The organism is Halomonas cupida (assembly GCF_900142755.1).
GTDB classification, from domain to species: Bacteria; Pseudomonadota; Gammaproteobacteria; order Pseudomonadales; family Halomonadaceae; genus Halomonas; species Halomonas cupida.
The window spans coordinates 54,858-170,200 of the sequence record NZ_FRCA01000003.1 but is presented as its reverse complement, the minus strand read 5'-3'; the positions used below and the strand labels follow the sequence as shown (position 1 = coordinate 170,200).

Sequence of the window (115,343 nt, the reverse complement as noted above, 5' to 3'; positions counted from 1 at the left end):
CTGGCCAGCCGAGGGGCAGGACGGCAGTGATGCCATCGACGCCTCGGATCATCGCCTGACCTACGCCGATCTGGTACTGACCGATAACGACTCCCTGGTTCAGGACCTGGAGTTTCTCGGCATGACAGCGTTCGACAGCGGCACAATCTTTCAGGGCACTACCCTGGGCGGCCTCTCCGGCCTTACCTACCATCAAGCCAGCAACAGCTATCTGGCCATTTCAGACGACCGCAGCCAGAGCAATGATGCACGCTTCTATTCCCTGCGTGTCGATCTGTCGGATGGTCAGCTTGATGATGGCGACGTTTACTTCACCGATGTCACCACTCTGCGCCAGCCGGACGGCTTCCCCTTTGCCGAGGGAACCATCGATCCCGAAGCCATCGACCTTGCCGAGGACGGCACCCTGTACATTTCGTCGGAAGGCGACAACAACCAGGGCATCGCACCGACCATCGGCCACTTCGCGCGTGATGGTCAGCAACTCGGCTCCCTCGAGGTTCCCGATAGCCTGATTCCCGACGCCGATGGCGAATCAGGAGTGCGCAACAATCTGGCGCTGGAGAGCCTGACCATCTCACCGGATCAGCAACACCTTTTCACCGCCACTGAGAATGCCCTGGTACAGGACGGCCCGGAGGCCAACTTCAACACCGGCAGCCCCTCGCGATTGAGCGAATACGACCTGACCACCGGCAAGCTCAGCCACGAGTATCTCTATCCCACCGAACCGGTTGCCGAACGCCCGACGCAGGACGACGGCTTTGCCACCTCCGGCCTGGTCGACCTGCTGGCACTCGATGACGATCATTTACTGGCATTGGAGAGAGGCTTTTCCGAGGGCGCTGGCAATACCGTGCGCCTCTACGAGATCGACGTATCCCGGGCCACCGATATCCGCCATATCGACGCCCTCAGCGAAACCGACGCCAGGGTACGCCCGGTCGATAAACAGTTGGTCGCCGACCTCGGTGACTTCGGCTTCGAGCCGGACAACATCGAGGGCATGACCCTGGGGCCGGAGTTGGCCGATGGTCGCCAGAGCCTGCTGCTGGTCTCCGACGACAATTTCAGCGAGACCCAGAGCACCCAGTTCATCGCCCTTGCCCTGGAACTCGACCCGGCTGACGATCCGGACTGCTGGTGGCCGCCAGGCTTGATCAAGGAACCGCCCGGCCATGGTTGGGGACGCCCGGACCATGCAGGTCCTCCTGACTTTGGCCAGTTCGGTCCACACATCCTGGATGAGCATATCTTCAGTAGCCGCATGAGCGAGTCCCCATTCAGCCCTGGGTCAGGAAGCCAGCCGACGCCGGAGTTTCCGATCCAGTTGACCGGCCTTGCGGACCCGATGCCAATGGGACTCGATCTGCTGATGAGTTGATGCCCCGCTGATGGGCTGAAGCCCCATAGCCAGACTGCGGTCCACAGGAACCCGGCACTTGTGCCGGGTTCTTCTATTCCGTCACAACGTCTATTCCGTCACGGCATCCCGCTTGCTGATCCGGAAGGCGAGGCCGAGAGCGGCCGATCGGCAACCTGCCAGGCATCATCGTCGTCACTCAGCGATCGTGAGGCAGATTCAGGAAGCTTCATGCCACCCCATAACGCCAGTAGCGCAATAGCCACCAGGTAGAATGCCGGCGACAGCGGCAGCCCGGTAATATCGATCAGCCATGTGGCGACAAGCGGTGCTGTTCCACCAAAAATGGTGTAAGCCACGTTGTAGCACAGTGCCGATGCCGTATAGCGTACGCGTGTCGGGAACTGCTCGGAGAGCAGTACGGCAGTGACTACGCCACAGATCACGGCACCCACTGCCATCATCGCGGCCCCCAACATTGCCCCCCAGAGTTCGCCACTACCTGCCAGCATATAGGCCGGGAATACAGCGACGATCAAGCTCAGACATGCCGTCAGTATCGTCCTGCGGCGCCCCACCCAGTCGGTATAGCGGCCGATGGCGGGACACAGGATTGCCGCAAACACCAGAGCGCCAAGACTGGCGAGCAAGGCAACCGTGCGCGTGGCACCTCCCACAACCTGCATGTAGGTCGCGAAATAGGTGGTGAACATATAGAACGACAGCGCAGTTGCCGAGATGAAGGCACCCAGGCACAGCAACGTACGTCCGTGCTGGCCGAGCGTTTCCCGCAAGGGGGCATGCGGAGATTCAGGCAGGGCTTTCAGTGCCTGAAAGGCTGGCGACTCGTCGAGCCTCAGCCGCATATACAGGCCAACCAGGCCCAGCGGAGCAGCGATCAGAAACGGTAACCGCCAGCCCCAGCTCTGCAGGGTGGCTTCCGTCATGACCAGGCCGATGATATAGGCCAGTGCCGCTGCCATGGCAAAGGCCAGGAAGGTGGAAACCGGCACAAGACTGCCATAACGCGCCTTCTGCTCACGGGGGGCGTGTTCCATGACAAAGGCACAGGCGCCGGCATATTCGCCCCCCGCAGAGAATCCCTGTAGACAACGTGCCAGCGCCAGCAGAAGCGGTGCAAACAGGCCAATGCTGGCGTAGGTCGGCAGCACACCGATCAGCGTGGTGGAACCGGCCATCATCAGCACCGTTATCGAGAGCACATGCTTGCGCCCCAATCGGTCCCCCAGCATGCCAAAGAAGATGCCACCCAGCGGCCTCAGAGCAAACGAGACAGCGAATACGGCGAAGGTCTGCAGCAGTGCAAGCGTAGGGTTTCCCGGCGGGAAAAAGTGTTGAGAAATGATGACGGCGAGAAAGCCGTATATCGCAAAGTCAAACCACTCGACAAAATTACCGATGGCAGAGGCCGCGATCACCTTGCGCAGCGTCGAAATATCTACGTCTTCCGATGCCGATTGGCCCTGAGGCGTTGGCATAGTGGAACTCCCTTCCCGAGTGGGTAGCTGAATTGTTGTTGGTGCCAGTGCCTCTGGAGCCCAACTGAAGGCATGGCCAGCCTCGGAACGTTAGCCCGGAATCAAATGAGCGAAGGTCATGAAAGCGACAGGGAAGTTGTCATGAACGGCGAAATGATGCGGACAGGAGACCTGCAGCCAGTCCATGTGTCACGGATAGGAGTCACCAATGCATCTAATGTGCAACCGCATCCCACAGGGTATTTCCGCCGGTATTGCCATGGCATGGTGAAAGCGACTCGATGGATCAATGACAACCTGAGTATGCGAGGAGGTATTCATGCTGCGCATCACCACACTGGTTTCTGCGACGCTGATTGGTATCGGTCTGATGGGCTCCATGGCCCAGGCCCAGGAGAGTACCGCCAGTGCCACTGCACAGGCACAGCTCGAAACACAGGCACCGATCGAGACACAGACACAGCTCGGTGCACAGACACAGTCCGAGACACAGCTCGGAGCACAGACACAGTCCGAGACACAGCTCGGGACACAGGCATCAGCCAACCAGTTCACCGACGAGCAATTGCAACAGTTTGCCGATGCCGGCCAGCAGGCTTCATCGCTATCCCAGCAGTACTCCCAACGCCTTGAACAGGCCGAAGATGAAGCTGCCAAACAGGCCGTGAGAGCGGAAGCCAACGACAAGCTGCTCGAGGTCGTGGAAAACAGTGGCCTCGATATCGAGACCTTCAACGCCATCGGCCTGGCCGTTCAGAGTGATCCTGAGCTGGCCCAGCGTGTACAGCAACTGGCTCAGCCCTGATACCGGGCACCGCCCCTCCAGCATCAGCATGATGAGGCCACCCAGTCGGGTGGCCTCTTTCTGTCGTCATGGGGCGCAAGCCACCAGGCCCTTACCTTGCCGCTCCGAATCACCACCATGAGTGCCAGCCCCTGGCCCACGTGCCCCCCGTTCCGCCCCTTGCCGTCCTGCGCCGCTGCCTGTTATGCAGAAACAGGGCAAGGCCAGTGCTTGCTCACTGATCAATACGCAAAAGACATATAATTATTCAATTCTGATATTGTTGATGCCCTGCGGTAGCTGGCCTGGTGCAATATGCGCCTTGCCATTCTCTGTCTGTCAGTATGAAAAGGAGGCCACCAGAATGTCCGAACATTCCTCCGTCACCGCCTTTTTCCATGAGTCCAGCAACACCTTCAGCTATGTGGTGCGCGACCCGGCGTCCAGCGCCTGTGCCATTCTCGACTCGGTGCTCGATTTCGATTACGCCGCCGGGCGCACCGCTGCAGGTTCCGCCGACGCCATCATTGCCTTCATCCAGCGCGAGGCGCTTGAAGTGGAGTGGATACTCGAGACACATGTCCATGCTGACCACCTCTCGGCGGCCCCCTACCTACAGCAACGTCTGGGCGGCAAGATCGGCATTGGGGCCCGCATCACCGAGGTCCAGGAAACCTTTGGCAAGGTCTTCAATGCCGGAACCAGATTCGCCCGCGACGGCAGCCAGTTCGATCGCCTCTTCGAGGACGGCGACACTCTGAGAATCGGAGGGCTCGTGGGGAAGGTGTTGCATACTCCGGGCCATACGCCGGCCTGCCTGACTTACGTGGTCGGCGATGCTGCCTTCGTAGGCGATACGCTCTTCATGCCTGACTACGGCACGGCCCGCTGCGACTTCCCGGGCGGTGATGCCCGAACGCTCTATCGTTCCATTCAGAAGGTGCTTGCCCTGCCCGACGAGACCCGGCTCTTCCTCTGCCACGACTACAAGGCACCAGGGCGGGACGACTATTGCCACCAGACCAGTGTGGCCGAACAGCGCGCCGCCAATATCCACGTGCACGACGGCATCGACGAGGAGAGCTTCGTTCACCTGCGCACCGAGCGTGATGCCAGGCTGGACATGCCGCGGCTAATACTGCCCGCGGTTCAGGTCAACATGCGCGCCGGGCAATTGCCACCTTCCGAGGACAATGGCCAGATCTACCTCAAGGTACCGATCAACCTCTTCTGAGCGTCGCCGCGCCAGAAGGCTCCTGCCTCCATCGCCGAATCAGGGTTGGCCGATGCCGCCGGCTGGCTGGAGCTGCACCCCGCCACGCTGCAGCATGTCCGTCATCCGGCGGTATTCGGCCTGGGCGACGCCAGCGGAACGGCCAACGCCAAGACTGCCGCAGCCGTGCGCAAGCAGGTGCCGGTGGTGGCCGAGAACCTGCTGGCCTCGCTGGATGACAGACCCATGGCCGCAGCCTACCTGGGCTATGGCGCCTGTCCATCGACGGTCGAACGCGGCCGGGTCGTGTTGGCAGAATTCGGTTACGGCGGCCAGCTACAGCCCACCTTCCCGACCTAGCTGAACGACGGCACCCAGGCATCGCGGCGGGCCTGGTGGCTCAAGGCCAGACTGATGCCCTGGTTGTACTGGAACGGCATGCTCAAGGGACACGAGGGGCTGGTCAGGCCCGCGCACCACACCAGCGAGCCTCCAGCAATGTGAAATGTGTCCCGGTCGCTGACACCTATCAAAACTCCTGTCCCGGCGAAGCCGGGCGCTTGGCTCGTCAACAGGGGGATGGCGCCAGCAAGGGGGTCTCCAGTTCCTCCAACCAGGCTCGGGTCGGAGCGACCTGGTTGAAGGTATAGATATGCAGGCCGACAAAGCCGTTGTCAGGCTCCCCCAGTGCCGACGTCAGATCTTCCACCAGGGCGTCGGGACGGTAGGTAGAGGGCCCCAACCAGCGTCGCATCTTGCCCGATTGACGCTGCAGCGACTTTACTGAGGGGCCGATCCCCAGCCGCAGGGCAATGCTCAGCAGGCGCTTGCGTTTGATCACTCCGGGTATGCCGGCATGCACCGGCAGGCGCAACCCGAGCCGCGCCTGCCACTCACGCCACTCCAGCAACGGTTGCGCCTCGAAACACAACTGGGTGACGACATAATCCGCCAACGCAGCCTTGGCCTCCAGATCCTGCTGCAGGCGTGGCGTTTCGATGTGGTGATGGCCCTCGGGGTAAGCGGGAACCCCCACCCTGGTCGGGCGCAGGGTAGAGTCCTTCAGGTCTTCCAGCAGCGCCAGCCCATGGGGATAGATGCCCAGCGGGCGCTGGGCATCACCTCCCACCACGAACATATCATCGATGCCCCGTGCGACCAGGCGCCGAAGAAGGTCCTCCAGATGCGCGCGGTCACGCACCAGGCGCGCGGCCACGTGTGGCACCACTCGCAGCCCGGCCTCAACCAACCACTCGGCCGCTTCCAGGGTACGTTCAAGGCCATGGCGTGGCGAGCAGGTCACCGTCACCAGCGCCCCCACGGGCAGTTGCTGCGCCGCTTTCTGCATACCGGTGATCGGCAACAGCTCGAAGCGGGTCGCCGGTACGAGGGCTGCTGCCGCCAACACGTCATGATGGAAGTCGTTCATGGCGCCTCCAACGGCTCAGGCCTTGGGGATGTCCTTACCGGGATCATGGAAGGGTTTGGCCACCACCACCGCATCCTGCAAGCCGGTATTGGCCTCGATGCGCAGCGGCGTGCCGAGTTCGGCATGGGATACCGGCACCATGGCATAACCAATGTTGCGCTCCTGGCGCGGCGAACGGGTGGCCGAGGTCACCTGGCCGATGCGCTCACCACCGGCGGTCAGCACGGGAAAGACATCGATCATGGAACCGTCGGTGAAGTAGCCGACGCTGGGGCCATCGATCTCTACCCCAACCAGCTTGCGTGATACTCCCTTCGCCTTGATGTCCTCCAGGGCCTTCCGGCCGATGAAGTCATCATCGCCGCGCAGGTCGACCATCCAGTCATAGCCCATGCCCACCTCGAAGGGGTTGGTGTCGTACCAGATGTCGCAACCGAAGGCGAGGATACCGCCCTCGATGCGGCGAATGTGGCAGGGGCCGATTACCTGCATGCCATGAGGTCGTCCTGCCTCGAAAACACGCTGCCACAGCGCCTCGCCGTGATGGCTGGCATCTCGCAGATAGATCTCATAGCCGATTTCACCGGAATAGCCAGTGCGTGAGATCACCACCGACATGCCGTCGAGTTCGGCTTCCATCAGGTGGTAGTAGGGCATCGTCAGCACCGACTCGCCGAACAGGTCCACCATCACTGCCTTGGCTTCGGGGCCCTGCACCTGAACCGGCGCCACATCCACCTCCTGGATGGTGACATCAAGGCCGGAGTGATACGCCAGACCACGACACCACAGCAGGATGTCGCTGTCGGCCAGCGACAGCCAGAAGCGATTCTCTTCAATGCGCAACAGCACCGGATCATTGAGAATGCCGCCATCAGGAGCGGTCACGAAGACATACTTGCACTGCCCCACCTGGCACTGGCGCATATCGCGGGGCACCAGCCGCTGGGTAAAGGTAAAGGCGTCAGGACCACTGATCTCGATCTGACGCTCCACCCCGACGTCCCATAACGTCACGCCCTCCACCAGGGCCCAGTATTCCTCCACCGGATCGGTATAGAGGCGCGGGTGGTAGTGGTGGTTGTAGACGCTGTACTTGCGTACTCCATGACGCCGTGAGGCATGGAAGAACGGCGATTTACGAATACGTGGATAAAGCAGGATTTCCGGTGCCGCCGGGGGCGACTGGATATTCTCGATGGCAGGGTTCATGACCGCCTCCTCCATTATCGCGATGGCCAGGGACGAGCCTCCATCGGCCCCCCTCAAATTCGACATTAGACCCACTGAAGCCAGGACATCTCGCTGTGGACGTCGAGCTCTTTGGTGTGGGCGACAGTCCTGCATACCGTCCGTCGTCGCCAGCAAAGGAGACGTCGCCACGACATAGCGAGGTGCCAGCCCCCTACCCTATGCTGTGGGCAGAAGCTCTTCCCTGGAGGACAGCCATGGCGACCCTACCCTCGCAAGCGGACGCGGTGATCATCGGTCTGGGCGGCATTGTCGGCGCCTCGGTGGCCCACCACCTGATCGAGCGAGGCTGGACCAACCTGGTGGGCATCGATGCTTCAGCTATTCCCACCGATGTCGGTTCCACCGCCCACGCCTCCGATTTCTGCTTCATGACCTCCCATGACCGCCTGGCGTGCTACACCACCACCTACAGCCGTCATTTCTACGAGGCGATGGGGCACTATCATCGGGTCGGCGGCGTGGAGATCGCCCGTGTCGGCGACGAGGCACGGCTGGCCGAGCTGCAGCGCAAGGTTGCCTCGGGCAAGGCCTTCGGCACCAACGTCCGCATGATGGATGCCGATGACGTGGTGAAGTGCTTCCCCCTACTCCAACGAGAGCTGGTGTCGGGGGGAATGTGGGACCCCGATGCCGGTCTGGTCGTGCCCCGTTCCCAACGGGTGGCCGGTGAGTTGGTCGAGCGCGCGGTGGAAAGCGGCCATCTGCGTGCCTTTGCCGACACACCTGCTCAGGACATCGACGTTCAGGCCGGCAGGGTGTGCGGCGTCCACACCTCCAGAGGCTATATCGCCACACCAGTGGTGATCCTTGCCAGCGGCATCTGGGGGCCGCTGCCCGCAGCCATGGCCGGGGTCTCGTTACCCTTGATGCCAGTGGAGCATCCACTGATGTTCTTCGGCCCCTTTGACACTTTCGCCGGCACCGGCAGGGAAATCGGCTACCCCTTGATGCGCGACCAGGGCAACTCCGCCTATATGCGCGACACCGGCGACCCCAGCTCCACCGAAGGGGGCATGCTGGAATGGGGCTATTACGAAACCACTCATCCACGCCTGGTCCATCCCCGCGATATTCAGTCCCGGGAACAGGCCCGTCTATCCCCTTCCATGCACGACCTGGAGGCCGACCAGATCGCCGAGCCCTTCGAACGGGCGATAGAGCTCACCCCTATGCTTGGCGAACTGGGCTGGGACGAGAAGCACTCCTTCAACGGCCTGCTTTCGGTCACCTCGGACGGTGGTTCGTTGTTAGGCGAGGCGCCGGAAACCCGCGGCCTGTGGTGCTGTGAAGCAGTATGGGTCAAGGATGGACCGGGCATGGGCAAGCTACTCGCCGACTGGATCACCGACGGGCATCCCGCCATGGACCCCTGCGGCATCGATATCGCCCGCTTCTATCCCGTACAGAAGACGCCGCATCACGTTCATGGCCGCTGTCTGGAAATCGCCCGCAAGATCTATGATCCCGCGGTACATCCTCGCGAACCCTTCGAGAGTGGACGCAACCTGAGACGCAGCCCCTTCTGGTCTCGAGAATCCGAGCTCGGTGGCTACTTCATGGAAGCCGCGGGCTGGGAGCGTGCCCACGGCTACGCCAGCAACGAGACACGGCTGGCGAACCATCTCGAGCAGATTCCCGAGCGGCCGGTGGAATGGGATGCGCGCCATTTCTGGCGAGTCTCCAATGCCGAGCAGTTGGCCCTCAGCGAAGACGTGGGCATGATCAACCTGTCCCACTTCGCCATCTACGATATCTCGGGGCGCGACGCCGAAGCCCTGCTGGAACATCTCTCGGTCGCTCGAGTTGGCGGCAACACCCCCCTTGGCAAAGGGGTCTACACGCACTTCCTCGACGCCCGGGGCGGTGTCCACTCCGACCTGACCATTGTCCGTCGGGCGGCGGATAGCTTCCGAGTGATATGCGGTGGTGACACCGGTCACCGTGACCTGATGTGGATCACCCGCAGGGCTGAAGACCTCGGCGTGACCCGCTGGCACCTGGAGGATCGCACCGACAGCCTGGCCACGCTGGGCCTGTGGGGCCCCAATGCCCGACGCACGCTCCAGGCGCTGGCCGATGAACCCGAGGGGCTGAGCGACGAACACTTCCCCTTCGCCACCGCCCGGGAAATCCGCGTGCGAGGCCTTCCGGTCTGGGCCTTCCGCATCTCCTATGTCGGCGAGCAGGGCTGGGAGCTCTATGTTCCCTTCAGCTATGGTCTGACGCTCTGGGATATGCTGTTCGAGGCTGGAGTGGTACCCGTGGGCATCGAGACCTATGCCAACAGCCGTCGTCTGGAAAAGAGCCTGCGACTACAGAATGTCGATCTGCTCACCGACTACAACCTGCTGGAAGCGGGTCTGGCCAGACCCAGGGTCAAGGACGTGGATTTTCACGGCAAGGCGGCCTATCTGGAGCAGCGCGAGCGTGATCGTCAGCCGGCCTACCTGTGTACGCTGGTGATGGAGTCACACCTCGATGGCGCTGGCCAGGCACGTTACCCAGTCGGCCAGTCGCCGCTGCTCGATCCGGAGACCGGCGAGGTCCCGGTGGATAGCCTGGGGCGCCGTTCCTGGACCACCAGCATCGCCTACGGCCCCTCGATAGGCCGCAACATCGCACTGGGCTATCTACCGATCAGTCATGCCGAGGAAGGGCGCTCATTGTTACTGGAATACTTCGGTGCCCACTATCCGATGCAAGTGGTGGCGGTGGGCTACAAGGCACTCTACGATCCAGAAGGTGCGCGGACACGCAGTTGATCGGCTACCAGCAATACGCTTATGGCCGCACTTCCTTGTCTCCTCTTTCATCAAGGTCTCCGTTTTCATCAAAGCCTCCGCTTTCATCAAGCAGCGGCTCGCCCACTTCATTCATGGTCGGCTCGAGAAGGTCCGCCTGGCGGTCGTGGCGCCGCTTGCGCTCACTGCTCGGCGAGTGGCCGAAATAGTCGTGGTAGCACTTGGTGAAGTGCGGTGGCGAGACAAAACCACAGGCCATGGCCACCTCGGTGATCGGCATATGGGTCTGCAGCAGCAGCAGACGCGCCCGTGCCAGTCGCAATTCCAGATAGAACCTGAGTGGTGGACAGCCTACATAGCGCTGAAAGAGCCGCTCCAACTGGCGCCGCGACAGTCCTGCGTAACTGGCCAGCTCATCCAGCCCCAACAGTTCGTGCAGATTGGCTTCCATCAGGTTGGCCACCTCTTCCAGCTTGGGGTGGCTGTGACCAAGACGAACCCGCAGTGGAGTGCGCTGGCGATCACCCACCCCGCGGATACGCTCGTGGATGAACTCTTCGGCAATCGATTCAGCCAGCGCCAGCCCCTGCTGGCGGCCAATCAGGTTGAGCATCATGTCCAGAGGGGCAATGCCTCCCGAACAGGTGTAGCGATCCCGGTCCATGACGAACAGCTGGGAGGTGAAAGTCACGCCGGGGAAGCGCTGCGCTTCATGAAGGCTGGACATGTGTTCCCAGTGCAGAGTGCAGCGATAGCCGTCAAGCAGTCCTGCCAGAGCCAGCACATAGCCGCCGGTGCATACCGCCCCCAGCGGGATACGCCGATCGGCCAGCCGTCTCAGCCAGGCCAGGGTCGCACGGTCGTCGTAGCGCTGCACCTCGACGCCACCGCATACCAGCAGAAGATCCAGCGCCGGCATGGGCTCCAGAGCCTGATTCACCGGTGTGGACAGGCCACTGCTGGCGCTCACGGCGCCGCCATCGCGACTCACGAGATGCCAGGTGTAGAGCGTGCGATCCGCCAGGTGATTGGCCATGCGCAGCGGCTCCAGCGCCGAGGAAAAGGCGAGCTGGGAGAACCCCGGCAGCAACAGGAAACCAATATCGTAGTGCCCCTTGCCCGGTATGGGGGTTGCCATCACACCTCCTTCCCTCACGGGCATCGACGGCGGCAATAGCGTCTCCACCAGGCATAGCCTATCCCTTCGACCACCGCCAAGCGTTATCGGCTCCTCCCATGTCGCTGTGCCCAAGGCCTCTGACGCCACCAGGCAAACTCATGTCTGGTGGCGCGCAATACTGATCATGAACAACCGGCGTGAAGAAGCGACCAGGCCCGAGGAGGCACAGCAATGGCACCCGAGGCGACCAAGCCTGCCCCGACGGGGGCGACCGACAACCTGAGCATTGCTCGAGCCGCAAGGCTCTGGCCCATAGAGGAGATCGCCCACCACCTGGGGCTGCCGGGCGAGGCGGTGGAACCCTATGGCCGTGGGATCGCCAAGCTCGACCCGACGACGCTGCTGAACTGGAATGATCGTCCGCGAGGTCGTTACGTGCTGGTAACGTCCATGACACCGACCCCGCCTGGTGAAGGCAAGACCACCACCGCCATCGGACTGGTTCAGGGCCTGCAACGCCTCGGGCACACCGCCACGGTGGCCCTGCGCCAACCCTCCATGGGGCCCACTCTGGGGCTCAAGGGCGGAGCCACCGGTGGTGGCTACAGTCAGTTACTGCCCATGGAGCGCATCAACCTGCATCTTACCGGCGACCTCCATGCCGTGGGCGCCGCCCATAACCTGCTGGCGGCCATGGTGGACAATCACCTGTACCACCGCCTTGCGCCCGAGCTGGACCCGCGCGAGATATATTGGCAAAGGGTCGTCGATCTCAACGACCGCGCCCTGAGACATATCGTGCTGGGTCTGGGGGGAGCTGGTGATGGAGTGCCTCGTCAGGGAAGTTTCGAGATCACCGCCGCCTCTGAGGTCATGGCGGTGCTGGCTCTGGCCGACTCACTGGCCGACCTGCGTCAACGTCTGGGGCGCCTGATAGTGGGTCTGGATCGTGACGGACAGGCCGTTACTGCCGAGCAGATCGGTGCTGCCGGAGCCATGACCGTGCTGCTCAAGGAGGCGCTGAAACCCAACCTGCTGCAGACGCTGGAGCATGCACCGGCGCTGCTCCACGCAGGCCCCTTCGGCAATATCGCCCATGGCAACTCCTCGATCATCGCCGACCATATCGGTCTGGGCGCCAGCGACTTCCTGGTCACCGAAGCGGGTTTTGGTGCCGACATGGGCGCCGAGCGCTTCTTCAACATCAAGTGCCGCGCCTCCGGCCTGATACCCGACGCCGTGGTGCTGGTGGTCACGGTGCGCGCGCTGAAGTATCACAGCGGCCGTCACCAGGTCGTGGCGGGGCAGCCCCTTCCCGCCTCGCTATTGGCGGAGCACCCGGAAGAAATCCACGAAGGTGGAGTCAACCTCCTCAAGCAGATCGACAATATCCGTGCCCACGGCCTGACGCCGGTGGTGGCGATCAACGCCTTCCCCGGAGACCATCCCAGCGAGTATGCAGCAATACGCGATCTGGTGGCCTCGGTGGGTGTGCGCGCGGAGGTGTCCACGCATGTTCGTGATGGTGGCTACGGGGCCCAGGCTCTGGCCGAGGCCGTCGCGGAAGCCGCCGAAGCCGACAGCAACTTCGACTTCCTCTATCCCGATGAATTGCCGCTGGCAGACAAGATGGAGCGCATCGCGACTCGTATCTACGGCGCCGACGGCGTCGACTTCGCTTCCCGGGCCCGGGAACGGCTCGATACCTGGCAGCAGCAGGGATATGGCACGCTACCGGTGTGCATCGCCAAGACTCATCTGTCATTGTCCTCCGACCAGCAGCAGCTCGGAGCTCCCAGTGGCTGGCGCCTACCGGTACGCGAGGTACGCCTCTCCGCTGGAGCCGGGTTTGTCTACGCACTGGCCGGCGATATACGTACGCTCCCCGGATTCAGCGCCTCTCCGGCCTGCACCCGTATTGATATCGATGAGAACGGCGACACCGTCAATCTCTATTGACCATCCTTCTGTATTGACCATCAATCACCATTGACGGTCATTGGTGCGCGCTCGACGAAGCGTGACTCTTCTCCGCTTCACGTCCAGCCAGGTGTTTTACTGCCTCATGGGCCAGCGGGGTCAGCTTATGGCCCGGATCATCAAGACAGGCAATCAGGCGCTGCTTCATGCTGCGCGCCCAGAACTTCTCCAGATGGACCCGTACCCGTGTGGCCGCATCCCGTTCATGGCTCAGGTTGGTGGCGATCTGATTCACCATTCGCACCAGGTGAGCACCTTGATCGTGTTCCATTCTCGACTCCTTCAATTCGTTGCCGAGGCCCAGGCAGGCCCCCGGTGGTTCTTCATCGGGAACCTGCCTGTTCTGGTTATTACAGGGCTCGATCGGATGCGACCGGCTCGCGCGCGGCATCGAGGAACTGACGCTGCTGACGATCGAAATCGTCGAAGCGCTGCTGCCATGCCGACGGCTGACTGACCATCTCCACCTCCACCGCCGTGACCTTGTATTCCGGGCAGTTGGTGGCCCAGTCGGAACTGTCGGTGGTGATGACATTGGCCCCGCTGGAGGGATGGTGGAAGGTCGTGTAGACCACCCCCGGCTGCATGCGCTCGCTGACCAGAGCCCTGAGCACGATATGGCCGGAACGACTGGTGATGCCCAGCCAGTCACCATCCTTGATACCCCGCAATTCGGCATCGGAGGGGTGAATCTCCAACACATCCTCGTCATGCCACAACTGGTTGTGGGTGCGCCGAGTCTGAGCGCCGACATTGTATTGGCTGAGGATTCGGCCAGTGGTCAACAACAACGGGAAGCGGCGGTTGGTGCGCTCCTCGGTGGCCACGTACTCGGTGATGGCGAAATGGCCCCGACCGATGGGGAAGTCGATTTCGTGCATGGTCGGTGTGCCATCCGGATGTTCGGCGTTGCACGGCCATTGCAAGCTACCGAGCTCATCGAGCCTGGCATAGCTGACACCGGTAAAGGTCGGAGTCAACTGAGCGATCTCATCCATGATCTCGGAGGGATGCCGATAGTGCATCGGGTAGCCCAGAGCGTTGGCCAGATCGACGGTGACTTCCCAGTCCTCCTTGCCGGCCCGCGGAGGCATGACCTTGCGGACCCGGTTGATGCGGCGCTCGGCGTTGGTGAAGGTGCCGTTCTTCTCCAGGAAGCTCGAGCCCGGCAGCAGCACATGGGCGTACTTGGCAGTCTCGTTGAGGAAGATGTCCTGCACGATCAGACATTCCAGAGAGGTCAGAGCTGCCTCGACGTGCTGGGTATTGGGGTCGGACTGCGCGATGTCCTCACCCTGCACATAGAGCGCCTTGAAAGTACCTTCGATGGCCGCGTCGAACATGTTGGGAATGCGCAGTCCCGGTTCGTTGTCGATGGGCACTCCCCAGCTCTGCTCGAAACGCTGACGCACGGTGTCATCAGCCACATGCTGATAGCCCGGCAGTTCATGGGGGAAGGACCCCATGTCGCAGGAGCCCTGGACATTGTTCTGGCCCCTCAGCGGGTTGACCCCGACGCCCTCGCGACCAATGTTGCCGGTGGCCATGGCAAGGTTGGCGATGCCCATGACCATGGTCGACCCCTGGCTGTGCTCGGTCACGCCCAAACCATAATAGATGGCGCCATTGGGCGCGTTGGCGTAGGTCCGGGCGGCACGACGAACGGCATCGGCAGGCACGCCGGTGGTCGCCTCGACCGCCTCCGGTGAGTGACGCGGCTCACCGATGAACTCGCGCCAGTCACGGTAGGCCTGATCATCACAGCGCCGGGCGATGAAATCGTGATCCTCGAGACCTTCGGTGATCACTACATGGGCCAGAGCGTTGACCAGGGCAACGTTGGTACCCGGGCGCAATGGCAAGTGCTGAGCATCCGCCAGGTGTGGAGTATCCAGCAGGTCGATGTGGCGCGGGTCGGCGACGATCAGGCTGGCCCCCTGGCGCAGTCGCCGGCGCATCAGCGAAGCGAATACCGGGTGGGCATCGGTGGGGTTGGCACCAATGACGATGATGGCATCGGCCTTCATCACCGAGTCGAAGGTCTGGGTACCGGCGGACTCACCCAGCGTGGTCTTGAGGCCATAACCGGTCGGTGAATGGCAGACCCGGGCGCAGGTATCGGTGTTGTTGTTGCCGAAGGCAGCACGCACCAGCTTCTGCACCAGATAGGTTTCCTCATTGGTGCAACGCGACGAGGTGATGCCACCGATGCTCTCGCGCCCGTAGCTGGCCTGGATGGCCTTGAGGCGTTCGGCGGCGAAGGTAATGGCTTCCTCCCAGCCGACTTCACGCCAGGGCTGGTCGATGGAATCACGGATCATCGGCGTGGTCAGACGGTCCTTGTGCGTGGCGTAGCCGAAGGCGAAGCGTCCCTTGACGCAGGAGTGGCCGTGATTGGCATCCCCACCCTTCCACGGCACCATGCGCACCACCTGGTCGCCCTTCATCTCGGCCTTGAACGAGCAGCCCACGCCGCAGTAAGCGCAGGTGGTAATCACGCTGTGATCGGGCTGACCGGCCTCGATCACGCTCTTTTCCATCAGTGTCGAGGTGGGGCAGGCCTGAACACAGGCGCCGCAGGAAACGCACTCGGAATCCATGAAGGCTTCGCTCTGCCCCGCAGACACCTTCGACTCGAACCCGCGTCCATCGATGGTCAGTGCAAAGGTGCCCTGGACTTCCTCACAGGCACGCACGCAGCGTGAGCAGACGATGCACTTACTGGGATCGAAGCTGAAATAGGGATTGGAGTGGTCCTTCTCGGCGTCCAGATGGTTGTCACCCTCGAAGCCGTAACGCACCTCACGCAACCCTACGGCACCAGCCATGTCCTGAAGCTCACAGTCACCATTGGCCGGACAGGTCAGACAGTCCAGTGGGTGATCCGAGATATACAACTCCATGACATTACGCCGTAGTCTGGCCAGACGGTCATTCTGGGTGGTCACCCGCATGCCGTCTTCCACCGGCGTGGTGCAGGCAGCCGGATAACCACGCTTGCCCTCGACCTGCACCGCACACAGGCGGCAGGAGCCAAAGGCCTCGAGATTGTCGCTGGCACACAGTTTGGGAATATTGATGTCGGCCAGAGCCGCTGCACGCAGCACCGAAGTGCCTTCGGGCACGCGGATCTCCACGCCGTCGATCTCCAGGGCAATGTGCTTCTCGGACAGACTGGCAGGTGTGCCGTAGTCTTTAGAAAACCAGTCCTTGGAAAACCGATCCTTGAGAAAGCTCTGGTCCGGAGCCACCTGATTGGGGTCGAAGTACTCGAGCATGGCGGTTACCTCCGGCAGCTCAACGCTGCAGATCTTCAGGAAAATGTTTGATTACGCTCTGCACCGGGAAGGGCGTCATACCGCCCATGGCACATAGCGAGCCATCGACCATGGTTTCGCAAAGCTCACCAAGCAGTTCGAGGTTGGCGTCGCGATCCTGGTTGGCGCGGATGCGGTCGATCACCTCCACGCCGCGCACCGAACCGATGCGGCAGGGGGTGCACTTGCCGCAGGATTCCACGGTGCAGAACTCCATGGAGAAGCGTGCCTGCTCGGCCATGTCGACGCTGTCGTCGAACATCACCACACCACCGTGTCCCAGCACAGCGCCGACCTCGGCGAAGGCTTCATAGTCCAGCGGCGTATCCCACTGACTCTCCGGTAGATAGGCGCCCAGCGGGCCGCCCACCTGGACGGCGCGCAATGGACGCCCACTGAAGGTACCGGCGCCGAAGTCTTCCATCAGTTCGCGCAGGCTGATGCCGAAGGCCAGCTCGATCAGGCCGCCACGCTTGACGTTGCCGGCCAACTGCAGCGGCAAAGTGCCACGCGAACGTCCCATCCCGTAATCGGCATAGGCCTGGCCGCCCTGGTCGAGAATGAAAGGGATCGCCGCCAGCGAGAGTACGTTGTTGACCACGGTGGGCTGGCCGAACAGTCCCTCGATGGCGGGCAACGGCGGCTTGGCGCGGACCATGCCGCGCTTGCCCTCGAGGCTGTCCAGCAACGAAGTCTCCTCGCCGCAAATATAAGCGCCGGCACCAAGGCGGACTTCCAGGTCGAAGCGTCGCCCGCTGCCACACAGGTCGCCTCCCAGATAGCCGGCGGCCTCGGCCCGTGCAATGGCCTCGTCGAGGATACGATGGGCCAACGGATACTCGGAACGCAGGTAGATGTAGCCCTGAGTGGCACCGACAGCGAGTCCGGCAATCGCCATCCCCTCAATCAGCATGTAGGGGTCGCACTCCATCACCAGACGATCGGCGAAAGTACCTGAATCTCCTTCATCGGCATTGCAGACGATGTACTTCTGGTCCCGGTCACCTGAGGCGTCGAGCACCGTCTGCCACTTGATACCAGTGGGGAAGGCAGCACCACCGCGGCCACGCAGGCCAGAGGCCTTGACCTCATCGACGATGGCCTGGGGTTCCCGGGCCAAAGCCGCCTCGAGGCCACGAAAGCCACCATGGGTTCGATAATCGTCCAGCGACAGCGGGTCGGTGATGCCGACACGGGAAAAGGTCAATCGCTGCTGCCGGGCAAGCCAGGGAATTTCCTCAGTGAGCCCCTGGGCAAGCGGGTGCTCGCTCGTGCCTTCCAGCAAGCCGGCATCGAGTAGTTCACCGACATCGTCCGCGTCGACCGGCCCATAGGCGACCCGGCCAGCGGAGGTCTCGACCTCCACCAACGGTTCCAGCCAGGCCAGCCCACGGGAGCCATTGCGGATCACCTCGACCTCAAGGCCTCGCACCCGAACCTCGGCCTCGAGCCGTTCGACTACCTCGTCGGCGCCCATGGCCAGTGCCGTGGTGTCACAGGGAACAAAGACGCGAGTGACCATCACTTCACCTCCAGAGGCTGGGTGCGCAGATCATCGACGAGACGGTCGAACCTCTCGGGCGTGACACGGCCAAGAACTCGGTCGTCGACACTGACTGAAGGCGCACAGGCGCAATTGCCCAGGCAATAGACCGCTTCCAGGGTGATCTCGCGATCACCGGTGGTCTGGTGGTAGTCAATCGCCAGACTAGCCCGGGCATGCGCCTCCAACGCGCGCGCGCCCATCGACTGACAGGCCTCGGCACGACAGATGCGCACTACATGACTGCCGGGTGGGCTGGTGCGGAAGTGGTGGTAGAAGCTGATGACCCCATGGATCTCGGCCCGGGTCTGGCCCAGAGAACTGGCGATAAGAGGCACGGCCTGGTCGGGGATGAAACCTACACGATCCTGGATCGCGTGCAGAATAGGCAGCAGGGCACCGGGCTTGTCCTTCAGGGCATCAATTTCGTCCTGAATCAGCTGGGGCGTCCACTCGTGGAGATCACTCATCGGGATCACCTGGCTCTTGTTGTAGGACTACTCGTAGTAGGACTACTGTTTATATATGAACACCAGTACATATTTCATGATATTGGTGTCAGTCACGGTTGCTTTAAACCTAGCACTACCTCCTTTGACACAAAATAAGAAACTTACTTCCTATGAAGCGAATCAAGATCACACCGGCCTGGTATTTCAGCGATGAAGCAGGCAACCAGCTGGATCCGCAACTGTTCGTGCTGCTGGAAGGGGTTCACCTGCACGGCAAGTTGACCGAGGCAGCGAAGATGGCGGGGATTTCCTACCGCCATGCCTGGAACCTGCTGGGCAAGTGGCAGGAATTCTTCGGCATCGGCCTCGTGGAGCTGCAGCGTGGACGTGGCGCACGCCTGGCACCGTTGGGCGAGAAGCTGCTGTGGGCAGAGCAACGGGTGATCGCTCGTCTTGGGCCACAACTCGAAAGTCTGGGTTCCGAACTCAACCTGGAAATCCAGCAGACCCTTGAAGGCGTCAGACCGGTGCTGCGCATGCATGCCAGTCATGGCTATGCCGTGGAGCTGCTTCCCCAATATCTCGATGGGCTGCACCTCGACCTGCAGTACTGCAGCCCTCGGGAAGCGCTGGTCGCGCTCAACCGAGGTGCCTGCGACCTGGCCGGCTTCCACCTGCCCCAGGGGCCAGTCGGCCAGCGCCTGGTGGCAGACTATCGCCCTCTGCTCAAGCCACGCAGCCATCGTGTACTGCGTTTCATCACCCGGCGTCAGGGTTTGATGATCGCGGCGGGAAATCCCTGTGCCATCCAGGGATTGAAGGACCTGACGCTGGGTGAGACAAGGTTCATCAATCGACAGTTGGCATCAGGGACCCGGGCGTTGCTGGATGGGCTGTTGCAGGCAGAGGGGCTGTCCTCACGGCGTATTCGCGGCTATGAAATCGAGGAGTACACTCACTCAGCCGTAGCCGCCTACGTCGCCGCCGGCATGGCCGACGCCGGCTTTGGCGTGGAGGCAGCAGCAAGGCGCTTCGGGCTGGACTTCCTCCCGCTGGCCGACGAGGACTACCTGCTGCTGTGCCACCATCGCAGCCTGTCCGAACCTCGTCTGCTGCGTTTCCGCGAGATGATCGCCGGACAGGCATTTCAGGAAGCGGTGCTGAAACTACCGGGGTATTCGCTTGACCGCTGTGGCGAGGTCGAGGATACCGAGGCGCTGGTCACGGTTTGAGTCGCTCCGTCCACAGCAAGGTATGCGGTGCGCCTCCGAGTTGCACAGCTTGGCGACGCCCGCGGCCTCCATCAGAAAGCCTTGCCGGAATACTGCTCATCGCTGACTTTCTCCTGCCATGTCACGACCGAGCCATCGACGGATTCCTGAATCGCAATATGTGTCATCGCAACATCTGGTGCTGCACCATGCCAATGCCGCTCACCCGCCGAAAACCAGACAACATCCCCAGGCCGTATCTCCTCTATCTGTCCTCCCTCACGCTGAACACGACCCAACCCCTGAGTGACAATCAGGGTTTGACCGGCTGGATGCGTGTGCCAGGCGGTGCGGGCGCCCGGCTCGAAAGTCACCGAGGCTCCTGCGGCGCAACCAGGCGCTTCAGCCTTGAATAGAGGGTCGACACGGACCGTGCCAGTGAAATACTCCTCCGGTCCTGGGTAGGACGGCTGGGTGCCGACGCGAGTGATCTTCATGCCATTTCCCTCTCTGCAGTGGTCTACCTGAGTCAACTACGAATGGTAGTTGGGTAGCAGCTATCGATAAATGAAAACACTTTGATAACTGGCATGAGTTCGGCTCATGAACATACGGCCTCAACCGACAGGGTAGCCAACACAATGGATAGATTACGGCTCGCCATCACCTGTCAGGACGACCGCGCCACATCAACCTGGCATTGGCGCGCCACATCAACCTGGCATTGGACAGTGGCCTGAGCCAGGCTGAAGTCTCGGAGTTACCGGCCCAGATAACGCTCTACACTGGCTGGCCGAGTATCTTCGCCGCCTTGCCCATCGCTCAGGATGTCCTTGAATCACTCACCGAGTGAGGACGATCCCCGGCCACCCGCCGAAGTTCCCTGATCTACCAAGGAGGTTGCAGATGGTGACCCTGACTATCAATGGACAACAACATGAGCTCGACGTACCGGAACAGATGCCACTGCTCTGGGCGCTGCGAGACGTCGCTCAGCTCACTGGGACCAAGTTCGGCTGTGGAATGGCGCAATGTGGCGCCTGCACCGTGCATCTGGATGGAGAGGCGGCTCGCTCCTGCGTCACTCCTGTGTCCGCAGCTCAGGGCCGAGCAATCTCCACTATCGAAGCCATGGAGGAAGATGAGGTCGGCAGCCGGGTCCAACAGGCGTGGCTGGACCTCGGGGTAGCCCAGTGCGGTTACTGCCAGGGCGGGCAGATCATGAGTGCCACCGCCCTGCTTAAAGAGACTCCTGCTCCTACTGATGAACAGATCATCGCCGCCATGAGCGGCAACCTGTGTCGCTGTGGAACCTATCAGCGCATTCGACAGGCTATCCATCAGGCCGCCGGTCACGAGGAGGAGCAGGCATGAGTTCACATCACGACACGTTGCTGCTGGCCAATGTCAGCCGACGCCATTTCCTCAAGGGCATGGCCGCAAGCGGTGCCCTGGTGGTCGCTGCCCGTTGGGACCTCGCCTTCGCCCAGGACGAGGATGAACAGTACGGTGCGGACGCCATGCCCCATGGCTGGGTCGATGACCCCAACGTGTTCATCCGCATCGACGAAGACGGTACGGTCACCGTGATCAACCATCGCGCGGAGATGGGTCAGGGCATCCGTACCAGTCTGGTCATGGTGGCCGCCGATGAGCTGGGCGCCAACTGGGATAGCGTGCGTGTCGAGCAGGCCCCCGGCGATGAGGAAAAATACGGCAACCAGAACACCGACGGGTCACGCAGCATGCGTCACTGGTTCGATCCCATGCGGCGTGCCGCAGCTGCGGCACGTACCATGCTCGAGCAAGCTGCTGCCGAGCAGTGGAATGTGCCGGTCGAGGAGTGCCGGGCAGGCGTCCATGTCGTGGTTCACACTCCCAGCGGACGTGAGCTCGGTTTCGGCGAACTGGCTGCCGCAGCGAGCCAACTGCCAGTCCCCGAGCGCGACACGCTACGCCTCAAGCCTCGCGACGAGTGGCGCTATATCGGCCAGATGACCGGCCCCTCCCAGGAGGTCAGTGCCACCGATATGGCGCGCCCTCTGGCCATCGATGGAGAGGACATCGTTACCGGGCGCGCAGTATACGGCGCTGACGTGATCCTGGACGGGATGCTGTATGCCGTCATCGCTCGCCCTCCTGTCTATGGAGCGAAGCTTGCCAGCGTTGACGACAGCGCCGCACGCGAGGTTCCCGGTGTCGTTGAAGTGGTGGAAATCGAAGGCACCGGCCAGCCCGCCGCTTTCGCTCCACTGGGAGGTGTTGCCATCGTGGCCGAAAACACCTGGGCGGCCATTGAAGGGCGGCGGGCCCTGGAGATCGAGTGGGACCTGCAGGCGGCGGGGGACAATGCCGCCTACGACTCGGCCACCTACCGTCAACAACTTGAAGAAGCGGCCTTGGCTCCGGGCCAGGTGATTCGCAACAAGGGAGATATCGATACGGCGCTGGCCGACGCTGCATCTCAGGTCGAGGCCACCTACTACATGCCACATCTGGCCCATGCGACGATGGAGCCCCCCGCCGCTCTTGCCCACCTTGAGGATGGCAGGATAACGGTCTGGGCACCGGTGCAAGCCCCTCAGGCCGCCCGAGATGATGTGGCTGGACGCCTGGATCTCGAGCCCGAGAATGTCACCATCAATGTCACACTGCTGGGCGGAGGCTTCGGCCGCAAGTCCAAGCCAGACTTCGTGCAGGAGGCCGCCATCCTTGCCGGTAAGTTCGAGGGGCGTCCCGTGCGCGTCCAATGGACACGCGAGGATGATATCCATCACGACTATTTTCACGCGGTGTCAGTGGACCGCCTCGAAGCAGGCCTGAACGCCGAAGGCAAAGCGCTTGGTTGGCGCCATAGGACACTCTCGCCGAGCATCGGATCACTGTTCGCCCCTGATCCCGGCCATAAGCAGGGTTTCGAACTCGGCATGGGCTTCAACACTATGCCCTTTGACATTCCCGCCGTGCGCCTGGAAAACCCCGAAGCCCTGGCCCACGTACGTATCGGCTGGTTCCGTGCCGTATACAACCTACCTCACGCCTTCGCTATTCAGAGCTTCGCTGCGGAGCTGGCAGCGTCTGCGGAGCGCGACCATCGCGACTACCTGCTCGACCTGTTGGGTCCTGCGCGCCAGATCGATCCTCGCGACATCGATGAGGCCTGGAACTATGGTGAGGACCCCGAACGCTATCCCATCGATATCGGCCGTCTGCGTGCCGTGGTCGAGACTGCCACGGAGGCGGCCGAGTGGGGACGCGAGCTCCCTGATGGACGTGGTTTGGGTCTGGCCGTGCACCACAGCTTCGTGTCCTATACCGCGATCGTATTTGACGTGGAAGTCGACGAGGCAGGCGAGCTCGCCATCCATAGTGCCGACATCGCCTTTGACTGTGGACCACAGGTCAACCCCGAGCGCATTCGCGCCCAGATGGAGGGCGCCTGCATCATGGGTATCGGCATCGCACTGCATAACGAGATCACTGCCAGCGAGGGACGCATCGAACAGGACAACTTCCATCAGTACCTCGTCCCGCGAATGTCGCATGCCCCTCAAGTGACACGTGTACACTTGATCAATGACACGCCGGACGTGGCCATGGGTGGAGTGGGCGAACCAGGGCTTCCCCCGGTGGCGCCAGCCCTGTGCAACGCGATTTTCGCCGCCACCGGCAAACGTATTCGGCGCCTGCCGATCGGTAACCAGTTGGCAAGTTGACCCGTCCCCGGACATCGAGGTCATCGAATGGGACCTGGCACGCGGTGGTGAGACGCATGGCGATGCACGACGCTCGCCACCTTCGGCTTCTCGCCACGCGTGCCCGGTTTCTGGTGAGTCGCACGATAGGGTGCATCGGCACCCCGGGGAGCCCTTTTCGGTATCTCCAGCAGTACGTGTCGTATGGCGTCCAGGCCTTCACATGGCCGACCAATAAGATACAATGAAGAATCTTATTGGCGTATATGTCCCTTCTGATATCACTTCATTGGATCAAGCAGTATGAGCACATCATGTTCAGTAAAGATGCGGCGTCGTGGCGCCGAACTGGAACTCGCGATTCTGGAAGCGGCCTGGGCAGAACTGGTCGAGAGCGGGTATGCTCGGCTGACCATGGAAAATGTCGCTTCCAGGACAGGCACAAGTCGCCCTGTGCTCGCCCGACGCTGGGACAGCAAATATTCTCTGGCCATAGCCGCACTTCGACACCAGAGGGAGAAATACCCGCTTCAGGTGACAGAATGTGGGGACCTCCGGACAGAGTTGCTGGATTTTCTCGAGCGCGCCTGTGGTCGGGCATCACTGATCACAGTCTTCTTCTCTTTACTCACCAATGAGTATTCTCAAGACCCTGCCTCATCGCCGCAAGCACTGCGTGATACGCTGATAAAAGGAGAAGACAACGCGTTGTCTTCCATTCTTCAACGAGCAGTAGAGCGTGGAGAAATCGATGCACAGAAACTCGTTCCTGAAGTGAAGACACTCCTGAGCGACCTGTTCCGCCATCATGCCATCATGACCTTGTCGGCTCCGCCCTCTACTCTACGAGAAACCTGGGTTGATACGATTTTCCTTCCGCTGGTAAGAAATACCTGAAACCTGGAACCTGCAGACACGGATGCCAGGAGAAGGCGGCGCGTTCAACGTGCCGTCGTCACAACACTCCCTGAACCGGCATGAGGCGGTACGAAATGCTCATCGAATGCCGTGATCTTCCTGCTGGCCAACCAGTAATGCAGCACCGACCAGAGCTTGACGAAGGAAACCACAAGCAATGCCCACTTCAGGGAGTGGGTGACGGAATAATTCGACAGCACATCACTCAACAACCCGACCACCAATGTTCCCGCCGCGATCCCCATGCCATTGAAGCAGAACAAGGCAATGGCGGAGACAAGGCTGCGCTCTCCTGAATCAACCATAGACTGGAGCGTTGCATAGGTGGGACCAATATAGAAACTACTCAGCAGCACCGTGATGGCCACAAGCACCAGGAACTGGCTGTAGCTGTCCACCACCAGTGACCCCACCTGAGCTATCGTTGCAAGAACGAGCACAATAGCCAGCATCTGCAAGGCATAGCGCGGATGGCGTGCGGAAAGCCAACTGGCGATGAAGCCACCGGCGAGCATCCCTACCATCGCCAGAATCCCCATGACGATACCGAACGTCATTCCGGTTTCGGTAGTGGATAAACCAAAAGTACGCATGACATAGGCTGGCCCCCAACTTTCGATGGCTCCTGAACTGAAACCGAGAAGCGCCCCTCCGGCCAGGAGGTTACGAATCACCGGATGCTTGAGCAAACGAGACACACTCCCCTGCGATACATATGTCCCCGATGAACGCTGTTCACGAAGAGGCTCACGTACAGTGGTGAGCATCAGGATGGCCATAAACAGTCCCGTGCCACCGACTGCCAGAAATGCCGTGCGCCAGCCGAAGTGTTCACCGATGTATCCCCCTGCGGCAAACGCGACAAAGGCGCCCACAGCCACGCCAAAGGAGTAGATTGCAATACCCTTGGCACGTGAGCTTACGGGTAAATAGCTGGCGATGACCGAGTGAGCAGCAGGTGTCAGTGCAGATTCTCCAACGGCCACGCCAATGCGTGTGAAAGCGAGACTACCGAAGGTATGCGCTGCTCCCGCAGCGGCAGTGAAGCCACTCCAGATCACGATGGCACCACTGATGATCGCGATGCGATTTCGCCGGTCTGACAACCTGGCAATCGGTATGGCAGCAGTGGCATAAACCAGTGAAAAGGCAGGCCCATTGATCAAGCCTATCTGTGTATCGCTCAGTCCCAGGTCGTCTTTCAGGACTTCCACCAGAATGAAGGGCAAATGCGCATCAACAGACGCAAGGAGTTGGCACAACATGAGGATAAACACGACGTACCATGCGTAGCCTCTCGAAGGCAGTGATCGTTCATGCATCCTGGCAGTGGGTTCTTCCACATACATGGCCAGATGTCCTGTTGGAGGTTCAGGGGAGGGAAATGGCTGACGCCAGGTGATCATATTCGGACAGGTCCATGGCAGCATGAGCGGGACGCCCACGGCTGGGGAGTGCCTCTGTAGAGGCAGTCTCGCAGCACATGGCACTATTGCGCTCCCGCAACTGTTCGAGTGTCACGGGAATCATGCCGCTCCTTCCCTGCTCAACGGTCGCCTGATTCATCTCCACGAATGGGTACAGCTTGAGCTGGTACGCCGCAAACGCCTGCTCATGACTGGCATTCATGGCCAGTTCGCCGGCAAGGATATAGGCCCCCACCAGAGCAAGGCTGGACCCCTGCCCCGTCAGGAACGAGGGTGCGTAGGCGGCATCACCGACAAGGCCTACCCGGCCTCGGGTCCATCGTGGCATCCGAATCTGCTGCACAACGTCGAAGTAGAAATCCTTACTGACGCGCATCGCTTCGATCAGCTCGGGCAGTATCCATCCAGCGCCGGCAAAGGCATGTGCCGTGAGATCCTTCTGGAATGATGGCTCACGCCCTCTTTCCCCAAGCAGATAAGGATGAGCAAACGCCAGCAGCGCAAATACCTCTGCCGGCTGGTGCCCCGCGGCATAAAGTGCCGCCATCCGACCGGGTACGTTATAGCAGACAGCCTCACGACTCAGTCCACGTGTATTTCTCATCGAGAAGCCGGCGTAGCAGAAGCCGATGGGGCGAGTAAACCAGTCTTCCGGTCCAAACGCGAGCCTACGGATATTTGAGTGGATACCATCCGCACCAATCACGAGATCAAAGCTCTTCCGAGCCCCACTCTTGAAGGCAACGCTTACCTCATCGCCCTCATCAATAAGCTCGATGACAGAATCATTGAACCGGTAATCGATGTCATCACGTGTGATGGAATACAGCAGAGCCGCGAGAGTTCCCCGAGGTAGCTCAACATCGTGTCCTCGCACTCCTCCAGTAATCCATTCGGGAGCAACACTTGCTACCTTCTCACCCTCTTCATCCACGAAGCTCGCCCGTGCGGAATGGATGTGTGCCTGTCGCAGGTCGGGCAGGATCCCCATACGTTCGGCCACATCCATGGCACTGCCACGCAGGTCGACAGGATATCCCCCCTCCCGGATCGAGTCGGCCTGTTCCACTACGGTGACGCCAAACCCATAACGATGCAGCCAGTAGGCAAGTGCTGAACCGGCAATACCCGCGCCTGATATCAGCACATAACGAACATTCGACATCGGCGAACTCCCAGCTTCCCTTCTGGAATGATCAGAACTCATAGGAAATTCCCACCAGAGCGTTGGGCTGGGATTCACTCTCGACCAATGGGCTGTCGGCAGCATCTCCCATGAGCCGGCTGACACCAACTGCCCCCGTCAAATTCCAGTTTTCATTGATGCGGTAGTTGAACCCAACACGGAGGGAAACGTCTTTTACGCCCGCGGACGGCTCATGGATATCCAGTCCAGACGCAGCGGCACTGGAGGCATCTATACCGAAGTAACTATCCATGTAGCTGGCATTCGCCCAGCTTACCGAGGTAGCGGGGACGAGCATCAGGCGTTCAGTAAGCGGATAGGGATAGGACAACTCGGCATCAACGATCAGCCCCTTCAGCCCTCTTTCTTCCTCACTACCCTCATCCAGCACCTGGGTGCCTGACAGCGATGCAATCACTCCGCCGAAGCGGGCCGATGCGAACACCTTGCCACCTGGTTCGCCGTCCAGATCACCAATGCCATCAGGCACATCCTCTTCGTCATACCCCTGCATCCAGTCCACACCAACACCAACCAGAAAATTTTTGGTATCAATAACATGAAGGCCAATACCATCCCCCAGCCTGGCGAAGAAGCGGCCTTTCTGAACGTCGACTATCGGTATCGGGCTTACCTGATAATCGTCTGAGCCCTCATAGCGAGGAGCCACGGCCGCCCCAACGCCCAACACCACCCAGTCGTTGTCATCCAGAATCTCCTTTTCGACGCTCTCAAATCCCTCGTTCTCTTCAGCCATGGTTTCTCCCCCTGAAGCCAGCATCACTACAGCGAGACAGCATTGGGGAATGTTACCCACACGGTTACGACGCACAGATGGACCAATCACAGCAAATCTCCAAATAAGATACGCCAACGCATCTTGTTCGCCTTACGGCCATTCGTCAAGATACATTCATGAATCTTATTTGACTGAATGATGAAACACGTCCATCCCATGGAACCGAATGCAGATTCAGGGTGATCAATGGACGGGAACCAGCATGAGTCCCGTGGCGATAGTCCAGCCACAAGCGGGGGCAAGAGACACCTGTGTACGTCTTGAAGGTCCATGCATTGAATTGGCGGATGGACGAGGGGCGGTTGTCGGCAAATCCCATACTCTGCTTCACTTTGGTCAATCAAGCAGGGAGGTACAGGCGCTGTTCGTCATGTTTCTAGCGTATGGTCCAGAATTCTGCAGTTATCTTTTGAACCCAGGTAATCGAGGCAAGGCAGATGGAGCAGAAACAGCAGATAAGCGGGAGCGATGCGCGCTTCTGGGACAAGACTGCCCGGAAATATTCCACCTCTCCCATTGGCGACGAGGCCGGGTTCGAGAGAACTCTGGCACGCACGCGCGCGCTCATGGTCCCGGGTGCACGGGTACTGGAACTGGGATGTGGTACAGGTACGGCAGCACTGCGCCTTGCAGATGCCACGGAGAGCTATCTGGCCACCGACATTTCCGCGAACATGATTGCCATTGCGCAGGAAAGGCTCGCCGGGGCTCAACAGAACGAGCAGAGCATTCCATTGAGCTTTCGCCAGGCAACCGCCGACACTCTGGTGGACGAGCACATTCGCTATGACGCTGTTCTCGGCTTCAACTACCTTCACCTCGCCGGAGACCTACCTGCCGTGCTGGGGGGTATCCACAGCCTGCTCGCGCCGGGAGGCCTCTTCATCTCCAAGACACCCTGCGTCGGCGACATGAGCCCACTCATCCGCCTGGCTATTCCAGTTATGCGCCTCGTGGGCAAAGCGCCCAGCGTCACCACCTTTTCCACCGCTTCACTCGAAGAGGCGATCTGCGCTGCTGGTTTCGAAATTCTGGAAAACGAACGCCACGGCTCGAAGAAGAGCGACCGCCGTCCTTTCATTGTTGCGCGTGCCCTGTAACGCCACAGACCGGGTTACCGGGACGAGAAGCCTTCGAGACGTTTCAGAGAGCCCCGTGACAGAGCCCGTTGGCCGGCGTTGTTCGCGCGGAAGCCATGGAGCAGATCCGAGAAGGCCCGAGGAGATCGGCGGACCTGTCATTGGTGCTCCCACGCTGCGTGGCCTAATACCGGTGCCGGTTGGCTTGAACAGCATCTCGGATCGGCACGGATCCGACGTTGAGCTCAAGAATCTGCTGCCTGATACGTGGCTCATGGAGCAATTCGGCTAGGGTCTCCGCGACATCAGCGCGAGATATCTGTCCATGGAACTCAGCGGGCCCCAGCGAAACAGTGCCAATTTCTGGATCGTCGACCAACAGTGACGGACGCAGGATCAGCCAATCGAGCTCGCTCCGACTCAGCGCGATGTCTGCTTTCTTCTTCGCCGTGAAGTAATACTCCTCCTCGTCGCTCAGGTTTCGCTCCCGCCACGACTCCGGGAGCACCGAGACAAGCGCCAGTCGGTGAACACCCGCCTGTCGGGATGCATTGATCGCCTTGGCAACGCCATCGTCATCGATCGCTCTGGTGATCTCCGCTTGGCCCCCGTTTGACCCAGCAGTGAAAACAATCGCATCAGCATCATTGAAGGCCAACGCCAACTCGTCCGTCGTCATACTGGCGAGGTTTCCGACGACCGCATCGATGCCTTGCGCGGCGAGATCTACCCGTTGTTCAGCCTGACGCACAAGCCCACGAACGGTATCGCCTCTGGTGACAAGTTTCTGTGCCAGCAGGGATCCAACCTTGCCCGTGATCCCGATAATGAACACATCCATCGTGAAAGCTCCGTTTGTTTTCACACGCCATCCCGTCGCAAGCTGCTCCGGGCCGGAGCAGCTTGCCCTTTACGTCGAACGACTCAAGCGCCATTCAGTCAGTTGATGGTATGCGGGCAATGACCTTGATTTCGAAGTCGAAACCCGCCAGCCAGTTCACGCCCACTGCCGTCCAGTTCGGATAAGGAGGATCACCAATGGCCCTGTCGCGCACCGCCATGATGGTCTCGAACTGAGCCTCCGGGTCGGTGTGGAAAGTGGTGATGTCGATAACGTCCTGGAAAGTGCAGCCAGCGGCCTCCAGGACGGTGGTGAGATTGTCGAACGCCTGTTGCACCTGGCGTTCGAAATCCGGCTCCGGTGAGCCGTCGTCGCGGCTTCCCACCTGCCCAGAGACGAAGAGTAGATCGCCCGAGCGGATCGCTGCCGAGTAACGGTGCGCCTCGTAGAGCGCATGTCGTTTGGCCGGGATGATTGCTTCGCGTTGAACCATCGGTTTCATTCCTCTGTGAAGAAGGACGGCGCGCCGAGCATGGCGCGATATCGCCGCTATCGGCGGATACCGCACGGGCCATATCGGCAGTCCCGTCATTGTGGTGAACCAGTCAGGCGCAGATTGACATACGTATCGTATGTAAAGAAATCACACATACGCTTCGTATGTCAATTATCATACGGGCCGTATATTGAGAGAAAGGAGATGATTGTGACCTCGAGACGACGCTCCGAGATGGTGGAGGAGACCCGCGCCAAGCTGATCCGCGCTGCACGTTCGGCCTTTGCCGAGAAAGGCTATTCAACCGCCTCGATGGACGACCTGACCGCCGTGGCAGGCCTGACACGGGGCGCTCTTTACCACAATTTCGGCGACAAACGGGGACTGTTGGCGGCAGTGGTCGACCAGATCGACGCTGAAATGGCAGAGCGAGCGCATGCTATCGGCAGCCAGGCCGAAAGCCCGTGGGAAGGTCTGATGGCAGAGGGCGTCGCCTATATCGAGATGGCGATGGAGCCCGAGGTCCAGCGCATTGTGCTGCTCGACGGGCCGGCCGTGCTGGGCGACCCCTCGAAGTGGCCGAGCCAGAACAGATGTCTCCACGCGACGATGCAAACGGTTCAGGCGCTGATCGCACAAGGCGTCGTCAAGCCGGTTGATGCCGAAGCCGCCGCACGGCTTCTGAACGGCGCGGCGCTCAACGCTTCGCTCTGGGTCGCGGCCAGCGACAACCCTTCAGAAGTTCTCGTCAGAGCCGTCGATGCATTTCGATGCATGGCGACAGGGCTGCTGGAGACGCCTGCTTGACTATCAGCCGTGCCCGCCCGGCCTTGCTGGCCGCTGAACACCACGAAATTCTGAGCTCACCAACCTCGCCGTATGCATCTGAACGTGGCGCTGACGGTAGGCATCGATGATGCGGGATACAGGTTCAGGGTTGCTTCACCAGGGCCCGATATCGTGGTTTGGTGAGCATGTCGCCATGCTATCTGCCCTGGCGGCATGCCACACGCGTGAACCAGTTGCTGCGGGCGCAGGACCCTGTTGCCCTTCCCTCATCTCGGCCACCGATACCGATACTGTTTTGACCTAAAGTCTAACAGCCATATTTGTACTATGTATGACAATATCACCCCAATAGCAAGACTGGAACAGGGCGAACCCGAGCCTCTCGCTTCATCTCAGCCTGCACTCTGCCGTCCCTGACAATATCTAGCGCAGATCACGGCAAGCAGGATGGGTGGACTGCGCCCCGAAATGCCTATTGGAGAACTGTACATGCCGAGCCACGGAACTCCCGTCATCACCGACATGCAGGTCATACCGGTCGCCGGTCGCGACAGTATGCTGCTCAATATCGGCGGTGCTCACTCGCCCTGGTTTACGCGTAACCTCGTCATTCTCGAGGACAGCAGCGGCAACGTCGGCGTTGGGGAGGCGCCCGGGGGCGAGACGATACAACAGTCGCTGGAACAGGCCCGCTCCCATGTGCTGGGGCAGCCCATCGGCAAGTTGCGCTCCATGGTGTCATCTCTGCACTCCAGTGGGCGCAACGCTGACTTCGAGGATTTCGGCAAGGGATCCTGGACCTTTGAGCTGCGGGTCAATGCGGTAGCGGCGCTCGAAGCAGCCCTGCTGGATCTGATGGGCAAGTTCCTCGATGTGCCGGTGGCGGAGCTGTTGGGCGAAGGCAAGCAGCGCGACAGTGTCGAGGTACTGGGATACCTGTTCTTCATCGGCGACGGCCACGACACGCCACTTGATTACCGCCGCGGTACACCGGGTGCTGGCCATGACTGGTATCACCTGCGCGACGAGGCGGCGATGACGCCACAGGGAATCGTCGAACTGGCCCGCGCCGCTCATGACCGCTACGGCTTCAGAGATTTCAAGCTCAAGGGTGGAGCGCTGGCCGGTGATCAGGAGATCGAGGCGGTCAAGGCGCTGCATGATGCCTTCCCCGAGGCGCGGGTAACCATCGACCCCAACGGCGCCTGGTCACTCAACGAAGCAATTCGCCTCTGCAAGGACCTTCACGGTGTGATCGCCTATGCCGAGGACCCGTGTGGGGCGGAACAGGGGTTTTCCGGCCGCGAGATCCTGGCCGAGTTCCGCCATGCCACCGGGCTACCGGTCGCCACTAATATGGTCGCCACCAACTGGCGTGAGATGGCCCATGCGCTGATGCTGCGCTCGGTGGATATCCCGCTGGCTGACCCCCACTTCTGGACGCTCTCAGGTGCTGTTCGTGTCTCGCAACTATGCCAGGACCACGGCATGACCTGGGGCTCCCACTCCAATAACCACTTCGACATCTCGCTGGCGATGTTCGCCCAGGTCGGCGCCGCTGCTCTGGGCCGTACTACCGCGCTGGACACCCACTGGATCTGGCAGGAAGGCGATGCCCGCCTGACACGCAATCCGCCGCAGATTGTTGATGGTCGCGTCGCTGTCAGCGATGCGCCGGGCCTGGGAATCGAGATCGATCACGAGCAGATCGAAAAGGCACACCAGCTCTATCTCAGCCTGCCTGCTGGTGGGCGCAATGATGCCATGGCCATGCAATACCTGATCGATGGCTGGACCTTCGATCCCAACCGTCCGGCACTGGTGCGCTGAAAGCCAGAACCCGCACGCTGAATTCCTGTCATCGGAATAATGGAGAACACCATGAAGAAGCTACTCGGTACGCTGACTCTTGCCACCGCACTGGTCTCGGGCGGGCAGGCAATGGCTGAAGATTACCCCTCGGACAACATCGACATGATCGTGCCGTTCTCGGCGGGTGGCGGCAACGACACCTTCGTGCGTGCTCTGCAGCCGCTGCTGGAGGAGAAACTGGGGCAGGACCTGGTGATTCGCAATATTGCCGGCGGCGGCGGTGCCGTGGGCATGTCGCGAGCGGTCGCTTCAGAGCCCGATGGCTACACGCTGCTGGCCGCCAGTAATGCCATGCTCACACTCGAGGCAATGGGCAACGTCGCGTTCACCCATGACGACTTCGATTTCATCGCCAAGGTGGTCGAGGAGCCCTACGTTATCGCGGTTGGCGGCGATAGCCAGTACGAGAATATTGACGATCTGGTCGAGGCTGCGACGTCCGGTACCAGAATCAAGGTCGGTGTCTCCGGGGTTGGCTCATCGGCACACATCGCCGCTGTCGCGATAGCCAACCGCACCGGAGCGGACTTCAACATCATTCCTTATCCGGGTGGCTCCGAGGCGATCTCTGCGGCAATGGGTGACCACGCTGATGCTGTCGTACTCGGTGGCGCCGAGTTGCGCTCTGCATTGGAGTCCGGTCGTCTCAAGGCGCTCGCCATGACCTACGACCAGCGCAGTGACTCCCTGCCCGATGTGCCGACATTCCAGGAGTCCGGTTACGACCTGACACTGACGGTGTGGCGCGGTATTGCTGCGCCCAAAGGACTCCCCGAGGAGGCCGAACAGAAGTGGGTCGAGGCGATCCAGCAGATCATCGACGACGGTTCCTATGAAGAGACCGCCACCAATCTCGGTACTCAGTTGGCACCGCTCTATGGTGACGAACTCGATGCCTTCATCGATCAGTCCGCTGAAGTGATGCGCGAAGCCGCTGGGGACCTGGCACAGTAGTGCTTCAGGAATGCGCCGGTCGTGTGGCCGGCGCTCCAGACCCTCCCCCTGCGGCCAGCAATGCGTCACTGCTGTCTCTGGAGTGTTGAAACATGCAACGTGATATCGGTAAGCCGCTGTTTGATCTCGTGCTGCTGATTGCGTCGGCAGCTGCCTTCGCGCTGTCCACGACGCTGCAGAATGTCGAGATCGCCGGCGACCTCTCCCCCTCATTCTTTCCCAGGTTGATATCAGGGCTGATCTTCCTGTTCGCAGTTCCCTGCTTGATCAAGGATATCCGCGAGTGGCGAGCTGCTGGCGCCAGTGATGTTGCCGAAGAACGCCCCGGAAGCGCTCGTGGTCTGGTGCAGTGGGGGCTCATCGTCGCGCTCACCGTCGGCTATATCCTGATCTTCGAAGCACTCGGTTATATCCCGAGCACCGCCCTGTTTGCCTTCTGCAGCGTCATCGGACTAGCCATCGTCAGCGGCACATGGCAGGAATTGAGCCCCATGAAGAGGCTCAAGAGCGTACTCATGGCAGCCGTGTTCGCTGTGATTCTGGCGATTGCGATCTTTTACGTCTTTACCGAGCTGTTCGAGATTCCGCTGCCCGATTGAATCACAGTAACTCAATGGACGACGGTCCCGATTCCCCCAGGAGAACGTCATGATTTCTGGTTATCTCGATGGTCTAGAGATGGTGATGCAGCTAGGCACACTGCTGGCGATTGCTGCTGGCACCCTGCTCGGTATCATCATGGGCGCGCTGCCTGGCCTGACCTCGGCCATGGCGATCGCGCTACTGCTGCCGGTGACTTTCGGCATGCCTCCGGTCATGGGCATCGGCATGATGCTCGGCGCGCTTTGCGGCGCTGGTGCCAGCGGTTCGATCCCTGCGATTCTGCTCAATATTCCCGGCACACCTTCGTCGGTGGCGACCACATTCGATGGGTTCCCCATGGCCCAGAAGGGCGAGGCTGGTCGCGCTCTTGGGCTGGCCATCGTCGCCTCATTCTTCGGTGGTGTCGCGAGTATGGTCATTCTCAGCCTTCTGGCACCGCCGATTGCTGAATTCGCCTTGCGCTTTGGCGCTGCCGAGTACTTCTCGCTCAGTATCTTTGGCCTGGTGATCATCGCCTCGGTGGCAGGTAAGTCGCTGCTCAAGGGGCTGATTGCCGGTCTGATTGGTTTCTTTGCGTCCACTATCGGCACTGACCCGATTACCGGTGTGGACCGATTCACCTTCGGCCAGTTATCGCTGCTGACAGGCATCAACCTGTTGCCAGCGCTGATCGGCTTGTTCGCCGTAGCCCAGGTGCTCAAGGATGCATTCGAGTACGACCCTCATCAGCGGGTACAGGGCAATACACCTCGTATCGATATTGCGCGCCCGCGGTTCGCCGAAACGCTACGCCACTGGAAGGCGGTTGTGGCTGGCGTGGCCTCGGGGTCAATCGTTGGTCCCGTGCCCGGCGCAGGCGGCAGCATCGCCTCACTGGTGGCCTATGACCAGACACGACGCTTCTCCAGGTCACCGGAAAAGTTCGGGACCGGTCACGCGCCCGGCATCATTTCGGTAGAGAGCGCCAATAATGCTCTGCTGGGCGGGGCCCTGATTCCTACCCTGGCACTGGGAATTCCCGGCGAGGCAGCCACTGCGGTGCTGCTCGGCGGTCTGATGATCCAGGGGATTACACCGGGCCCGCTGCTTTTCGACGGTCAGAGTGGCACGGTATACGGCATCTTCATTGCCTATCTGGTCGCCAACGTCTTCATGCTGTTGATCATGTGCTTGGGCATCAAGCTGTTCATTCGCGTGCTGATGGTGCCGCGCAAACAGTTGTTGGCAGCGATCCTGGTGTTCTGTTTCATCGGGGTCTATGGCGTCGACGGTGATGTCTTCAATCTCTATCTGATGCTTGGCTTCGGCATCCTCGGTTACTTCCTCAACCGCTATCAGTTCGGCACGGCCCCCGTGATCCTCGGCCTGATTCTGGGCCCGATTGCGGAATCCAACCTACGCCGTGGACTGCAGGCGTTCGAGGGAGATTGGACGCCATTCTTCACTCGGCCGATCAGCGTGACATTTCTGGTCATCGCCGTCGGACTGCTGGTGCTGACGCTCTGGCAGAACCATCGCTCCAGCCGGAATCCGCAAGCCACCTCCAGTGGCGAAGCTTGATGGCTGGAGCGGCAGGTGGGCAATTTGAACGTGCCGGGCTTTCAACTGTTTAATGTGCAGGTAAAGTCGCTTCGAGGGGCTGTGTGAAAACAGTCTCTCAAGGCTTGCACTGCCCCTCGACGAGCCCGGGAGAACAGTGTTCACTTTCGCTCGGGAGCTCTGGCCTCACACGCCAGACTGGTGGTACTGACCAGCCACACATCGAGCATATCGAATGTTATGCCAGCAAGAATGGCGAACCACTTCGATTTATTCGAAAACATCTATAAATGAGTGAATGGCACTAACGCCGGCGGCTTCGAAAGAGCTAGACTTTAGTCTAATTTCTTGCTGCCAATAATAATGCCCAATGACTCCAGCGCGATTGCCCACTTCTCTTGATCAAGCCCTGCGTCGCTTATGGACGCTCTCTTCCTTTGCCTACAGTCTGCGTGTCTTCATTGCGCTGGGCAGCGCCATGGCACTGTGCTGGCAGTCAGGAGAGATGGGTAGGTTGATCCCTCTGTTCCTGGGCATCATCGCCAGCGCGCTGGCAGAAACCGACGACAGCTGGCAGGGACGACTACAGGCGTTACTGACCACCCTGTTCTGCTTCACCGTGGCTGCATTGGCTGTGGAACTGGCCTTTACGCATCCCTGGTGGTTTGTCACGGGGCTGGCCGTCTCTACCTTTGTCATGACCATGCTCGGTGCCGTGAACCAGCGCTATGCCACCATCGCCACGGCAACATTGATTCTGGCCATCTACACCATGATCAGCATCGAGCAGCGAGGTGGTGTCTCCATGGGGGAGCTCTGGCATGAGCCGCTGCTACTCGTGCTGGGAGCCGCCTGGTACGGCATTATTTCTGTAATCTGGTGCGCGCTTTTCTCCCGCCATCCCATCAAGTTGAGCATTGCGAAAGTCTTTCGCGAGCTGGGGGTTTATCTGCATCTCAAGGCAGCGCTGTTCGCACCGCTGCGGGACGTGGATCTGGAAGGCCAACGCCTGGCGCTGGCACAACAGAACCGGCGAGTGGTTGAAGCGCTCAACCACTCCAAGGAGATGATCTTCCGGCGCCTGGAGCATCAGAGCGGCGGACACAGGCTGAACCGTTATCTACGCCTCTATTTTATTGCCCAGGATATCCACGAGCGCGCAAGTTCGTCCCATACCCCCCACGGCAAGCTGGCAGAGACATTTTTCCACCATGACGTCCTGTTTCGCACTCAACGACTTCTGGACCAGCAGGGCCAAGCCTGCAAGGCATTAAGCAAGGCCCTGTTGCTGAACCGCTCTTTTGACCATAGCCAGAGCACTCAAGCGTTGGAGGATCTGTACGCCTCGTTGGACCACCTGCAATCACAGCAGCGTACCGAATGGCGGGAGTCACTGCGATCTCTGGCGGCATTGGCAGATAATCTCACAACACTGGATATCCGCCTCACCAGTGCGCACAACCCGGAGGCGTTGGCAGAAGACGAGGACAATAGCCTCCATGATCGCTCGCCACATGGCTGGCGGGATGTAGTAGAAAGAGTCCATCACCACCTCACGCCCTCTTCCCCTATCTTTCGACATGCGTTGCGGCTCAGCGTGACGCTGGTAGTGGGCTACGGTGTACTGCTCTGGATTCATCCCACGCAGGGCTATTGGATACTGCTGACCAGTGTGTTCGTATGCCGCCCCAGTTTCGGTGCAACGCGGCGTTTTCTGCGTCAGCGCATCCAGGGGACAATCCTGGGCCTGGTGGCCGGTTGGGCGCTGATTACACTGTTTCCGACAGAACTCGTGCAAGCATTGATTGCCGTTGTCGCGGGCGTTGCCTTCTTTGCCACTCGGGCGCGCCGCTACACACTGGCAACAGCATTCATCACCTTGATGGTGCTATGTTGTTTCAACCAGATCGGCGATGGCTTTGGTCTGATCTGGCCACGTCTGTTCGATACTTTGATCGGGGCGGCTATTGCAGGGCTGGCCGTGATGCTGGTTCTACCTGACTGGCAGGGGCGTAACCTGCATCGCCAGGCGGCTTCCACCCTGGTAAACAGCGCAGCCTACCTACGTGAAATCACCACCCAATATGCACGTGGTAAACGTGATGATCTAGCGTACCGCCTGGCAAGGCGTAATGCGCATAACGCGGATGCTGCTCTGGCGACAATGCTGGGCAATATTCTGCAGGAACCGGGGCATTTCCAGCGCGATGTCGATATTGGGCTGCGTTTTCTGGTGGATTCTCACACGCTGCTCAACTACCTCTCGGCACTGGGGGCCCATCGTGGGGAGACACATCTGGGCCGGCCCCGGGATGAGCAACTACTGGAACACGCGGAAGGCGTCGCTAACGCGCTGGAAACCCTGGCTTCGCGGTTGGCTGAGCGCACTCCCATTGAAATTGATAACACTCAGTGGGAGTGGAATGCCAGTCGCCTGGACTCGCTCGCAGGAGAAACGCGGGAAGATGCCAAACGCCTGTTGCAGACTCAACTGGCTTTGATCTGTCGTCAGCTTACTCCATTGAGTGAAGCCTCTGAAAGACTGGCCGGTAGACGCTGACCAGGCCGCCTGATCACGGTCAAGAGATACTGCTCACCCATTGGTGGTGCAGACAGGAGAATCCGCCCTCAAGTGGCAATCCGCTCTTGTCTGGATATCCAGTACTCAGAATGTAAAAGCGGGCCTGTATCAGGCCCGCTTGTCTGTCATGGAGGAAAACAAGGATCTCAGTTCAAGGCATGGTTCAGCACCTTGAGCACTGAGGACTTGGGTTTGACCGCTAATTGCTGGTGCAGGCGTTCGGAAAGTTCTCGCATGGAGATCAACCCACGGATTTGCTGATGCTCGTGGTCCCGCACCAGGCAGTAGGGCTCACCGGCTTCCTGCAAGGTAGCGACCAGATCCGCAACGGTGGCCTTCGCCAGATCCTTGTAGTCCAGTACTGGCATGGCTGCGCGAGGTAACATCAGATCCGCGGCTGTCAGGCTCTCGCGATCAATACCCTGGGTTACCTGTGCAGCGAGCAGACTCTGCTCCGAGAGACGCTCCCCGGTCAGCAACCCAATAAAGTCGCGGTGATGGTCAACCACCAACTTGCTGTCCACCTCCTCTGTTGCCATCAGCCTGGCTACCCAGAGCGCCGGCGTTGCAGCGCTGACAGCATGGGGGCGATGTTGACGAAAATCCGTCATGAGACTCAATGCAGGAGAGTCCTGCTCAATATCGTCGAACTCCCGGGGCGTCACCAGGTGGTCTGCCGTGTCGAGTCTTGATAGGGGTAGAGTTTTCATACAGCAACCTCTGAAGTGCCCACATTCCATGATGGGGGCATCAGTTGAACACCGACTTGTGCGCAAGCCGGAACGTCAAGAGAGAGATCAGAGGTGCTGTGGTGGTGCTCGAATTGAATAGGCAGCGCGATGAAGACCGCCATGCGCAGGGAGGAGTGATGCTACGTCCGTTGCCTGAACGACCAGGGAGGAAACGAGAACGCAGCCTATGCACGCTTCGTTGTTTTCGCTCTCTTCGTCGGATACTGCCGTCGTTGAGAACGCATGGTCGTATGTAAAAGCTACCGGAGCCTTGCTGGCAGCGCGCACATCCTCGCCGCCCGCGAATGCGGTCGGCAGCATGCTCCAGAAGAGCAGGGTCGTCAGACAGGCTGTCAGGATACGTTGCAAGGGCAGCTGATCCTTCATGATGGACATGCGACATGCATATCCAGCTTCCTCAAGCTAAAACAGTGACCGCAATAGCACAAGAGCGTTCCATTGCAGTCGCAGTGCATTGAGATATGTTGCGCGTCAGATCATCACTGCTGCGACCTGGCGTGTGAACAATAGGGTCTTGCCACCTCCACCTTGTGCTTCCGTCGATGGAGACCTTGTGGCGAAGATGGATATCGCGCCGACCATCCAGCCAAGAGCGCCCCAGCGCCTGGGACAATGGCTGCAATCCGATGCCCATAGCCATCGGAGCGCTCACAACGCCCTGTCATGGTCGATATCTGCAACATCCACTTATGGAAAAACCTGGTCAAGACTGCGAGTCATGTTGCGGTTTGTTACTTCGTTTCGTCGAGGCTATTTCTTCCAGTTCTTCTTCACTCATGGAGTCATACATCGACTTGGCTGCCCCCTCCAACTCGCTCACTTTCTGCTCACCGCGCTTGGCCGCCAGGGCTGCTCCCGCTGCCATCTGCTGTGCCTTGGACTTCGCTGGCATGGTGATCTCCTTCTGGGTAACAAGACAATTGCCGCGTTCGTCATATTCCCGACGTTCCCTGTACCCGGGCAGTAGTTCAGCATAGTCAAAGTGAGCCACTTCACGCAGGTCTTGAAACGTCTCGAGTCTGAGACCGTCTTCCATCGCTCCCTGTTCCCACAAGATTCGGTTGAAATTGCGATTATTGAGTATCACCACGATAGCCGTCGAACTGCTCCGCTCCCGGTAATGCCTGGCCAGGTCGGTCCAGCTGAGGTTACCCAGCATCTGCATTGCACCATCACCAAGTAGGTAAATAGGCAGCTGATGGAACCTTAAATTTCTTGAGAGTCATGGCTAGCCACACCGGCTATAAAAGCAAGACCAAACCAGGACTCCAGGGTATTGAAGCTATAGAACCCCTGAATAAACAGGCCCTACCAAGACATCAAACAAGTAAAGTTAGGGCATACTACGATCCAAATTCGTCCGGTTGAGGAGCTTTATACTTTCGACTAAGGTTACCCACGCGTACCAAGGGAGGAAGTGACCATGCGAGATACGCAAGATCTTTTTCCGACACGACTGGAACGCAAGTTAGGAATGTTCGAGCGCATCGATCCAGTCATCCATTGTAATGATAAGCAGCGTACGAATGTGCCTTTAAGTAAGGACGAGCTTGATGAGTTTGACGAAAAAGGGTTCCTTTCGTTCGAAAGCTTTTTCGACCAGGAGGAGATGCAGGCCTTTATCCAGGAACTACGTGAGTATGAGGAAGATGAAGACCTAAAGCTATCCGAGGGGACAATACTAGAACCCGGAAAGCAGGAAATTCGTTCAATTTTTGGCATCCATCAAATTTCCGATCGCTTCAGCCGCCTGACACGAGACCCTCGGCTGCTGACCATGGTTCAACAGATACTCTGCAGCGATGTGTATATCCATCAGTCACGCATCAACTATAAACCCGGATTTAAAGGGAAAGGCTTCGACTGGCATTCAGACTTCGAAACCTGGCATAGTGAAGATGGCATGCCTCGCATGCGTTCCTTGAGCTGTTCGATCATATTAACGGAAAATGGCGAGTTCAACGGCCCGTTGATGCTGATCCCCGGCTCTCACAAATATTTCATCCCCTGTGTCGGCCGCACACCGGAAGACAACTATAAGGAGTCATTAAAGAGCCAATCGATCGGTGTCCCAGATACTTCCAGCCTGAAACAACTGATGTTGAAAAATGACATCGAAGCACCTAAAGGTGCATCGGGCTCTCTCGTAATGTTCGAATGTAACACACTCCACGGTTCAAATATGAATATGACCTGCTGGCCAAGGAGCAACTTGTTCTTTGTCTACAACAGCGTCGATAACACACTCCATAGCCCTTATTGTGGTAACAAGCCGCGCCCTGATTTCCTGGCAGCTCGAAAGGACTGGAGCCCACTCAAGCCAAAGAAACGATAAGTTACAAAAATCAATTAATGGAGAAATTTCTCAACACCAATTCTCCTTCAGCTTATAACGCCCTGTACGATCATACTGGTCCCCGTTCAGTATTCTTCGGTTACGTTCAGCCATCTTTCGCGGACTTCCAGTCAGCGAAAAAATGGATAATTTATCGTAGAAGCTCGACCCTCGCCGAAAACTCCTTACGCTCCACTAACCGCGCCAGGCCCTCCACGCCTGGCCCACTGCGGCAGGGCAGTGAGTCCCCCTGTTTTTCTCCGTCCTGCCGGGAGAGTCAGGAGAATGTAATTGCCTGAAACGTCACTGCAACCTGTTAACCGAATTTATCTTTGAAACTCTGAGCGAAGATAATGTCAAACGGACCGACACCCGGCTTACCACTTACAGGTGATCAAAGAAGGAGTGTTTGCACATGACAGAGCGTAAACAACCCCCTCAACAGCAGGAGAGGCAGCCAGGGCACGAGCACGCCATGGACCCGGAGCCTGAATTCATTCGCAACAGTTATCGAGGCAGCGCCAAACTCAGCGATAAAGTGTCTGTCATCACCGGTGGCGATAGCGGTATAGGTCGTGCCGTCGCGCTTCACTACGCTCGGGAGGGCGCTGACTGCGTTCTCGCCTACCTCAACGAAGCTCGTGATGCCGAAAAGACTCGCGAATTGGTAGAAGCTGAAGGTCGGCGCTGCCTACTACTGGAGGGTGACGTCGGCGATGCGGCGTTCTGCCGCGAGGCCATCGACAAGACGCTAGAGACTTTCGGTAAGCTCAATATCCTGGTCAACAATGCCGCAGAGCAGTACGACTGGGACGACGTCACCCAGATCCCCGATGAGCAACTACTGCGCACCTTCCAGACCAATATCTTCAGTCACTTTTACATGGTCAAAGCCGCCCTTCCGCATATGCAAGAGGGCGATAGCATTATCGCCACGTCCTCCATCAATGCCTTCAAGGGCAACGACACCCTAATCGATTACTCCGCCACCAAGGGCGCCATCCAGGGATTGGTTCGCTCCCTGGCAATATCCCTGATAGACAAGGGTATCCGCGTCAATGCGGTTGCTCCCGGGCCAGTGTGGACGCCACTGATACCGGCCAGCTTCGACGCAGAGAAGGTCGAAACCTTCGGTGGCCAAGTGCCCATGGACCGAGCGGGGCAGCCCAGCGAGATGGGACCCGCCTACGTCTACCTGGCTAGTGAAGAGTCGTCGTACATGACCGGTCAGACACTGCACCTAAACGGCGGCGTAGTGCTCAATACTTGATGGTTACGGCGTCAGGTTACAGCCCTTGCCATGGGGACTTCGGATCTGCCGGAGCGGCTGGAAAGTTGTTCATCTGCTGGCTGAACCGGTTATGAGTCACGGGGGCCAGGTAACGGCATATGCTCCACAGGGTCCAGAGCCTGGAGACGGTGAAAACCTGGAGGCGTGAAAACCTGGCGACGGTGAAAGAATGTAATGAGATCAAGAGAGGAGTAAGCAACAGAGAGGATGTAAAACACGTCAACTCCTCCGAGACAGGGCTGGCTTTGTGGCGCCTCCTTCAGAGGCCGCCTCTCTCTTATCGAGAAAAGGAGTATTTGTTCATGGCCAATAACCCCTACACCGAATCCAACCGAAATGCTGCCCACAATACCGAGCGTCACTCCAATGGTGACAGCAAATCTGAGCGCCTGCAGGCCTATCGTAGTGACGCCGAAGGCCATGATTTGCGTACCAATCAAGGTACCCGCATCGCGGATAATCATAATTCGCTGAAAGCGGGGGAGCGCGGGCCGACGCTACTTGAAGACTTCATCTTCCGAGAAAAGATGAATCATTTCGACCACGAGCGGATTCCCGAGCGCATCGTTCATGCCCGGGGCGCTGCGGCCCACGGCTACTTTCAGCCCTACGAGGCCGCCGCTCAATATTCCAGGGCCGCGCTGTTCAAGGATACGGGCCAGAGAACCCCGGTGTTCGTGCGCTTTTCCACCGTTCAGGGTGGCCGTGGCTCAAACGATACCGTGCGCGACGTGCGTGGCTTCGCCGTCAAGTTCTATACCGACGAAGGCAACTGGGATCTGGTCGGCAACAACATGCCGGTATTCTTCATTCAAGACGCAATGAAGTTTCCCGATTTTGTACACGCGGTGAAGCCAGAGCCTCACAACGAAATTCCCCAGGGGCAGTCGGCCCACGACACCTTCTGGGATTTCGTATCGCTGATGCCCGAAAGTGCCCACATGGTGTTGTGGACCATGTCAGACCGCGCCTTCCCGCGACACTATCGTTACATGGAAGGCTTCGGTGTCCACACCTTCAGATTGATTGATCGTGCGGGCAAGGCCCGCTTCGTCAAGTTTCACTGGAAGCCGCTAGCAGGCACCCACTCGCTTATCTGGGATGAGGCCCAGAAGCTTTGGGGGCGCGATCCGGACTTCAACCGTCGCGAGATGTGGGACGATATCGAGAACGGTGACCCACTGGAGTGGGAGCTTGGCATTCAGGTGGTGGAGGAAGGCGACGAGCACACCTTCGACTTCGACATTCTCGACCCGACCAAGCTGATACCCGAAGAACAGGTGCCGGTCACCCCAATCGGCAAGATGGTGCTCGACCGCAATCCCGACAACTACTTTGCCGAAACCGAGCAGGTGGCCTTCAACCCCGGAAACGTGGTCCCCGGGATCGACTTCAGCAACGACCCGTTGCTCCAGGGCCGGCTGTTCTCCTACCTGGATACCCAGATGCTGCGCCTGGGGGGACCGAATTTCCACGAGATCCCGATCAACCAGCCGGTGTGTCCGTTCCACAATCACCAGCGTGATGCGCCGCATCGCCAGACCATCAACAAGGGGCAGGCTTCCTACGAGCCCAACTCGATCGACGGCGGCTGGCCCAGTGAGACGCCCCCGGCGCCAGAGGACGGTGGCTTCGAAAGCTATCAGGAGCGTATCGATGCCCACAAGGTACGTGCTCGCAGCGAGTCCTTTGGCGACCACTATTCCCAGGCGCGGCTCTTCTGGCATAGCCAGAGCGACGTCGAGCAGGAGCATATCATCGCTGCCTACGCCTTCGAGTTGTCCAAGGTCGAGCGGCCCTGGATTCGCGAGCGCGTTATTCAACAGATCCTGCCCAACATCGATATGGAGCTCGCTCGCCGGGTCGGCGAAGTGCATGGCATCAAGCCACCCGATCAGCCACCGGCGGTGAAGGAGGAGCTTGGCAAGTCAGCGTTGAAGGCGTCTGCGGCATTGAGCCTGCTGCATCGTCAGCAGCCGGATATTCGCTATCGCAAGGTAGCCATCCTGGCGGCCGATGGTGTCGATGGAGAACAGGTCGAGGTACTGCAGAAGAAGCTCAAGCAAGACGGAGCCACCGGTCTGATCATTGCGCCGTCGATGGCACCGGTGAAGACCCTTCAGGGGAGCAGTCTGACCCCGGACGCGATGCTCAACGGCCTGCCTTCGGTAACACTGGACGCAGTGGTCGTAGCTGGTGGCGCCGACAGCGTCAAGACTCTGACCGGGTCAGGCCTGGGGCTCTACTATGTCCAGGAGGCCTATAAGCATCTCAAACCCATTGCCGGCATGGGAGATGCCCACAATATGCTCGATGCCGCGGGGATCTCAGTCCCGGATGAGGGTGTTGTGGTTGGCGATTCGGTCGATGGGATCTATGCAGACTTCCGCGAAGCAGTACGCGGGCACAGGGTCTGGTCGCGCGATGCCAAGGCCAACCAGATGCCAGCCTGACTGGCATAGCCGGCGATGAGGGCGAGCCTGCTGCTCCCGTGGCACTTGAATTGCAAGGCCCTGGTATCGGCTTTTTGTTGGGTCTAAAGCCACGCGCGGCAATGCGAGCAGGTCGCCCTTATCCACGTCAGCGGTCCAGGTAGCTGCGGTAGATCCTGGCCATCTTCTTGCGATCCCTGTGGCCGCGTAGCTGCCTGGTTTCGACAAGCGCGGGCCTGGACAGACCATTGTCATCGAAGATGAAGGTGCGCTTGGCCCCCATGATCCCTGCGGACGAGCCATAGATGTAAAGGACCAGGATCTCCAGTGCGTAGCTGCTCTCATCGTCTTCACAGAGAGTGTTCCTGCCGTTCTCGATCTCTGATCTTCTGGCCCGCTCGACCAGGGTGCCAATCTCCCCCGCGTCAATATGAGCGTTGGAGGGCAGCGGTCCCTGCAACGTCCCTTCCGACAACGAAGTGGGCCTGTTGCCGTTGACGTCGGTCTCCAGGTCGGAGACGGTGCAACGCCTGACGCCGTCCCTATCGTGTAACCAGACCTGCACTGTCTCGATGTGCACGCCCTCGGCGCTCATGTTGCTGACCAGGCAACGTCCGTGGGTCGAAAGCCCCATGACCTGATTGATGACGACCTTGGGGCGCCGCTGACGCAAATGACTGGAGAGCAGCAGCTGTGCGTAGAAGATCCACACGGCCAAGGTCGCCAGGCTGGTCATGAATTGGAGAAAGCTGCTGTGGTTGGAGATCCATTCCATCATCTTGTTGGGTACCTTACTCCGCGATTTCCATGTCCTGGGGTCTGCTGAAGCAATGTCCTATGACGTGGACCCCAAGGTACATACCATCATCATCGACATGCACGATGTGCCGAGCATGGACGGGGCTGCCATCGTAGCGCTCCAGTCCCTGATCGACGAAGTGCATCACGAGAGTGTCGCGCTCATCCTGGCGGGATTACCGACAAGGATCATCGTCCAGCTGCACCGGGCCGGCATTGGCAAGACCGTCGGGATGCTGACGTACTGTAGAGGCCTTCCACGGGCCCGGTCGGTAGCACTGCATTGGCAGAAAGAAAAGACAGAATAGGGATGTCCAGCTCCCATAAGAATGGAAGAACTTCTCTTCCTGACAAGTCCCTCCACCTTCTGGAGTACCACATCAGGACAGGACGGAGGACGAGCATGGCCATGGATCACCTCCTCCTGGATGGAGAAGATACCACCTCAACGGGTGTCCGATTTCATTGGACCACTACACTCACCTCCGGCGAAAACTGGAGACAGTCGGCCGTGCAGATGATCGATGTGCTACTGAAGGGAATGCAGGTTAGCCGCTGAAACGGCCGGCCCACGCGGACATCAACACAGGTAAACACTTCCACCAGTGGATTGTCGCCGGTAACGTCGACGGTGTCAGTTGCTCGCCGATGCCATCCACTCGATGGCATCGGCTCCCGCCGGGATCCGCATCGGTGTCGCTGGGTCGATGGCCGCGCGCCATACCGCTCCAGCCACATCCTCGGCGTGGGTCACCAGCCCGGATTCGTCACGCATATCAGCAAGAACCTGCTGGGCCAATTCGGCGTAATTCTGCTCATCCAGCCCATGCATGTGGGCATTCTCGGCGAAACGCGTGCTGGGCGAATGGCCAGGTAACACGAGGCGGGCACGTATACCGAAAGGCTCGAGTTCGATGGCCATCGATTGCGTGAAGGCATTTACTGCCGCCTTGCTGGCCGTGTAGATCGACACCAGCGGTAACGCCTTGATCGTGACCGACGACGTTACGTTGACGATCACGCCCGAGCGCCGCTCGCGAAACTGCGGCAGGAAGGCCTGCGTCAACGCCATGGTGCCGACGGTATTTATCTCGAGGATCTCACGTGCCAGGTCGGGCGATGTGAGTTCGAAAGGGCTTCCCAACCCAATACCGGCATTATTGACCAAGACATCGATTTGACCTGCCGCTTCTACTGCCTGGCGGATGCTTTCCGAATCGGTGACGTCCAGAGCCAAGACGCGTAACTTCTCGGACTCCGGCAGCGTGTTGGCGACGGGATTGCGCATCGTGGCGATGACGTTCCAGTCCCGCTCGAGAAAATAGCGCGCAGTTTCCAAACCGAAACCAGATGAACAGCCAGTAATCAGAACAGTGGACATAACAACTCCTATCGGTGAGTGGCAACGTTACGATAAGCGCTATCCGCTGGATGATATACAACAAAAAGTCCGATATTTTTTCGCAAAAGTCCAGAAGTGGTCAATCCGCTTGCCGAAGTGGTCACACTGCTCCGGTCTGCAGGTTGCTCCCAGTACGGGCGGCACGTTGGCATGTCTCAACAGTCCCGAAGTTTGGCAGGATCAAGCGATCTCCCTGGGACAGGCCCTTGGCTACTGGCTCCGTGAAGCGCGTCATATCCGTCATTTCCAACATCCGCGCAAAGCGTTCCTTTCGCTCCTCCTGCGGAACCCCGTGTGGAGGTGATACGCACTTATTAACCCGGCATGCTTTCATGTTGGGTTAATGGCGGCACAGGGAAGTGCCGCCGTCGGCCATCAGGCCGACGCGAGACCGCACCACACCAGCAGATCCGCGCATCTGCGCCAGTGGGGTGCGGACGAAAATCAAATCGATCAGGATGAGCTATTTGATTGCCATGTTAATAAGGTCAATCAGGCTTGAAATCACCACGGAACCTGGCCGTTCACGCTTGAGAATGTCCCTGTTGGTCCGTCGGGACCAATCAGCGCAAGGCGCACTGCCTCGCGGGCTCCCTCCTCGACCGTCGAGGTACCTGCATATTTGTTGAGGTTCGTCCTCGTAAAACCTGGATCGACGGCGTTGACTTTAATCCCTTCTTCTTCCAGTTCAATTGCCATGGCAAGGGTCATGGCGTTGAGCCCCGTCTTTGATCCGGCATAAACGGGCGTGTACATCGGACGGTGGGAGTTAGCCGAGTCCGAGTTCATGGTCAGCGACCCGGCTCCACTCGACACATTGACGATATTGGCATGTGGCGCCTCGCGCAGCATCGGCACCATCGCCTGGAACACGGCGAGCGGTCCGAACACATTGGTCTCCCACACCGCCCGCATCTCGTCGAAAGAAACAACGCTGGGCAGGATCGTCCGAGCATATTCCTCAATTGACATTCCGGGCTCCCACCGCGTGTTCGAAATAGCCGCGTTGTTCACGAGCACATCGAGACGGCCAAACTCGCTGCGGATGCGTTGCGCCGCAGCGGTGATTGACAGGTGATCCGTTACGTCGAGTTGGATAGCTCGCGCGTCCCCCTCAACTTCCTCAGCCGCAGACTCACCACGCTCAAGATTGCGTGAGCCTACGAGAACAGTAAATCCATTCGATGCCAGTTCCCTTGAGATCTGAAGACCGATTCCCTGGTTAGCCCCGGTGACCAGAGCGACGGGGGTATTGTGTGTCATGTTGACTCCTGCAGTTTGCGATGAGCGATGCCGAAAGTATGGCGCGCCAAAACAGGATCATCTACAATATAACATCCATTTTTCTTTGGCATTTGTCCTGAAATGCTTGATCCGCTTGCACAAATAGTCACACTTCTTCAACCCGCTGCCCCGTTCTCGAAACGGGCCAGCGGTGCAGGCCGTTGGCGTGTTCGCCGCACAGAGGTCGGAAGGCCTTTCTATTGCGCTATTCTTGAAGGTGAGTGTCGTCTCGCCGCCGACGGTCACGACGAGATTGTTCTTCGGGAGGGAGATTTCGTGCTAATCCCCTCAGCGCATAACTTCACGATATCGAGCCGTAGGCCTACGAGCGCCGAGGATATCGTTACTACACCCATCGTACTGCCCGATGGCGACCACAGGCTCGGTAGCCCGGAAGAGTCTCCTGATGTTCGCCTGCTGGTGGGTTACTGTAGCTTTCGCTCTCCGGATGCAGCTCTACTCTCTTCTCTACTGCCACAGCTTGTGCATATCCGGGGCATCAACCGTCTGGCCACGCTCATGCAACTGGTGAGCGATGAATCGCGTGCGCAACGACCCGCGCGCGATGTGGTCCTGGAGCGCCTGCTGGAAGTTCTGCTCATTGAAACGCTTCGTTCCAGTGAACAGGCAGACACATCGCCCGGATTATTGCGAGGCCTTGCCGACAAACGCCTCGCCATTGCTATCCGACGGATGCACGAACATCCCGAGCGAAACTGGACGGTTACACAGTTGGCGAGTGAAGCGACACTTTCCCGCTCCACGTTTTACGAACGGTTTGGCCGTGCCGTAGGGATTGCGCCAATGGAATACCTGCTCGCCTGGCGCATGGCCTTAGCCAAGGATTTATTGACCAAAGGAAAAGCCAAGGTCGCCGAAGTCGCCGAACGGGTCGGTTACAGCTCGGCGAGTACTTTCAGCGTCGCCTTCACTCGCCATATCGGACTTCCGCCTGCCCGCTATGCCCGAAATACTTCGTTTGACGGCGTGTCACAGATCGAAGCCGGCGGCTCTGCGGAACCCGGCTCCATCGCTTGAATCGAAGCTCGTAGCAGTTGGCCGGTTGTGGATACACTTCACCGATGATGGACCGGTGTGTATCGACCGCATGCTGGGCGAACAGGGACAGATACAGTGGATGCAGCAACAGTTGCAGGGTCATGTTGATCAGTATCAGCGCGGCCCCCAGAGCGACATTGCCTCCGGCCAGATGCGTGAAACCGAGAAACCAGTCGGTACAGGGCGACATGAAGTAAATCACCAACCCCACCATCAGCAACGGGCGCTCTGCCAGAAGCAGCGAAGCAAGCGCATAGCCAATCAGCGGCATCTCCCCTGGGACAGAAGCCCGCTGCCCTGAGTCAGGAATCCGCTGGGGGCAAGCTGGTGAGGTCTCCGGGGAAACCGCACCAACTCGCCCGCCTGAGCATCAGGCAAGCACGGGCACTTCTGTTGTTTGTCCAATCACCTCACCTGCCAGATCACCCACCAGGGTGTCCTGAGTCTGGAAGTGAATCACTGAGCGAATCGACTCGCCACGCCGCAACAGATCGAAAGCCATGTTGATCTGATCGTGCCCCATGTTGTGAGTAATGTAGGGATCGACATCGAAGCGCCCGGAAAGCCACTCATCAACCATGCCCGGGAGTTCGGAGCGCCCCAGCACTCCGCCGAAGGCACTGCCTCGCCAGACCCGACCAGTCACCAACTGGAACGGGCGTGTCCCAATCTCCTCCCCCGCCCCCGCGACACCAATGATGATGCTCTCCCCCCAGCCCTTGTGGCAGCACTCCAGTGCAGCTCGCATCAGGCGAACATTGCCCACGGCCTCGAACGAGAAATCGACCCCGCCATTGGTCATGTCGATGATCACCTCATGCAACGGCTCAGGATGGTCGTCCGGATTGACGCACTCGGTAGCGCCCAGGGATTCAGCGAGGGCAAACTTGGCGGGATTGACGTCGACGCCGATGATCCGGCTGGCACCCTGCAGCCGGGCCCCCTGAATCACTGCCATCCCCACGGCTCCGAGGCCGAACACGGCTACCGTGTCACCGGGTTTGACCTTGGCGGTATTGCGCACAGCGCCCATGCCGGTTGGTACGGCGCACCCCATGACACAAGCCTTGGCCAGCGGCGCCTCACGACTGATTCTGGCGACGGCGATCTCGGGCAGCACCGTGTATTCGCTGAAGGTGCTGGTGCCCATGTAGTGATGAATCATCTTGCCCTTGTAGGAAAAGCGACTGGTGCCATCCGGCATCACACCCTGCCCCTGTGTCTTGCGGATGGTTTGACACAGGTTGGTCTTCCCGGACTGGATGTAGGGACAGTTCGGGTCTTCCGGTGTGTAGAGCGGGATGACGTGATCACCAGGGGCTACCGAAGTCACGCCCTTGCCCACCTCCTCGACGATACCTACGCCCTCATGCCCCAGCACACACGGGAAGAGACCTTCGGGATCACGGCCGGAAAGCGTAAACATATCGGTATGGCACAGGCTGGTGGTCACAATCCGGACCAGTACTTCCCCCTGCTTTGGTCCTTCCAGATCGATCTCCTCGATCTCCAACGGACGGTTCGGCTCCCAGGCGATGGCTGCGCGCGTTTTCATAGAGACCTTCTCCTTGCTGAAGGCAAGCAAGGCTGAAAGCCCAGCCCTGCCTGTCCGTGCATGTCAAAACGGCGATGGAATTCGCCCAGTGATACTGCGAAGGTGCTTCTATCTCCGCACCTTGGCGTAGTGATGTTCTTTCTGCTCCTGGCGCTGCTTGGCTTCGAGGCACAAACGTGCTGTCGGCCGGAACAACAACCGGGCAATTCCGATGGGCTCCCCCGTCTCCTCGCAATAACCAAACTCTCCCGCTTCGATTCGCTTCAAGGCGGCAGTAATGTTGGCCAGCAACCGGGTTTCCCGGTCGGCCTGGCGAAGCTGCAGACGCAGCGCTTCCTCGTAGGAGGCTTGATCAAGTTCATCCCCTCCTCTCTCATGCGTCGTCATGGCCTGACGGACTTCGCGCAAACGCCCCTCGACCTGCGATTGCTCCTGGAGCAACCGACGCCGAAAGAAGGCCAGTTGCTCTTTGTTCATGTAGTCGTCATCCGGCATCCCCAGAAGGTGCGTCTCTTCAACCACTGTTGGCATCCAACCAGCCCTCCAGACATGAGGTGTCAAACATGGTCATTATTCAGCTGTCACTGAAGCCCATAAAAGATATGTTATAACATATCAATAATGCAATATGAAAAGCCTTCATTTCTTGCCATGCCTCATCGCTGCTGAAAGGGTCTATCCGCTTCCCCTGCCGGGTGGAGACATACCACGCGACAGTCGGCGCCTGGTCAGTCCGACAAACCCCGACGACATGAACAGAATTGTTGCCAGACTGACGATGGTAGGTCCCGTGGGAGTATCCAGCCAATAGGCCGCCTGCAGCCCGCCGATGGTGGCCAGAGCTCCCGTCACGGCCGCCAACAACGCCATGACTTCCGGCGTCCGACTGAAGGTCCGCGCTGCAGCAGCAGGAATGATCAACAAGGCAGCAATCAGAAGGACCCCCACTACCTTGATGGCCACCGCCACCACCACCGCAAGGGCCAGGTTGAGGACCAGCTGTTCGCGCCTGGGATCGATCCCGCAGGCATAGGCCAGGTCCGTATTGAGGGTCGCCATCAGCAGGTTCGACCAACGCCAGCGCATCAGCCCCAGAACGAAAACCACACCGAACCAGATAAGCACGAGGTCAGACTTTCCTACGGCCAGAATATCGCCAAAAAGGTAGGCCATCAGGTCGATACGTACGCCAGACACGAAGGAAACGGCAACCAGCCCAAACGCTAGCGCCGAATGCGCCAATACTCCGAGGAGGGTGTCCATGGCATATCCTCGCCCACTCAACAGCGAGACAAGCGTCGCCATGACCATCGCGATGACCAATACGCCGGCAAATATGGAAGTCGACAGCACCAGCGAGAGTGCTACGCCAAGAATGGCAGCATGGGCCGTGGCATCGCCGAAGTACGCCATGCGCCGCCACACCACAAAGCACCCCAGCGGGGCAGCACTGAAGGCCACACCAACCCCGGCCAGAGCGGCACGGACCAGAAAATCATCCAGGATCATGAGAGTGGCCCCAATGGCGCAGTACTGGAGGCGTGGTCATGGCGGTACAAGGCTAGCGCCTCCTCGGTATCGTGGCCGAACATGGCGAGATATGCCGGCGAAGAAGCCACTCTCTCCGGCGTACCCTCGCAGCAGATAGTGCGGTTCAAGCAGATGACACGATCTGAGGTACGCATCACGACATGCAACTCGTGACTGACCATCAATACACCACAGCCAAGCTCATGACGGACTGAATCAAGCTGGCGATAGAAATCAGCAATCCCCCACTGATCGAGCCCTTGAGTGGGTTCATCAAGAATCAACAGATCCGGTGATTCCAGCACTGCTCGGGCCAATAGAACACGCTGAAGTTGTCCTCCCGACAAATCACTCATCTGGCGATGTATCAGGCCTTCACTTCCGGCTCGCTTGAGGGCCCGATCGACATGATGAGACGAGTGACGCCGCGGCAGGTTCATGAAGCGCGCCACCGTCAATGGCAATGTGGCGTCAAGATGCAGTCGCTGCGGCACATAGCCGATCGTCAGCCCTCGTGGCATCTCGATCATTCCGCGGGTCGGCCCCAGAGCGCCGACGATAGTCTTCAGGAGTGTCGTCTTCCCCGAACCATTGGGACCGACGATGGTGACAATCTCACCTCGCTCCAGGACCAGATGAACGTCCTGCAGAATGAGATGATCCCCCCGGACGACATCCAGGTGTTCAATCCTCAGCAATTTCATGAGGCTATCCGCGACAGATTCGAGAATCGAGAAGTACCGCGAGATCGACGACGCAGTACGGCAGACTTGACACAACGCATTATGTTATAACATAACTATTCGGCCGTTCAATCTCCCCACTTACCCAAGAGGACGTCATGACCTTGCGCCCCCACTACATCCTGGCAGCTCTTCTCGCGATGCCTGCAGTTGCGATGGCTGATGTGCCATCTGTCGCGGTAGACATCCCGCCAGTGTACTCGCTTGTCGATCGAGTCATGGGAGAGCTGGGCTCCCCTGACCTATTGATCCAGCCAGGAGCCTCGCCTCACGGCTATTCGATGCGCCCTTCCGAAGCCACCGCCCTTGAGGATGCCGATGCCGTCTTCTGGATCGGCGATAGCCTGACGCCCTGGCTGGCAGACGCCATGACAAACCTCGCGGGGGACGCGATTACCGTGGAGTTGATGGACGTACCGGACACAGTGAGACTGGAGTTCCGAGAGGGTGCAACGTTCGAGGCGCATGATCACGGTCATGGACACGACCACGACCACGACCACGACCACGACCACGACCACGACCACGACCACGACCACGACCACGACCACCAGCATGATGATGGTCATCATGATCACGTCCACCATGGTCTGGATCCGCATGCCTGGCTTGATCCAGTCAACGCTCAGGTATGGCTTGTCGCCATTGCCGAGTCACTAGCCGACCTCGACCCCGAGCATGCCTCCGCCTATCGAGAAAATGCCCGGCTTGCTGTCACCGATCTCGAAACGCTGACCGAAGAACTGGAAGCGCAGCTCAAGGGTGCTCACGACACTCGCTTCATCGTATTCCACGACGCCTATCAATACTTCGAGAATCGTTTCGGACTCTCGGCGGCGGGCGCCATCTCTCTCGGTGATGCGTCTCAGCCAAGCCCAGCTCGAATCGACGCGCTGCAGAACATGGTGGACCAGCTGGGCGTTGAATGTGTCTTCAGCGAACCACAGTTCAACCCCCAACTGGTGCAGAACGTGTTTGGCAACACTGGCGTCGACACCTCCATCGTGATCGATCCTCTCGGGACGGAACTCACCCTGGACAACGAGCTTTATTCGCAACTTCTGCGACAACTCGCCAAAGGGGTCGCTCAATGTGGCTCGGCATCCTGATCCCGTCTACGTCGGACTCAATTATCTTTCGGCATAACCCTATCGGCTCAGTCACGGAGTAAGCGTCCTGAGCCATTCGATGCAACAAGGAGACCCACCAATGCGTACGCCATATCCCAGAAGTCTGAGCATTATTGTCACTACTCTGTTGTCGATGTCAGCCAGCCAGTTGGCCGCCGCACAAGAGAGCCACCAACACGCCGAAAATGACAGCCATCACGATCACCAACACGAGCACGAGCACGAGCACGAGCACGAGCACGAGCACGAGCACGAGCACGATAATGATATCTATTCGGGGCATTTTGAGGACAGTCAGATCGAAGACCGATCACTTTCCGACTGGGAGGGCGACTGGCAGTCTGTATACCCATACCTGAGAGATGGAACACTCGATGAAGTCTTTGCCCACAAGGCAGAGCATGGCGGTGACAAGACAGCAGAAGAGTACAAACAGTACTACGAAAAAGGCTACCAAACAGATGTTGACCGTATTGTCATCGATGGCAATACCGTGACGTTCCATAAGGATGGAACGGAAGCCACCGGAGAGTATCTCTATGATGGTTATGAGATCCTGACCTACGAGGCCGGAAACAGAGGCGTCAGGTATATCTTCCAGCTGGAAGATGGATCACAACTCCCGGAGTACATCCAGTTCAGTGATCACAGTATCTACCCTACCGATGCAAGCCATTTCCATCTTTATTGGGGTGACGATAGAGAGGCCTTGCTCGACGAAGTCAGTAACTGGCCGACCTATTATCCATCGGCAATGGATGGCACCGAGGTTGCCCATGAGATGATGGCACACTAGACCGCTATCGCCAGGCTCCCGCGAGGGAGCCTGGCCGCTGATAACCAGATTCTGGGTCGGACTCAGAGCAAAAGCTGATATACAGTTCTACGACTTCCGTAAGACCTTCAATCCTATAGAGTCAGGCAAGGGAGTAAGTATGCCGCCTGCTCGAATGATGGTGTTGCTTGACGTTGCGTCACCGTAGTTTCGACGTGGAAGAGCGGAGTACATCAACCCAACCAATACTTCCCAAAGACTTTACTGACAGCCAACATCGCCTTCTCATTGCCATCTTCAAGTCAAAGGGCCTGGTCAACGAGCGGAGACAAGGCACAAGAAAACCGCCTCCAAGGGCGGTTTAGATGTGCTGCAAGCAATTGAAAAAATCAGTGTTTCTAGATGGTGCCGACACCAGGAGTCGAACCCGGGACCTACTGATTACAAGTCAGTTGCGGGTTTCCGGTCGGACAAAAACTAGCTGCAGTACATCATGCGCTATAAAATTCGTCTCTACGACCAAGCGTGCAAGAAGGGTTTGTTTCTCCCCATCTGCGATCTTGCATCACATTGGCGATTAGAAGCATGGCCAACGCTGTCAAGGATGTCAACCCACCAATCTGCCGTTGGCTCAGTGAGGGGGTAAGATCCCCCCTCACCACTCATCCTCCTTGTGCAGCTAAATGGGTAACCGTGTATTCAACGCGCGGCGCATCGCCTCAACGTCCGGATGGATGTACTCCATCGTGGTGCGTATGTCGGTGTGGTTCAGTATGTTCTGCGTGATATGGATATTTCGCTCTGGGCTATCCATGAGGCTCGTTCCCAGGAAGTGCCGGAAACGGTGCGGTGACATCTTGTACCCCGTGAGCTCCGACAGCGACTGAAAGAATCGCTCTACCTGCCATGTATCCATCGTCGTTCTTTTATGACGGTGACTAAACCGGTTCACATTGAAGAGTTGATCCTCTCTTTTGAAACCAGAGTTATGGGCTGCGACAATCAACTGTCGCATATACGGATATAACCCATCAGGTATTGGCAATATGCTTTCAGAGTGCGTCTTCGATCCTACAGCCGATGCTCGGAAAACACGCTTTTTAAGATTTACATCACCAGCCTCTATGTGCAACAACTGGTTCAATCGTATGCCCGTGTAAAAGAATGTTTCCATCAGGCTCTGCCAGAACCAGGCAGGGTGTATTTTTGATCGTTCATCGTAGCAATATTCATACCGTCGGCAGACCTCAAGCACCTCCCTGGCATAGCGTATCTGCAAGGGTTGCAACGATCTTTTGGGTACCTTTGGTTGCTTGACCGATACATCCAGGAAAGGATTTTTGTGACACGCAATCAACTGATGTTTGATACCGAAGTTATAGAGCGCCTTGAGGTGCCTCACGTAGTTATTCCAGCTTGATTCAGTGATGCCGTCAGGCTTGTCTCTAGTGCGAATGATCGACACCCGCCAGTCAATCACCATCTGTCGTGTCACCATACTTGGATAGGCTTCATGGCCTAAGTAGCGACGAAACAGCCTGACGACAGCCGTGTAAGTGCTTACACTTTTAGGACGAAGATGTTTATCAGCAGCATAGCGGCTCATTAATTCCAGGAAAGACACATCATTCATCGGAAACGTCCTTTTCTCCCTTGGTGGTTACAAGAGTCAAAACCCAGTTATCAGTTGGTATTTTCTGACTCACAAGCACCGGATCCTTGATTAGATATCCCATCATGGTTCCGGATTTGTTCTGTCCCTCGACAGAAACTTTATGAATATTCTGCCCCTGGGTTCTGACATGTACACCCAACTTTTGAAACCGCTTCTGAACCATTTGCCATTGGTTTTTGTCACTCAATACACTGGTACAGAAACGCTTAAAAATGCCGGGACTGACAAGGAAGTAGGTACCATTAACTGTATGAACTGGGGCCTTTGTGTCATTGATGACGATGGAATGGTCCGCTAGACCCGTCTTCAGCCACTGCCAGAACCGCTCTCCAAGGTCTGTTGGATCGTTGGAATTGTTGTCGCCCTCACTAGACTTTTGTATAAGGGGAGATGTTTTAGCAGATTCTGATGCTTCTTGTTGAGACGCTATAGATTCGCCACAAGCAACATCTGAAGTAACAGATTGTTTATCCTCGTCTTTCACTTCCGGGAAAAGTGCCATGATATCGTCGTCTATAGACGTCGACGCAGCACCTAGCACTTGTGCTGAGGTTGTCCCCGTCTCCGCTGGTCCGGGTACGGCGACAGGCATAGCGGTCTGGTTCTGCGATGGTTGTTCTGGTGCAGGGACAGATTCTTCCTGGAGAGCCGCCGCTGTGGGTGGCTGCTTCTCCTGCTCCTCGACTGTCCCTGCTCCCTGAACAGTCAATTTGCCACTGAAGGAGCTCGGTCTATCCTCGACACCCCAAATCAAGGTGGGGGGCACCTTGATCATGTTGAAGGACTGCTGCCAGTCACCATCCGTGATATCGCATTTCCAGACGTGCTTGCCTTCCTCAACTTCCTCGATGATGCCGTGGGCATGCATTTCCCCCTGAAGCCTGTTCAGGTCGGCAGGAATGCTTTTTATCCCTTGTGCATACAGGTGCGCCTTGAGCTCGTTGATGGCACGAGGAGATACCAACCACAGCGCTTCATCGGTCAGCCAGGCTTGTCCCCCTCGCTTGTTCAGCTTGAATTGCTCTTTGACCAGGTAACGCAAACCTTCGGCCAGCTTGCGCTGTATGGACTCGATGGGTGCGGAGAGTGCTTGAACCGGATCCCCGCCGAGCGCCTTGGCAACACTGGCGCGGTCAGCCTGATGGATCAGTTCGGCAACGATGCCACCTCGTTCGGTATGCCCTGAGATGGTGTACATGAACAGTGAGAAGAGCCTGGGCTGGCTCATCAGCCAGTCCATAACCTTTCCTCCCAGGACCTGTTTTCCCAGCAGGGCGTTGACGGCGCTATGGAGGTGGTACTCCCGGTTTGCTCGATACCGCACTCGGTAAGGCTTCGGAATCACACCGTGCCATACACGCCACTCACTGCCGTCCTGAAGGTGGATCTCGATGTCGACCAACACCTTGGCAATATCGTGCATCAGCGCGCCATAGATGATGGCAGCACTCCACAACTCACCGGCTGAGCTCTGATCCTCTGGTTTTGCATTGGGAGGCAGAAGGTGGCGTTGTCGAAGACGTAACCCATAACAGGCCATCTCAAGCGCGTGATCGAGCATGCCGCCGGCGTAGGCGTGGTGATGGGACTCCGACGCAGGAAGTAGCTGCACCAGTTCTGCGTACCGCTCTATCGGGGTCAGCAAATACTCGTTGAAGACAGGCTGTGTCAGGGACGTTGTATCCCACAGCATCTTGACCATGGACTGTCGCCGCGGGGTCGCCAGCAGCTCCTTGCCTGTACGCGGAGCATGGAACCCCTCAGACACTTGAGGGGTCGACGTGGAGCGCGAGAATAGGCGTCGAAGCATTGGTAGTTCCCTGCAACTGTCGAGCAATCCACAGTTGTGACAGGGAATCAGTGCTCAGGAGAAGCAAAAATGTTAAGCCCAAAAGCTAGGGTTTCTTGCGTTATGTCGGATACTTCGCGGCACTGTATATAGATACTGTCAATGTCTCAACATGCGCACATAGCAATGTGTTCTTGTTCGATGCAGGTTACTTTCCTACAAGCATTGGGTATCCGCAAAAAAGTGGTTGAGATCATGACTCATCTCGACGCGTGCCACGGAGATATTGTCTTCAAGAGTGCACTGAAGCCCCCCTTCAGAGATACCATGTCACAAGCCTTCCTTGGTTGTGGCTCATGAGCGTTCAGTTATACCAAGGATGGGCATTAATACTACCCACTGGCCTGCCACGAGCGAGGCCATCGTTGTCATCACTCCTTCCCAAACTCGCACACCTCTAAGGGTTAGTTAATGTGGCTGCCAGCATCATCAGGCAACATGAGCATCACGCTCTGTCATTACAGGCGCCACAACATGCGAGTAACCGAACGTCTTTTCACACGGATATGCGTCGCCATGATCCTATTCGCAGTACTCTCTACAGCGATGATCACCACCACTCATGGTCAGTTACTTTCACTGGCACGTTTCTATATGATCAGCATGCTCAATCGTCACCAGGCGAGCTGGACAAGTGAAACACTCTCGCCAGAGTACGATCATTCCATTACCCTGCTGGCAGCGGGAGACATTGCCCAATGCAAAGTTCCACGCATAGGCAGCACGCTTGCCAACCTTGGCTATTCACTGGGCATGGATAAGCCCTTACCCCCACGGACAGATGCGGCGAACCAAACGGCAAACCTCGCTAGCCTCTACCCTTCAGCTACTGTTCTGGCATTGGGTGATCTAGCCTACCCTGATGGTTCACCTGCGGACTTCGAACGTTGTTATGACAGCGCATGGGGGTCACTCAAGAGCCGAACACTGCCTACGCCTGGTAATCATGAATACGGTTCCCCAGGAGGGTATGGCTATCTGAGTTACTGGGGCAGTACAGCTGGACTAGAACGCAATAACTACTACGCCAAGTCTTTGGACAACTGGCTACTGCTCTCGCTGAATAGCGAGATACCGGGTTCAACTGATTCCACTCAAGGAGTGTGGCTGGAGCAGCAGCTGGAGAAAACTGAAGCCAACTGTATTCTGGCCTTCTTCCACCGCCCTGCATACTCCAGTAATTCTCGTGGGGATGACCAAAACGCGGTAGATCTGTTCTCGATCCTCTATCGCCACGGCGTTTCACTGGTACTTAACGGCCACAATCATCTGTATGAGAGAACCGCTACGATTGACGCTGAGGGTAACGTCGACACAGCAAGTGGCATCAGAACTATCATCGTCGGTACTGGTGGCGCAAAGCTGGATGACGTGCATTCATCAGCCAGCTATTCCGTCCGTCTAATTACTCATGAGAACGGCTTGCTAAAACTTCATCTCGCCAGAAACAGCTATCGTTGGGACTTTATTTCCTCCAGCACCAGAAAAGTACTAGATTCGGGTCAGGCAAATTGTAACGCTACTCACTAACCACATCTAATATGGAGTATGGTTACTCGATCAATCGGCGTATTCGAGTCGATATACCTCCGAGAAGAATAAACTTTATCCTTTAAAACAACCCAACACTCAGTTTTCGGACTTTGTGGTTCCCCGGACACACCTCTCATTAACTAGGTGAGGTGTGGCAGAAATCAGGGGCCATCACAGAAGTTGCTCATCATTACTCTCACTGACTGCAATCGATACATTCACTGCGACGATGACTGATGATGGTCTGTGTGCGAGTAAAAGTTCAGCAACAGATCAAAGTGATGCATATGCGACAGCGATAACCACCGCCCACAAACACTGCAATACCAACTCGACGACACAGGTGGCCGGGACCGCAATGACTGGAGGCACGACAATGGTAATTACGACCTTGAAAACTGGACGGTCAGCGCCTGAAAGGCAGTATGCGTGACAAAGTCCATAAGCGCACCCGCGACTGATCAAAATGCAGAAGCATCGCGATGACACTCCTGCCCTGCTTTCCTACCACGCTCCCTGCAGTCGCTCCTCCCACCCAACCAGCTATCCCATCTGCCGACATGCTGCTGCCAGGTCCTGATCGGGGCGATAGCTGCTGGTGCGTACGTCGAAAAAACCCAGTAGAGTATCAAACAGATACGCGTGACTGACTGCATCGTCGGAATGTTGCTGCATACACTGAGCAGTAATGCCAATATCCTGCATGGTGCGTTCGGGCATCCACCAGATCATCGGTACGTGCGTCTGCTCATCGGAAGCGATGATGTATGGAAGCCCATGCAGATAGACACCAGCCTCGCCCAATGATTCGCCGTGGTCGGAGACATACAACAGCGACACATCCAAGTTCTTTCGCGCAGCAAGTTCATCTATCGCTCGGCTGAGTATGCTGTCATTATAGAGGACTGCATTATCATAAGCATTGATAATATCCTCATCGTTGCATTGTCCGATATCCTCGTTTCTGCACTCAGGTAACCACTTTCGGAAATTCCCGGGGTATCTGGCATAATATGCTGGACCGTGATTACCCAGCTCATGAAATACAATAAGGCTATCTCCCTTCACATCCGTCAGGGCACGCTCCAGTTCCGAGACAAGCACTGCGTCCATGCAACGTCCGGTCGAGCATTCTTCAGGATAATCGGATGCCACCACTTTGGCATGTGGTACCCTGTCACAAACCCCCTTGCAGCCCGATTGGTTATCAATCCACTGAACATCGACACCCACTCGAGACAGTACATCGAGCACGGATTCGTGGGATTCGATATAACCTTTGTCGTAGTTGTTGCGTCCAATCGGCGAGAACATGCACGGCACGGATACCGCCGTACTAGTGCCACAGGAAGTGACAGACGAATAATTGAACGGGGCTCGGCTGACCAACTGTGGGGTAGTCTGTCTGCCATATCCATTCAACCCCCAATTCTGTGCACGCACTGTTTCGCCCAGTACCAACAAAAATACCTTTCTGCGCGTGTGTGCGCTCTCCTCACGAGTGGCGTCCTCGGCAATCGGCAGACGTAGTGAATCCGACTTACGGAAATGATCGGAGACAGACTCGATTGTCGAGACAATCGCATTCCCGGGAGTGACTAGATAGCGCATTTCCGGGTTATTGCGCATGAGTGGAGAAAAGCTGTGAAAGGTCATCATCAGGGCACTCGTCACACAGATCAGAGCGGAAGCCATAAATACCATACGCCATACCACAGCCTTGAGTAATGTACTTCTCCTGACCCGGACCAGGCACAGCAGCGCAATCGGTACAATTGATGCCACAACCACATTGACCACAAGGCCTGGCGTCAATATCTCGCCAGCCTCTCGCGGATCTGTTTCGAGAACATTAGTGACCATATCGGAATCGATGTAGACACCATAATGAGTAATAAAATAGAACACCCCTGCCGACAAGATCGTCAGCAAGGACAATATGGGTTTCACCGTATAACGATTGACAAAAAAAAGAAACACTAGATATTGCAGAGTCGTCAACATGACAAAATATGCCGACATGACCACCCATGCATATCCACTGGAAAGATCATAAAACTCTGACACTGCTTTCCAGAACGGGCCATTGAACACCAACGAGAAGTACAGTGAGGCCAATAGAGTGACCGTTTCCACTCTCATTACGGGACGATTAAACCCGAAAAACATAGAGATAAAATTCTTCAACATACAAACTCTCAACCATTAATTAATGAACCATGGGTTGTTTGTATAAACATCACAATATACAACACACTGGAAACACTCCAGCAGATAACTCCCGTCCATATATCGTGGGAAAGAAAATGCGCGCCCCGAAGCTGCTGAGCCACACCAAATACAATACCCATCAGCAATCCAAAACAGAGTCCCCACCAACGCCAGCGCGGTGCCGTCACAGTCAAGAAGAAAAACAATGCTAACCAAGCGTAACCAGCACTGGCATGCCCTGCCGGGAAACACTGCGGACTACCAAGGCTTAAAGGGCGCAACTCAAGCAGACCGATGAATGGAGTCTCACCGCCATAGCGGGTCAATGACCACGGGCAATCCATATGCGTCAGTCCCTTGAGAATGGAGATGCTCAAGGTCGATAGGGCGACACTGAGAAACAGATAGCCCAGCGGCCGAATCAACCAACGATGGGCTTTTGAGCAACATGCATAGGCAAGCGCGACGAAAGTCGCAAGGCCCATGGCTTCACTCACCCCCCGCCCACCTTCATGTAGCACTGCGGATAACCAGATATTATCCTTCCAGTTCCAGCCATTTCCTTCGAGTTGGTACAGCCTGTCTGCAACAGCGAAATCAGCCCCAACGTTGGCCAAAGTGATATCGACAACGGCAAAGACCAACCAGACAAGAGCCAAGTGCCGAAGTGTCGTGTTGGCCAATAACCCTGACGCAAAGGTACCTGGTATAGTAAGCACGGTTTCTCCTCTGAAGGTGGCAAAGGTATAACACCAAGACATAATTAAACAGTCTTCCACCAACTATAGGAGTGCGTGCTTAACAGAAAGTTAAGAGCTTAAACTCTCGACTATTTATGAAACAAAACTCAATACTTGATCACCACAAAAAACGCTGCCGAAGCAGCGCCAAGCATAATAAAAAACAGAAGCAGTCTTTACTTAAACACAAAACCTTACTTCATCAGCCACTCACCACAACATCAATGGAAATATGGATGCCACAGTTATTGCCAGCGACATATCACTCATCCCATTATTGACTTCCAATGGTTGATTCCTTGAAAGATAGTTATCAAAGAACGATAACACCGAAGAATAACAGGAGAAAAAGATCGCTATCGCACACGAGGTAACGGCAACGCTGGACCCGAAGCCAACGCTTGCCCAAAGCAGACCCAGAACACCAACGACAACCAATATTCTAGCCTGCAGTCGACGCACGTTAACATCATATTCACGTTCATGCTGTTCGATCCAACTACTCAGCCAGGAAATTTCCTCGGATTCCACGATGTAGTCATACTTCTGCATTACTGTCACCATGGCGTTGGTTCCTGATCAATGAATCGTGTTGGCACATCCCATGTGCCACACTGCGATATGATATATTCTGACACTCAAAACTTAAGGTACTCTTATGTACCTTGACAGCTCTACTCCGAACCCGAGAAGTCGCTAGTGATGGGTACAGGTACAGAGAATATCGGCGCCGCACGGGTATCTCCGTAACAACGGACAAACGCCCGCCCAGACAGCAACCACCAGTCTTCGCTATTCTGTGTGCCCATATCCATTGCTTGGCTAAGGTCGGCACATGCAAGTTCATCGCGCTGCTCCTGAGACACCAGCAACCAACGCTCGTCGGGGTCAGCCTTGAGCCATCCGAAAGCAGTCAGAAACTGCACATCATCCGGAGTGTGATAGCCGAAGTGAACCAGAGGTTGATGAGCCTGGAGCACAAACTCCTCGTCGAAGTCAGGTATTGCCAGCCACTGGCCCGCTCCGGTGAATTGTTCAACATGGCGCATGAAGTCATAAGGCGAACGAGCTTCATTCATCAGGCGATAGCCCCAAGTTGACCAACTCAGCCAGAACAATCCCAACCAAAGCACGAGGGCAATCATCCCCTTACCATGACGCAGCCCAATTGATAGAACAACGCCACTACAACCCAGTGCGCCCCACCACCACCAAGGTTGAATATCATGCCGAGTAGCAAGAGCCTCAAGTACCGGAAAGCCGAAGGCGCCAAGAACCCCTGCCACTAGAAAGGCCATCGCCAGAAAACCAAGAAGAAGCAATGCCAGGCCTTGCAAGCGGCGTATACAGAGCAGTCCGGATAACACCGGAGCAGCCGCTATCACCAATAGCGGCGTGACCGGGAGGAGGTAGACGCCGCGCTTACCAGGTGATAGTGAGAAAAACAGAATGATCAGCAACGCTGCACTGAGCGGCAGAATAACGCGCGGGTCGACGCGACGAACACGCCGATACCAAGCGGGCATCAGCCACGGCAGACCGAGCGTCATTGGCAACCACGCCCAAGGGGCGACCTCTACAAGGTAAAAGTACCAAGGTTTGATGTGATGCCATGAGCTGGCATAACGATCTCCGGTCTGCTTGAACAGGATATTGTCACGATAGGCAACCAATGCCTCATTACCGGAAAAGCTGGTGTAGATCACCATCGGCCCGACCCACAACACAAGAATGCCTATCAGCAGTGCAATACCGATCAACAACTCGCGCAGACTAATACCTTCCACCCTGCCCTGCCTCGCGAGGATCCACACAGCAGGCAGCAGAAGCAAGGGAAGAAAGCCGACTCCCTTTGTCAGTACACCCAGTCCCATGGCAATGCAGGCAATATACCACCACTGAATTGCTGGCCCCAGCAGGACATGGCGAAGAACACCGTAGACGCCAAGACTAACCCACAAGTTCAGTAGCATATCGATTTGTGCGGTTCTTGCCTGGAGTTCGAATTGAAAGCTTGCAAGCAGTGTCAATCCTGCCAGCCAGGCAATGCGACGACCGTACAGCCGTCGCGACAGATCAACCACCAATGCCAGCGTACCCAACGCACCAAGCAGAGACGGCAGCATGAATCCGATACGCACCGAACCGGTAAGCTGTATGGCCGCCGCGCTGAACCACATGAAGATAGGCGGCTTATCGGGATACAGCTCTCCGGCACGATGTGGAATCCAGAACTGCCCTGTCTTGAGCATTTCTAGTGCATTGAGCACGAAACGCGGCTCATCGGCAGGCCAAGGATCACGCAATCCAACCCCCACGGCGAGCAAAATCAACCCCAGCAGCATAAGTAGCGCCAGAGGCCAAGCATGAATGCGGCGCAACCACGCCGGAGGACTCATATCAACGCGGAGCCACTTGCTGGTCATCATCGTTTCTGGCGTCCCCGTTGGCACGCTCGTGGCGGATAAGAATTAGATTACGGGTATAGATGAATAAACCAGCCCCCTGGCCAAGTATAAAAACTGGGTCACGACGGTAGAGGGCATAAGTCAGTAGTGTGACACCACCAGCGAGGCTGAAAATCCAGAACGCAGTGGGCACTACACTGCGCCTGGCACGCTCGCTGGCCAGCCATTGCACCATGAAACGCGCCGAGAACAATGCCTGACCAAGAAAACCGACACAAAGCCATACCTGAGTACTAGTCATTTTCAGCCACCGACTGCCTGACAGTAAAAGGCGTTTCAATGGCGGTGTGTTCGACAACCTCCGCTGGCAAACGCGAACGATAGCGCAGCCACATCACTCCACTGATATCGAGCAACCCTGCCCACAGCCGATTTTTGATACCGTAATGGGATTGCCCAGCCTGACGCGGGCGATGGCTCACCGGCATGGAAACACAGCTCCCGCCTTGAGAAAGGATCAGTGCGGGCAGGAAGCGATGCATATGATCGAAGTACGGTAGGCGCACAAAAGCATCTCGACGGAATACCTTCAGGGCGCAGCCGGTATCTGGGGTATTATCCTTGAGTAGTGCGCCTCGTACACGATTGGCCAGACGTGATGAGAAGCGTTTGACCCAATCATCATGACGTTGGATTCGATGCCCAGCAACCAACGTCACATCGTCTTTGAGCGCACGCTCAAGCAACACAGGAATGTCTGCCGGATCGTTCTGGCCATCGCCATCCAATGTGATAATCCATTCACCGCGTGCCAGGTGTACCGCCTGCCATATCGATGTACTCTGACCGGCACTACGCTGATGACGCATTGGGCGCAGCGTTGGCTGTTGCTCGGCACGTGATCCAAGCAACGACCAGCTTTCATCGCTTGAGCCGTCATCCATGACCAGGATTTCATGGGCATAACCTGCTGCCTGGAGTGACAAGTCCAATTCATCCAGTAATGTCGCCAGGTTCTGCGCCTCGTTATGGGCTGGAATCACAACGCTTACAAGAGGTTGAATCACATCACCACCTTCCCGAAACAGAAACCTGTGCAAACTATATATGAGAGTTCTTAACGAATACTTAAGGAAGGGAAAGAGGGGGAAAGAAGCAAACAACCACCAACGCACGATGCGCTGCAGAACAGTACTGCATACCTGGTGATAGCAGTGCAGCACGCTATCGCAAACCATGTCACCCAAACTATCCAATACGAACCACCATGGTTCACTCTGCACCAAGCTCAACCAGTGGTTCACGGGATCATTGTGGTAGCTCAGGCCATAACAATTGTGCGACCAACCCACCTTCAGCGTGGTTGCTTAAGCCAAGAACTACCCCTTGGTGCCTGGCCAATGCCACAGCGATGGACAACCCCAAACCACTGCCAGTAATTGAGGCATCACTGAAACGCCGAAATCGCTCAGTGACTTCACTCAGAAGCTCATCGGGAATGCCTGGTCCAGAGTCGTGAATATCGAGCTTGACGGTGCCTCCTGTTACACACAAAGAGACTTCTATATGCCCTCCATTAGGTGTGTAGCGAATGGCATTATCAAGCAGGTTACGGATCAGGATGCCAAGCTCCGTACTGTTGCCCACCACTCGTGTGCTCGGCAGCTGTTCGAGTTCCAGGTTCTGCTGGCGAGCCTCGATCAACGGCCAGAGTTCAGCAGCCAGCTCCATCACCAGATAGCGTAGGTCGATGACCTCGGTAGCGGATTGTTGCTGTCGGTCGACACGAGCCAGCAGTAGTAACTGTTCAACAACGCGTTGCAAGCGTTCAACGCCCTGACGCGCTTTGGGAAGAGAGTCATTCTCACCGTCGATGGCATTGTCCAAGTGTATTTTCAGCGCAGCCAGCGGTGTACGCAATTCATGCGCAGCATCTGCCGTAAAACGGCGCTCCTTCTCGAATGCCACGCTCAAGCGCTCGATAAAGTTGTTCAGAGCACCTCGAAGGCTCTTCAACTCGTGGGGCACGGGCAATTCAATAGGTGCCAGATCGTGCGAGCCACGACCTTCCACCTGTCGTGACAAATCACTGATCGGCACCAAGCCTCGCCGGATAAGGTACAACATCACAAACAGACATAATGGCAATAGCAACAACATTGGCCACAAGTGGTTCAGGGCAACTCGTTCGGTGATGTCATCAAAATATTCCTTCTCGATGCCTAATTGCAGCCACAGACCACGCGCTTCATCCTGCATGGAAATAACGCGCCAACTGGTATCTCCAAAGGTGAGCCAACGGAAAGTCTGCCTGTCAGGAGCAGGAAATTCTGTCGAGCTACCATGCCAGCCCGGCCCCATCAACAAGGGGTGCCCCTGCTTATCCCAGAACCCTAAACTCATCTTGCGTTCTTCGTGGTGATATATTTTCCCTGGTTGCTCGTCACTCGCCACTATCGCAATATCAGTACCGTCAGCAGCATACAAGGCAGCTTCAGCCCTATCCTGTTTCAACCATTGCGCCAGGCGCTGATAATCTTGCCTGGAGGGTGAGTCCGGTAACATGCTCATTAGCCCACGACCGGTTATCGCCAACTGAGCATCCAGGATCTCCTCCAACTCATGCTCGGAGATCAGATAAGCCGCAGCGACCGACAGCAAAGTAATCAGCACCAATGTCAGCGATAGCACGCGAAATAGATAGCGGCGAATCGAAACCATCAATGAACAGCCAAGTCAGGACTGATGCGATAGCCAATGCCACGTACCGTGACGATGACTGTCTTATCGAGTTTCTTGCGCAAATGATGCACGTGCACCTCCAGCGCATTGGATTCAAGCTCTTCCCCCCAACCATACAACAGACTCTCCAAGCGTGGGCGCGACAACACCTGACCAGGATTTTTCGCCAATTCCACCAGCAGTGCAAATTCACGTCGACTCAATACAATGTCCTCACCGCACCAGGACACCGCATGCGTGGCTTCATCCACCGTCAGAGCCCCCAATACAATGGTGGAACTGGTGCGCCCGGAGGCACGGCGCATGATCACCCGCAAACGCGCCAGCAGTTCCTGTAGGTCAAAAGGCTTGAGGACATAGTCATCGGCTCCGGCATCAAGACCACGGACACGCTCCTCAATGGCATCCCTCGCGGTAAGGATCAATACCGGTAACGCGCTTGTCTGACGGATACCGGCCAACACCTCCAGACCATCACAGTCGGGTAGACCAAGATCGAGGATCACCACCGAGAACTCCTCGGCCACCAGTGCTGCCAGCGCCGACCTCCCTGAGGTAAACCAGTCTACGGCGTAGCCTTCACGTTCCAACGCCGTCTTCACGCCATCCCCTAGCAGAGGGTCGTCCTCTACCAACAGCGCTCGCATTTCCTCTCCTCCCTTGTCTGCAAACATAGTCGATAATGCAGCATAGACTGACAGAACTTAAGGTCAGCTTAAGGAAAGGCTCAATCTCGCCTTACGAACACAACTTCTGATCATCGAAGATGTGTATCAGGCCTCTGGAGAACCAGTTTGCTCTTTCCTGAACAGGCTGGCAGAAGAGTGACAAGTTCAGCATGAGGCAGAGAGCAAGAGCAATGGCTCTGATCCGTCGACAACTGGCGAGCCCAGCGCGGACTGGTAACAACCCTGCATATGTTCCTGCACACCAGTCCATTTGAGCCCAACTTTGTAAGTGCGAGTGCGAGTGCCACTGCGCAGCTGCCGTACCCGACTGATCACGTCCGGTCGGTAGCGGTCTTGGCTCGCAGCACAGTGCCAGACTATACCGCCCGAGGCATCAGTACGTGAAAGCTGGGGTGGGTGTCAGTTTCAAAAGATGGCTGCACGGAATGTCAGAAGATGGCAGCACTACATCGTCCCTTGATGTGCATGGTATCCATCGACCAGCCGGGATAAGGCCGCCTCAATGCGGGTCAGATCAGCCAGCCTGGCGCGCACGTCGTCAAGCCGCTGTAACGCCAGTTCCGCCGCCTCGCTGAAATGAGCACCATCCTCCAGAGCCAGTAGCTGCCCGATCTCGTCCAGGCTGAATCCTAGCCGCTGCGCCGCTTTCACGAATTTCACTCGCGCCACGTCGGCGCTGCCATATCGCCGGATGCCGCCAGGTGGGCGCTCCGGCGTTGGCCCCCCCTGTGCTGATAGAAGCGGATCGTTTCCACATTGACCCCGGCCGCTTGGGCAATGGTGCCGATGGTCAGGTTTTCCGGTGCCTCATTCATTGAGCTTTACTCCGTAGTTGACTACGGAAGTAACGTTAGCGTATCGGCCAAGAATTCAGAAGGACAACCTAATGACGGAATCCAAGAACGGTCGTGGTGCCCTGGCAGCCGGCGGCCTCGCTTCGACCTGCTGTCTCGGGCCGCTCGTGCTGGTTGCACTGGGCTTTTCGGGCGCTTGGATCGGCAACCTGACGGCCTTGGAACCCTATCGCCCGCTCTTCGTGGGAGTGGCACTGGTGGCGTTGTTTTTCGCCTGGCACCGAATCTACCGGCCTGCCACCGCTTGTAAGCCAGACGAAACCTGCGCGATGTCACAGGTTCGCACGACGTATAAAGCCATCTTCTGGACCATCGCTGCCTTGGTGCTGATCACGCTGCTGTTTCCTTACCTCCTGCCCCTGTTCTATTGGGTATACGGATTTAATGGTTGATGGGGCACCTTCACCCCATCAATCTGATACCACCCTCAGATGGTTGATAGATCGACTCCGTAGTTGAGTTCCTCTGCGAAGTCCGGCAGTCCGTAACCGATGGTTTTCTTGTAGAAAGGAGAGACCTTCGCAGTCGGTGCCTTCTTCTTGTGCTTCGTGGTGTAGAGCATTCGTGCCCGCATCACCTCGAAGGAGTAACCGCGCCCTTCACGGTTCTTGTCCTTGGCCAGTCGGTTGATGGACTCCGTGTAAGCGTTGGTGACGGGCATGTCCGTCTCGAAGTAGGTCATGGTCTCTTCGCGCCAGTTTCCCACTGCCCTGACCAGATCGCTCCAGACTTCCTTTTGGCCCTTCGGGATGGTGGCTATCCACTCGTCCAGGGCGGCTTCTGCCTGGAGCCGTGTGGTGGCGTCCCAGATGCCGTAGAAGCGCTCCTTGTGCTCGTAGGCGGCCAGCAGTTGCGGGAACGCGCCTGTCCAGGTCTCCATGATGAGGCGCTCCCGGTCTGAGACTTCGTGAGCGCGTTTCAGCAGGATTTTCCGGTCTCCCTTGAGAGTCCGGCTCTGGGACGGTTTCAGCTCCTTTCTGAGGCCCTTGCGCACTCTCTCTAGGGCATCGTTGGCCATGCGCACCACATGGAACTTATCGACCACGATACGGGCCTGGGGCAGCACAGCCTTGACCGCTGCCCGGTAGGGGTTCCACATGTCCATGCTGACGATCTCGACCTTCTGCCGGTCTTTCAGCTTCATCAGGTAGTTGGTCACCACGTCCTGGCGGCGGGTGGCCAGCAGGTCGAGCAGGGTTCGCTCCTCAATGTTGGTCAGAATGCAGCGGTAGCGCTTGTTCAGGTATAGCTCGTCAATGCCCAGGATGCGGGGCGTCTCGAAGCGGTGCCAGCGCCCCAGGAACTCGGCGCGGGCGTTGAAGATGTCGCGCACCGTCTTCTCGTCCAGGCCGGTCTGTGCCGCCACAAAGGTGTAGGGGTGGTTGAAGGATTCCTTCTCCACGTACTCATGCAGCCGCAGTGTCATACGGAATCCGTCCACCATCTCCGGTAGCTGGGGCCTGAATGTTGTCTTGCAGGCCCGGCAGGTGTATCGGCGGCGGACCACCCAGAGAGTGACCCGCTTGCCGTGGATGGGCAGATCACGATAGGGAACGTCACGCTTGCCGAACCGTACGAACTCACCCTGCACGCCGCATTCCTCGCAGGCGATGGGATCGGGCACGTCCACCTGGAAGTGCATTTCGTCGTCGGTTGATTTGCAGCCCAGTACTTGGTATTGCGGCAGGTGAAGGATGTTGTCGGGAAGTTCGGTCATGGTGTTGTATAGGCGTAGGTGTCAGTCAGATCCATCCGGCTCGGCATTGGTGTTTGCTTTTTTACCCAACAAGCTGCTGGAAACGAAAAGTAAGGCACCGAGGACAATTGCAATATCAGCCAGGTTGAAGGCCGGCCAATGCCAGTCTCGCCAATAGAAATCAAAGGAATCCACAACATAGCCGCGAAAGACCCGGTCAATCAGGTTGCCCATGGCGCCACCGAGGATAAGACTGTAAGCGATGGCTTCTCCTTTATGACGATTTTCAAGGATCAGCTTGATCAGAAAAATCGAGACCACTACCGCGATTCCGATAAAAAAGTAGCGCTGCCAGCCTCCACCATTCGCAAAAAGACTGAATGTGGCACCGGTGTTCCATAGGTGCACCCAGTTAAAGAACGGGGTCACCGAAACATACTCGCCATAGGCCATTGATTGCTGCACCAGCCACTTTACAGCCTGATCAGACGCTGCCAGCAGGCCCGATATGGACAATAGGGCATACGGCGAGAGCTTTTTGCCAATAATGAGCATTATTTAACCCTTCAACGCCAAAATGCGTCTGGCACCGTTAAGTACAATGCCCCCCGCGATGGTGCCGATAATCAGATCCGGATAATTGGAACCGGTCCACGCGACCAGGGCGCCGGCGGTGATGACCCCCAGGTTGATCACCACGTCGTTGGCCGAGAATATCCAGCTTGCCTTCATGTGCGCCCCGCCTTCCCGATGTTTGGATATGAGCAGCAGACAACTGGTATTGGCAATCAATGCGACGAATGCGATAGCCATCATCACCAGCGATTCAGGCTCACTACCGAATACAAAGCGTCTCACCACCTCTACGAGCACGCCCACAGCCAAGATCAGTTGCAGTACACCAGCAAGATGCGCGGCACGTACCTGCATTTTCACGCTATGTCCAACCGCATAAAGGGCAAGCCCGTACACCGCCGCATCGGCAAAATTGTCCAGGGATTCTCCAATCAGGCCGGTGGACTGGGCGATCAGACCGGCAGTCATTTCCACCACGAACAGAAGTGCATTGATGCCGAGCAACCAGCGCAGGGTCCCGGATTCTTGCTTAGCAGAAGCTGCCGAAAACTCGGCGGCCTTGATGGTCTCCGGATTTGCAGCGACGGTTTCCTGAAGCGAGGCGCCTAGCCCCAAGGTCTTCAGTTTCGAGGTGACGGGCTCGACCTCGCCGTCATGCACGACCTTCAGCCGGCGGTTCGACAAGTCGAAGGACAGCGCCCGAATCTCCTCAAAGCCGTTCAGGGCTAGGCGAATCATTCGTTCTTCTGATGGACAGTCCATCTTCGGCACGGCATAAACACTGACCCATCTCCCTGGCGCCTCGGAGGAGGCCTGTATATCGGTATCCGCTGCGGACGTTGCATCACCGCCACAGGCGCCACCACAGGATTTGCTCATGATACGACTCCACTTGAACAATGTTGTGGTACCATTTAAAACTATAAAGCTACTATAAGGTCAATAGAGTAAAGAATCCGTTGGGGAGGAGGCTGATGCGCATTGGTCAGTTGGCGCAGTTGGTAGGGGTCGAAACACAGACGATCCGCTTCTATGAACAGCAGGGCTTGTTGCCGCCGCCTGATCGGCAGGACAACGGTTACCGTGTCTATACCGAGAAGCATGGTGAGGGGCTGGCCTTCATCCGTCGCTGCAGAATCCTGGGCCTGTCACTGGCTGAGATTCACGAACTACAGAGCTATCAGGACGACCCTCATCAGCCTTGTACCGCCGTCAACGCCTTGCTCGATGATCACATCTCTCATGTGCGGTCGCAGATAACCGCTCTGCAAGCGCTTGAGAAACAACTCGTTTCACTGAGAGCGAGTTGCAACGATGACCGGGAAGTTGAGGCGTGTGGGGTTCTTGCTGGAATTAGCGAAGGAAACATGCACCAGCAGTAGGTGAAGCATCAACCAGATAATCCGATGAGATGCCGGTCTGTCTCACTCTCATGCAAAGGTAAGATCAACCATTTAATCCGCTTACCCCAAACTCCATGCGGACAAGGCGTACGATCATCGCCGTTGCCGCCGAGCCTGTCGGCGGCGTGGCATTCAGCCCCGTATTGCTCGTCGAGGATCGAGGATAGTCAGCGACTCGGATGCTATCGCTGGGTTGTCGAACGAACCTTTGCCTGACTGGGCCGGATGAGGCAACTCAACACGCGCTATGAACGGCGAGTCGATATCCATTATGCCTTTACGTTGCTGGGCTGCTCCCTGGTCTGTTTGAACAAACTTCAAGGCAGGTTCTGAAAGGCACTCTAGGCCGCCCAGTATCGGCAGCCTGAGCCAATTGGTTCAACTGACAGAGAACTGGCCCATCATCCCGTTATCCTCGTGTTCGAGGATATGGCAGTGGTACATGAAGGGAGCGTTTTCCGCCGGCTGCAGGAACTGCACGAGCAATTCGACGGGCTCCTGGACCACGATCGTATCCCTCAGCCCTTGGTCTCTAATATCCGGGGGCGAGCCGTTTCGGCTCAGAACGGTAAAGTGCACACCATGAATGTGGAACGGATGGGCCATCATCGCGCCGGAGACTTCCCAGATTTCGGTGTCTCCGAGGCCGACGCGTTCATCGACCCGCCCCATGTCGAACGAGCGCCCATTGATGCCGAATTCTCCCGATCCGCCGCCCATCATGCTTCCCATGCCCATGGTCATTTCGAAACGGCGTCGCCGTATGGCCGTCGATGCATCGAGGCGCTCATGGGTCAACAGCTGCTCGGGCACCTTGACAACGGAGGTTTCAGCGCCCTGAGGCTCGAATCTGACGACGGCATCTCTTTCACCCCCGGTCAAGTCGGCTGTACGCTCCATCATGCGCATCCTGGGGACATTACTGTCCGGCCCGGTTGCCAGGGTAACGGGCCGGCCATCAGAGAAGTCAACGAGGATTTCGGCGCGCTCGCCGGGCGCCAGGCGTAGCGAGCGCAACTCGACCGGCCTCTCAAGCAAGCCGCCTTCGGAAGCCATCCAGTGAAAGGGCCGGCCATCCGTGAATGCCAAATCGAAGAACCTGGCATTGGCGCCATTGACCAGCCGAAGACGAACCAGCCGGGCGGGAACCCGAGCAAACGGATTGATCGTTCCGTTTACCATCAAGGTATCGCCTCGGCGTCCGTGCATCCTCGTCCTCATGCCCTGCGGAAGCACGAGGGAGCCGTTCTCGAATTGGCGGTCCTGCATTATCAAGGGGATATCATCGACACCATACTCCGAAGGCAACTCCAGGGCCTTTTCCTCGTCATCGGTGACGATCATGAGGCCGGCCAGCCCGGCATAGACCTGCTCCGCCGTACGACCATGGGCATGCGAGTGATACCAGAGCGTTGCCGCTGGCTGGCGGATGGGGAGCACGGGTTGCCAGGTGGCCCCGGTGGGTATCGTCTGGTGAGGGCCCCCATCAAGCTCGCCGGGAATCAACAGGCCGTGCCAATGAACGGTGGTATCTTCGCTAAGTGCGTTGGTAACAGCGACTTCCACGTCATCGCCACGGTGGACACGCAGCGTGGGGCCAAGATAGCTCCCGTTATAGCCAAGCGTTTCGCTTTCTCGCCCAGGAAAAAACGATGTCTTTCCGGGTTGCACCCTCAGCGAAACCGATTGGCCGTGATGGCGGGCATCGATTAGCTCGGGAATCTTCAATTCCCTGGGCTCGGCGGCGTTTGCCAGCCGCCATGCGAATGGGCCAGCCAACGCAACGCCTCCTGCTAGAGCTGTCGCAGTCAGAAAAGACCGGCGCGTCAACTTCATAAACTGTCGCTCCTGGAAATAACGCGAGAAAACAGGGGCATGTGTCGAGCCAATACAGCTATCACTTGCAACTCAATCTCGCGCCAAAGAAAAGAAACATCGACACCGGAGTAGGAATTATTATCCAGCCCATCTTTCGTCACCTCACCTGGCGTGGCGAGTCGATAACGAGTCATTGCCGACAAAAGCCTGGTGAATAGGTATCAATAAGTTCCGGTAGAACGACGCCCATGGCCAGCGGAGTGGCCTTCATCAGCAGCACCATGGTGGCGTAGCCCACCCCGCCAAAGTCAGCATTAATCCCCCGCTCTTAAAACTTGAAACCAATCTATAAGCCGCCCTGCAGCACGAATGGCAAGCCCAGTCGCTCCAGAGGTACATTGACCTCGGCGTAAAGACCCAAGGCTCTTGCGACGTATTGTAGCACTTCGCTGATCTGATCCGGCTCGCTGGCAGCTTGAGTCAGGTTGAAGACCGCCTTTTAATCCTTGGCTGATAACTCAGGTCCTGTGCAGGTTGGGAGCGAATCTGGCCCACGCCATCGATCACGGGCGTCTTGAAGGACAGCTCCGCTGCCAGTGCACTTGCATCCACCAAGGAACTTCCCAGCATGGCAACCAAGGCAGCAGTCATAAGTCGCGAAGTAGAGTGCATGTTATGCTCCCTATTTGGGTGGGTGGGGTGATCGACTTATGTTGAGCTATTGCTGAGGTCCGTAAGTCTTTCCCCTTTCTCAGCGCGAGACGACTCGGGCCAGCCACCAGCCGACTACCATCGCAACCAGCATCGCCATGAGGGGAGCGCTCAGCCCGACAAACGAGGCGACCGCCGGCCCCGGGCAATAGCCGGAGAGGCCCCAGCCGACACCGAAAAGCGCCGCACCGCCCAGCAGACGGGCATCGAAGTCATGACGAGTGGGCAATTGAAACCGGGATTCGAACAGCGGCGCTTGGCGTCGCCAAACCAGCCGGTAACCGATGAAGGTGGTGACCACGGCGCCACCCAGAACGAACATTAGCGTCGGATCCCAGTCGCCGGCCACGTCGAGGAAGTCGATGACCCGTGCCGGATCGGTCATGCCGCTGATCGCCAGTCCGAGCCCAAACAGCAACCCTGCCAGATAGCCTGCCAGTGCTTTCATGATGCGCCTCCCAGCCAGTGACGCGACACGAACACGGTCAGCATGGCGACCAGCACGAAGACGAGCGTCGCGACCATCGACCGGGGCGAAAGCCGCGCCAGGCCACACACACCATGACCACTGGTACAGCCACTGCCGATACCAGTGCCTACGCCGACCAGAAGACCCGCGATCACCATTAACCCGACACCGCCCGCCGGCGCGCCGATGACCTCATTAGGGGCACCGGCAACATTACCGAGCTCCCCACCCAGCAGCATGAGCACCATAGGGCCGCTAACCAGGCCCAGCAGGAAAGCCAGCCGCCAGCCTGAATCGCCCCGGGGTCGCTCCAGCAGGAGCCCCGAGAGAATGCCACTGATGCCGGAAATACGTCCCAGTGACCCCATCAGCCAGATGGCAGACAGGCCGATAAGAATACCGCCCACCGACCCTGAAAGACTTGCCTCTATATCCAAATGTAGCTCCATGAAACTATTCGCGTTTCAAGAAAATGTGGCGTTTCGAAAAATGCTGCACAGCCCTGTCTGGCACCGGGGGCTTGTCGGTCGGCGTGCTTAGTGCCCTGAGTTCGCCTGGCTTGCCTGCTGCTCGAGACGTTCACGCAAGGGCTCAAGATCATAACCGGCGGATTGTGCCGCCTCGATGAGTTCAGGAACGGGGCGATGCCCTGCCTGCGACAAAGCCCAAAGGTGAGTAACGCGCTTGCCCGAACGGCAAAATCCAAGAATCGGCCCAGGCGCTTCACTCAGGATACGGCCGAACTCATCGATATCACCCTGCGCATACTCACCGGGTTTGACCGGGAGCTGATACCAGGCCATCCCCAAGGATTCCGCTTTTTGCTCAAGCGTATCCGGGTCCGGCTGATCCTCACTCTCGCCCCGTGGACGATTGGAAAGAATCGTGCGAAACCCCTGAGCTGCCAGTTGCTCAAGCTCATTGAGCTCGGGCTGTGCCGTGACGCTCAATCGACCATCAAGCCGTTTTATCTCCATATCCACCTCTCTTGCGCTCTAAATTTGTCGGGAGTTGACCGCTTTCTGAAACGGCATCTGGCTTCAGATCATTATAGCTCTTATCACAAAAACCAAAAAATAAAAATCGATAATAAAAAACTATTGGATCTATGGACATAACTTTTTTTACTAACGTCATAACAGCAGTCATCATTGGCACCGGGTTCGGCGGCATAAAGCTTCTGACCAAGCACGAACAGGAGATCAGCAATGAGTTTGTTACTAGGCGATACCGCTCCCAATTTCACTATCGATACCACAGTAGGTGAGATCAACTTCCACGAATGGGCAGGCGATTCATGGGTCTTCTTTTTCAGCCATCCCGCTGATTTCACACCAGTATGCACCACTGAAATGGGACGGACAGCCCAACTCTCGAAAGAATTCGAAGCACGCAATGTAAAACCCTTGGGCCTATCCACGGATACAGCCGAGGAACACGTAAAGTGGATTGAAGACGTCAACGACACCCAGAACTGCGACCTGCAGTTTCCGATCGTTGCAGATGCCGACTGCAAAGTGGCTGAGCTGTACGAAATGATCCACGATGGCGAGAGCGAAACCGCAGCTGTGCGCAGCGTGTTTATCATCGACCCAAACAAGAAGGTCCGCCTGACCATGACCTACCCGATGGCTGTGGGCCGCAACTTTGATGAAATTCTTCGGGTAATCGATGCCCTACAGTGCGGCGATAGCAATCACTGTGCCCTCCCCGCTGACTGGCGCACAGGCGATGACGTCATCATCCCTCCATCCATTTCCAATGAAGAAGCAAAATCTCTTTTCCCGAAAGGCTGGAAGGAAATCCGTCCATATTTGCGCATGACCAAAATTTAAGTGGTTTCTTAACATTGTCGAGGGCTTGCTTTTCGGCAAGCCCTGTTTTCGACCTCAGGCAGCCAGGGCCGACAATCACCTTCCATTTTATATCGATATTTTCAGCCAGCAGTTGCTGAATATCCAGATACCGATGTTTCGATACTGGGATGGCTCAGCGGCGCCGAGCCTCGGCCATGCAGCTCGCACCAGGCATCGAAGGTGCTCAGAAAAACCCGGCCATTGAGCGTTTCGAGCAATTCAGTACGACTCAATCGATCCATCACCGGCCCTTTGACCTCGGCAAGATGCAATCCGATATGTCTGTCCTGTAGGCGCCGATTAAGCGCTTCGAGACTCTCCAATGCCGTGGCGTCGATGACATTGATTGCCTGGCAGGCCAGCACTAGATCCCGCGGCGGTGGATCGCGAGTGACCACCGCCGTGATCAGATCCTCCAAGTGACGAACGTTGGCAAAATAAAGGCTCTCGTCGACGCGCAGAATGGCGACACTGGCGTCGGTTTCCACGGCATGGCGACGGACGTTGCGAAAATGCTCGGTGCCGGGGATGCGACCGACTTCCGCGCTGTGCGGCCGGCTGGTGCCATACAGATGCAACGCCAGCGACATGGCAACACCGACCAGGATCCCCACGTCCACGCCCAGCATCAGCGTCGCCAGTGCAGTCGCCGACATGGCGATGCCTTCGCCACGAGCATAGCGCCAGACACGCTTGAACGCCGCCAGATCGACCAGCGACACGGTGGCGATGACGATGGTCGCCGCCAGCGTTCCCATCGGCAACTGTCTCAGCCAGGGCGACAGAAACAGCATGGCCAAGGCGATGCCCACCGCGGTGAACGCACTGGAGGCCGGAGTACGGGCACCGGCATCGAAGTTGACCACTGAACGGGAGAAGCCGCCGGTGATCGGCATGCCACCGGTGAACGAAGCCGCCAGATTGGCTCCCCCCAACCCGATCAGTTCCTGATCCGGGTCGACGCGCTCGCCTCGACGCACCGCCAGCGCCTGCGCCACCGACACTGACTCCACGTAGCCGACGATGCTGATCAGTACTGCCGAGCCGATCAGTGATCGCCACAGCGCAGGCTCCCAGTCGGGCAGGGTCAACGGCGGCAGGCCGGCAGGAATTTCGCCGATGACGGCGACACCATTACCGAGCCATCCCGCCGCACCGGCCACCAACGTCGCCAGCACGATGGTGGCGATCGGCGCCAACTTGACCAGCACGCCCGCCACTCTGGCCGGTACTCTGCAGCGCTCCAACGCGGATTTACCCCACCGCCGTACCAGCCACAACACCAGAAGCGATCCCAGCCCGATGCTCATCGTCGGTAGACTGACATCCTCCAGCACGGAAGGCAGCTGAGCCACCAGCGCCGGTAACGTCGAGCCCGACAGATCGACTCCAAGCAACTGCTTGAGCTGACTCGCCGCGATCAGTACGCCCGAGGCGCTGACGAAGCCGGTCATCACCGGGTGGCTCAGAAAGTTGACCAGAAAGCCCAGCCGGCAGAGCCCCATGATCAGCAGAATGCCGCCGGAAAGCAGCGCCAGTACCAAGGCCGCGGCGATATAGTTCTGCGAACCCGATTCGGCTACCTGCGACAAGGCCGATGCCGTCATCAACGAGACAACCGCCATCGGTCCCACCGACAACGTCGTGCTGGTCCCCAATAGCGTGTAGACCACCAGCGGCACGAGGCTTGCGTACAACCCCACCACCGGGGGAAGTCCCGCCAGCATCGCGTAGGCCAGTGCCTGCGGAATCAGCATCAGCGCCACGATGATGGCCGCCAGCAGATCCTCTCCCAGCAACTCGCCGTTATAACGCCGCCCCCAGTCCAGGATCGGAAGCCAGCGTGCCAATCCGGTTTTGTGCGGCTGATTCATGATCTGCCGGCCTCGCTATCCAAGCCGTGTCGCCGCCGGGGATTCATGCCGACGGCCTCGATCAAGTGCGCGCCTGCGGCTTGGCCAGCCACTCGTGCCCCTTGAGCATCAGATTCCAGTAGATGAAGGGGAGCTGCTGCGCCTTGATGTTCCAGCCGAGCCGGGTCGGCCTTGTCGCCTGGTTGATCCAGGACGGGAAGGTCGGCTGCAACTGGCCGCCGTAACCGAACTCCGCCAGCACCACGCGGCCACGCTCCACCGTCAACGGGCAGGCGCCATACCCTGGGTAACCGGAGGGCATCGGCTTGCCATCGAGTGACGCGACCAGATTGTCCGCCACTACCGGGGCCTGCTTGCGCACGGCGGCAGCCGTCTTGGCATTGCCGGTGCCGCTGGCATCGCCGAGACCGAAGACATCGCTGAAGCGGTTGTGCTGGAGAGTGTCGGCATCGAGATCGAGCCACCCCGCCTCGTTGGCCAGCGGCGATTCGCGCACCAGCCGTGGGGCGCGCTGCGGCGGCACGACGTGAAGCATGTCGAAATCGGTTTCGATCTCTTCACTGCCGTCCTCGCTCGTGACGCGAAAACGCGCTTTCTGGGCCGGACCGTCCACGGCGACGAGGTTCTGCTGGAACTGCTTGTGGATGCCGTAGCGCTGCACGTATTCATCCAGCGCCGGCACGAAGTCCGAAACGCCGAACATCACGCTACCGGCATTGTGGAAGTGAACGTCGATATTGTTCAGAATGCCCTGCTTCTCCCACTCATAGCAGGAGAGATACATCGCCTTCTGTGGCGCGCCGGCACACTTGATCGGCATCGGAGGCTGGGTAAAGAGCGCCTTGCCGCCGCGCATCGACTGCACCATCGACCAGGTATAAGGCGCCAGATCGAAACGGTAGTTCGACGTCACGCCATTCTTGCCCAGCGTCTCCTCGAGGCCATCGATCGCCTGCCAGTCGATCTCGAGTCCCGGCGCGACTACCAGCGCTCGATATCCCAGCGTCACGCCATTGCCCAGCACGACCTGGCGGGAATCCGGCAGCAGCCGTTCCGCCGCGGTCTGGTGCCAGGTCACGAAGCTCGGCATCACCGAGCGCATCGAACGCCGGGTCTGCTCCGGAGTGAACACGCCACCTCCCACCAGCGTCCAGCCGGGCTGGTAGAAGTGATCCTGCGCAGGCTCGACGATAGCGATATCGAGATCGGAACGGCGTTTGTGCAGACTCGCGGCGACCGCGATGCCCCCTGCCCCACCACCGATGATGACGATGTCATGGCGTTGGTCGTTCTTGGTCTTCGTTTCGTCCACGACTGTCGATTCGTTCATGACTGGCTCCCCTTGGTCGATTCGGCGCGGTGCGATACAGACTGGCAACGACGCCTTCTCACTCCCACGCGGCACCTTCCAGGGCGTTGAGCGGCAGTTTCAGGTAGCGCTTGCCGTTGTTCTCCGGCTCGGGGAGACGGCCGCCAAGAATGTTGACCTGCAGCGCATGCAGGATCAGCTTCGGCATCGGCAATTCGCTGTCGCGACGATTGCGCAGCTCGACGTACTCGGCCTCGCTGCTCTCGCCGAGCCGGTGCTTGTTGTGCTCACGCTGCTCGCGCACGGTGCTCTCCCACTGCGGCTCGCGCCCATCGGGCATGTAGTCGTGACCGGTAAACAGGCGCGTCTCGTCGGGCAGTGCAAGGATCGCCTGGATCGAGTGCCATAGCTGATGGGCGTCACCGCCGGGGAAGTCGGCGCGGGCGGTGCCGAAATCGGGCTGGAACAGGGTGTCGTGAACGAAGGCGGCATCGCCGATCACGTAGGTGATCGAGGCCAGCGTATGGCCCGGCGAGTGCATCACGTGGCAATCGATCTCGCCCAGCTTGAAGGTATCCCCTTCGTCGAACAGACGATCCCACTGGCTGCCGTCGTCCTTCAGGTCCGGCCAGTTGTAGATCGCCTTCCACAGCGCCTGCACCTGGGTGACCGGCCGGCCGATGGCGGTAGGTGCACCGGTTTTCTCGTGCAGATAGCGCGCGGCGGAAAAGTGATCCGCGTGCGGGTGGGTATCCAGAATCCACTCGACCTCGAGCCCTTCGCGCTCAATGTAGGCCAGCAGCTCATCGGCCTGGAACGTTGCCGTGGCGCCGGACTTCTCATCGTAATCGAGCACCGGGTCGATGATCGCGCAATGCCGCGTGGCGGGGTCGCTGACGACGTACTGGATACTGAAGGTGCGAGGATCGAAAAAACCGGCGACGTCGGGCCGGTCACCATCCTGATTGCCTCGTGCAAGAGCGTGGGTGTTCATGAGGGCTCCTTGAAAGAACATGCCTTCAGAGTAGCTTAGAAATTATTCTAACGTTAGATCTTTTTTGAATATACCTAATAACTACGAAGGTTTTTCTATGTTCTTAGCGCATAAGCTTCATTTGCTAGGGACAAGCAAATTCAACAACCAGACGAGAACTGGATATCTGCCTTATTCCTATACGCCGTTCAAACAGAAAACCCCTCCGAAGAGGGGTTAGGTTGAAGTGAATGAAGCCTCAAGCGACCAGCTGACGGGCCAGCTCCATTTCGACTGACTCGCCATCGCTGTTGAGCGAATCGAGCCCTGACTTAGGGATGTCCCCGGACGTGCTCTGCGCTACGGCGATCTTGCTGGCCATCAGCCGCAGACAGGCGATCTGTGATGTCTCGGCGTAGCCGAAGAAGATCACACGCACCGCCCGGTGCTGACCGATTCGCCACGATCGACGCGCCGCCTGCTGGAGTGTGTAGACGTTCCAGCCCGTCTGCATGAAGGCGATCGTCGGAAAGTCGAGTAGATCGAGGCCCGTCTTCACCAATTCGGGGTTGGTGATCAGCACATCGATCCCCTTCTCGACCTGATCCGCGATCCAGTCTTCCCGCCGACTGGTGTCGACGCTCGAGCGCAGCACGGCCACTTTCAACCCTGCCTGCTCGAGGACGCGCTTCAAGCGGCTCGTCGTGTCACGCTTGCCGGTATAGGTGGAGTAGACCAGGACCTTACGACCCTCAGCCTTCTCCGACCGACATAGCTCGACCAGCTCGTCCTCCTTGGGCATCGTCGACTCGTCATCAAAGATCGACTTGGTGAAGTTGATCAAATCCCGCGATCGCGGGTGTTTGACCGTCTCAGGCCGGAAACAGCAATCAGGCCACGCCAGAAGCACATTGAGCACCACACCCAACAAGGTGGTGTCCTTGCGTGCCAGTGCTTCCTTGAGCGCCTGTGTCAGCTCCCGGGAGAGCCTGTCATAGGCATTGGCCTGGTCTGACGACATCGGCACTTCTACAAACTCCTCGTCATACGGCGGAAGTACATCACCACCGATGTCCTGGAGCTTGAGGAACACCGTAAAGGGCAACACATAGCGCAGTATGCCCTTCGGCCCGAACCCCGGTGCCTTGACCGTGCGCACCGACGTTTTCCGACCCTTCGCCGTCTTGTGTCCAATGCCCTCACGCTCGGAGTAGATGTCCTTTAGAATGCCATGTTCCCGCATGAAGGCCATGGACGCAGCCCCCAGCGAATTGCGCTGGGGACGGTAGCCGTCCTCGATCATCACCGGCGTCAGAACCCGAAAGAGCAAATAGAACAGGTCGTCGGCATAGCCACCCATCAGCGTGCCGGTCAGCAGAAGCGTCTTGCGTGCCTTTGCTGCCAGAACGCCCATGGCCTGGCCCTGTGCCGATCCCGCGTTCTTGTACTCATGCCCCTCGTCGACGATCAGCAGGTCGAAGAACTGATCAGGAAGATAGCGCTTCACGAACTCGCTCGGCTGAAAACCGCCCTCACCGAAGCCGAATTCGATGTTGGCCATCGCCCGCTCCATTCTCGTCGCTTGTCGATCGTTGAACACCAGGTCGCCGTTCTCGTCCATCAGGTTGATGAACTCGTGCACGTTGTCGGCCAGCATCGACGAGAGAAATGCCTCCCCGAACTGGTCGATCAGCTTCTCCGATGTCACCTTGCCGATGGTCGGAATGCGTTGCAGCGCCTTGAGCACCGAACGACGGCGGGCCCCCCCTTCGGGTTGCCGCTGTCGTATGAGTGTCCAGAGCTGGCCACCGCATTCTTCGCATCGCTGCTGACGTTCGGTCTGCTGAAACAACTCGAACCTGATCGGCTCGTTATCGCTGTCGTGGATCATACCGCCGCAGTCCGGGCACGCCGCGAAGCGTCCATCCAGCGTACGCTTTGGGGTGGCCACCGGGATCCAGTGAAACCCCATTCGCATCCGCACACGTCCCAGCACAAAGAACTCCGGCCGGCCATCACTGGGCTGTCCCAGCTGCTCGCGCAGCTTGAGCAGTTTCGCCAGTGTGTCCGGGCCGTTGAGTACCCAGACCCGCGCCTCGGGTATCGTCTCGAGGATCTCGCGTCGCCACTTGTAGACCAGGTGTGGCGGCGAGACGATCAACGACCGGCGATAACCTTCATTCGCCATCACGGCAGCGACGGCGATCGCCATCATCGTCTTGCCGGTACCCATCTCGGCGTTGATGATGCCGGCACGCTCGTTCTGATCCAGCAACAAGGCCGATATCGCCTGAACGACATCGGCCTGTGCCGGGAACGGCTTTCGCGCCAATGAGTCCATCACCGCCTGGCGACCCGGGTTCCCCCGACCGTCGTAAACCGGGGGGTGGGTATGGTTGAGCGTATCCAGAAGCCCGTCGCCGAACTCATCGATGAAATCGTTGAGTGGGATGACGCTTTCCGGTGTCGTGCATGGCATGTTCATGACCATCTCCTTGAAAAATGGGCAGAACACGCCCCTCTATGGGCGGTGTTGCTGCCCATAGAGGGAAGATCGCCGTGGCGATCGGGGTTAGTGGTTATGCCGACTCGGTGTCGGCGGTTTCAGTCACTGGCACGTTTGCCGGCGTCGATGTGATCTTGAATAGCTTGCCTCGCTCCGGAGAGCCCTGCGTCACGTCCCAGGCCATGATGGCCGGCACGAAGCGGTCAGTCAGAATGCGACGCTCGGTGATGTTGCCGTCGGCGTCCTCCTCAAACTCGACCTTCGCAGCTTTCTCCTTGAAGGTATCTCCCTTCACGACCAGTTGACGCCCCGACCTCGAGGTCACGATGCCCGATATGCCTCCCGCTGCCAGTGACAGTGCGAGGTGCCAGCTGGACAGCTGACACAGCGGACGTCTTTGCGTGACGCCATCCGTCCAGAACGCGAGGTTGAAGTCAGGCCATAGGCCGCCGAGACGGTCCATTTCCTGCTCCAACTGCTCGGGTTCCAGCGACACGCGATAGCAGTGCGGCGTGCTACTCGAAGCCGGCGGTACATCGTAGGATTCGCTGCTCCAGTATTCCGGCAGGATGTCCGGCTCGATGTCCTTCGAGCCGATACCCTGTAACAGCGTTTTGACCTCTTTCGTCTTGCTGTTGGCCAGTAGTGCATTGCGCTTGGTGCGCACTCCGAACACGATCACCTGCTGGAACGTGTCCACGGCAGCCCGGTAGATGCTGACGCGATCGAAATGCTGGGCAACCCAGTTCGATAGCTCGTCATCGAACACATACCCCGGCACGATCATGACCATCACCCCACCGTATTGCAGAAGATGCACTGACCGCTGGTAGAACAGCTTCTCCAGCCGCTGTCGCCCCTTGCCGGCATAACCCTTGCTGCCGCCGGTCTCGCCAACGAGGTCGCCATAGGGGGGATTGAAGAACAGCAACCCGAACGATCGTGGGGATATGACGGTATCCATCAAATCCGACTGGATCCCTACATCCACGACGCGCTGCATGTGTCGGGCTCGCTCGAGGTCGAATTCGATGCCATAGGCATCGGTTCTCTCCCGGCCCAGGCGATGCGCAGTTTCCAGGATCGCCATGCCTTCGCCGGCGCAGGGATCGAGGATTCGCACACGTTGGTCGTGCGACGCATCCAGCGCATTCAACACACGCTCGAGCGTGGCCTCATCGGTTGGGTAATAGCCGTTCTTGGCGAAGTTTCTCGCCAACCGTGGAAACATCAGCGCCATGGTGGCCTCCTGGGTTCATTGAATGGCGAGTTCGCCGGAGTGGATACGTTGGCCGATCGCCTCCTGCACTGAAGGCAGCGAAAGGTCGATCCAGACGCCGGACAGACGCTCGGACGTCTGGTCGAGCAGGCGGATGGCTTCATGCTCGAGGAGCAGCTGAGCGATCGTCGGTCGCCAGTGATCCAGGAGCGGATATGCCGCCAGATCCCGCAGTCGCGCCCAGAGCATCGCGCTCTTGTCTTGCTGGGAATCTCTTTCGTTGAAGATGGCATAGCACTGCCGATTGGCCCGGTCGGGCTCCTGGCAGCGCTGATCGAACAGCCAGAGGTTCAGCAGACTGCCGAATCGCGTTTGTCGATAGGTCCGCGTGGTGCGCTTACCTAGTCGGTCGCGGTTCAAGTGCAACCGGACTTGCCGCTCTCCCATCAAGGTCAAACTGTCCAGGCCGCCTTCGCCAATCGACAACGTCAGCTTGGCCATCAACTCATGGATCGCGGTATCCCGTCCCCAGAGGGATAGGAACACTGCGCTGTCGCTATCGGCGACATAGCTGTCCAGAAAAAGCTCCGGGGCCTCCTCGAGGCGCCGGAGCCGGGGTTGAGTCGTCATGCTCGCCTCCGTAATAAGGAAAAGGGGCGAGCTACCCCCGAGGGGCAAGCGTCGCCCCTCGGGGAAGTGAATGTGATCAGATCCGCTTGAACTGCCGTGCTTGCGGGTCATAGAAACGTGCATTCTCACCAGCACGTATCGGCGTGTAGCCCTCTTCGAAGATCCGGGCCAGGTAGTCGTCGCGAAGGGATACAGCCTCTCGCGCCGGCGTCACCGGTATGCCTTCTTCGATGAAGAACTCGAACAACTCCTCGTCGGTCGAGGACTCGTTGTTGGATAGCTGGTCCTCAATCATTCGCAGCTGCGCTTCGGTGAGTGCCGAGAACATGGGATCCATGGATTTAGTCACTGACATTGCTCGTCTCCATCATGTTGTTGATGGGCGATCCATCCCCAACGGGATGAAATCGCCCGTAGGGGAATGACCTTTCGGTCAGGTAGTCAGTCAGGCATACAGTCGCTGAGTCCAACTGCCGCTGGCCAACGCCTGCAGAGCCTGGTCGTGCGTTGTGAAGTATTCCGCCGACTCGCGCGAGACGGGGCCTTCATCGTTAAGCGTGCCCAGGTAGTAGCCGGCACCGATCCGTAGAACAGTGACGGGCAACGGGAGGCCAAGATCGCGATAGGCGAGGTGGCCAACAGGTTTGTCGAGCGTGGGAGTCATCAACTACCTCCTTGTTGAAAAGCTCAGGCGGCTGCAACAGCCGCGTAGTTCCAGGTCTGTGATCTGGCATCGAACTGATATCCGAGCTGCTTCAGGCGCGATACCTGAGCCCGGAAAGTCCCCCGGTCGACCGTGGGGTCCAGCTTGACGCTATCGCCCAGTGGCCACTGATGGCCGAACAGTTCAATGTCCTGATCATCCGCCCTGGGTCGGCGCGTCGGCATTGCCTTGGCGCTCTCCTGCTGCGGTTGGTCAGTGGATGCCGAAGCACGGTTTTCCTGGTGCGCTTGCTTCAGGAACTCCGCTGCCAGGCGTGCCGCACCGGTGGCCCGAAATATGGCTCTCTTGTCGTCCCTCAACGCCTGAATCCAGCTGGCGATGTAGGCGGTATCGAAAGCGTCGTTCCGGATCCCGAAGTGCCCGCACAGAAACGCGCTACCCAGCTGTGCGACCAGCTCCTCGAGCGCGTACTTTGGCGAGCCAAACTTCGTGTCGGGATCGGTGATACCGGCACGCGCCAGGCGTGACTCGTGCCCGGTGGCGTGCGTGAGTTCATGCAGTGCGACGCTGTAATACCCCTCGGCGTCATGAAACCGCTCCTTTGCCGGCAGCAGCACACGGTCCTGTTTGGGGTAATAGCCAGCAACATCACGATCCAGTGAGTGCACGACCTTGATGCCACAGCCATCGATGAAGTCATCGAGCGCATCCACGCTCTTGAATCCCTCAATCGTGGTTGCAGGCGGGTTCGTAACTTCATCTGGAAGTCCATCGCACTGGTCGATGTTGAAGAGGTTGAACCCCCGCAGGATAGCGAAGTGCTTCTCCTTAGGGTTGCCTTCCTCGTCCAAGACGGGATCGCCGGCGTCGTCGACGATCTCCCGCTTCATGGGTTTGTAGAAACAGGCAAGGGTACTTCTTTCGCCCTTGCGTACCGTGCCTCCGGCTTCCTTCGCTTGGCGAAAGGTCAGCCAGCGATCTTGAGAAAAGCCGCGCTTGTCGGCCATGTCCCAGAGCAATGGCACATTGATGCCGTTGTATTGACGCCCGGAAACCGCATTGCAGGGAATGAGGGGCGTTCGACTGGACGGATCCCAGGGCCTCCCGACGCCGGGTAGGACTCCCTGCTCAAGACTTTCCAGAATCCGGTCAGTGATTGCCTGATAGATATCGGCCATCGTCAGATCCTCAAGATGACGACCGAGCGGCCCCCACCGGGAGCGCATCCCGGTCGGGTAGGTGAGAAAAGCCCGGCGAACCGGGCTATCAAGTGGAGAAGGGGATGGTCAGGCAGCCATGACGCTGTGACCGGCCAGAGAGAACACCAGCACCTGCTGGTGCCCGAAGTAGCGTTGTACCTCGACATGAACTCGCAGTGAGCATGGCAAGTTGCTGACGCCAAGGTTGCCGTGTATCTCGACCTCACAGTCAATGGCACGGCAGCCTGACGGAACACCGGCAAGTTTCTCTCTCGCGCTGTCCATGAAGTCGTCTATGAGATCCAGCCAGAACACCGCAGGCACACGCTCATGTGCTGAGGTGGCGGCAGATAACATGACAACCTCGTTCAAAAGAGGCTGCTCCATGTGGACCCTGTAGTCCCGGTCTCGATCTGATGGGCACAGGCCGCGATACATTGCCTTGGTCGTGACATCGATGCGCGGAACGGCATGTTGAGTCATTGCAGTCGTCATTGTGCTTCTCCTTCGTTTGAACAAAAAAAGGGGAAGCACCTCGCCCCAGGGGGAAGGAAACTTCCCCATAGGGTGGATACCGCTTGGTTTATACCGGCAGAACGTGTGCCTTCCAGGAATAGCGGTGCGTGCTCACCTTGCGGTGATCCACGACATGCCCCTGGTCATTACGAACTGGCTGTTTGACAACGACCGCTTCACGCCCGAGAAACTCGAGCGCGGCAGTGTCACCAACGGCCAGTGGGGTCTCCAGCGCTACGCGCTTTAGATCGATACCCCACACGGTTCTGTCGTCACCACGCTTGGTTCGTAGCGTGATGTAGTAGCTGAGGCGGTTTGCCTCGTCGAACTGATAGGGAGCGCTGCCATGGGCAACGATCTCTCCTCGATGCGAAACGCCGTCTTGACGGGAAGCAGAGGACTTCGAAGAAGCCGTCTCATCCTCGTCGCCAGTGCTACGATCGAAGCCGAAGCTGATGATCCCGAGGCGCTTTAGCACCACCAGGGCGACAAGCGTCAACCAGATCCACCGGAGTGGCTCGGGTATGACCTGCGGGAACATAAGCGGAATCAGAACAGAGAGAAGTAAGGCGCGACAGCCTTTGAGTGGATTCTTCTTCATGGTGATGCTCCAGTGGATCAAATCCGGGAGACACACCGTCCCATTGGGGATGTGTCCCCAGATGGGTAGTAGAAGCAGGATCGGTGAAGCGAAAGCGCTGTGTCAGCTGAAAACCTTCAGCAACGCCATGACGATACTGAGAACGCCGACGGAACCGGCAATCATACCGCCAAGACGAACCGTCAGCCGTGTCTCCAGCTGGCTCAGGTCTTGCTTGGTGGCTAGTTGCTGTTGCATCTCGCTCTCCAGGGCATTGACGACATCCATTGCCTTCTCATCCGAGACATCGGCAGAACGCAAGGCGTTGTACAAGGCAATGCCTAACTGCATGGGAATCTCCTTCTAGTGGATGGGAGACTCCCGTCCAGGGAAAGTCTCCCTGGTGGGGTGAGGTAGCATCCAGCCCTTGCGGGCGCCGTTTCTCGGGATGCGTTACGGCTTGTGGGCTGCCCCGAAGGGCAAAGGGCGCTGCTGTTGCCGTCAGCAGCAAACGGGTGCCCATCAAGAATAGCCAACGCCCCCGGTCCTGCACAAGTCAGATATGAAACCTATCGCCACATAGCGTTTGGTTCCACAGAGGGGGAAGTAGCTTGAACAAGATGAGGAAAGATCAGTGAGCTCAAATGAATAGCCGGCCTTCGAGTGTCCTAACGATGCCCTCAGCTAGCCTAACGTCCCCATTCGGCCAAAAGCAGTCTTTTAGGTGTCACTGATGTAGTGCTTTAACGTAGAGCGCGCCGGTGGCCTTTACAGAGCGAAGCAGCGTAAAGGGCATCCGTGTGACGCGTATTGTTAAAACATGTTCCGCCTTCGCACTTTCTACGCTAGGATTTCAGCGGCTGCTCGAAAGATAGGAAACCCTAACATTCAGATGTTGCTGAATGCACTCCATGCATTTGCTGATTTCCGTCGCCCTTTCTGGGGTACTCTTTCCGGGATAGTTTTCATTCAGAAGGCCCGCAACGTAGTTTAATTCCATAGCGGCATTCACAAGGGACTCCTCATCAGGGAGGCCAAGCAATTTCCCAAAAACCTTGTAGGACGGAATTGCTTCTTTCTTGGCAAGAAGCTGTGCTGACAACATTTTTGCTCCGTCCTGGAGCTCTTGTGTGCCGCTAGCATTGGTGATCTTTGCCTGATTGAAAAGGAAAAAGTGGCTTAGCTCACCAAGGACCTCCTTCAGTGAAACCGCAGGATCGAGGATGAACTTCATGAAAAATTGGCTCAGGATAAAAACTGCAACTCCAGCAGCCACCGTCAATGCTAAAGAATCCTGCACAGTCTCTCCTTAAGTTTTAACGCCGCTAGCACGCGCGGCTTTGTAGTGAAGGCGAAGCCGCAACGGAAAAGCCGTCGCCGTGCCTAGCCTTGTTATAAAACTCATTGCCAATCAAGCTCGACGATGCCGACATCATTTACATCCGAGAGAAAACGAATAAACAACGAATTCTGATAGCCTAACTGATCTCTGAATGCTGCAAGCTTTGCCCCGTCTTTAAAGCTATGCTCTTGATTAGTTGATTTCTTAATCTCTACAGCCAGTAAATTATCGTTAGTCATGCGTCTATGGATAATAATATCTGGAACTACGTTACGCTCACAGGCGTCGCCGGTAGGCGATACCGCATAAATCAGTCTTTTCACATCTTCCATTCTGCGATTGTATTCGCAGTCAATGTGCCATTCAGGGAAATGCGGAGCGAATTTCATCGCCAACTGATGCGAGATTGCTTGCTCACTTGCATCATTTCTAAGAAGCTGTGCTTGCTCTTCGACAAACTCATCAAGCAAGCTTTGAATATCCACTCCACCGATTACCACATACTCTCCATAGCTTTATAACAGCGTATTAGATGGCGCGCTCTATGATCGAATGAACGTGCTGGCACTTTTTGCTGGCAAATGTAGCCTGTCAGATTCTCTTAAGCCAATGATTTTTAAGGTACTAATTTCAGTTATGCCGTATAGTCAAAATTCGCGCGCCTGCTACATTTCACAGCACGGCCGCTCAGGGTCGTAAACAGCCGCACATCTATCAGCTTAGCTTGAAGTTCTGCACCCGGCCACAAGTGGACATGCCATCCACACATAAGAAAGTCAGCTTTCATACATCAGCCTTTAGATTTTCCACATTGACCACAAGCTACCGATAACAAGCTGATTGCTTGTGCAACGTTTATCACGCTTTCAGTCCTTATTAAATAAAGTCCTTTAAGACCAAGCCTCAGGCTAGGAAGGCAAACGAATCTCGCGGAATGCCTCGCCAAGCTGAAGCGCCGCACTTCGCCGGTCGCCCATGTCGACCAACATGTCGAGGATGCGCAGGAATTTCTGAGCCAGAGCCAGCGTCATCGGCGCATCACGATGTGCGAAGTGCTGCACCAGCTCCGCGATGCGCGCTGGAATGAACGCTCCATGCCACCCCTTTAGATTGTCAGGTCCGTCGCCGGTGATCGCGAGCAATTGGTCAGCGAAAGCTTCGGCCGGGTAGTTGGCCTTAGCTCGCTCACAGAGCGTCAAGAACGGGTCCATTACGGAAGCAGCCCATCCGCCAGCGCGAACGAAACGATCAATGAGTGGCAGGATACGGCTGATTTCGGACCAGTCGCCATTCACGTAGCGGGCGGCCAAGCCCGCATGTTCGACTGAGACAAACATCAATGTGTTGACTAGCTTGGGTTGATCGAAGCCTGAGAATTCTCCACTTCGATAGGCGTCGCGATTGAAAGCAGAGTCCTGAAGAAGTCGTTCAAGACAGAGATCGAGTATGGCGATTGAATCAGCTGGAATAACCTTCGCATCGTATACGTATGAGCAGATATAGGTGCTCGCGAATGGAGAAAGGAGAGCCCAGCAATTGTCTCCCTCAAGCGCCAGAATCGGATCGAGGAAGAGGGTCTGAAAATCGCTAAGAGGGAGAAGCCCGGCTACTCGACCAAGGCTCGACCCCAGGCTGTGGGTCCATTCAAAAATTCGAGTGGCTGACCGGTTTCGACGTCCGGGCCTCACCCAAGGCGGTGCATTCTTCTGATTTGTCCATTCGAGTAAGCCAGCTAGGAAATCGAGTAAATCCCTTTTCGCCTTACTTCTCAGTATCTCCTCGAAGGGAATTTGCTCAAGAATTTTTGCAGCTTGTTCTGAATGCCAAATGACATCTGGCTCTTCCCATATCTCATTCGCGTCAAATGCATCATCTGCATCGTAATCTTCGTAGGCTTGATGCCAACGCTGTCCCTTATCGTGGTCCACTTTCACCCACGCTGGAGGTGGTAGCGGAAGGGAGGGCCATTCGCTTCCTTGCTCATAGAATGCTATCACCGCGTCGACCGCCGATTGCACTTCGCTTGATGAGTGGAAGGTTTCATTATGCTGATTGCGATGATCGTATGATCGTGGTGAAACGTGGCAGCGCGATAATGCCAGTACCAGTATGCTCCAAGTCAGCTTGGGATCTTTGAAACAAAGCGTGCAGGCTTCTTCGAGGGCGGTCAACCAAACGACTTCCAGTGGGTGCGTAATCAGCCAGATGAGGTCCCGCGCTGTGCTTTTTGTTGCTGAAGCTTCGCGGAGGTCCGCTGCGAGGCCGCGTGCGACATATATCGCATGATGCCAGGGTATGATGGAGCTAGGTGATCGCATCCGATTATCTTCGGGTAACTGGATAGCACGCCTGAGGACCTTACGAGCCCACTCAAGATCTTCTTGAGTGCATTCTTCCCGAAAGTTGAGCGCGATGGCTGCGGTAGCAGCGACCGCACCGCGACGCATATTTAACAGTTCTTCGTCGTTCTCGTTGTTTGAGTGCTCGTATAAGCCGTTGGCGTCCGCTTCTTTGGCCAGTGCAATGGCATCTTCAATAGCGTAGGTGTCGTTCAGTGCCTTCCCTTCAAAGGATTTGGATGCCCACGTCCAAAGGTCCGTTTGCTTAAGCCACCTAGAAGCTTCTTCGGCCTTAGCGACTTTTTCAGGCTTAGCGGCAGAAGGACTCACATGGACAATCGAAATCTGTTCTGAATCGTCTTTGGTACGGTAGGCCTGATAATTTTCCGGGTTCGCCAGCTCGGCAAATTCGAGGGCCTGCACTGTAAGATGATCCCTTGCCCTCTGATTGTTGCGGTGCTCCTCGTACTGAAAGGGGAGATCGTTTTTGAAATTAAAGATTGCTTCACGGGATCGGTCGCGGATAGGGCCTGTCGAAAAGACGAATCTTGGCACCATCCATTTAAGCTCTGTCTTGCGAATCTGCCGGTTATTTGCTGCTCGAATCGCCTCAGCGTGAGGCTTATCGGTACTAGACGTAAAGCCGATTAGGCTAGCAAACGGTGAAAGGTCTTGCGTCCATCTGTTATGGTCTGCCGCCAACAGGCGCTGAGAGGTGATGAGCGGCAACGTTGCTTCGGACACGGTTTCGGTGTGGAGCGCGATGATTACCGCAATGCCCAGGACGGCAATGCACTCGTTACCCTCGACGCTTTGCTGTATCAGCTCGTCAACAGGTCGGCCGCGCGCAAGCTCGGCGAAGCACCATTCCTCAAGCGCAAAAAAACCACAACCGATGGCATTCGGCGCCCACGTCGAACGAAACCAAAGATACTCTCGGTCGGTGCCCCAGAACCTTTGGGAGCCCCAGGGAAAGGTGAGATCTAGCGGTATGGGGTTGCCATCACGGTCATGAGAATATCGGTGCAGTTGTCGCCAAGCATTCATCGCATGATTGCAGAGTTCCTGGAGGAGCCGCAGTGCCTCATTAGGCGATGATTGGAAAAGTGAGTGAAAGGGCTCTCGAAGTGGCGAAGGGGGTGAAAAGCATCGGTAATCATCGTGGATCGAGAGTCTGTTCCAGTCGTGGCGGTTGAAGTCACCGATGGTGTGTAGAAAAGGTGCCGTGGAAAGCGCCCTTTGTTCTTGAGGCGTGCGCTCGGCTGCCGGCTTTGCCGAGATTCTTTTTCGCCGCACGGATGCGGCTTGAAGTTTCTGTTCTTCTCTGACAACCCGGTCTGCTGGAAGCTCCTCCTGCAGAAAAGCCAGGGAAAGATCGACGAGCGACTGAGGCAGCGATTGGGCAAGAACGGGTGAGAAGGTGATGGTGTCATGAAACGCGTCGTCACGAATGCGCTCTGAGTCGGTGACGCGCTGCAAATAGTCGGCCGCAAGGATCGGCTCGGCTCTCGACGCTCTTAAGAGGAGCCGCCCCAGGGATTTTCGGAAAGATTCCAGATTGGGCACCTTCTCCCAGTACGCGGAGTTCTCGTCCGGCCCATCGGAAGTACTAATCTCGTCGATGGCAGCGAGCCAGGTCGCGCATTGTTGGAGAAGAGCGCAAGACGTTGGGTTGCGAAGATCGGTTAAGGCGTTCTGCCAAACCTCAAAGATAGCCACGATCTCCGGATAGAGTCTCTGCGGAATGTCGGAAATGCGCCGTAGGATAAAGTCGATGAGGCGGCGCCACGCACTGAAGTCGGACGGCCACCCGAGAAGATCAGCAAACCGTTGGCGTTGCTCCTGTGGGAGGTTACCAGCGAGGATATTCACATTGGGGGAGGTCTTCTCCGCCTGAAACCAGACGAGAGCCTTCCTGAACAGGCGGAAGTCGTCGGCAAAGACCGCCGTCGCGAACTGGTTCTCATCAACTTCGAACCTCGCGGTTCCGAGGGGGCCGACCAGCCACGCGCGCAGCCATTGTGATCGAAGGTCCGAACCTTCGGTCTGGGCGAGGTACGCTGACCAGTCTTCTCCTTGCATGTATTCCCATTGGGAGAGAAGTTCGACGACGCGTGCTACCGCTGGTGGCTCTCCGCAGGCTTTGATCTCTTCCATCCATTGAGCCCCATGATCGACCAGGACATGGAAGAAAGCCCATTCGAAGAAAATATCGTGAGCGAAACGAACGGAGATCCCTTCTCGAGCGTTCTGAAGTATGCCATCCGATCTAAAATCATCGACGTGTGCGACCGAGGTTAGTTGACTAAGGCGAATCGGCTGGCTAAGTTTGCGGGAACGAAGAGAAGCTAAATTGAGCAGCTCTCGCTGGCGTTCAATCGCATTTTGACCGGTCTCGTTGTAGCCGCCCCGTCGCCACCAATTCTCGATCAGATCGACTTCAGATTGAGGGGCAAATGTTGGGGCACTAGGATCGGCCACATAACTCTGGTCCAGCACCTTCGCAAAAAAGGGGCGGCGGACGATCTCCTGCACCTGGTGTGATCCAAATAGAAGTGGCCTGAGGTGTGGCTTGGCTTTTGCGAGCGTCTCGGCCTCTTCATCAATCAGCTGCTCAACGCCAAGGGTCTCGACAGTTAGAGCGTCAAGGAAGTCGCCCAACCAATTCCGAAGCACCTCAATGCCAGTGTCTCGAAGGGAGACGACAATACGCCAGTTATCGAGCAACGGTGACTCCACTACGGCGCGGATCACGTCGAGGATGATGGGCTGGTGCTCTTTCTCGATGCGATCGATTGCATCGATGAACAGAATGGGAGTGCCGGCGGCTCCGATCTCCACGAGAAGTTGCTCCAAAGGAGGACCAGAGAGACCCTGCGAGGTCGCGTAACTGATCCAACTGCTGCCTTCGAGCTGTTCTGCTTTGAGGAAGAGGACTGGTCCGTGTTCTAGCGCGCGTTGTACCGCTCGTCTCACCAAGACTGATTTACCACTTCCTGGCAAGCCGCGGACCTGGACGACACGGGCTCCGATGAGTTTGGTGTCCAGGGCCTTAAGGAGCGCGGTTCGGTCGAGCTTCGTTCCGCCAACATCGTCGGGTATGAAGTTCGCGTAGCTCTTTCCGAGCTCCGTCAACTTGTCGAGGGCTATTCGAAAGGAGTTTGCGCCGCGAAGGCGTGCGACAGGGGAGATAGAACGCACAAGCCGCGCGCGATCATATTGGCCTGCTTTACCGGCTGATGCGCGAGCTAGCTGAACGGTGCGCGACCAGACCAGTGGGGCCTTGGGTGAGTCATCGGGTGCGAGGCAATCTCGGATGCGATTAATGGCCTCAGAGGGGTCAGTGGCGCCTTCGCGAAGGAAGTCGAACTGAATGAGTACGAAGTGAGCAAGGAACTGGTGCACTTCTTCACACGTGCATGGTGTCCCCTTCGTCTCTTCCAGCAGGGCTACGACGTCATTTTTGACCGCTATGATGTTGGCACTGGCATTCCCCTCTGCCTCAAAGCGAGCGTCGAAATGGTTAGCCGTCAGGCTTTCACGGGCCCAATCACAAAGAGTTTTGAGAGCTCGTTCCTTGGCGGGGGTAACGGTTCCAACTGCTGCTCCATAGCGGTCGATGTTAATGCGGAAATCAGGCTTGTTGAGAGTAGCCCAACTGTCGCGAATGATGTCGCAAAAGTCGGAGTTCGTTTCCGCCTTACTGATCGTGAGCGAACGTTTTACCTGGAGGCTAAGGCGAGCAGGGTTCTTTGCGGTGTCTTCAAAATCGACGATCACATCATCGAGCGGCTCATCAAAATCGCGCTGCTGAACCGACACGCGGACAACGGTTCGATCATCGATGCCTGGTGCATATGCCTCAGCTAGCAGCGCAGTTAGATAGTACGCAGCTGCGTCGCCTTCAAAGGAGAACCCCTCGCCGCCGGCGAGTTCAGGGGATTGTGCCATCTCGCTAGCCTGAAAATACTTGAATAGCCATCAGCCGAGGAACCGACTGCCCGATTGAGGCAGGTTATGCGCCTGGACTGTACTTCGCAAGAGATCAGCACTCAGTCTATCTAAGGTGGCCAGCCGGTAACCGTGCGCGTGGACGCCTACTGAGGCCCGGTTATCGCAACCTTAGGCTGTTTTCCGAGGTCGGGTCGCCGACCGCTCCCACTGCATTGCGGTCATCTACAGCTGGAATTCAAAAGACAGCTTTGGGTCGTCAGCTGCCGCACCACTATCATAGTAGCTTGAGCCACCGCAATCGGCCAAAAGCGGAAAGTTTATATTAAGCTGTCGGTGGCAACTAAGATGAGGCTCTTACCCCAGTTCAGGATCGGTCAAGCACTTCAGGGCGGGACGAAGGCCGCCAAGCGTTAGCCGAAAAGCCAGAGAGAATTTCTCCCCTTTTGCAACCGGAGCACCTCGACCCATGAGCAAGAAACACGAAGTTTATATTTCAATCGACGTAGAGACCTCAGGCCCAATTCCTGGCGAGTACAGCATGCTCACAATTGGAGCATGCAATGTAGACAAGCCTGATCAGGTGTTCTCTTGTAAGCTGAAGCCAATATCGGCCAATGCAGACCCAGAAGCACTAGCGGTAACGGGGCTTTCTTTGGAGGCACTCGAACTCGAGGGGCTGCATCCCGAAGTTGCGATGACACAGTTCCAGAGCTGGGTCGGGGAAATCGTTGGTACGGAAAACTTGCCCGTGTTCGTCGGGCTTAATGCGCCATTTGATTGGTCCTTCGTGAACTATTACTTCCACCGCTATCTCCAGACGAATCCCTTTGGCTTTACCGCGCTAGACATTAAGGCTCTCTACATGGGAGCAACTGGATCAAGGTGGGTAAATACCCGCTCCAGCCAAATGGCTGCTCGACTCCAACCCGAATTACAACCGGACCATCAGGCACTGCATGATGCTCAATACCAGGCCGAGCTGTTTCGCTTGATTAGGGCAAACATAAGCGATCAGAGAACTGATTTCTCACGCTAGTTTACATGACCCGTTTTGGAGACCTACGCCAGTTTGTGCCACCCTCTTAAAATGGAGATTCGTCTTGCCACAGGCAATCGTAGCTTCACAAAGGTGTGTCCACTCACGAGATGGCTGGCATGAGGCCAGCCATACACCCATGTTTGGTACACGACCGTGATTACCGATAATCACCATGAGATAACAAGATCTGTCTCCATGGAATGAGTCGAGATATTCCCACGTAGTCTTTTGATCCCGGGCTGAAGGTGACGGATATATCTCAGGGTGTGTATGCCACAAACCAACCACATGTCTGTTGTGCGCAAATTCGATCTGTCTATTTCTATCGGATGCTTTTATATCAGGGTTCCAGGCGCATCTACGTCGGTAGTCACCGCGATTCGGCCCAGTCGCGGTTTGGATAACAAGACCGCTGGAATCCGGTTCTGAGCTGAACACCTCACCGCCAGCTTCTTTCTGCCATGGTCTTCTTTGAGCATGGGCATACATGTGAGACAAGGCTTGTTCAGTAAACAGAACATATCGGGTATTATCGGGATAGAAGAATATCCTGCTCATGGAAACTGCCTGTTCAAGATCAAGCCATCGTGAACGCAAGCGGCTTTTGCCCATTCCTTATGCGTAAGCCCAGGCCAGTGCTTGTCTAAAAAGCGTTGCCCACGTACCCAACTCCGTACTGTTGAGTCGAAAGTAACTGCTACTGAATTGTCGATCATCTCCAGCGCACACTCAGCCACCAATGCAACCGCATGCTCTGCAGCCGCAGCAGTATAGCTTTGGAAGCGGCTACTGCACCCAGGCTCTTGTCGAATCACTTCATTTGGCCATACCACTGCTTCTAAACAAGACAATGGATCTTGTGCTCCCTTTAACCATTTATGACCTGCAGCCAGCATGCAAGCATGGGCGGCAGCCACATAAGGCTCCATCCAGCCGATCAGCAAGGGGCGTGGGTAACTCAAGCGTACTTGCTCGATCTGCACTCGTACATCAGGCTCGCCAGTGAGATCGATCACTACGTCCACATCTACTAATGTGTTTTTCTTTAACCAATCTGCTGTGCTCATCGCGTACGGAGTCACTTCTGTAGCTGGGTAAGCCGAATTAATCCGCTGAGCAATGGCATCCACCTTATTTTGGCCTATAGAGTCAGCCCCAAGCAGATGCCGCCCAATATTCGCAGAAGACATAGTGTCAGCATCAACCACAGATATTCGCCCGACTCCTGCCTTGGCGATATGATCTACAACCGGGCTGCCGAGTGCGCCGCACCCCAAAACCAGAACGTGCTTAGCTTGACGCCCACTGATCTCGGGATGCTGATCTCGCCCAACCGTCCAATCTGGATCTAAGCGGGATGTCATAAGTGGTAGCGGTTTATGAAGAGAAGGGCTAGCTTTCTTTCCTCGATATACGTCGAGAACAGTTGGAGGACCTCCTGGAAGCAAGTAGGCAAAGGCAACTTCAGTATTTCTCAAAAGAACCACGCGGTATATGCCTCTCCCTCTGCGGCTTCGGCTATGTTGTAGCCTCGAATACTCTCCAGAGGGAAGCCTACCCTGTAGGATGCGCTCCAAGTCAGACATGGAACGTGGCCAAGTCGACGGCGTGAATGCATGTGAAATCGGAATATCTGCCACTAGCACGCGAACACGTTGCTTTGCTGCAGGCCCCATGGATTGCACTAAACGGTTAGTGATGCGCAACTTCTCATCTGCAGCAATGATGACCCTATTTGGAATCAAGAGCAGTCCGCTTCTAACACGTGCCTTTGTTGGAGGTGAATCAACCGTCCATACACCTCTCACAGCATCGGTGTTTGAACGTGACTTAGCTACCTCTATAGCCCAATAATTAAGTGCCTCATTCTCGAAATCGCCATCAAGATCGCCATTTAGCCAAGGCTTCAGGAACTGTTCCATGTAGCCATGCAAGACAAACTTAATCCTGTCCTCTGGGGAATAACCGAGGCCAGGGCCTGGATCACCTTCAATGCAAAGCACTCCAGCTCTATCTAGGTGCGGTATACGCAAGACAGAATCTGGAGATAGCTGAATGAATGCTTTACCGTACTCAGGAAACCCCTTGGGCAAACGCAGCTCAGCCCACTTAAATTCTCTTCCGTCTTGAAAAGAAGGTAGCCACAATTGGTAGGCAGTGACTCCTCCCCCCCGGTGCAAAGCTGATAGCTGAAGCTCGGGGAATTCCTCGCACAAAAAGCTCAAATCCAGCGACATTAATCCTCCACTTTTTAAGCCAAACCGCGACTCGCTGGAGTGGCTCTAGGTGCTGGAGGCTGAATGGTAGTCAAGCCGTTGCCCCCACCTGTAGGGGCAGGAATCCCAAAAACTTCGCGCACGCGCCTGGAAATAGCCGAAGGGTCTTTCAGAGCAAGAATGGTTTGGAGATCAGCAGATAGTGCGTTTGTCCAGGTCATGAATGATTTATAACGCTCGCCGTCATCATCATTCCATTTCTCGGCGAAGTTCTCTCCCTCAACTGTTGGGTTATCAACTCGGTATTTACCATCGAGTTTCAGCACGAGGTGCGGCATAAGGGTAGCGAGTTCATCCAGCAACTCTATGGGGTGTTCAAAAGATCGACCTAAATCCGCCAGACCCTCATAGCAACTGGTCAGTAGTGTCACGATAATGACTGAGATTGGTTTGGTAGCCGCATCAATTACCCCACGCCTCGCACACATATCTCGGTGGCGTTTGAACAACCGTATGGCAACCCGAAGTGTATCCGTGATTTCCACAGTCTGATCCGGCACCGGAGCAACGCTTGCTACGGCCCTATCATTTGCGTACGCCTCCATCACAATCGACCGAATGAGGCGGCGTTCCGCCGTGTCATTAACCCACTTGCTCATGCCCGCAGAATTGGAGGTTTTCCAGCTCTTAGTAGGAGTATCAACGACCGCAAGCGCAGTCTCCTCATATCGCGATGCGCTATAGCGCGGCGCCATAGAACTCAGGGTTTGCGCCGTTATCGTATTCAACGGTATGGAAGGGGTAAATTCGAGATAAAAACGCTGTCCGGTGAAAGGGATATACCAACAGCGCCTTTTCGCTTGAGCCTCTAGCTCCTTCAAGGCCTGGCCTATCGACTCAAAAAATGACATGGGGTCGTCAGCCTCAATGTGAGAGATGTCTATTTTGCATACAGCATCGATGTCAAATTTCTCACTTCCATTGGGGGAGCGAATCAAAGTCTTAGTGCTCACTGACCCTTGCGTCATGATTGAAATGGACTTGAGAGGCCAAGAGAGGTTACTGGCCAAATAATTTGCTACTTCTTCGTATGCGTCTGCTGCAGCCCTGATTTCTTCCTCATCCACAGCGATATGCGAATTTGCTTCACTGAGCGCCTTAGCCCAAAGACCATATTCGATCAGCCTATCTCTAGCGTCGGTTATGTAGCCCTCCCTGAGAGCCGCAAACGATTCAAGAGACTTTGTTAGTCGAGTGGGATATTCAAGTTCAGCATGCTTAACCAGTTCTGCGCTTTTGGTAGTGCTCATTGTATCAGGCTCGCTTAGGCTGCTTATCGAAGATCAATGGTGTGGGTCTTCTGACCGTCAGTGGCCGAAACGTGGTGGCCAGTAATCGACAAAGCAGGAGTAAAGTCGTAGTCACGGCCCGCTCGGTCATAGACGATGTATTCGGGATGGTGCCCCGCCTGCAGCATCTGCCCGAAACGGAACACTGTGCTCGCGGGACTTACGGCGATAAGGTGTACCTTCTGAACCCTCATCACATCTTGAGCATGCATAATTGCTTTACGGGCAGCTTCTGCGAACTGATCAAGATCATCTGGGTGCCCGATGCAATTGATCCCTATATTCGAAGTTGTTACGCGAATCCAGGGCAGGTGACCATTATCCACACTAGTTTTAAGGTCGGCAGGTAGCGCCTTCTCATCTACGTGAGCCGTTAGCTCAAGCGTAATAAGAACCTCTTTGGCGTGGTTCGGCGAAAGTGAATCAACAATAAAGGTGTCCCGGGAATGAGCCTCAACCTGCGGGTTCCAAGTCCATGTCTTCCGATGCCTGTCGTACTGAAATATCTGAATGGCCTGTGCCTCACCCATTATGCGTCCTGCTAAAACAAGCGTCGGGATGTGGTGTAAGGGGAAAACGGCCAAGTTCTCAGTAACAGAGCCACTGCTCGAATCAAAGCCAGAAACTAGTTGGCGAATCTGATGCTCATGCTCTCTTAAATACTGGTGCCAAAACTCTGGTAAATGTCGATCATCTCGCTGCGATTTCCGTCGAACATAGTGAATCACCCCTGGCAGCATTGCTCGTCTCATTGCAACGATGGCTTCAATCAGTTCGGAGTCATGGAAGTAAGTTGGTACGCCTCCAAGATTGGCATGCAAGGTAATCGCTTTCGTAGGGGGAAATGCCAAAGAATTCAAATAGTTTCGAGCCATATCTCGATGAGACTTGCGCATCTCGTCAAGGATTTCTGAGGTGAATTGCTCTGGCGCGAACGAGTCGATCAAGCGATGGTGTTCATCGCACATCAGCATGATGTTGTCCGGATTATTTGCGAGCCGATGAGAGTCCTTTTGGTTACCCCGAGGCCCTTCTGGGTCAGATGCAACGATGTGAGCTAAATATCCAACCCGGGCGGCTTTTGTCCAAAGAGGGATCTCTGACAAATCCTTACTGCAGCCTTGAAACATGCATCTTCCAGCTGCGTCTGCCCACACTTTCTGTGCTGTTCTCGCGGAAATCTCTGGCCCTCTACCTTTAGCTTTGCCGAGCAGCCCATCACGCGTGGCAATAAGCGTATCTACACAGGACTTCCTTTCCACTGGGGCATAGGCCCATTCGCTGTTTGCAATCCGAGCGTTACTCAGCGTTTCACTTGAAACCTCAAAGCTGAAGAGAAGCTTCTTCCCGACTAGCTTCTTTAGGCTACCCTTGGAGTTTGGACCTGGGTCAGCGGGATAGAGCGCTGTGCAGGACTCTTCAAGATCAACCACCTTGCACAGGTAGCCTGCGTGTACATATAACACACGATGTTGTTGCTCCAAACAGTCATCCAACCAGAGAGCCAGACTCTGATCATCAAAATTGCCTGGGGAAACGGTGTTGTTTAAAAATGAGTCAGAGGCTTGGGGCATTTCTCGCTATTCCTTGGTCGAACTTTGAGTTAGGCCGCTGTTTGCGTAGGGATGACAATGGCGATTTTAATGGTAAATTCCATTTTTTTGCTGCTACGTTTTGGCTTTCGATGGGAAAAGTAATACGAATGTCTGCAATGGGTCGTAAGCAGCTATCAATACTCCTCTCGACCAAAAGCTGTCTGCACTTAATCTCTCCCCATCACTCGACAGTTGATCAAGATACGTCCCCCGGTTCGGCTTCTCGCACACCTCGCTACGTCTCTTATAGCAGACAAGTATGATTTATGCAGCTTTGGAGCTCCCGGGCTATTGAGGACGTGGAAGCTTGGGGTCGAAGGTCCACCGAGAGGATCTGTGCAACAGTTTCGTCATTCTTGGGTTGGAGATTGTGCTGGGCAAGCAGGACGCATAGTTCAGGGGATAGGCAGCAGTGGTAGTGGCTTCCCTTTCGCCACCCTTTGCCTTTGCCCTTTCCCTGGCCCTTTGGGGTTTGCCCCTGCTATTCGGGTAAGCCCCTTCCCCTTATTCCCCCTTCCCTTCCAACCCTTTGCCTGCGCCATTTCCTTTTCCCTCGCTGGGGAGCGTGGGACAGGGGCGCTCGCCGTCATGGTAAGCTGCCTCCAGCCACACCATGGAGAAATCATGAACAACCAGCACGATCTCAGTTATAAGCTGCTGTTCAGCGAGCCAAGGGTCGTTCGCGATCTGCTGACAGGCTTCGTGAAGGAAGAATGGATTGATCGCCTGAACCTCGATTCGCTGGAGAAGGTCAGCAGCACCTTCGTCACCGATGATCTGCGCGATCGTGAAGGCGATGTGATCTGGCGTGTGCGCTTTGGCGACGAGTGGGTGTATGTCTATCTCCTGATTGAGTTCCAGAGCACCGTCGACTCGTTCATGGCGCTGCGTATCATGACCTACGTGGGGCTGCTGTATCAGGAGCTGGTCAAACAGAAGAAGCTGACTCAGGACGGCAAGCTACCTCCCGTGCTACCTATCGTGCTGTACAACGGGGAAAAACGTTGGAATGCGGCACTCAACGTGGCTGAGCTTGTCCAACCTGTACCGGGTGGCCTGGAGCACTACCGGCCTGATCTCCCATATCTGCTGCTGGACGAAGGCGCTATGGTGACCAGCGAGCAGTGGTCAGAAGAGACCCGAAACGTGGTGTCGGCCATCTTCCGTCTGGAGAATCACCGGAATCCGCAGGATGCCATTGATCTGATCGGATTACTGGTACAATGGTTACAAGCGCCGGAGCAGACCCAGCTACGCCGGCACTTCGCCCTCTGGATCCGACGCGTGCTGCTGCCTAGCTGGGTACCCGAGAACGAAGGGGCTGAGTGGCAGTCGCTCAACGACTTGAACGAGGTGCACAATATGTTGGCTGAACGTGCAAAGCAGTGGCCCGAGCAGTGGAAGCAGGTAGGCGAAGAGAATCACGCTCGTCAGGTGGCTCAGAAAATGCTCAAGCGAACCGCCATGGATGACCAGATGATCTCTGAACTGTCTGGGCTGGACATCGAGCAGGTCCGTAAGCTGCGGGAAGAGCTGAAGCAGTGAGCGAATCCTTGCAAGCACAGCTTGACGAACTGCTATCCAGTATCCCTGCTAGGTGGCATACCGCCTACACAGAGTGCTTCTGGCAGGGATATGAGAAAGCCTGCCGGGAAATCACCTGCAACCTGATCCGGCAGACTAAATTCAACGACGAGATGATTGCTGGACTGGTTGATATCGACATCGAGCAGGTCCGTAAGCTGAGGGAAGAGCTTCAGCACTGACCCAGTTCGAATTGCACTGATCTGGCTTGCAAGCTACTCTCGATCTAACTGTACCCGTATTCTGGAGGTGTCCCATGGGCCTCAAAAAGCTCCTGTGGAACGACAAGGCAACCGAGCTGTTCGGTCATCGCCGTGACCAGAACGAGCGAGCTGTGCCTGAGCGTCCAGAAGAGGGCACCACCTCCCATCGTAGCCACACTGCCCGCAAGGTACTCAAAGGTTCTGCGGCGTTCACATCTGCGCTGCTGTTCGGGACAAAAGAATCTCAAGGGCTGCTTCGTACCTTGGGCCAAGCATCAGCTGAGGCAGGGAAAAATGTCTGGAACTCCTTGCCAGAGGATCGGACCACAACTCCTATGCCAGATTCTCTAGAAGAGCAGGATGGATATCGCTATGGCCATAATGGCTATGGCTACTATAGGGGTGGTTTTAAGATCCATGATTGAACTGTACTGGAGATGCCCTCCAGTACAGTCGTCTTAACATGTTAAACCTTACCTCCTGAAGCTCCTTTCTGCGCCATGTCACCACCTTTTTGACCTGCCCCCTTAGACTCTCTACCTGCTTCGCTAACACCGCCGACAGCATTACCAACCTTTGCACCTGCCCAACCCAAAGCAGAAATCCAAACGCCAGGTAGCACCAGGAACATCATTCCGCTTACGAACTTGAGCACCATCTTGTCATTGGCATTTTCAACGCCGGCAATCCAACTGAGCTTGGCGGCATCGCTGTCGTACATCAAATCAATCAGGTTCGAATCTAGCCAACGCGCCAGTTCCCACCAGAAGGTCAGGAAGAACAGACCGAATAAGGCGAACATCGCTATACCGGCCACCTTTACAGAGTACCCGGAGGCGACCATGACGAACGGCAGGCAGATGATGATCGCCATCAACAAGATCCCCTGGATCATCGGCAATGACTGTTTGAGGCTGTCCATGCCCGCCTGAAAAGGGATGGTGGCCACCGCATTACCGACCATACCTGCCGCTGAGGTAACATCATCGACAAACCCGCCATCCAGAGACCGGTAGCCAACGGATGCCTGACTGGTATTGCCATTCGCTGCACCAGAACGTGGGCTCACCATACGCCGGATCATGTACTCCTCTGCAGAGGATGTCCCCGGGAAGAAACTCTGCATGCGTGACCACACCGTGGTGTCGACCTGATCCTTGATTCGAGCCGCCAGTCCCTCTGAGCCATCGCTCCACCACTCGCGGCAACTGGGATACCCTGGTTGGCCGGGTCCCGTGCTGGGCCGTGCCTGATCGCGATCGGCATTGTAGGGGAAGCCAGGCATGGGACGGGGTGCGTAGAAGCTGTCGTAATAGCCTGGTGTGTCCAGGAAGTAGTCCGAACCTACCCAGTCAACATCCATGCCTCTGGCCTCCTCGAGGCCAGCCCCACTCTGAAACAGCTTGTTCCTGGCCGGGCCGAAGCATGCCAACTGGAACTCCCCAATCTCACGTTTAAGTCCCGGGTCAGAAATGGATTCAAGATCGAGCGCCGTTCGCACAGACTGGTAGTCCGTCGAACAGGGGATCTTCGAGATGGCCACGTTGGTCAGGCCCTTGGAGAGCGAGTGTGTCAGCGCCCACCACATGGGGACGCGAGCCTGCTGTCCATCTATCGACGTCATGGTCGACTCGCCCCACTGTCCGGTAGACATCATGACGGTGCCGCACTGTTCAGCATGCTCCTGATTGACGTTCACCGGGTTCACGTTGAGCGTGAACACAGGGACGCAGGTGAACGCCACCACCAGCAGCATCACATAGAGCCGCGACTCGATGCGGTTGAGCGACAGTACCCCCTTGTTGCCTTCATCGTCGCCCTCCTGTCTCGCCCTAAACCACTCGCCGGCGACCAGGGCGATAAATGGCACGACGGCGATACCGGTCGAGGTCATGGCGTCCCAGACGCCATTGTTGATGACCCAGCCCAGGGTGAGCATGGTGCCTTCCATGTAGTCATTGACTGCGAACGTCGCCATGTCAGGCTCCTCCCCACCAAATGAACAGGTTGTAGCCCTCGATCAGGACCAGAACGATCAGGATCATGCGCTCGAGCTTGTGCAGCAGGACACGGCCCTGCTGGCCACCATCCTTGTCCTGCTCGACGCTTTGCAGGATCCTCGGACGCCAGAGTCGGCACCAGACCAACGCCAGTCCGCCGTAGAAGATGACCCGCCAGACCATCAACCAATGACGGTTTTCACCCATAGCGATCTGAAAGTCAGAAATGCTGCCGTAGAGGCGCATTCCTGTGTAGACGACCAATCCTCCCAACCAGGCCGCAATGATCAGTCCAAGGAGCCCCAGTAGCAGCGGGTGACGTTTGAGCGATCGGATCATCATGAGACTCCTTATTGCCCCTCAACCGGCGCACCGCGACCATCCAGCTCGCTACGCGGACTGTTGGATTCGTTCTGCATGGAACCGCCGGCACGGTTGGCCGCACGTTGGAGTGCTGACATCGCGGCACTGCTGGCCAGTGACTTGCGAATTTCCATCTCGCTCTGCAGCAGCTCGATGTCCCGATTGAAGGCATCGACCTTGCGATCCAGCGCTGTCATCCCTTCCTGGTTGTTCTCGATGCCCGGATCACTTGTGCCAGCAATCAAGGCTCTTCGCGCCCACATCGCCTTGGTGAGGGTTCTGGCCAACGCCATCTCACTGGCAAGACGCTGTGCCAGCAATGGTCCCTGGGGATCGGAGCGCATCGCCTCGATCACGCCTCGCGACACAGCAAGGCCACTACCGGCTGAAACATCATTCAGTTTGTCCTGGGTAATTTCGCCGCCATTCAGCATGTCGACCAGGTTCTCGTGGATACTCTGCTGTTCTTCCTCGAGCTCCCGGATCAACCCGGTGCCGGCAACGCTCTCGGATTTCTCGCATCCATCGCAGGACCGCAACTCGGTATCACCGACGATTTTCTTGGTCCACTCGGCGGCATCCTCGGGAGATCCCCAAATGGTGCACATGCCACCCTTGCAGTCACTGCCACTTCCGGCACCACCACCGCTACCACCGGCAATACCGCCACCACCCACCCAGTCGCCGTTGGAAGTAGAGACCGACCCCCAGCCTCCACCACCACCCGAGACTGACTCATTCGATGTCGTATCAGTGCGGCCATGAAGCAGGTTGTAACCGGCTTTGGCCGTGTCCTCGACAACACGCAAGGGTTCCTGGCCGCTGCCTCCACGTTTCTGTCCACCCACCCAGGTACGGCCAGCGTTGCCGGCCTCAGCCTCAGCTTCCTCTTGAGCTGCCACAGCATCAGGATTTGAGCTCGCGATGTCCTGCCAGTTTTCCGCCATGGCGCTCTGCTGCATTTGCCCCCCGACCGTCGCATCGGCCAGGGCCTCGGACATGCGCTGGCAGGAGAGCTTCGACTTGTCGAAGTCCATTCTCCCCTGCAGGACGCCGTTGGTCAGAAGGTCATAGAGAGCGGGATTGGATCGCTGGATGATCATCGCCGGCAGACTGGCCACTGCGCCGGTGGCGTTCTGAACGACATCCCCCATCATGTTCTGGAAGCCATTGGTCAGGCCGTTGAGCTGATTGCTGACTGTCGCGCCGATATCGAAATTGCCGCAGGTGGCGTCAACGTTCCAGCTGACTCCCATTCCATTCATCCTCGGACCATGTCCCAGCCCTGCAGACGCGCCGAAGGGGGCCGCGCCCCCAATGTCGTAGTAGAGCCGGTCAGCGGATTGCGCCTGGGCCAGTAGCGGGGTGACCAGCGCCACCGAGAGCGTCAGGCTCTGAAGGATCTGTCGTTTCATGGATTACTCTCCGGTGAAATACAGCAGTTCTTGCCCCCGGACTGCACAACACCGATAGGGACGCCACAGCGCCCAGGCGTAATTGCCGGGATCCTGGAGTTGATGGCTTTCGCCGCCATCCGGGAAAATCGAGCAGGACATGCTCATGTTGGGTTCCAGTTGCTGCCACTTGTGCGTGTCTGGGTCCCCTTCCATGACAGGGTCCGGTGCCCACTTACCCGCGGCAGGATTGTCAGTAGGTGCCAGCGGCATGTAGACGTGCGGCTGCCCGTTGCGTGTCACGACATCCGCCGCACGCTGAGCGGTGGTGGCAGCGGCTTTATAGTCATGCGGTTGGGAAACGAAACCGCTTCTCGGATAGATCGGGCTCCAGAGATCCCCCACCGTCCCCATCTCCCGCATGCCCGGTGTCAGCGCCTCGGGATAGGCCATCTCGGGAAGCGACGACCGCCAGGCCAATGCATCCAGTGTCGACAGGAAATACGGGGTATAGGGCAGCACATCGCTTTCGCATGAGTACCCTAATGAGCTGAGCATCCGGTAGAAGACCGCTCCCCCTGGGTGGCCAATGGCATCGGTATTCTTGAACCGGGTGTTGGAGTGGCGGCTACCGGCTTCCTCCGTCGCACGGCCACCGCCCGTAGCATCCCCTGTTGGTGGTGACAGCATCGCCACCTCACTCCAGGGGTTGTCACCGGTGTTCTCGTAGGACGACACCACCAGCTCGGGGATGTAATGCTTCACACGCGTCGAGGTCTTGACGCTACAACCCCAGGGAGTGCAATAGAGCCAGGCACAGAAACCAATAACCTGGTACTCGAGGCACGAAGTGCTCAACGAAGACTCGATGATCTCTGGGGTGGTGAGCGCGCGCGCCTTGGGAGCTGTTGTCATGCTGGCCATCCCGATTGTCAGAGCAACGGCCATGGCCATGGACAGGGAGGTGAGCGTCCGCATCATTGGTCACCTCCATCCTGTGGGGTGACTTCACCGATTGCCTGGTCGATCTCCTCGAGGGCGACACGGACGTCTGGCTCGCCGTACACGACATAGCGTCCATCGAGGACGACTGCTGGCACTCTCTCGATACCGAGCATCCAGGCGCGAGCGACACCGGTATAGGTCTCCCCATAGCGCTTCAGGGTGGCCTGCCACTCTGGGCCGCTCATGCGTGAATGCAGAATTTGTTTCGCACGATCAGGATCCGCCGGCAGGTCTCGCGAGATCTGGGCATCGAGCCTGGCCGGTGCATCCAGTTCAACCACGGCAGCCGACGCCGGCGCGTTGATGATGGGCTCGCCAGCCACGGTAAATACCTCGACGCCGGCGGTTGCACCGCTACACCAGACAATCGAAGCAACGACAGGAAATGCAGATAACGCGGCACGCAGCCGCAGATGGGCGTTTGGCATAGTGCGGCTCCCACGAATGGATCCAGATTGGAAGGCTGGCAGGATCGGATGGAGAGCGCGCCAGGAAACGTTAAGCGCGTTCTCCATGTATTCTTCTCTTCACTATCCAGGGTGAGCTGACGGGGATAACGTCCTGATGCTGTGCTCGACTGCCCGGCTGAGGCGGCTCACCCGTTCAATGTGGGATGTCTGAATATACTCATCCAGGTCAATGGCATAGTCGTAGCTGAAGTCATCTCGCACCTCCGTCCAGTAGTTGTCCTTGTCGGTCTGACCGATCAGTAATACTCCATGGACATGTGTGCCTTCGGACTGTCTGAAGTGATCCAACCAATTCAGCGTGGATTCGGGAGAGCTACTGGTGCTATCCAGGATCACGACCGGACTACGAATCTGGCGCGTCTGCGGGTTTTCTCCCTCCAGAATATCGATCACTTCGACTTCTGGATCCTTATGCTGGATAACTCTGCTGATGGCACAGCTTTTCCCTGCTCCAGTGGGAGCGACGATCCTGGCAAGTTTCATGGTTCAGTCCTCTCAATGGCTTGAACAATCTGGCCGGCGGGGACATAGCCTTCGCCCATCTCCCCATTCGGCAGCACAATGGTCGGTGTACCCGTCACTCCAAATCGCTGCCCCAGCTGAAATCCGTCTTCAACTACGTCCTGACAACTCTGTGACGGTGAGGCACTGAGTGATTGCCCCTTGAACGCTGACGTCATGGCATTTTCAGGGGATTCAGAGCACATCACTTGCGCCAGTTGACGTGCGGCTGGGGACTGGCTGCCGGCACGCGGGAACGGCACGTAGTGAACCGTGATGCCGGCAGCGGTCAGTTGGTCAATTTGCTGATGCAGCATCTGGCAATAAGGGCAGGTCGTATCCGTGAATACGGTAATCTCGCCAAGGTCCTCTCCCTGGGCGGGGTATGTCACCAGACTTTCCTCAGAAACATCCTGCAACTGGTCCAACCGCTCTTGTCGGTTGCGCTGTTCGGTGACGTTGATGAGCCCGTCTGGAGCGTTGTCGTATAGATTCCCCACCACCATGTGACGCCCCTGAGCGTCGCTGTAGAAGGTGTCGCCATTGCGCAGCCGTACCTCGTATATCGGCCCCTCAAGGTCGACACGATGAACGGACTCGGGGGTGATGGCCTGGCCATTGATGGTGAGATCATCCAGCGCCTCCGGCACATCGCCTCCTGATGCTGCCAGGGTCATTGTCGAGGCCATCATGGCCATGACGGCAGCGGTAGGGATCAGGCCGTTCAGTTGACGTTTCATCGCAGCGCCTCCAGGCAGGAGTGAGCGGACTCACCTCCATAGGTGTGAATGGTCCAGCAATCATTGAGGGTGATCGCAGGAAGCGTCAGGGACTCCTGGATGTCGAGAAAGCGACACCCCTCGCGTATCGACTCAAGGACGTGCGCTCGCCGTGTTGGCGAAATCCCCTGATGCTTCAAACGAGAAAAGCGATTGCGGCCAATTTCGGGAGTCGAGTGCCCTTCACCGGCGAATTCGCTCTGAGCCCACCAGTTGGCCACGTCCATCGAGTAGGTTCGTCCTTCTCCTGCTTCAAAGGTCAGCTCGATGCGGTGTTCGATCTGAAACCGGCCGGGAGGCAGGTTCTCTACTGCAACGGACCAATGGAACACGACTTCTCCCGCCGTGAGATCTGGCGGGAGTGTGATGAGCTCCCCGAGCTGACATTCCGAGGATCCCCCCACGTAATACAATCCATTGGGATAGGGCTGACGGATGACCCAACCACCTTCAGGGCTGACGGGTTCCTTCATCCAGCTGGTTGTGACGCTCAGGGTGATGTCCTCAGCGGTTAACTTGTCAAAGGGGTCTGCCTGCAGGACCGGCAGCAAATGAAGTGTTCGTTCACGCGCATCGGCGTTCACGGTGTCGAAGACCTGGATTTCTGACATACCACCGATCCTTCTTCCGGGGGCGTGAGATGGAGATGGGGAGCAAGTTGAGCGCGGATCTCATGAACGTCGTATCGTCCACGGGCGGGAAAGCGCACCAGCGGGATACCCGCTGAAGCAAAGGCCCGATCCACAAATCGGTCGCGACGCTTCCTGTCGGCACGACCATGGGTGCGATCGTCGAGCTCGATCGCGATGAGAATTCGTCCGCCTCGAGGTTCACAAAGCACCAGATCGACGTGCTTTGAACTGATCAGGCGGAAGTAACGCCACCAGCGCTGGTCGTGAGCGTGGCATTTGCGAAAACGGACCCGCAGAACATCGGCAATTCGCACCTTGCAGGCGATCAGGACGGTGGATCCCACTGCCCGAGATACCGCGCCATAGAACGCCTGCTCGGTCGGTGAGTTGAGCGAAGGCTGGCTGATATAGGGCAGTGCTCCTTTCTTCAGCCGCCAGAACACCAGTGAAACCAGGACATGGAGTAAGGCAAGCGCCAGAAGCCCCCAGAGCGCGATCATCCCGAAATCGATCGCTCCTGACGGGACAGCGGTTCCACTCATGCCGGGACCTCCACCTGATCCTGACCAGTGGCGACGCCGAAGGCTTCCTCCTCGATAAAGCCGCGCTTCGCGTCCATCTCCTTCGCCAGGTAAATGGCGGCATCCAGCTCGGAGCAACGTTGCTCCAGCATGACGTTACGCCGTGCCTTCTTCTCGTCCCCCTCGGTACCGGACAACGCCAGGTAGAGACTGGGCTGGACCACTCGGAAAAGCGCCTCAACCGTAGAGGCCAGTACGACGCCCTCGGTGTATTTCCTGGATATCTTCGAGGCGGAGAGGAGAAGCTCCTCCTGAGCCGGTGTCAGAGACTTGAATCGCTTGATCTTCTGGACCTCATCCGGTGGCATCACCAGGCAGATCCAGAACTCGATCATATTGAGCAGCTTCTCGGCGGCGTCCGGGAAATCCTCGACGTTCTGGGTCGCGAACCACAGCCAGTACATGAGCTTACGCCCCATCTTGCCGACCTTGACGAAGAAGGGAGACAGCAATGGATTGACGGTGACAACGTGGCTCTCGTCGATGATCTGGACGATGTGACGACCGTCATACTGGGTCCGCTCGGCCAGGTTGGTGATCATGTTGGTGATCGAGATGACGGACAGCGCCAACTGCGCCCCGTACCCCTCACGGGCGTAGGTGGCCAGGTCAACCAGCGTCACGTCGCACTCGGGCCAGGGGTCGCCGGTCGAGTTGAATACCTCACCGTCGAAGCCATCACAGAACAACCCGATGTTCATGCCCATCTCTTCGATGCGGCGCTGGGTCTCCTCATGGAAACCGGGGTCGCGAGAAATCTCGAAGAAGGCATCGCGTACATCTTCGGTCTTGCAGGGGCGTCCTTCTTCAAACGTCACCCGTGCGGCGCGCATGATGGCATCGCGCACAATGCGTCGATCGGCACGACGAAAGCGGCGTTCCTCTTCCTCCTCACCACCGGTGATCATCAAACGCGCGGTGATCTCCATTTCACCGAGAAGATCCCGCTTGTCTTCATCGAGGTCCTCATCATCTTCGATGGGTGCCGGCAGGGCATCATCGTCGATCTCGCCCAGGGCGCGCGCCTTGGCATCCTCTTCCGCCTGCTTGCGCGCTCGCTCGTCCTCGAGCAGTCGGTGGGCTTCCAGGAACGGTGCCAGGGAGACCCCTGAGCCGGGTGACAGCTTGACCTTGTTGACGCTCAGGCCATTGCGCTCGAAGTAGTCCGCCAACAGCCCGAAGCTGTTCCCCACCTCCAGGATGAACAGACGAGGCCGCCGTACCGCCATCAACTGGGCACAGAACGCGGTGATCGTGGCCGATTTACCCGCCCCGGTCGGCCCGCTCAGAAAGCCATGCGCGTTCTTCTCGCGATCGGCGAGATGAAAGGGGTCGAAAGACAGCGTTTCTCCACCACGATTGAAGGCGCTCAAACCAGGACGCCCGGTCCCCCGCGCTCGACCGAAAAAGGGGCCCAGGTTCGCAATGTGCTGAACGTAGTTGTAGGCGGTATACCAGTGGTTGCGAGCATCCTTGTCGGGTTCGAAGGCCATCGGCAACCACCGCAGGTAGGTATTGAGCGCGGC

At 57.4% G+C, this 115,343-nt stretch carries 109 protein-coding genes and 1 pseudogene (2 of these 110 cut by a window edge); 35 read left to right on the top strand and 75 right to left on the bottom strand.

Annotation, left to right across the window (positions count from 1 at the left end):
- Positions 1–1,384: the 3' portion of an esterase-like activity of phytase family protein gene (locus BUE38_RS07190; protein WP_200802157.1), read on the top strand. 1,070 nt of this gene lie to the left of the window's left edge; the window shows 1,384 of its 2,454 coding nt (coding positions 1,071–2,454); the start codon falls outside the window, past its left edge; its stop codon occupies positions 1,382–1,384.
- A 98-nt stretch (positions 1,385–1,482) separates the two neighbouring features.
- Here the strand turns inward: BUE38_RS07190 and BUE38_RS07185 are convergent, their stop codons facing one another.
- Positions 1,483–2,862, bottom strand: coding sequence for an MFS transporter (locus BUE38_RS07185; protein ID WP_084541801.1), 1,380 nt, complete (start codon positions 2,860–2,862; stop codon positions 1,483–1,485).
- Positions 2,863–3,181: 319 nt separating this feature from the next.
- Here BUE38_RS07185 and BUE38_RS07180 point away from each other — a divergent pair, with 319 nt between their 5' ends.
- From BUE38_RS07180 to BUE38_RS23405, 3 genes are all read left to right on the top strand, one after another.
- Complete coding sequence (locus BUE38_RS07180; protein WP_073434355.1) at positions 3,182–3,667, top strand: DUF4168 domain-containing protein; 486 nt, start codon at positions 3,182–3,184, stop codon at positions 3,665–3,667.
- A gap of 343 nt (positions 3,668–4,010) precedes the next feature.
- Positions 4,011–4,880 carry an MBL fold metallo-hydrolase gene (locus BUE38_RS07175; protein WP_073434354.1) on the top strand — a complete coding sequence of 290 codons (870 nt, stop codon included), beginning with the start codon at positions 4,011–4,013 and terminating at the stop codon, positions 4,878–4,880.
- A 45-nt stretch (positions 4,881–4,925) separates the two neighbouring features.
- Positions 4,926–5,219, top strand: coding sequence for a hypothetical protein (locus tag BUE38_RS23405; RefSeq protein WP_073434353.1), 294 nt, complete (start codon positions 4,926–4,928; stop codon positions 5,217–5,219).
- Here the strand turns inward: BUE38_RS23405 and BUE38_RS23400 are convergent.
- From BUE38_RS23400 to BUE38_RS07160, 3 genes are all read right to left on the bottom strand, one after another.
- The gene (locus BUE38_RS23400; protein WP_307725392.1) at positions 5,216–5,341 is read right to left on the bottom strand and encodes a hypothetical protein; all 126 of its coding nucleotides are present in this window, start codon (positions 5,339–5,341) and stop codon (positions 5,216–5,218) included. The genes BUE38_RS23405 and BUE38_RS23400 overlap by 4 nt on opposite strands.
- A gap of 86 nt (positions 5,342–5,427) precedes the next feature.
- On the bottom strand, positions 5,428–6,288 hold the full coding sequence (locus tag BUE38_RS07165; protein ID WP_073434352.1) for a methylenetetrahydrofolate reductase: 861 nt from the start codon (positions 6,286–6,288) through the stop codon (positions 5,428–5,430).
- Between the two features lie 15 nt (positions 6,289–6,303).
- Positions 6,304–7,500 (bottom strand): glycine cleavage T C-terminal barrel domain-containing protein, encoded by a 1,197-nt coding sequence (locus tag BUE38_RS07160; RefSeq protein WP_073434621.1) that lies wholly within the window; start codon positions 7,498–7,500, stop codon positions 6,304–6,306.
- Positions 7,501–7,736: 236 nt separating this feature from the next.
- On the opposite strand from BUE38_RS07160, the gene BUE38_RS07155 reads away from it, so the two are divergent.
- Complete coding sequence (locus BUE38_RS07155) at positions 7,737–10,304, top strand: GcvT family protein (protein ID WP_073434351.1); 2,568 nt, start codon at positions 7,737–7,739, stop codon at positions 10,302–10,304.
- A 19-nt stretch (positions 10,305–10,323) separates the two neighbouring features.
- Here BUE38_RS07155 and BUE38_RS07150 read toward each other — a convergent pair whose 3' ends face one another.
- Positions 10,324–11,421, bottom strand: coding sequence for a GlxA family transcriptional regulator (locus BUE38_RS07150; protein ID WP_084541800.1), 1,098 nt, complete (start codon positions 11,419–11,421; stop codon positions 10,324–10,326).
- A gap of 213 nt (positions 11,422–11,634) precedes the next feature.
- On the opposite strand from BUE38_RS07150, the gene BUE38_RS07145 reads away from it, so the two are divergent.
- On the top strand, positions 11,635–13,362 hold the full coding sequence (locus tag BUE38_RS07145; protein WP_073434350.1) for a formate--tetrahydrofolate ligase: 1,728 nt from the start codon (positions 11,635–11,637) through the stop codon (positions 13,360–13,362).
- A 37-nt stretch (positions 13,363–13,399) separates the two neighbouring features.
- On the opposite strand, the gene BUE38_RS07140 is transcribed toward BUE38_RS07145, so the two are convergent.
- From BUE38_RS07140 to BUE38_RS07125, 4 genes are all read right to left on the bottom strand, one after another.
- Positions 13,400–13,654, bottom strand: a complete 255-nt coding sequence (locus BUE38_RS07140; protein WP_073434349.1) for a formate dehydrogenase subunit delta — start codon at positions 13,652–13,654, stop codon at positions 13,400–13,402.
- A 79-nt stretch (positions 13,655–13,733) separates the two neighbouring features.
- Positions 13,734–16,661 (bottom strand): formate dehydrogenase subunit alpha, encoded by a 2,928-nt coding sequence (gene fdhF / locus BUE38_RS07135; protein WP_073434348.1) that lies wholly within the window; start codon positions 16,659–16,661, stop codon positions 13,734–13,736.
- 19 nt (positions 16,662–16,680) lie between these two features.
- Complete coding sequence (locus tag BUE38_RS07130; protein WP_073434347.1) at positions 16,681–18,222, bottom strand: formate dehydrogenase beta subunit; 1,542 nt, start codon at positions 18,220–18,222, stop codon at positions 16,681–16,683.
- Positions 18,222–18,713, bottom strand: a complete 492-nt coding sequence (locus BUE38_RS07125) for a formate dehydrogenase subunit gamma (RefSeq protein ID WP_073434346.1) — start codon at positions 18,711–18,713, stop codon at positions 18,222–18,224. The genes BUE38_RS07130 and BUE38_RS07125 overlap by 1 nt, the downstream gene beginning before the upstream one ends.
- 152 nt (positions 18,714–18,865) lie before the next feature.
- Here BUE38_RS07125 and BUE38_RS07120 point away from each other — a divergent pair, with 152 nt between their 5' ends.
- Complete coding sequence (locus tag BUE38_RS07120; RefSeq protein WP_073434345.1) at positions 18,866–19,927, top strand: substrate-binding domain-containing protein; 1,062 nt, start codon at positions 18,866–18,868, stop codon at positions 19,925–19,927.
- Positions 19,928–19,998: 71 nt separating this feature from the next.
- Here the strand turns inward: BUE38_RS07120 and BUE38_RS07115 are convergent, their stop codons facing one another.
- Entirely contained in the window at positions 19,999–20,403 is a 405-nt protein-coding gene (locus BUE38_RS07115) for a (R)-mandelonitrile lyase (RefSeq protein ID WP_073434344.1), read from the bottom strand.
- 203 nt (positions 20,404–20,606) lie between these two features.
- On the opposite strand from BUE38_RS07115, the gene BUE38_RS22190 reads away from it, so the two are divergent.
- From BUE38_RS22190 to BUE38_RS07095, 4 genes are all read left to right on the top strand, one after another.
- The gene (locus BUE38_RS22190; RefSeq protein WP_159438867.1) at positions 20,607–20,759 is read left to right on the top strand and encodes a carboxymuconolactone decarboxylase family protein; all 153 of its coding nucleotides are present in this window, start codon (positions 20,607–20,609) and stop codon (positions 20,757–20,759) included.
- Positions 20,760–20,812: 53 nt separating this feature from the next.
- Entirely contained in the window at positions 20,813–21,280 is a 468-nt protein-coding gene (locus BUE38_RS07105; RefSeq protein WP_073434343.1) for a (2Fe-2S)-binding protein, read from the top strand.
- Positions 21,277–23,622, top strand: coding sequence for a xanthine dehydrogenase family protein molybdopterin-binding subunit (locus tag BUE38_RS07100; RefSeq protein WP_073434342.1), 2,346 nt, complete (start codon positions 21,277–21,279; stop codon positions 23,620–23,622). The genes BUE38_RS07105 and BUE38_RS07100 overlap by 4 nt, the downstream gene beginning before the upstream one ends.
- A gap of 282 nt (positions 23,623–23,904) precedes the next feature.
- Positions 23,905–24,498 (top strand): TetR/AcrR family transcriptional regulator, encoded by a 594-nt coding sequence (locus tag BUE38_RS07095; RefSeq protein WP_073434341.1) that lies wholly within the window; start codon positions 23,905–23,907, stop codon positions 24,496–24,498.
- Positions 24,499–24,542: 44 nt separating this feature from the next.
- Here BUE38_RS07095 and BUE38_RS07090 read toward each other — a convergent pair whose 3' ends face one another.
- The 3 genes from BUE38_RS07090 to BUE38_RS07080 form a co-directional block, all read right to left on the bottom strand.
- Positions 24,543–25,784 carry an MFS transporter gene (locus BUE38_RS07090; RefSeq protein WP_159438866.1) on the bottom strand — a complete coding sequence of 414 codons (1,242 nt, stop codon included), beginning with the start codon at positions 25,782–25,784 and terminating at the stop codon, positions 24,543–24,545.
- Between the two features lie 106 nt (positions 25,785–25,890).
- Positions 25,891–27,111 (bottom strand): FAD-dependent monooxygenase, encoded by a 1,221-nt coding sequence (locus BUE38_RS07085; protein ID WP_084541797.1) that lies wholly within the window; start codon positions 27,109–27,111, stop codon positions 25,891–25,893.
- Between the two features lie 31 nt (positions 27,112–27,142).
- A complete protein-coding gene (locus BUE38_RS07080) occupies positions 27,143–27,889 on the bottom strand; it encodes a MipA/OmpV family protein (RefSeq protein ID WP_143166226.1) in 747 nt (248 codons plus the stop codon).
- A 479-nt stretch (positions 27,890–28,368) separates the two neighbouring features.
- Here BUE38_RS07080 and BUE38_RS07075 point away from each other — a divergent pair, with 479 nt between their 5' ends.
- Positions 28,369–29,031, top strand: a complete 663-nt coding sequence (locus BUE38_RS07075; RefSeq protein WP_073434337.1) for a class I SAM-dependent methyltransferase — start codon at positions 28,369–28,371, stop codon at positions 29,029–29,031.
- A gap of 163 nt (positions 29,032–29,194) precedes the next feature.
- Here the strand turns inward: BUE38_RS07075 and BUE38_RS07070 are convergent, their stop codons facing one another.
- Positions 29,195–29,851, bottom strand: a complete 657-nt coding sequence (locus BUE38_RS07070) for an SDR family oxidoreductase (RefSeq protein ID WP_073434336.1) — start codon at positions 29,849–29,851, stop codon at positions 29,195–29,197.
- 94 nt (positions 29,852–29,945) lie between these two features.
- Positions 29,946–30,344 carry a RidA family protein gene (locus BUE38_RS07065; RefSeq protein WP_073434335.1) on the bottom strand — a complete coding sequence of 133 codons (399 nt, stop codon included), beginning with the start codon at positions 30,342–30,344 and terminating at the stop codon, positions 29,946–29,948.
- Positions 30,345–30,551: 207 nt separating this feature from the next.
- On the opposite strand from BUE38_RS07065, the gene BUE38_RS07060 reads away from it, so the two are divergent.
- The 6 genes from BUE38_RS07060 to yccS all read left to right on the top strand — a co-directional run bounded on the left by BUE38_RS07060 (position 30,552) and on the right by yccS (position 38,664).
- Entirely contained in the window at positions 30,552–31,154 is a 603-nt protein-coding gene (locus tag BUE38_RS07060; protein ID WP_073434334.1) for a TetR/AcrR family transcriptional regulator, read from the top strand.
- Positions 31,155–31,625: 471 nt separating this feature from the next.
- Complete coding sequence (locus tag BUE38_RS07055) at positions 31,626–32,966, top strand: enolase C-terminal domain-like protein (RefSeq protein WP_073434619.1); 1,341 nt, start codon at positions 31,626–31,628, stop codon at positions 32,964–32,966.
- 51 nt (positions 32,967–33,017) lie between these two features.
- A complete protein-coding gene (locus BUE38_RS07050) occupies positions 33,018–33,962 on the top strand; it encodes a tripartite tricarboxylate transporter substrate binding protein (RefSeq protein WP_073434333.1) in 945 nt (314 codons plus the stop codon).
- Positions 33,963–34,054: 92 nt separating this feature from the next.
- Positions 34,055–34,561 carry a tripartite tricarboxylate transporter TctB family protein gene (locus BUE38_RS07045; protein ID WP_073434332.1) on the top strand — a complete coding sequence of 169 codons (507 nt, stop codon included), beginning with the start codon at positions 34,055–34,057 and terminating at the stop codon, positions 34,559–34,561.
- A 49-nt stretch (positions 34,562–34,610) separates the two neighbouring features.
- Complete coding sequence (locus tag BUE38_RS07040; RefSeq protein WP_073434331.1) at positions 34,611–36,125, top strand: tripartite tricarboxylate transporter permease; 1,515 nt, start codon at positions 34,611–34,613, stop codon at positions 36,123–36,125.
- Between the two features lie 349 nt (positions 36,126–36,474).
- Positions 36,475–38,664, top strand: a complete 2,190-nt coding sequence (gene yccS, locus BUE38_RS07035) for a YccS family putative transporter (RefSeq protein WP_073434330.1) — start codon at positions 36,475–36,477, stop codon at positions 38,662–38,664.
- Between the two features lie 167 nt (positions 38,665–38,831).
- On the opposite strand, the gene BUE38_RS07030 is transcribed toward yccS, so the two are convergent.
- From BUE38_RS07030 to BUE38_RS23395, 3 genes are all read right to left on the bottom strand, one after another.
- Positions 38,832–39,395, bottom strand: a complete 564-nt coding sequence (locus BUE38_RS07030; protein WP_073434329.1) for a CBS domain-containing protein — start codon at positions 39,393–39,395, stop codon at positions 38,832–38,834.
- Between the two features lie 87 nt (positions 39,396–39,482).
- A complete protein-coding gene (locus BUE38_RS07025) occupies positions 39,483–39,812 on the bottom strand; it encodes a hypothetical protein (RefSeq protein ID WP_073434328.1) in 330 nt (109 codons plus the stop codon).
- A gap of 328 nt (positions 39,813–40,140) precedes the next feature.
- Positions 40,141–40,602: a DUF3008 family protein gene (locus tag BUE38_RS23395; RefSeq protein WP_307725393.1), complete on the bottom strand. Its 462-nt coding sequence runs from the start codon at positions 40,600–40,602 to the stop codon at positions 40,141–40,143.
- Between the two features lie 258 nt (positions 40,603–40,860).
- Between BUE38_RS23395 and thpD the strand changes: the two genes are divergently transcribed.
- The 3 genes from thpD (at position 40,861) to katE (ending at position 45,516) form a co-directional block, all read left to right on the top strand.
- Positions 40,861–41,772, top strand: coding sequence for an ectoine hydroxylase (thpD, locus tag BUE38_RS07015; protein ID WP_073434327.1), 912 nt, complete (start codon positions 40,861–40,863; stop codon positions 41,770–41,772).
- Between the two features lie 415 nt (positions 41,773–42,187).
- A complete protein-coding gene (locus BUE38_RS07010; protein ID WP_073434326.1) occupies positions 42,188–43,042 on the top strand; it encodes an SDR family oxidoreductase in 855 nt (284 codons plus the stop codon).
- 323 nt (positions 43,043–43,365) lie between these two features.
- Positions 43,366–45,516, top strand: coding sequence for a catalase HPII (gene katE / locus BUE38_RS07005; protein ID WP_073434325.1), 2,151 nt, complete (start codon positions 43,366–43,368; stop codon positions 45,514–45,516).
- A gap of 127 nt (positions 45,517–45,643) precedes the next feature.
- On the opposite strand, the gene BUE38_RS07000 is transcribed toward katE, so the two are convergent.
- Positions 45,644–46,273 (bottom strand): hypothetical protein, encoded by a 630-nt coding sequence (locus tag BUE38_RS07000; protein ID WP_073434324.1) that lies wholly within the window; start codon positions 46,271–46,273, stop codon positions 45,644–45,646.
- Between the two features lie 52 nt (positions 46,274–46,325).
- Here BUE38_RS07000 and BUE38_RS06995 point away from each other — a divergent pair, with 52 nt between their 5' ends.
- Positions 46,326–46,601 (top strand): sodium-independent anion transporter, encoded by a 276-nt coding sequence (locus tag BUE38_RS06995; protein WP_200802156.1) that lies wholly within the window; start codon positions 46,326–46,328, stop codon positions 46,599–46,601.
- 326 nt (positions 46,602–46,927) lie between these two features.
- On the opposite strand, the gene BUE38_RS06990 is transcribed toward BUE38_RS06995, so the two are convergent.
- Both BUE38_RS06990 and BUE38_RS22185 read right to left on the bottom strand, forming a co-directional pair.
- A complete protein-coding gene (locus tag BUE38_RS06990) occupies positions 46,928–47,674 on the bottom strand; it encodes an SDR family oxidoreductase (protein ID WP_073434322.1) in 747 nt (248 codons plus the stop codon).
- Between the two features lie 121 nt (positions 47,675–47,795).
- Positions 47,796–47,930, bottom strand: coding sequence for an HU family DNA-binding protein (locus BUE38_RS22185; RefSeq protein ID WP_234986807.1), 135 nt, complete (start codon positions 47,928–47,930; stop codon positions 47,796–47,798).
- A 108-nt stretch (positions 47,931–48,038) separates the two neighbouring features.
- Between BUE38_RS22185 and BUE38_RS22900 the strand changes: the two genes are divergently transcribed.
- Entirely contained in the window at positions 48,039–48,197 is a 159-nt protein-coding gene (locus BUE38_RS22900) for a hypothetical protein (protein ID WP_159438865.1), read from the top strand.
- A gap of 2 nt (positions 48,198–48,199) precedes the next feature.
- Here the strand turns inward: BUE38_RS22900 and BUE38_RS06980 are convergent, their stop codons facing one another.
- Complete coding sequence (locus BUE38_RS06980) at positions 48,200–48,958, bottom strand: SDR family NAD(P)-dependent oxidoreductase (RefSeq protein ID WP_073434321.1); 759 nt, start codon at positions 48,956–48,958, stop codon at positions 48,200–48,202.
- Positions 48,959–49,060: 102 nt separating this feature from the next.
- Between BUE38_RS06980 and BUE38_RS06975 the strand changes: the two genes are divergently transcribed.
- Positions 49,061–50,017, top strand: a complete 957-nt coding sequence (locus BUE38_RS06975) for an AraC family transcriptional regulator (protein WP_073434320.1) — start codon at positions 49,061–49,063, stop codon at positions 50,015–50,017.
- On the opposite strand, the gene BUE38_RS22180 is transcribed toward BUE38_RS06975, so the two are convergent.
- The 5 genes from BUE38_RS22180 to BUE38_RS06950 form a co-directional block, all read right to left on the bottom strand.
- Positions 49,908–50,309 carry a hypothetical protein gene (locus tag BUE38_RS22180; protein ID WP_084541792.1) on the bottom strand — a complete coding sequence of 134 codons (402 nt, stop codon included), beginning with the start codon at positions 50,307–50,309 and terminating at the stop codon, positions 49,908–49,910. The genes BUE38_RS06975 and BUE38_RS22180 overlap by 110 nt on opposite strands.
- A gap of 99 nt (positions 50,310–50,408) precedes the next feature.
- On the bottom strand, positions 50,409–51,593 hold the full coding sequence (locus tag BUE38_RS06965) for an S-(hydroxymethyl)glutathione dehydrogenase/class III alcohol dehydrogenase (protein ID WP_073434319.1): 1,185 nt from the start codon (positions 51,591–51,593) through the stop codon (positions 50,409–50,411).
- A 108-nt stretch (positions 51,594–51,701) separates the two neighbouring features.
- Positions 51,702–52,124: a TraR/DksA family transcriptional regulator gene (locus tag BUE38_RS06960; RefSeq protein WP_073434318.1), complete on the bottom strand. Its 423-nt coding sequence runs from the start codon at positions 52,122–52,124 to the stop codon at positions 51,702–51,704.
- Positions 52,125–52,268: 144 nt separating this feature from the next.
- The gene (locus BUE38_RS06955; RefSeq protein ID WP_073434317.1) at positions 52,269–53,102 is read right to left on the bottom strand and encodes an iron chelate uptake ABC transporter family permease subunit; all 834 of its coding nucleotides are present in this window, start codon (positions 53,100–53,102) and stop codon (positions 52,269–52,271) included.
- On the bottom strand, positions 53,099–53,827 hold the full coding sequence (locus tag BUE38_RS06950; RefSeq protein ID WP_073434316.1) for an ATP-binding cassette domain-containing protein: 729 nt from the start codon (positions 53,825–53,827) through the stop codon (positions 53,099–53,101). The genes BUE38_RS06955 and BUE38_RS06950 overlap by 4 nt, the downstream gene beginning before the upstream one ends.
- A gap of 137 nt (positions 53,828–53,964) precedes the next feature.
- Here BUE38_RS06950 and BUE38_RS06945 point away from each other — a divergent pair, with 137 nt between their 5' ends.
- A complete protein-coding gene (locus tag BUE38_RS06945; protein ID WP_073434315.1) occupies positions 53,965–54,975 on the top strand; it encodes a zinc ABC transporter substrate-binding protein in 1,011 nt (336 codons plus the stop codon).
- A gap of 100 nt (positions 54,976–55,075) precedes the next feature.
- Positions 55,076–55,792, top strand: a complete 717-nt coding sequence (locus BUE38_RS06940; RefSeq protein ID WP_073434314.1) for a metal-binding protein ZinT — start codon at positions 55,076–55,078, stop codon at positions 55,790–55,792.
- Positions 55,793–56,450: 658 nt separating this feature from the next.
- Here the strand turns inward: BUE38_RS06940 and BUE38_RS06935 are convergent.
- Entirely contained in the window at positions 56,451–57,404 is a 954-nt protein-coding gene (locus tag BUE38_RS06935) for a site-specific integrase (RefSeq protein ID WP_073434313.1), read from the bottom strand.
- Positions 57,397–59,256 (bottom strand): MobH family relaxase, encoded by a 1,860-nt coding sequence (mobH, locus tag BUE38_RS06930; RefSeq protein WP_073434312.1) that lies wholly within the window; start codon positions 59,254–59,256, stop codon positions 57,397–57,399. Before mobH ends, BUE38_RS06935 begins: the two co-directional genes overlap by 8 nt.
- A gap of 555 nt (positions 59,257–59,811) precedes the next feature.
- Between mobH and BUE38_RS06925 the strand changes: the two genes are divergently transcribed.
- Complete coding sequence (locus tag BUE38_RS06925) at positions 59,812–60,825, top strand: metallophosphoesterase family protein (protein ID WP_073434311.1); 1,014 nt, start codon at positions 59,812–59,814, stop codon at positions 60,823–60,825.
- 546 nt (positions 60,826–61,371) lie between these two features.
- Here the strand turns inward: BUE38_RS06925 and BUE38_RS06920 are convergent.
- From BUE38_RS06920 to BUE38_RS23560, 10 genes are all read right to left on the bottom strand, one after another.
- Positions 61,372–63,018, bottom strand: coding sequence for a phosphoethanolamine transferase (locus BUE38_RS06920; RefSeq protein WP_073434310.1), 1,647 nt, complete (start codon positions 63,016–63,018; stop codon positions 61,372–61,374).
- A gap of 8 nt (positions 63,019–63,026) precedes the next feature.
- Positions 63,027–63,758 (bottom strand): phosphatase PAP2 family protein, encoded by a 732-nt coding sequence (locus tag BUE38_RS06915; protein WP_073434309.1) that lies wholly within the window; start codon positions 63,756–63,758, stop codon positions 63,027–63,029.
- Between the two features lie 231 nt (positions 63,759–63,989).
- Entirely contained in the window at positions 63,990–64,343 is a 354-nt protein-coding gene (locus tag BUE38_RS06910) for a hypothetical protein (protein ID WP_073434308.1), read from the bottom strand.
- Between the two features lie 110 nt (positions 64,344–64,453).
- Positions 64,454–66,208 (bottom strand): ArnT family glycosyltransferase, encoded by a 1,755-nt coding sequence (locus tag BUE38_RS06905; RefSeq protein WP_234986805.1) that lies wholly within the window; start codon positions 66,206–66,208, stop codon positions 64,454–64,456.
- Positions 66,180–66,488: a lipid-A-disaccharide synthase N-terminal domain-containing protein gene (locus BUE38_RS06900; RefSeq protein ID WP_073434306.1), complete on the bottom strand. Its 309-nt coding sequence runs from the start codon at positions 66,486–66,488 to the stop codon at positions 66,180–66,182. The genes BUE38_RS06905 and BUE38_RS06900 overlap by 29 nt, the downstream gene beginning before the upstream one ends.
- Complete coding sequence (locus tag BUE38_RS06895; RefSeq protein WP_234986804.1) at positions 66,481–67,443, bottom strand: glycosyltransferase family 2 protein; 963 nt, start codon at positions 67,441–67,443, stop codon at positions 66,481–66,483. The genes BUE38_RS06900 and BUE38_RS06895 overlap by 8 nt, the downstream gene beginning before the upstream one ends.
- A gap of 52 nt (positions 67,444–67,495) precedes the next feature.
- Positions 67,496–68,908 (bottom strand): ATP-binding protein, encoded by a 1,413-nt coding sequence (locus BUE38_RS06890; RefSeq protein WP_073434304.1) that lies wholly within the window; start codon positions 68,906–68,908, stop codon positions 67,496–67,498.
- A complete protein-coding gene (locus BUE38_RS06885) occupies positions 68,908–69,576 on the bottom strand; it encodes a response regulator (RefSeq protein ID WP_073434303.1) in 669 nt (222 codons plus the stop codon). The genes BUE38_RS06890 and BUE38_RS06885 overlap by 1 nt, the downstream gene beginning before the upstream one ends.
- A gap of 486 nt (positions 69,577–70,062) precedes the next feature.
- Positions 70,063–70,287: a MerR family DNA-binding protein gene (locus tag BUE38_RS23565; RefSeq protein ID WP_443093372.1), complete on the bottom strand. Its 225-nt coding sequence runs from the start codon at positions 70,285–70,287 to the stop codon at positions 70,063–70,065.
- Entirely contained in the window at positions 70,275–70,433 is a 159-nt protein-coding gene (locus BUE38_RS23560; protein ID WP_443093373.1) for a MerR family transcriptional regulator, read from the bottom strand. Before BUE38_RS23560 ends, BUE38_RS23565 begins: the two co-directional genes overlap by 13 nt.
- Positions 70,434–70,504: 71 nt before the next feature.
- Here BUE38_RS23560 and merT point away from each other — a divergent pair, with 71 nt between their 5' ends.
- Positions 70,505–70,864, top strand: coding sequence for a mercuric ion transporter MerT (gene merT, locus BUE38_RS06875; RefSeq protein ID WP_073434302.1), 360 nt, complete (start codon positions 70,505–70,507; stop codon positions 70,862–70,864).
- A 35-nt stretch (positions 70,865–70,899) separates the two neighbouring features.
- Here merT and BUE38_RS06865 read toward each other — a convergent pair whose 3' ends face one another.
- Genes BUE38_RS06865 through BUE38_RS06855 form a run of 3 tightly spaced genes read right to left on the bottom strand, consistent with a single transcriptional unit; the run spans position 70,900 to position 73,623 of the window.
- The gene (locus tag BUE38_RS06865; protein ID WP_004574636.1) at positions 70,900–72,189 is read right to left on the bottom strand and encodes an ISL3-like element ISPpu12 family transposase; all 1,290 of its coding nucleotides are present in this window, start codon (positions 72,187–72,189) and stop codon (positions 70,900–70,902) included.
- Between the two features lie 21 nt (positions 72,190–72,210).
- Complete coding sequence (gene lspA, locus BUE38_RS06860) at positions 72,211–72,723, bottom strand: signal peptidase II (protein WP_073434301.1); 513 nt, start codon at positions 72,721–72,723, stop codon at positions 72,211–72,213.
- 3 nt (positions 72,724–72,726) lie between these two features.
- Positions 72,727–73,623 (bottom strand): cation efflux transmembrane domain-containing protein, encoded by an 897-nt coding sequence (locus BUE38_RS06855; protein WP_004574643.1) that lies wholly within the window; start codon positions 73,621–73,623, stop codon positions 72,727–72,729.
- Between the two features lie 95 nt (positions 73,624–73,718).
- On the opposite strand from BUE38_RS06855, the gene cadR reads away from it, so the two are divergent.
- Together cadR and BUE38_RS23240 are read left to right on the top strand one after the other, a co-directional pair.
- The gene (cadR, locus tag BUE38_RS06850; protein WP_004364961.1) at positions 73,719–74,126 is read left to right on the top strand and encodes a Cd(II)/Pb(II)-responsive transcriptional regulator; all 408 of its coding nucleotides are present in this window, start codon (positions 73,719–73,721) and stop codon (positions 74,124–74,126) included.
- A gap of 88 nt (positions 74,127–74,214) precedes the next feature.
- Positions 74,215–74,480 (top strand): annotated as a pseudogene (locus BUE38_RS23240) (transposase); the annotation flags it as partial.
- 45 nt (positions 74,481–74,525) lie between these two features.
- Here the strand turns inward: BUE38_RS23240 and BUE38_RS06845 are convergent.
- From BUE38_RS06845 to BUE38_RS06830, 4 genes are all read right to left on the bottom strand, one after another.
- The gene (locus BUE38_RS06845; protein WP_073434300.1) at positions 74,526–75,983 is read right to left on the bottom strand and encodes a multicopper oxidase domain-containing protein; all 1,458 of its coding nucleotides are present in this window, start codon (positions 75,981–75,983) and stop codon (positions 74,526–74,528) included.
- Positions 75,984–76,716: 733 nt separating this feature from the next.
- Positions 76,717–77,124, bottom strand: coding sequence for a DUF6691 family protein (locus tag BUE38_RS06840; protein ID WP_073434299.1), 408 nt, complete (start codon positions 77,122–77,124; stop codon positions 76,717–76,719).
- Complete coding sequence (locus tag BUE38_RS06835) at positions 77,121–77,582, bottom strand: YeeE/YedE family protein (RefSeq protein ID WP_073434298.1); 462 nt, start codon at positions 77,580–77,582, stop codon at positions 77,121–77,123. Before BUE38_RS06835 ends, BUE38_RS06840 begins: the two co-directional genes overlap by 4 nt.
- A gap of 99 nt (positions 77,583–77,681) precedes the next feature.
- Positions 77,682–78,122 (bottom strand): protein tyrosine phosphatase family protein, encoded by a 441-nt coding sequence (locus BUE38_RS06830; protein ID WP_073434297.1) that lies wholly within the window; start codon positions 78,120–78,122, stop codon positions 77,682–77,684.
- A 231-nt stretch (positions 78,123–78,353) separates the two neighbouring features.
- On the opposite strand from BUE38_RS06830, the gene BUE38_RS06825 reads away from it, so the two are divergent.
- Positions 78,354–78,980: a peroxiredoxin gene (locus BUE38_RS06825; protein WP_073434296.1), complete on the top strand. Its 627-nt coding sequence runs from the start codon at positions 78,354–78,356 to the stop codon at positions 78,978–78,980.
- Positions 78,981–79,081: 101 nt separating this feature from the next.
- Here BUE38_RS06825 and BUE38_RS06820 read toward each other — a convergent pair whose 3' ends face one another.
- The 15 genes from BUE38_RS06820 to BUE38_RS06750 form a co-directional block, all read right to left on the bottom strand.
- Positions 79,082–80,875: a SulP family inorganic anion transporter gene (locus BUE38_RS06820; protein ID WP_073434295.1), complete on the bottom strand. Its 1,794-nt coding sequence runs from the start codon at positions 80,873–80,875 to the stop codon at positions 79,082–79,084.
- A 61-nt stretch (positions 80,876–80,936) separates the two neighbouring features.
- On the bottom strand, positions 80,937–82,205 hold the full coding sequence (locus tag BUE38_RS06815; RefSeq protein WP_073434294.1) for an NAD(P)/FAD-dependent oxidoreductase: 1,269 nt from the start codon (positions 82,203–82,205) through the stop codon (positions 80,937–80,939).
- Between the two features lie 58 nt (positions 82,206–82,263).
- Positions 82,264–83,178 (bottom strand): MBL fold metallo-hydrolase, encoded by a 915-nt coding sequence (locus BUE38_RS06810; protein WP_073434293.1) that lies wholly within the window; start codon positions 83,176–83,178, stop codon positions 82,264–82,266.
- Between the two features lie 238 nt (positions 83,179–83,416).
- The gene (locus BUE38_RS06805) at positions 83,417–85,642 is read right to left on the bottom strand and encodes a DEAD/DEAH box helicase (protein ID WP_073434292.1); all 2,226 of its coding nucleotides are present in this window, start codon (positions 85,640–85,642) and stop codon (positions 83,417–83,419) included.
- 94 nt (positions 85,643–85,736) lie between these two features.
- Complete coding sequence (locus tag BUE38_RS06800) at positions 85,737–86,903, bottom strand: DUF6094 domain-containing protein (protein WP_073434291.1); 1,167 nt, start codon at positions 86,901–86,903, stop codon at positions 85,737–85,739.
- A 15-nt stretch (positions 86,904–86,918) separates the two neighbouring features.
- Positions 86,919–87,512: a hypothetical protein gene (locus tag BUE38_RS06795; protein ID WP_073434290.1), complete on the bottom strand. Its 594-nt coding sequence runs from the start codon at positions 87,510–87,512 to the stop codon at positions 86,919–86,921.
- 76 nt (positions 87,513–87,588) lie between these two features.
- The gene (locus BUE38_RS06790) at positions 87,589–87,867 is read right to left on the bottom strand and encodes a hypothetical protein (RefSeq protein WP_143166223.1); all 279 of its coding nucleotides are present in this window, start codon (positions 87,865–87,867) and stop codon (positions 87,589–87,591) included.
- Between the two features lie 90 nt (positions 87,868–87,957).
- Positions 87,958–88,176 carry a hypothetical protein gene (locus BUE38_RS06785; protein ID WP_073434288.1) on the bottom strand — a complete coding sequence of 73 codons (219 nt, stop codon included), beginning with the start codon at positions 88,174–88,176 and terminating at the stop codon, positions 87,958–87,960.
- Between the two features lie 23 nt (positions 88,177–88,199).
- On the bottom strand, positions 88,200–89,354 hold the full coding sequence (locus BUE38_RS06780) for a DUF3275 family protein (protein WP_073434287.1): 1,155 nt from the start codon (positions 89,352–89,354) through the stop codon (positions 88,200–88,202).
- A 108-nt stretch (positions 89,355–89,462) separates the two neighbouring features.
- Positions 89,463–89,732 (bottom strand): hypothetical protein, encoded by a 270-nt coding sequence (locus tag BUE38_RS06775; protein ID WP_143166222.1) that lies wholly within the window; start codon positions 89,730–89,732, stop codon positions 89,463–89,465.
- Positions 89,733–89,958: 226 nt separating this feature from the next.
- Complete coding sequence (locus tag BUE38_RS06770) at positions 89,959–90,492, bottom strand: hypothetical protein (protein ID WP_073434285.1); 534 nt, start codon at positions 90,490–90,492, stop codon at positions 89,959–89,961.
- Positions 90,493–90,594: 102 nt separating this feature from the next.
- Positions 90,595–90,822 (bottom strand): hypothetical protein, encoded by a 228-nt coding sequence (locus BUE38_RS06765; protein ID WP_021817777.1) that lies wholly within the window; start codon positions 90,820–90,822, stop codon positions 90,595–90,597.
- Between the two features lie 502 nt (positions 90,823–91,324).
- Positions 91,325–91,771 carry a hypothetical protein gene (locus BUE38_RS06760; RefSeq protein WP_073434284.1) on the bottom strand — a complete coding sequence of 149 codons (447 nt, stop codon included), beginning with the start codon at positions 91,769–91,771 and terminating at the stop codon, positions 91,325–91,327.
- Between the two features lie 101 nt (positions 91,772–91,872).
- Positions 91,873–92,313: a hypothetical protein gene (locus BUE38_RS06755; RefSeq protein WP_073434283.1), complete on the bottom strand. Its 441-nt coding sequence runs from the start codon at positions 92,311–92,313 to the stop codon at positions 91,873–91,875.
- 408 nt (positions 92,314–92,721) lie between these two features.
- A complete protein-coding gene (locus BUE38_RS06750) occupies positions 92,722–98,103 on the bottom strand; it encodes an NACHT domain-containing protein (RefSeq protein WP_073434282.1) in 5,382 nt (1,793 codons plus the stop codon).
- 469 nt (positions 98,104–98,572) lie between these two features.
- On the opposite strand from BUE38_RS06750, the gene BUE38_RS06745 reads away from it, so the two are divergent.
- Complete coding sequence (locus BUE38_RS06745; RefSeq protein ID WP_073434281.1) at positions 98,573–99,142, top strand: 3'-5' exonuclease; 570 nt, start codon at positions 98,573–98,575, stop codon at positions 99,140–99,142.
- Here BUE38_RS06745 and BUE38_RS23470 read toward each other — a convergent pair.
- From BUE38_RS23470 to BUE38_RS06725, 4 genes are read right to left on the bottom strand one after another with little or no spacing between them, the layout of a single operon-like run.
- Positions 99,134–99,703, bottom strand: coding sequence for a Mov34/MPN/PAD-1 family protein (locus tag BUE38_RS23470; protein WP_084541789.1), 570 nt, complete (start codon positions 99,701–99,703; stop codon positions 99,134–99,136). The genes BUE38_RS06745 and BUE38_RS23470 overlap by 9 nt on opposite strands.
- Positions 99,700–101,382 carry a HesA/MoeB/ThiF family protein gene (locus BUE38_RS23090; RefSeq protein ID WP_200802155.1) on the bottom strand — a complete coding sequence of 561 codons (1,683 nt, stop codon included), beginning with the start codon at positions 101,380–101,382 and terminating at the stop codon, positions 99,700–99,702. The genes BUE38_RS23470 and BUE38_RS23090 overlap by 4 nt, the downstream gene beginning before the upstream one ends.
- Positions 101,383–101,396: 14 nt before the next feature.
- Positions 101,397–102,671, bottom strand: a complete 1,275-nt coding sequence (locus tag BUE38_RS06730) for a nucleotidyltransferase domain-containing protein (protein ID WP_073434280.1) — start codon at positions 102,669–102,671, stop codon at positions 101,397–101,399.
- 23 nt (positions 102,672–102,694) lie between these two features.
- Positions 102,695–104,284, bottom strand: coding sequence for an SAVED domain-containing protein (locus BUE38_RS06725; protein ID WP_073434279.1), 1,590 nt, complete (start codon positions 104,282–104,284; stop codon positions 102,695–102,697).
- 357 nt (positions 104,285–104,641) lie between these two features.
- Here BUE38_RS06725 and BUE38_RS06720 point away from each other — a divergent pair, with 357 nt between their 5' ends.
- The 3 genes from BUE38_RS06720 (at position 104,642) to BUE38_RS06710 (ending at position 106,517) form a co-directional block, all read left to right on the top strand.
- Complete coding sequence (locus BUE38_RS06720) at positions 104,642–105,850, top strand: Rpn family recombination-promoting nuclease/putative transposase (protein ID WP_234986803.1); 1,209 nt, start codon at positions 104,642–104,644, stop codon at positions 105,848–105,850.
- A complete protein-coding gene (locus BUE38_RS06715) occupies positions 105,847–106,071 on the top strand; it encodes a hypothetical protein (protein ID WP_073434277.1) in 225 nt (74 codons plus the stop codon). Before BUE38_RS06720 ends, BUE38_RS06715 begins: the two co-directional genes overlap by 4 nt.
- A gap of 74 nt (positions 106,072–106,145) precedes the next feature.
- On the top strand, positions 106,146–106,517 hold the full coding sequence (locus BUE38_RS06710; RefSeq protein ID WP_073434276.1) for a hypothetical protein: 372 nt from the start codon (positions 106,146–106,148) through the stop codon (positions 106,515–106,517).
- A 41-nt stretch (positions 106,518–106,558) separates the two neighbouring features.
- Here BUE38_RS06710 and BUE38_RS06705 read toward each other — a convergent pair whose 3' ends face one another.
- From BUE38_RS06705 to BUE38_RS06660, 10 genes are all read right to left on the bottom strand, one after another.
- Complete coding sequence (locus tag BUE38_RS06705) at positions 106,559–108,070, bottom strand: conjugal transfer protein TraG N-terminal domain-containing protein (protein ID WP_073434275.1); 1,512 nt, start codon at positions 108,068–108,070, stop codon at positions 106,559–106,561.
- A gap of 1 nt (position 108,071) precedes the next feature.
- A complete protein-coding gene (locus BUE38_RS06700) occupies positions 108,072–108,434 on the bottom strand; it encodes a hypothetical protein (protein ID WP_143166221.1) in 363 nt (120 codons plus the stop codon).
- Positions 108,435–108,442: 8 nt separating this feature from the next.
- Entirely contained in the window at positions 108,443–109,870 is a 1,428-nt protein-coding gene (locus BUE38_RS06695) for a hypothetical protein (protein ID WP_073434273.1), read from the bottom strand.
- A 3-nt stretch (positions 109,871–109,873) separates the two neighbouring features.
- Positions 109,874–110,830: a TIGR03756 family integrating conjugative element protein gene (locus tag BUE38_RS06690; RefSeq protein WP_084541788.1), complete on the bottom strand. Its 957-nt coding sequence runs from the start codon at positions 110,828–110,830 to the stop codon at positions 109,874–109,876.
- Positions 110,827–111,282: a TIGR03757 family integrating conjugative element protein gene (locus BUE38_RS06685; RefSeq protein ID WP_073434272.1), complete on the bottom strand. Its 456-nt coding sequence runs from the start codon at positions 111,280–111,282 to the stop codon at positions 110,827–110,829. Before BUE38_RS06685 ends, BUE38_RS06690 begins: the two co-directional genes overlap by 4 nt.
- 102 nt (positions 111,283–111,384) lie before the next feature.
- Positions 111,385–111,807, bottom strand: a complete 423-nt coding sequence (locus BUE38_RS06680) for a hypothetical protein (RefSeq protein WP_073434271.1) — start codon at positions 111,805–111,807, stop codon at positions 111,385–111,387.
- Positions 111,804–112,565 carry a DsbC family protein gene (locus tag BUE38_RS06675; protein ID WP_073434270.1) on the bottom strand — a complete coding sequence of 254 codons (762 nt, stop codon included), beginning with the start codon at positions 112,563–112,565 and terminating at the stop codon, positions 111,804–111,806. Before BUE38_RS06675 ends, BUE38_RS06680 begins: the two co-directional genes overlap by 4 nt.
- Positions 112,562–113,215: a hypothetical protein gene (locus BUE38_RS06670; protein ID WP_073434269.1), complete on the bottom strand. Its 654-nt coding sequence runs from the start codon at positions 113,213–113,215 to the stop codon at positions 112,562–112,564. Before BUE38_RS06670 ends, BUE38_RS06675 begins: the two co-directional genes overlap by 4 nt.
- Entirely contained in the window at positions 113,185–113,778 is a 594-nt protein-coding gene (locus tag BUE38_RS06665) for a DUF2726 domain-containing protein (RefSeq protein WP_073434268.1), read from the bottom strand. Before BUE38_RS06665 ends, BUE38_RS06670 begins: the two co-directional genes overlap by 31 nt.
- Positions 113,775–115,343 carry the 3' portion of a conjugative transfer ATPase gene (locus BUE38_RS06660; protein WP_073434267.1) on the bottom strand. Its footprint extends 1,365 nt past the window's final position, so the window shows 1,569 of its 2,934 coding nt (coding positions 1,366–2,934); the start codon falls outside the window, past its right edge — the gene reads right to left on this strand; the stop codon is at positions 113,775–113,777. Before BUE38_RS06660 ends, BUE38_RS06665 begins: the two co-directional genes overlap by 4 nt.

Coding starts and splice junctions, on each gene's coding strand:
- BUE38_RS07185 (WP_084541801.1), bottom strand. CDS start 2,862: ATGCCAACGCCTCAGGGCCAATCGGCATCGGAAGACGTAGATATTTCG.
- BUE38_RS07180 (WP_073434355.1), top strand. CDS start 3,182: ATGCTGCGCATCACCACACTGGTTTCTGCGACGCTGATTGGTATCGGT.
- BUE38_RS07175 (WP_073434354.1), top strand. CDS start 4,011: ATGTCCGAACATTCCTCCGTCACCGCCTTTTTCCATGAGTCCAGCAAC.
- BUE38_RS07165 (WP_073434352.1), bottom strand. CDS start 6,288: ATGAACGACTTCCATCATGACGTGTTGGCGGCAGCAGCCCTCGTACCG.
- BUE38_RS07160 (WP_073434621.1), bottom strand. CDS start 7,500: ATGAACCCTGCCATCGAGAATATCCAGTCGCCCCCGGCGGCACCGGAA.
- BUE38_RS07155 (WP_073434351.1), top strand. CDS start 7,737: ATGGCGACCCTACCCTCGCAAGCGGACGCGGTGATCATCGGTCTGGGC.
- BUE38_RS07150 (WP_084541800.1), bottom strand. CDS start 11,421: ATGGCAACCCCCATACCGGGCAAGGGGCACTACGATATTGGTTTCCTG.
- BUE38_RS07145 (WP_073434350.1), top strand. CDS start 11,635: ATGGCACCCGAGGCGACCAAGCCTGCCCCGACGGGGGCGACCGACAAC.
- BUE38_RS07140 (WP_073434349.1), bottom strand. CDS start 13,654: ATGGAACACGATCAAGGTGCTCACCTGGTGCGAATGGTGAATCAGATC.
- fdhF (WP_073434348.1), bottom strand. CDS start 16,661: ATGCTCGAGTACTTCGACCCCAATCAGGTGGCTCCGGACCAGAGCTTT.
- BUE38_RS07130 (WP_073434347.1), bottom strand. CDS start 18,222: ATGGTCACTCGCGTCTTTGTTCCCTGTGACACCACGGCACTGGCCATG.
- BUE38_RS07125 (WP_073434346.1), bottom strand. CDS start 18,713: ATGAGTGATCTCCACGAGTGGACGCCCCAGCTGATTCAGGACGAAATT.
- BUE38_RS07120 (WP_073434345.1), top strand. CDS start 18,866: ATGAAGCGAATCAAGATCACACCGGCCTGGTATTTCAGCGATGAAGCA.
- BUE38_RS07115 (WP_073434344.1), bottom strand. CDS start 20,403: ATGAAGATCACTCGCGTCGGCACCCAGCCGTCCTACCCAGGACCGGAG.
- BUE38_RS07105 (WP_073434343.1), top strand. CDS start 20,813: ATGGTGACCCTGACTATCAATGGACAACAACATGAGCTCGACGTACCG.
- BUE38_RS07100 (WP_073434342.1), top strand. CDS start 21,277: ATGAGTTCACATCACGACACGTTGCTGCTGGCCAATGTCAGCCGACGC.
- BUE38_RS07095 (WP_073434341.1), top strand. CDS start 23,905: ATGAGCACATCATGTTCAGTAAAGATGCGGCGTCGTGGCGCCGAACTG.
- BUE38_RS07090 (WP_159438866.1), bottom strand. CDS start 25,784: ATGTTGTGCCAACTCCTTGCGTCTGTTGATGCGCATTTGCCCTTCATT.
- BUE38_RS07085 (WP_084541797.1), bottom strand. CDS start 27,111: ATGTCGAATGTTCGTTATGTGCTGATATCAGGCGCGGGTATTGCCGGT.
- BUE38_RS07080 (WP_143166226.1), bottom strand. CDS start 27,889: ATGGCTGAAGAGAACGAGGGATTTGAGAGCGTCGAAAAGGAGATTCTG.
- BUE38_RS07075 (WP_073434337.1), top strand. CDS start 28,369: ATGGAGCAGAAACAGCAGATAAGCGGGAGCGATGCGCGCTTCTGGGAC.
- BUE38_RS07070 (WP_073434336.1), bottom strand. CDS start 29,851: ATGGATGTGTTCATTATCGGGATCACGGGCAAGGTTGGATCCCTGCTG.
- BUE38_RS07065 (WP_073434335.1), bottom strand. CDS start 30,344: ATGGTTCAACGCGAAGCAATCATCCCGGCCAAACGACATGCGCTCTAC.
- BUE38_RS07060 (WP_073434334.1), top strand. CDS start 30,552: ATGATTGTGACCTCGAGACGACGCTCCGAGATGGTGGAGGAGACCCGC.
- BUE38_RS07055 (WP_073434619.1), top strand. CDS start 31,626: ATGCCGAGCCACGGAACTCCCGTCATCACCGACATGCAGGTCATACCG.
- BUE38_RS07050 (WP_073434333.1), top strand. CDS start 33,018: ATGAAGAAGCTACTCGGTACGCTGACTCTTGCCACCGCACTGGTCTCG.
- BUE38_RS07045 (WP_073434332.1), top strand. CDS start 34,055: ATGCAACGTGATATCGGTAAGCCGCTGTTTGATCTCGTGCTGCTGATT.
- BUE38_RS07040 (WP_073434331.1), top strand. CDS start 34,611: ATGATTTCTGGTTATCTCGATGGTCTAGAGATGGTGATGCAGCTAGGC.
- yccS (WP_073434330.1), top strand. CDS start 36,475: ATGACTCCAGCGCGATTGCCCACTTCTCTTGATCAAGCCCTGCGTCGC.
- BUE38_RS07030 (WP_073434329.1), bottom strand. CDS start 39,395: ATGAAAACTCTACCCCTATCAAGACTCGACACGGCAGACCACCTGGTG.
- BUE38_RS07025 (WP_073434328.1), bottom strand. CDS start 39,812: ATGTCCATCATGAAGGATCAGCTGCCCTTGCAACGTATCCTGACAGCC.
- BUE38_RS23395 (WP_307725393.1), bottom strand. CDS start 40,602: ATGCAGATGCTGGGTAACCTCAGCTGGACCGACCTGGCCAGGCATTAC.
- thpD (WP_073434327.1), top strand. CDS start 40,861: ATGCGAGATACGCAAGATCTTTTTCCGACACGACTGGAACGCAAGTTA.
- BUE38_RS07010 (WP_073434326.1), top strand. CDS start 42,188: ATGACAGAGCGTAAACAACCCCCTCAACAGCAGGAGAGGCAGCCAGGG.
- katE (WP_073434325.1), top strand. CDS start 43,366: ATGGCCAATAACCCCTACACCGAATCCAACCGAAATGCTGCCCACAAT.
- BUE38_RS07000 (WP_073434324.1), bottom strand. CDS start 46,273: ATGATGGAATGGATCTCCAACCACAGCAGCTTTCTCCAATTCATGACC.
- BUE38_RS06995 (WP_200802156.1), top strand. CDS start 46,326: ATGTCCTATGACGTGGACCCCAAGGTACATACCATCATCATCGACATG.
- BUE38_RS06990 (WP_073434322.1), bottom strand. CDS start 47,674: ATGTCCACTGTTCTGATTACTGGCTGTTCATCTGGTTTCGGTTTGGAA.
- BUE38_RS22185 (WP_234986807.1), bottom strand. CDS start 47,930: ATGACGCGCTTCACGGAGCCAGTAGCCAAGGGCCTGTCCCAGGGAGAT.
- BUE38_RS22900 (WP_159438865.1), top strand. CDS start 48,039: ATGGCGGCACAGGGAAGTGCCGCCGTCGGCCATCAGGCCGACGCGAGA.
- BUE38_RS06980 (WP_073434321.1), bottom strand. CDS start 48,958: ATGACACACAATACCCCCGTCGCTCTGGTCACCGGGGCTAACCAGGGA.
- BUE38_RS06975 (WP_073434320.1), top strand. CDS start 49,061: ATGCTTGATCCGCTTGCACAAATAGTCACACTTCTTCAACCCGCTGCC.
- BUE38_RS22180 (WP_084541792.1), bottom strand. CDS start 50,309: ATGCCGCTGATTGGCTATGCGCTTGCTTCGCTGCTTCTGGCAGAGCGC.
- BUE38_RS06965 (WP_073434319.1), bottom strand. CDS start 51,593: ATGAAAACGCGCGCAGCCATCGCCTGGGAGCCGAACCGTCCGTTGGAG.
- BUE38_RS06960 (WP_073434318.1), bottom strand. CDS start 52,124: ATGCCAACAGTGGTTGAAGAGACGCACCTTCTGGGGATGCCGGATGAC.
- BUE38_RS06955 (WP_073434317.1), bottom strand. CDS start 53,102: ATGATCCTGGATGATTTTCTGGTCCGTGCCGCTCTGGCCGGGGTTGGT.
- BUE38_RS06950 (WP_073434316.1), bottom strand. CDS start 53,827: ATGAAATTGCTGAGGATTGAACACCTGGATGTCGTCCGGGGGGATCAT.
- BUE38_RS06945 (WP_073434315.1), top strand. CDS start 53,965: ATGACCTTGCGCCCCCACTACATCCTGGCAGCTCTTCTCGCGATGCCT.
- BUE38_RS06940 (WP_073434314.1), top strand. CDS start 55,076: ATGCGTACGCCATATCCCAGAAGTCTGAGCATTATTGTCACTACTCTG.
- BUE38_RS06935 (WP_073434313.1), bottom strand. CDS start 57,404: ATGAATGATGTGTCTTTCCTGGAATTAATGAGCCGCTATGCTGCTGAT.
- mobH (WP_073434312.1), bottom strand. CDS start 59,256: ATGCTTCGACGCCTATTCTCGCGCTCCACGTCGACCCCTCAAGTGTCT.
- BUE38_RS06925 (WP_073434311.1), top strand. CDS start 59,812: ATGATCCTATTCGCAGTACTCTCTACAGCGATGATCACCACCACTCAT.
- BUE38_RS06920 (WP_073434310.1), bottom strand. CDS start 63,018: ATGTTGAAGAATTTTATCTCTATGTTTTTCGGGTTTAATCGTCCCGTA.
- BUE38_RS06910 (WP_073434308.1), bottom strand. CDS start 64,343: ATGGTGACAGTAATGCAGAAGTATGACTACATCGTGGAATCCGAGGAA.
- BUE38_RS06905 (WP_234986805.1), bottom strand. CDS start 66,208: ATGATGACCAGCAAGTGGCTCCGCGTTGATATGAGTCCTCCGGCGTGG.
- BUE38_RS06900 (WP_073434306.1), bottom strand. CDS start 66,488: ATGACTAGTACTCAGGTATGGCTTTGTGTCGGTTTTCTTGGTCAGGCA.
- BUE38_RS06890 (WP_073434304.1), bottom strand. CDS start 68,908: ATGGTTTCGATTCGCCGCTATCTATTTCGCGTGCTATCGCTGACATTG.
- BUE38_RS06885 (WP_073434303.1), bottom strand. CDS start 69,576: ATGCGAGCGCTGTTGGTAGAGGACGACCCTCTGCTAGGGGATGGCGTG.
- BUE38_RS23560 (WP_443093373.1), bottom strand. CDS start 70,433: ATGAATGAGGCACCGGAAAACCTGACCATCGGCACCATTGCCCAAGCG.
- merT (WP_073434302.1), top strand. CDS start 70,505: ATGACGGAATCCAAGAACGGTCGTGGTGCCCTGGCAGCCGGCGGCCTC.
- BUE38_RS06865 (WP_004574636.1), bottom strand. CDS start 72,189: ATGACCGAACTTCCCGACAACATCCTTCACCTGCCGCAATACCAAGTA.
- lspA (WP_073434301.1), bottom strand. CDS start 72,723: ATGCTCATTATTGGCAAAAAGCTCTCGCCGTATGCCCTATTGTCCATA.
- BUE38_RS06855 (WP_004574643.1), bottom strand. CDS start 73,623: ATGAGCAAATCCTGTGGTGGCGCCTGTGGCGGTGATGCAACGTCCGCA.
- cadR (WP_004364961.1), top strand. CDS start 73,719: ATGCGCATTGGTCAGTTGGCGCAGTTGGTAGGGGTCGAAACACAGACG.
- BUE38_RS06845 (WP_073434300.1), bottom strand. CDS start 75,983: ATGAAGTTGACGCGCCGGTCTTTTCTGACTGCGACAGCTCTAGCAGGA.
- BUE38_RS06840 (WP_073434299.1), bottom strand. CDS start 77,124: ATGAAAGCACTGGCAGGCTATCTGGCAGGGTTGCTGTTTGGGCTCGGA.
- BUE38_RS06830 (WP_073434297.1), bottom strand. CDS start 78,122: ATGGAGATAAAACGGCTTGATGGTCGATTGAGCGTCACGGCACAGCCC.
- BUE38_RS06825 (WP_073434296.1), top strand. CDS start 78,354: ATGAGTTTGTTACTAGGCGATACCGCTCCCAATTTCACTATCGATACC.
- BUE38_RS06820 (WP_073434295.1), bottom strand. CDS start 80,875: ATGAATCAGCCGCACAAAACCGGATTGGCACGCTGGCTTCCGATCCTG.
- BUE38_RS06815 (WP_073434294.1), bottom strand. CDS start 82,205: ATGAACGAATCGACAGTCGTGGACGAAACGAAGACCAAGAACGACCAA.
- BUE38_RS06810 (WP_073434293.1), bottom strand. CDS start 83,178: ATGAACACCCACGCTCTTGCACGAGGCAATCAGGATGGTGACCGGCCC.
- BUE38_RS06805 (WP_073434292.1), bottom strand. CDS start 85,642: ATGAACATGCCATGCACGACACCGGAAAGCGTCATCCCACTCAACGAT.
- BUE38_RS06800 (WP_073434291.1), bottom strand. CDS start 86,903: ATGGCGCTGATGTTTCCACGGTTGGCGAGAAACTTCGCCAAGAACGGC.
- BUE38_RS06795 (WP_073434290.1), bottom strand. CDS start 87,512: ATGACGACTCAACCCCGGCTCCGGCGCCTCGAGGAGGCCCCGGAGCTT.
- BUE38_RS06790 (WP_143166223.1), bottom strand. CDS start 87,867: ATGTCAGTGACTAAATCCATGGATCCCATGTTCTCGGCACTCACCGAA.
- BUE38_RS06785 (WP_073434288.1), bottom strand. CDS start 88,176: ATGACTCCCACGCTCGACAAACCTGTTGGCCACCTCGCCTATCGCGAT.
- BUE38_RS06780 (WP_073434287.1), bottom strand. CDS start 89,354: ATGGCCGATATCTATCAGGCAATCACTGACCGGATTCTGGAAAGTCTT.
- BUE38_RS06775 (WP_143166222.1), bottom strand. CDS start 89,732: ATGTTATCTGCCGCCACCTCAGCACATGAGCGTGTGCCTGCGGTGTTC.
- BUE38_RS06770 (WP_073434285.1), bottom strand. CDS start 90,492: ATGAAGAAGAATCCACTCAAAGGCTGTCGCGCCTTACTTCTCTCTGTT.
- BUE38_RS06765 (WP_021817777.1), bottom strand. CDS start 90,822: ATGCAGTTAGGCATTGCCTTGTACAACGCCTTGCGTTCTGCCGATGTC.
- BUE38_RS06750 (WP_073434282.1), bottom strand. CDS start 98,103: ATGGCACAATCCCCTGAACTCGCCGGCGGCGAGGGGTTCTCCTTTGAA.
- BUE38_RS06745 (WP_073434281.1), top strand. CDS start 98,573: ATGAGCAAGAAACACGAAGTTTATATTTCAATCGACGTAGAGACCTCA.
- BUE38_RS23470 (WP_084541789.1), bottom strand. CDS start 99,703: ATGAGCAGGATATTCTTCTATCCCGATAATACCCGATATGTTCTGTTT.
- BUE38_RS23090 (WP_200802155.1), bottom strand. CDS start 101,382: ATGTCGCTGGATTTGAGCTTTTTGTGCGAGGAATTCCCCGAGCTTCAG.
- BUE38_RS06730 (WP_073434280.1), bottom strand. CDS start 102,671: ATGAGCACTACCAAAAGCGCAGAACTGGTTAAGCATGCTGAACTTGAA.
- BUE38_RS06725 (WP_073434279.1), bottom strand. CDS start 104,284: ATGCCCCAAGCCTCTGACTCATTTTTAAACAACACCGTTTCCCCAGGC.
- BUE38_RS06710 (WP_073434276.1), top strand. CDS start 106,146: ATGGGCCTCAAAAAGCTCCTGTGGAACGACAAGGCAACCGAGCTGTTC.
- BUE38_RS06705 (WP_073434275.1), bottom strand. CDS start 108,070: ATGGCGACGTTCGCAGTCAATGACTACATGGAAGGCACCATGCTCACC.
- BUE38_RS06700 (WP_143166221.1), bottom strand. CDS start 108,434: ATGATGATCCGATCGCTCAAACGTCACCCGCTGCTACTGGGGCTCCTT.
- BUE38_RS06695 (WP_073434273.1), bottom strand. CDS start 109,870: ATGAAACGACAGATCCTTCAGAGCCTGACGCTCTCGGTGGCGCTGGTC.
- BUE38_RS06690 (WP_084541788.1), bottom strand. CDS start 110,830: ATGATGCGGACGCTCACCTCCCTGTCCATGGCCATGGCCGTTGCTCTG.
- BUE38_RS06685 (WP_073434272.1), bottom strand. CDS start 111,282: ATGCCAAACGCCCATCTGCGGCTGCGTGCCGCGTTATCTGCATTTCCT.
- BUE38_RS06680 (WP_073434271.1), bottom strand. CDS start 111,807: ATGAAACTTGCCAGGATCGTCGCTCCCACTGGAGCAGGGAAAAGCTGT.
- BUE38_RS06675 (WP_073434270.1), bottom strand. CDS start 112,565: ATGAAACGTCAACTGAACGGCCTGATCCCTACCGCTGCCGTCATGGCC.
- BUE38_RS06670 (WP_073434269.1), bottom strand. CDS start 113,215: ATGTCAGAAATCCAGGTCTTCGACACCGTGAACGCCGATGCGCGTGAA.
- BUE38_RS06665 (WP_073434268.1), bottom strand. CDS start 113,778: ATGAGTGGAACCGCTGTCCCGTCAGGAGCGATCGATTTCGGGATGATC.